The organism is Microbacterium sp. ABRD28 (assembly GCF_003850245.1).
Lineage (GTDB): Bacteria > Actinomycetota > Actinomycetes > Actinomycetales > Microbacteriaceae > Microbacterium.
Map to the genome: position 1 here is coordinate 2,271,183 of NZ_CP031015.1, position 111,469 is coordinate 2,382,651.

At 69.4% G+C, this 111,469-nt stretch carries 112 protein-coding genes, 4 tRNA genes, 1 other RNA gene and 1 pseudogene (2 of these 118 only partly in view); 42 read left to right on the forward strand and 76 right to left on the reverse strand.

Annotation, left to right across the window (positions count from 1 at the left end):
- On the forward strand, positions 1-850 hold the 3' portion of the coding sequence (locus tag DT073_RS10965) for a glutamate--cysteine ligase (protein ID WP_124293423.1). Its footprint begins 317 nt before the window's first position; 850 of the gene's 1,167 nt are visible here — the last part of the coding sequence; its start codon lies off the left edge, out of view; it ends in the stop codon at positions 848-850.
- A gap of 28 nt (positions 851-878) precedes the next feature.
- Here the strand turns inward: DT073_RS10965 and ffh are convergent, their stop codons facing one another.
- Positions 879-2,456, reverse strand: coding sequence for a signal recognition particle protein (ffh, locus tag DT073_RS10970; RefSeq protein ID WP_124293424.1), 1,578 nt, complete (start codon positions 2,454-2,456; stop codon positions 879-881).
- A gap of 61 nt (positions 2,457-2,517) precedes the next feature.
- Positions 2,518-3,489: a TetR family transcriptional regulator gene (locus DT073_RS10975; RefSeq protein ID WP_124293425.1), complete on the reverse strand. Its 972-nt coding sequence runs from the start codon at positions 3,487-3,489 to the stop codon at positions 2,518-2,520.
- A 77-nt stretch (positions 3,490-3,566) separates the two neighbouring features.
- Between DT073_RS10975 and lipB the strand changes: the two genes are divergently transcribed.
- Both lipB and lipA read left to right on the forward strand, forming a co-directional pair.
- The gene (gene lipB, locus DT073_RS10980; RefSeq protein ID WP_124293426.1) at positions 3,567-4,205 is read left to right on the forward strand and encodes a lipoyl(octanoyl) transferase LipB; all 639 of its coding nucleotides are present in this window, start codon (positions 3,567-3,569) and stop codon (positions 4,203-4,205) included.
- Entirely contained in the window at positions 4,202-5,203 is a 1,002-nt protein-coding gene (gene lipA, locus DT073_RS10985) for a lipoyl synthase (protein WP_124293427.1), read from the forward strand. Before lipB ends, lipA begins: the two co-directional genes overlap by 4 nt.
- 18 nt (positions 5,204-5,221) lie before the next feature.
- On the opposite strand, the gene DT073_RS10990 is transcribed toward lipA, so the two are convergent.
- The 3 genes from DT073_RS10990 to smc form a co-directional block, all read right to left on the reverse strand.
- The gene (locus DT073_RS10990; RefSeq protein WP_124293428.1) at positions 5,222-5,722 is read right to left on the reverse strand and encodes a DUF2004 domain-containing protein; all 501 of its coding nucleotides are present in this window, start codon (positions 5,720-5,722) and stop codon (positions 5,222-5,224) included.
- A gap of 76 nt (positions 5,723-5,798) precedes the next feature.
- Positions 5,799-6,671, reverse strand: coding sequence for a signal recognition particle-docking protein FtsY (gene ftsY / locus DT073_RS10995; protein WP_124293429.1), 873 nt, complete (start codon positions 6,669-6,671; stop codon positions 5,799-5,801).
- A gap of 37 nt (positions 6,672-6,708) precedes the next feature.
- Positions 6,709-10,233, reverse strand: coding sequence for a chromosome segregation protein SMC (smc, locus tag DT073_RS11000; RefSeq protein WP_124293430.1), 3,525 nt, complete (start codon positions 10,231-10,233; stop codon positions 6,709-6,711).
- A gap of 486 nt (positions 10,234-10,719) precedes the next feature.
- On the opposite strand from smc, the gene DT073_RS11005 reads away from it, so the two are divergent.
- From DT073_RS11005 to DT073_RS11015, 3 genes are read left to right on the forward strand one after another with little or no spacing between them, the layout of a single operon-like run.
- Complete coding sequence (locus DT073_RS11005) at positions 10,720-10,992, forward strand: hypothetical protein (protein WP_124293431.1); 273 nt, start codon at positions 10,720-10,722, stop codon at positions 10,990-10,992.
- A 56-nt stretch (positions 10,993-11,048) separates the two neighbouring features.
- Positions 11,049-12,134, forward strand: a complete 1,086-nt coding sequence (locus DT073_RS11010; protein ID WP_124293432.1) for a GNAT family N-acetyltransferase — start codon at positions 11,049-11,051, stop codon at positions 12,132-12,134.
- Positions 12,131-13,240 (forward strand): GNAT family N-acetyltransferase, encoded by a 1,110-nt coding sequence (locus DT073_RS11015; RefSeq protein WP_124293433.1) that lies wholly within the window; start codon positions 12,131-12,133, stop codon positions 13,238-13,240. Before DT073_RS11010 ends, DT073_RS11015 begins: the two co-directional genes overlap by 4 nt.
- On the opposite strand, the gene mutM is transcribed toward DT073_RS11015, so the two are convergent.
- The 7 genes from mutM to DT073_RS11050 all read right to left on the reverse strand — a co-directional run bounded on the left by mutM (position 13,198) and on the right by DT073_RS11050 (position 19,125).
- Positions 13,198-14,118: a bifunctional DNA-formamidopyrimidine glycosylase/DNA-(apurinic or apyrimidinic site) lyase gene (mutM, locus tag DT073_RS11020; RefSeq protein ID WP_124293434.1), complete on the reverse strand. Its 921-nt coding sequence runs from the start codon at positions 14,116-14,118 to the stop codon at positions 13,198-13,200. The two genes, DT073_RS11015 and mutM, sit on opposite strands and share 43 nt — an antisense overlap.
- Positions 14,111-14,842, reverse strand: coding sequence for a ribonuclease III (gene rnc / locus DT073_RS11025; RefSeq protein WP_205782928.1), 732 nt, complete (start codon positions 14,840-14,842; stop codon positions 14,111-14,113). Before rnc ends, mutM begins: the two co-directional genes overlap by 8 nt.
- Before the next feature lie 19 nt (positions 14,843-14,861).
- Complete coding sequence (gene rpmF, locus DT073_RS11030) at positions 14,862-15,071, reverse strand: 50S ribosomal protein L32 (protein ID WP_019179169.1); 210 nt, start codon at positions 15,069-15,071, stop codon at positions 14,862-14,864.
- 2 nt (positions 15,072-15,073) lie between these two features.
- Positions 15,074-15,652: a YceD family protein gene (locus DT073_RS11035; RefSeq protein ID WP_124294478.1), complete on the reverse strand. Its 579-nt coding sequence runs from the start codon at positions 15,650-15,652 to the stop codon at positions 15,074-15,076.
- 47 nt (positions 15,653-15,699) lie between these two features.
- Positions 15,700-16,197 (reverse strand): pantetheine-phosphate adenylyltransferase, encoded by a 498-nt coding sequence (gene coaD / locus DT073_RS11040; RefSeq protein ID WP_124293435.1) that lies wholly within the window; start codon positions 16,195-16,197, stop codon positions 15,700-15,702.
- Positions 16,198-16,273: 76 nt separating this feature from the next.
- Positions 16,274-18,478 (reverse strand): ATP-dependent DNA helicase RecG, encoded by a 2,205-nt coding sequence (locus DT073_RS11045; RefSeq protein ID WP_124293436.1) that lies wholly within the window; start codon positions 18,476-18,478, stop codon positions 16,274-16,276.
- Positions 18,479-18,531: 53 nt separating this feature from the next.
- On the reverse strand, positions 18,532-19,125 hold the full coding sequence (locus DT073_RS11050; protein ID WP_124293437.1) for a hypothetical protein: 594 nt from the start codon (positions 19,123-19,125) through the stop codon (positions 18,532-18,534).
- A 124-nt stretch (positions 19,126-19,249) separates the two neighbouring features.
- Between DT073_RS11050 and rsmD the strand changes: the two genes are divergently transcribed.
- Positions 19,250-19,852, forward strand: a complete 603-nt coding sequence (rsmD, locus tag DT073_RS11055) for a 16S rRNA (guanine(966)-N(2))-methyltransferase RsmD (protein ID WP_124293438.1) — start codon at positions 19,250-19,252, stop codon at positions 19,850-19,852.
- Here the strand turns inward: rsmD and thiL are convergent.
- Complete coding sequence (thiL, locus tag DT073_RS11060) at positions 19,822-20,802, reverse strand: thiamine-phosphate kinase (RefSeq protein WP_124293439.1); 981 nt, start codon at positions 20,800-20,802, stop codon at positions 19,822-19,824. The genes rsmD and thiL overlap by 31 nt on opposite strands.
- Positions 20,803-20,843: 41 nt before the next feature.
- Here thiL and DT073_RS11065 point away from each other — a divergent pair, with 41 nt between their 5' ends.
- The gene (locus DT073_RS11065; protein WP_124293440.1) at positions 20,844-21,320 is read left to right on the forward strand and encodes a DUF3515 family protein; all 477 of its coding nucleotides are present in this window, start codon (positions 20,844-20,846) and stop codon (positions 21,318-21,320) included.
- Positions 21,321-21,360: 40 nt separating this feature from the next.
- On the opposite strand, the gene DT073_RS11070 is transcribed toward DT073_RS11065, so the two are convergent.
- From DT073_RS11070 to DT073_RS11100, 7 genes are all read right to left on the reverse strand, one after another.
- The gene (locus DT073_RS11070; RefSeq protein ID WP_124293441.1) at positions 21,361-22,449 is read right to left on the reverse strand and encodes a D-alanine--D-alanine ligase family protein; all 1,089 of its coding nucleotides are present in this window, start codon (positions 22,447-22,449) and stop codon (positions 21,361-21,363) included.
- Positions 22,349-23,488: an NAD(P)H-dependent glycerol-3-phosphate dehydrogenase gene (locus tag DT073_RS11075; protein WP_124293442.1), complete on the reverse strand. Its 1,140-nt coding sequence runs from the start codon at positions 23,486-23,488 to the stop codon at positions 22,349-22,351. Before DT073_RS11075 ends, DT073_RS11070 begins: the two co-directional genes overlap by 101 nt.
- Positions 23,478-24,254 carry a lysophospholipid acyltransferase family protein gene (locus DT073_RS11080; protein WP_240638581.1) on the reverse strand — a complete coding sequence of 259 codons (777 nt, stop codon included), beginning with the start codon at positions 24,252-24,254 and terminating at the stop codon, positions 23,478-23,480. The genes DT073_RS11075 and DT073_RS11080 overlap by 11 nt, the downstream gene beginning before the upstream one ends.
- A 4-nt stretch (positions 24,255-24,258) precedes the next feature.
- A complete protein-coding gene (murA, locus tag DT073_RS11085) occupies positions 24,259-25,641 on the reverse strand; it encodes a UDP-N-acetylglucosamine 1-carboxyvinyltransferase (protein WP_124293443.1) in 1,383 nt (460 codons plus the stop codon).
- A gap of 72 nt (positions 25,642-25,713) precedes the next feature.
- A complete protein-coding gene (leuD, locus tag DT073_RS11090; RefSeq protein WP_124293444.1) occupies positions 25,714-26,334 on the reverse strand; it encodes a 3-isopropylmalate dehydratase small subunit in 621 nt (206 codons plus the stop codon).
- Position 26,335: 1 nt separating this feature from the next.
- Complete coding sequence (gene leuC, locus DT073_RS11095; RefSeq protein ID WP_124293445.1) at positions 26,336-27,850, reverse strand: 3-isopropylmalate dehydratase large subunit; 1,515 nt, start codon at positions 27,848-27,850, stop codon at positions 26,336-26,338.
- Between the two features lie 142 nt (positions 27,851-27,992).
- Complete coding sequence (locus DT073_RS11100; protein ID WP_124293446.1) at positions 27,993-29,129, reverse strand: TerC/Alx family metal homeostasis membrane protein; 1,137 nt, start codon at positions 29,127-29,129, stop codon at positions 27,993-27,995.
- A 141-nt stretch (positions 29,130-29,270) separates the two neighbouring features.
- Between DT073_RS11100 and DT073_RS11105 the strand changes: the two genes are divergently transcribed.
- A complete protein-coding gene (locus tag DT073_RS11105; RefSeq protein WP_124293447.1) occupies positions 29,271-29,822 on the forward strand; it encodes an RNA polymerase sigma factor in 552 nt (183 codons plus the stop codon).
- Entirely contained in the window at positions 29,819-30,949 is a 1,131-nt protein-coding gene (locus tag DT073_RS11110; RefSeq protein ID WP_124293448.1) for a DUF4349 domain-containing protein, read from the forward strand. The genes DT073_RS11105 and DT073_RS11110 overlap by 4 nt, the downstream gene beginning before the upstream one ends.
- A gap of 81 nt (positions 30,950-31,030) precedes the next feature.
- On the opposite strand, the gene DT073_RS11115 is transcribed toward DT073_RS11110, so the two are convergent.
- Genes DT073_RS11115 through DT073_RS11125 form a run of 3 tightly spaced genes read right to left on the reverse strand, consistent with a single transcriptional unit; the run spans position 31,031 to position 34,862 of the window.
- A complete protein-coding gene (locus tag DT073_RS11115) occupies positions 31,031-33,064 on the reverse strand; it encodes a PTS fructose transporter subunit IIABC (RefSeq protein WP_124293449.1) in 2,034 nt (677 codons plus the stop codon).
- 23 nt (positions 33,065-33,087) lie between these two features.
- Positions 33,088-34,080 (reverse strand): 1-phosphofructokinase family hexose kinase, encoded by a 993-nt coding sequence (locus tag DT073_RS11120; protein ID WP_124293450.1) that lies wholly within the window; start codon positions 34,078-34,080, stop codon positions 33,088-33,090.
- Positions 34,077-34,862, reverse strand: coding sequence for a DeoR/GlpR family DNA-binding transcription regulator (locus DT073_RS11125; protein WP_124293451.1), 786 nt, complete (start codon positions 34,860-34,862; stop codon positions 34,077-34,079). Before DT073_RS11125 ends, DT073_RS11120 begins: the two co-directional genes overlap by 4 nt.
- A gap of 168 nt (positions 34,863-35,030) precedes the next feature.
- Here DT073_RS11125 and DT073_RS11130 point away from each other — a divergent pair, with 168 nt between their 5' ends.
- On the forward strand, positions 35,031-36,326 hold the full coding sequence (locus DT073_RS11130; RefSeq protein ID WP_240638582.1) for a serine/threonine-protein kinase: 1,296 nt from the start codon (positions 35,031-35,033) through the stop codon (positions 36,324-36,326).
- A gap of 54 nt (positions 36,327-36,380) precedes the next feature.
- Here the strand turns inward: DT073_RS11130 and DT073_RS11135 are convergent.
- Positions 36,381-36,456 (reverse strand) — tRNA-Glu (locus tag DT073_RS11135).
- Between the two features lie 107 nt (positions 36,457-36,563).
- On the opposite strand from DT073_RS11135, the gene DT073_RS11140 reads away from it, so the two are divergent.
- Entirely contained in the window at positions 36,564-37,202 is a 639-nt protein-coding gene (locus DT073_RS11140) for an MBL fold metallo-hydrolase (RefSeq protein WP_124293452.1), read from the forward strand.
- 22 nt (positions 37,203-37,224) lie between these two features.
- On the forward strand, positions 37,225-38,139 hold the full coding sequence (locus DT073_RS11145; protein WP_164478180.1) for a phosphotransferase: 915 nt from the start codon (positions 37,225-37,227) through the stop codon (positions 38,137-38,139).
- Positions 38,140-38,179: 40 nt separating this feature from the next.
- Here DT073_RS11145 and DT073_RS11150 read toward each other — a convergent pair.
- The 7 genes from DT073_RS11150 to DT073_RS11180 form a co-directional block, all read right to left on the reverse strand.
- Positions 38,180-38,251 (reverse strand) — tRNA-Gln (locus DT073_RS11150).
- An 81-nt stretch (positions 38,252-38,332) separates the two neighbouring features.
- Complete coding sequence (gene gltX / locus DT073_RS11155; RefSeq protein ID WP_124293454.1) at positions 38,333-39,847, reverse strand: glutamate--tRNA ligase; 1,515 nt, start codon at positions 39,845-39,847, stop codon at positions 38,333-38,335.
- 10 nt (positions 39,848-39,857) lie between these two features.
- A complete protein-coding gene (locus DT073_RS11160) occupies positions 39,858-41,150 on the reverse strand; it encodes an MFS transporter (RefSeq protein WP_124293455.1) in 1,293 nt (430 codons plus the stop codon).
- A complete protein-coding gene (locus tag DT073_RS11165) occupies positions 41,150-41,926 on the reverse strand; it encodes a fumarylacetoacetate hydrolase family protein (protein ID WP_124293456.1) in 777 nt (258 codons plus the stop codon). The genes DT073_RS11160 and DT073_RS11165 overlap by 1 nt, the downstream gene beginning before the upstream one ends.
- Positions 41,927-41,962: 36 nt before the next feature.
- The gene (locus tag DT073_RS11170) at positions 41,963-43,069 is read right to left on the reverse strand and encodes a branched-chain amino acid aminotransferase (RefSeq protein WP_124293457.1); all 1,107 of its coding nucleotides are present in this window, start codon (positions 43,067-43,069) and stop codon (positions 41,963-41,965) included.
- Positions 43,070-43,107: 38 nt separating this feature from the next.
- On the reverse strand, positions 43,108-44,160 hold the full coding sequence (locus DT073_RS11175; protein WP_124293458.1) for a 3-isopropylmalate dehydrogenase: 1,053 nt from the start codon (positions 44,158-44,160) through the stop codon (positions 43,108-43,110).
- A 43-nt stretch (positions 44,161-44,203) separates the two neighbouring features.
- Positions 44,204-45,739 (reverse strand): MFS transporter, encoded by a 1,536-nt coding sequence (locus DT073_RS11180; protein WP_124294481.1) that lies wholly within the window; start codon positions 45,737-45,739, stop codon positions 44,204-44,206.
- Positions 45,740-45,805: 66 nt separating this feature from the next.
- Between DT073_RS11180 and DT073_RS11185 the strand changes: the two genes are divergently transcribed.
- Positions 45,806-46,351 (forward strand): TetR/AcrR family transcriptional regulator, encoded by a 546-nt coding sequence (locus DT073_RS11185; RefSeq protein ID WP_124293459.1) that lies wholly within the window; start codon positions 45,806-45,808, stop codon positions 46,349-46,351.
- A 10-nt stretch (positions 46,352-46,361) separates the two neighbouring features.
- Here DT073_RS11185 and serA read toward each other — a convergent pair whose 3' ends face one another.
- From serA to DT073_RS11230, 9 genes are all read right to left on the reverse strand, one after another.
- On the reverse strand, positions 46,362-47,966 hold the full coding sequence (gene serA / locus DT073_RS11190; protein WP_124293460.1) for a phosphoglycerate dehydrogenase: 1,605 nt from the start codon (positions 47,964-47,966) through the stop codon (positions 46,362-46,364).
- Between the two features lie 130 nt (positions 47,967-48,096).
- The gene (locus DT073_RS11195) at positions 48,097-48,444 is read right to left on the reverse strand and encodes a bacitracin resistance protein (RefSeq protein ID WP_124293461.1); all 348 of its coding nucleotides are present in this window, start codon (positions 48,442-48,444) and stop codon (positions 48,097-48,099) included.
- On the reverse strand, positions 48,441-49,025 hold the full coding sequence (locus tag DT073_RS11200) for a DNA polymerase III subunit gamma/tau (RefSeq protein WP_124293462.1): 585 nt from the start codon (positions 49,023-49,025) through the stop codon (positions 48,441-48,443). Before DT073_RS11200 ends, DT073_RS11195 begins: the two co-directional genes overlap by 4 nt.
- 110 nt (positions 49,026-49,135) lie before the next feature.
- Positions 49,136-50,164 (reverse strand): ketol-acid reductoisomerase, encoded by a 1,029-nt coding sequence (gene ilvC / locus DT073_RS11205; RefSeq protein WP_124293463.1) that lies wholly within the window; start codon positions 50,162-50,164, stop codon positions 49,136-49,138.
- A 91-nt stretch (positions 50,165-50,255) separates the two neighbouring features.
- Entirely contained in the window at positions 50,256-50,765 is a 510-nt protein-coding gene (ilvN, locus tag DT073_RS11210; RefSeq protein ID WP_124293464.1) for an acetolactate synthase small subunit, read from the reverse strand.
- A gap of 1 nt (position 50,766) precedes the next feature.
- Positions 50,767-52,575 carry an acetolactate synthase large subunit gene (locus DT073_RS11215; RefSeq protein ID WP_124293465.1) on the reverse strand — a complete coding sequence of 603 codons (1,809 nt, stop codon included), beginning with the start codon at positions 52,573-52,575 and terminating at the stop codon, positions 50,767-50,769.
- A 46-nt stretch (positions 52,576-52,621) separates the two neighbouring features.
- A complete protein-coding gene (gene ilvD / locus DT073_RS11220; protein WP_205782930.1) occupies positions 52,622-54,340 on the reverse strand; it encodes a dihydroxy-acid dehydratase in 1,719 nt (572 codons plus the stop codon).
- 9 nt (positions 54,341-54,349) lie between these two features.
- A complete protein-coding gene (otsB, locus tag DT073_RS11225; protein WP_124293466.1) occupies positions 54,350-55,150 on the reverse strand; it encodes a trehalose-phosphatase in 801 nt (266 codons plus the stop codon).
- The gene (locus DT073_RS11230; RefSeq protein ID WP_124293467.1) at positions 55,147-56,556 is read right to left on the reverse strand and encodes an alpha,alpha-trehalose-phosphate synthase (UDP-forming); all 1,410 of its coding nucleotides are present in this window, start codon (positions 56,554-56,556) and stop codon (positions 55,147-55,149) included. Before DT073_RS11230 ends, otsB begins: the two co-directional genes overlap by 4 nt.
- Before the next feature lie 125 nt (positions 56,557-56,681).
- On the opposite strand from DT073_RS11230, the gene DT073_RS11235 reads away from it, so the two are divergent.
- Complete coding sequence (locus DT073_RS11235; RefSeq protein WP_124293468.1) at positions 56,682-56,942, forward strand: hypothetical protein; 261 nt, start codon at positions 56,682-56,684, stop codon at positions 56,940-56,942.
- Positions 56,943-56,964: 22 nt separating this feature from the next.
- On the opposite strand, the gene DT073_RS11240 is transcribed toward DT073_RS11235, so the two are convergent.
- The 3 genes from DT073_RS11240 to DT073_RS11250 are packed head-to-tail and all read right to left on the reverse strand — an operon-like array spanning position 56,965 to position 59,586.
- Positions 56,965-58,149 carry an acetyl-CoA C-acetyltransferase gene (locus DT073_RS11240; protein ID WP_124293469.1) on the reverse strand — a complete coding sequence of 395 codons (1,185 nt, stop codon included), beginning with the start codon at positions 58,147-58,149 and terminating at the stop codon, positions 56,965-56,967.
- On the reverse strand, positions 58,146-58,799 hold the full coding sequence (locus DT073_RS11245; protein WP_205782931.1) for a CoA transferase subunit B: 654 nt from the start codon (positions 58,797-58,799) through the stop codon (positions 58,146-58,148). Before DT073_RS11245 ends, DT073_RS11240 begins: the two co-directional genes overlap by 4 nt.
- 1 nt (position 58,800) lies before the next feature.
- Positions 58,801-59,586, reverse strand: coding sequence for a CoA transferase subunit A (locus DT073_RS11250; RefSeq protein WP_124293470.1), 786 nt, complete (start codon positions 59,584-59,586; stop codon positions 58,801-58,803).
- A 109-nt stretch (positions 59,587-59,695) separates the two neighbouring features.
- Here DT073_RS11250 and DT073_RS11255 point away from each other — a divergent pair, with 109 nt between their 5' ends.
- A complete protein-coding gene (locus tag DT073_RS11255; RefSeq protein ID WP_124293471.1) occupies positions 59,696-60,487 on the forward strand; it encodes an IclR family transcriptional regulator in 792 nt (263 codons plus the stop codon).
- A 232-nt stretch (positions 60,488-60,719) separates the two neighbouring features.
- Here the strand turns inward: DT073_RS11255 and DT073_RS11260 are convergent, their stop codons facing one another.
- The 3 genes from DT073_RS11260 to DT073_RS11270 form a co-directional block, all read right to left on the reverse strand.
- On the reverse strand, positions 60,720-61,694 hold the full coding sequence (locus tag DT073_RS11260) for an alpha/beta hydrolase (protein ID WP_276310431.1): 975 nt from the start codon (positions 61,692-61,694) through the stop codon (positions 60,720-60,722).
- On the reverse strand, positions 61,619-62,371 hold the full coding sequence (locus DT073_RS11265) for a 3-hydroxybutyrate dehydrogenase (RefSeq protein WP_124293473.1): 753 nt from the start codon (positions 62,369-62,371) through the stop codon (positions 61,619-61,621). Before DT073_RS11265 ends, DT073_RS11260 begins: the two co-directional genes overlap by 76 nt.
- A gap of 111 nt (positions 62,372-62,482) precedes the next feature.
- A tRNA-Lys gene (locus DT073_RS11270) sits at positions 62,483-62,558 on the reverse strand.
- 104 nt (positions 62,559-62,662) lie between these two features.
- On the opposite strand from DT073_RS11270, the gene DT073_RS11275 reads away from it, so the two are divergent.
- The 3 genes from DT073_RS11275 to DT073_RS11285 are packed head-to-tail and all read left to right on the forward strand — an operon-like array spanning position 62,663 to position 64,829.
- Positions 62,663-63,508 carry an inositol monophosphatase family protein gene (locus DT073_RS11275; RefSeq protein WP_124293474.1) on the forward strand — a complete coding sequence of 282 codons (846 nt, stop codon included), beginning with the start codon at positions 62,663-62,665 and terminating at the stop codon, positions 63,506-63,508.
- Positions 63,505-64,080, forward strand: a complete 576-nt coding sequence (locus tag DT073_RS11280; RefSeq protein ID WP_124293475.1) for a hypothetical protein — start codon at positions 63,505-63,507, stop codon at positions 64,078-64,080. The genes DT073_RS11275 and DT073_RS11280 overlap by 4 nt, the downstream gene beginning before the upstream one ends.
- Complete coding sequence (locus DT073_RS11285; RefSeq protein ID WP_124293476.1) at positions 64,077-64,829, forward strand: acetolactate decarboxylase; 753 nt, start codon at positions 64,077-64,079, stop codon at positions 64,827-64,829. Before DT073_RS11280 ends, DT073_RS11285 begins: the two co-directional genes overlap by 4 nt.
- Here the strand turns inward: DT073_RS11285 and DT073_RS11290 are convergent.
- Both DT073_RS11290 and DT073_RS11295 read right to left on the reverse strand, forming a co-directional pair.
- Positions 64,820-65,101, reverse strand: coding sequence for a hypothetical protein (locus DT073_RS11290; RefSeq protein WP_164478181.1), 282 nt, complete (start codon positions 65,099-65,101; stop codon positions 64,820-64,822). The genes DT073_RS11285 and DT073_RS11290 overlap by 10 nt on opposite strands.
- A 48-nt stretch (positions 65,102-65,149) precedes the next feature.
- On the reverse strand, positions 65,150-65,911 hold the full coding sequence (locus DT073_RS11295) for a DUF429 domain-containing protein (RefSeq protein WP_124293478.1): 762 nt from the start codon (positions 65,909-65,911) through the stop codon (positions 65,150-65,152).
- A gap of 107 nt (positions 65,912-66,018) precedes the next feature.
- Here DT073_RS11295 and DT073_RS11300 point away from each other — a divergent pair, with 107 nt between their 5' ends.
- Both DT073_RS11300 and DT073_RS11305 read left to right on the forward strand, forming a co-directional pair.
- Positions 66,019-67,389 (forward strand): FAD-dependent oxidoreductase, encoded by a 1,371-nt coding sequence (locus tag DT073_RS11300; RefSeq protein WP_164478182.1) that lies wholly within the window; start codon positions 66,019-66,021, stop codon positions 67,387-67,389.
- A gap of 41 nt (positions 67,390-67,430) precedes the next feature.
- Complete coding sequence (locus tag DT073_RS11305; RefSeq protein ID WP_124293480.1) at positions 67,431-68,759, forward strand: flavin monoamine oxidase family protein; 1,329 nt, start codon at positions 67,431-67,433, stop codon at positions 68,757-68,759.
- Between the two features lie 18 nt (positions 68,760-68,777).
- Here DT073_RS11305 and DT073_RS11310 read toward each other — a convergent pair whose 3' ends face one another.
- Positions 68,778-69,938 (reverse strand): ROK family protein, encoded by a 1,161-nt coding sequence (locus DT073_RS11310; RefSeq protein ID WP_240638584.1) that lies wholly within the window; start codon positions 69,936-69,938, stop codon positions 68,778-68,780.
- A 165-nt stretch (positions 69,939-70,103) separates the two neighbouring features.
- Between DT073_RS11310 and DT073_RS11315 the strand changes: the two genes are divergently transcribed.
- From DT073_RS11315 to DT073_RS11330, 4 genes are read left to right on the forward strand one after another with little or no spacing between them, the layout of a single operon-like run.
- Positions 70,104-71,414 (forward strand): ABC transporter substrate-binding protein, encoded by a 1,311-nt coding sequence (locus DT073_RS11315; RefSeq protein WP_124293482.1) that lies wholly within the window; start codon positions 70,104-70,106, stop codon positions 71,412-71,414.
- The gene (locus DT073_RS11320; protein WP_124293483.1) at positions 71,411-72,322 is read left to right on the forward strand and encodes a carbohydrate ABC transporter permease; all 912 of its coding nucleotides are present in this window, start codon (positions 71,411-71,413) and stop codon (positions 72,320-72,322) included. Before DT073_RS11315 ends, DT073_RS11320 begins: the two co-directional genes overlap by 4 nt.
- Positions 72,319-73,263: a carbohydrate ABC transporter permease gene (locus DT073_RS11325; RefSeq protein WP_124293484.1), complete on the forward strand. Its 945-nt coding sequence runs from the start codon at positions 72,319-72,321 to the stop codon at positions 73,261-73,263. The genes DT073_RS11320 and DT073_RS11325 overlap by 4 nt, the downstream gene beginning before the upstream one ends.
- A 46-nt stretch (positions 73,264-73,309) precedes the next feature.
- Complete coding sequence (locus DT073_RS11330; protein ID WP_124293485.1) at positions 73,310-75,004, forward strand: glycoside hydrolase family 13 protein; 1,695 nt, start codon at positions 73,310-73,312, stop codon at positions 75,002-75,004.
- 22 nt (positions 75,005-75,026) lie between these two features.
- Here DT073_RS11330 and DT073_RS11335 read toward each other — a convergent pair whose 3' ends face one another.
- The gene (locus DT073_RS11335) at positions 75,027-77,531 is read right to left on the reverse strand and encodes a glycoside hydrolase family 65 protein (protein ID WP_164478183.1); all 2,505 of its coding nucleotides are present in this window, start codon (positions 77,529-77,531) and stop codon (positions 75,027-75,029) included.
- 109 nt (positions 77,532-77,640) lie between these two features.
- Here DT073_RS11335 and DT073_RS11340 point away from each other — a divergent pair, with 109 nt between their 5' ends.
- Positions 77,641-77,856, forward strand: a complete 216-nt coding sequence (locus tag DT073_RS11340) for a dodecin family protein (RefSeq protein ID WP_124293487.1) — start codon at positions 77,641-77,643, stop codon at positions 77,854-77,856.
- Positions 77,857-77,878: 22 nt separating this feature from the next.
- Here the strand turns inward: DT073_RS11340 and DT073_RS11345 are convergent.
- From DT073_RS11345 to DT073_RS11370, 6 genes and pseudogenes are all read right to left on the reverse strand, one after another.
- A pseudogene (locus DT073_RS11345) lies at positions 77,879-78,130 on the reverse strand (AI-2E family transporter); the annotation flags it as partial.
- A gap of 84 nt (positions 78,131-78,214) precedes the next feature.
- Positions 78,215-78,583, reverse strand: a transfer-messenger RNA (tmRNA) gene (gene ssrA, locus DT073_RS11350).
- A 156-nt stretch (positions 78,584-78,739) separates the two neighbouring features.
- The gene (locus tag DT073_RS11355) at positions 78,740-79,546 is read right to left on the reverse strand and encodes an anti-sigma factor (protein ID WP_124293488.1); all 807 of its coding nucleotides are present in this window, start codon (positions 79,544-79,546) and stop codon (positions 78,740-78,742) included.
- Complete coding sequence (locus tag DT073_RS11360) at positions 79,533-80,111, reverse strand: RNA polymerase sigma factor (RefSeq protein WP_124293489.1); 579 nt, start codon at positions 80,109-80,111, stop codon at positions 79,533-79,535. Before DT073_RS11360 ends, DT073_RS11355 begins: the two co-directional genes overlap by 14 nt.
- Before the next feature lie 8 nt (positions 80,112-80,119).
- Entirely contained in the window at positions 80,120-80,767 is a 648-nt protein-coding gene (locus DT073_RS11365) for a class F sortase (RefSeq protein ID WP_240638585.1), read from the reverse strand.
- 17 nt (positions 80,768-80,784) lie between these two features.
- Complete coding sequence (locus tag DT073_RS11370) at positions 80,785-81,609, reverse strand: DUF4397 domain-containing protein (RefSeq protein WP_124293490.1); 825 nt, start codon at positions 81,607-81,609, stop codon at positions 80,785-80,787.
- A 124-nt stretch (positions 81,610-81,733) separates the two neighbouring features.
- On the opposite strand from DT073_RS11370, the gene DT073_RS11375 reads away from it, so the two are divergent.
- Positions 81,734-82,402: an SIMPL domain-containing protein gene (locus tag DT073_RS11375; protein WP_124293491.1), complete on the forward strand. Its 669-nt coding sequence runs from the start codon at positions 81,734-81,736 to the stop codon at positions 82,400-82,402.
- Between the two features lie 25 nt (positions 82,403-82,427).
- Here the strand turns inward: DT073_RS11375 and smpB are convergent, their stop codons facing one another.
- The 4 genes from smpB to prfB form a co-directional block, all read right to left on the reverse strand.
- The gene (gene smpB / locus DT073_RS11380) at positions 82,428-82,904 is read right to left on the reverse strand and encodes an SsrA-binding protein SmpB (protein ID WP_124293492.1); all 477 of its coding nucleotides are present in this window, start codon (positions 82,902-82,904) and stop codon (positions 82,428-82,430) included.
- A gap of 80 nt (positions 82,905-82,984) precedes the next feature.
- Positions 82,985-83,899 (reverse strand): permease-like cell division protein FtsX, encoded by a 915-nt coding sequence (gene ftsX / locus DT073_RS11385; protein WP_124293493.1) that lies wholly within the window; start codon positions 83,897-83,899, stop codon positions 82,985-82,987.
- A complete protein-coding gene (ftsE, locus tag DT073_RS11390) occupies positions 83,896-84,957 on the reverse strand; it encodes a cell division ATP-binding protein FtsE (protein WP_124293494.1) in 1,062 nt (353 codons plus the stop codon). The genes ftsX and ftsE overlap by 4 nt, the downstream gene beginning before the upstream one ends.
- 65 nt (positions 84,958-85,022) lie before the next feature.
- Positions 85,023-86,135 (reverse strand): peptide chain release factor 2, encoded by a 1,113-nt coding sequence (gene prfB / locus DT073_RS11395; protein ID WP_124293495.1) that lies wholly within the window; start codon positions 86,133-86,135, stop codon positions 85,023-85,025.
- A 20-nt stretch (positions 86,136-86,155) separates the two neighbouring features.
- On the opposite strand from prfB, the gene DT073_RS11400 reads away from it, so the two are divergent.
- Both DT073_RS11400 and DT073_RS11405 read left to right on the forward strand, forming a co-directional pair.
- Positions 86,156-87,487 (forward strand): MFS transporter, encoded by a 1,332-nt coding sequence (locus tag DT073_RS11400; RefSeq protein ID WP_205782932.1) that lies wholly within the window; start codon positions 86,156-86,158, stop codon positions 87,485-87,487.
- Positions 87,488-87,517: 30 nt separating this feature from the next.
- Entirely contained in the window at positions 87,518-87,907 is a 390-nt protein-coding gene (locus tag DT073_RS11405; protein WP_124293496.1) for a DUF1304 domain-containing protein, read from the forward strand.
- Between the two features lie 19 nt (positions 87,908-87,926).
- Here the strand turns inward: DT073_RS11405 and DT073_RS11410 are convergent, their stop codons facing one another.
- The 7 genes from DT073_RS11410 to DT073_RS11440 all read right to left on the reverse strand — a co-directional run bounded on the left by DT073_RS11410 (position 87,927) and on the right by DT073_RS11440 (position 92,466).
- Positions 87,927-88,361: a pilus assembly protein TadG-related protein gene (locus tag DT073_RS11410; RefSeq protein WP_124293497.1), complete on the reverse strand. Its 435-nt coding sequence runs from the start codon at positions 88,359-88,361 to the stop codon at positions 87,927-87,929.
- Positions 88,358-88,846, reverse strand: coding sequence for a TadE family protein (locus tag DT073_RS11415; RefSeq protein ID WP_124293498.1), 489 nt, complete (start codon positions 88,844-88,846; stop codon positions 88,358-88,360). Before DT073_RS11415 ends, DT073_RS11410 begins: the two co-directional genes overlap by 4 nt.
- Complete coding sequence (locus DT073_RS11420) at positions 88,821-89,252, reverse strand: TadE/TadG family type IV pilus assembly protein (RefSeq protein WP_276310432.1); 432 nt, start codon at positions 89,250-89,252, stop codon at positions 88,821-88,823. Before DT073_RS11420 ends, DT073_RS11415 begins: the two co-directional genes overlap by 26 nt.
- Position 89,253: 1 nt before the next feature.
- The gene (locus DT073_RS11425; RefSeq protein ID WP_124293499.1) at positions 89,254-89,454 is read right to left on the reverse strand and encodes a hypothetical protein; all 201 of its coding nucleotides are present in this window, start codon (positions 89,452-89,454) and stop codon (positions 89,254-89,256) included.
- Positions 89,455-89,516: 62 nt separating this feature from the next.
- Positions 89,517-90,449, reverse strand: coding sequence for a type II secretion system F family protein (locus DT073_RS11430; RefSeq protein ID WP_124293500.1), 933 nt, complete (start codon positions 90,447-90,449; stop codon positions 89,517-89,519).
- Positions 90,446-91,312 carry a type II secretion system F family protein gene (locus tag DT073_RS11435; protein ID WP_124293501.1) on the reverse strand — a complete coding sequence of 289 codons (867 nt, stop codon included), beginning with the start codon at positions 91,310-91,312 and terminating at the stop codon, positions 90,446-90,448. The genes DT073_RS11430 and DT073_RS11435 overlap by 4 nt, the downstream gene beginning before the upstream one ends.
- Entirely contained in the window at positions 91,309-92,466 is a 1,158-nt protein-coding gene (locus tag DT073_RS11440) for a TadA family conjugal transfer-associated ATPase (RefSeq protein WP_240638586.1), read from the reverse strand. Before DT073_RS11440 ends, DT073_RS11435 begins: the two co-directional genes overlap by 4 nt.
- A 117-nt stretch (positions 92,467-92,583) precedes the next feature.
- On the opposite strand from DT073_RS11440, the gene DT073_RS11445 reads away from it, so the two are divergent.
- The 7 genes from DT073_RS11445 to DT073_RS16075 all read left to right on the forward strand — a co-directional run bounded on the left by DT073_RS11445 (position 92,584) and on the right by DT073_RS16075 (position 95,420).
- Positions 92,584-93,066, forward strand: coding sequence for a universal stress protein (locus tag DT073_RS11445; RefSeq protein ID WP_124293502.1), 483 nt, complete (start codon positions 92,584-92,586; stop codon positions 93,064-93,066).
- Positions 93,067-93,109: 43 nt separating this feature from the next.
- Positions 93,110-93,712 carry a pyridoxamine 5'-phosphate oxidase family protein gene (locus DT073_RS11450; protein ID WP_124293503.1) on the forward strand — a complete coding sequence of 201 codons (603 nt, stop codon included), beginning with the start codon at positions 93,110-93,112 and terminating at the stop codon, positions 93,710-93,712.
- A gap of 12 nt (positions 93,713-93,724) precedes the next feature.
- Positions 93,725-93,994 (forward strand): PLDc N-terminal domain-containing protein, encoded by a 270-nt coding sequence (locus DT073_RS11455; protein WP_240638587.1) that lies wholly within the window; start codon positions 93,725-93,727, stop codon positions 93,992-93,994.
- 70 nt (positions 93,995-94,064) lie between these two features.
- Positions 94,065-94,146 (forward strand) — tRNA-Leu (locus DT073_RS11460).
- A gap of 63 nt (positions 94,147-94,209) precedes the next feature.
- On the forward strand, positions 94,210-94,995 hold the full coding sequence (locus tag DT073_RS11465; RefSeq protein ID WP_124293504.1) for a DedA family protein: 786 nt from the start codon (positions 94,210-94,212) through the stop codon (positions 94,993-94,995).
- A 55-nt stretch (positions 94,996-95,050) separates the two neighbouring features.
- Positions 95,051-95,242, forward strand: a complete 192-nt coding sequence (locus DT073_RS16070; RefSeq protein WP_240638588.1) for a hypothetical protein — start codon at positions 95,051-95,053, stop codon at positions 95,240-95,242.
- Complete coding sequence (locus tag DT073_RS16075; RefSeq protein ID WP_240638589.1) at positions 95,220-95,420, forward strand: carboxymuconolactone decarboxylase family protein; 201 nt, start codon at positions 95,220-95,222, stop codon at positions 95,418-95,420. The genes DT073_RS16070 and DT073_RS16075 overlap by 23 nt, the downstream gene beginning before the upstream one ends.
- Before the next feature lie 12 nt (positions 95,421-95,432).
- On the opposite strand, the gene ku is transcribed toward DT073_RS16075, so the two are convergent.
- The gene (gene ku / locus DT073_RS11475) at positions 95,433-96,341 is read right to left on the reverse strand and encodes a non-homologous end joining protein Ku (RefSeq protein ID WP_124293505.1); all 909 of its coding nucleotides are present in this window, start codon (positions 96,339-96,341) and stop codon (positions 95,433-95,435) included.
- A 46-nt stretch (positions 96,342-96,387) separates the two neighbouring features.
- Between ku and DT073_RS11480 the strand changes: the two genes are divergently transcribed.
- Positions 96,388-98,916: an ATP-dependent DNA ligase gene (locus tag DT073_RS11480; RefSeq protein ID WP_124293506.1), complete on the forward strand. Its 2,529-nt coding sequence runs from the start codon at positions 96,388-96,390 to the stop codon at positions 98,914-98,916.
- Here the strand turns inward: DT073_RS11480 and DT073_RS11485 are convergent, their stop codons facing one another.
- The 4 genes from DT073_RS11485 to murI form a co-directional block, all read right to left on the reverse strand.
- Positions 98,917-99,834, reverse strand: coding sequence for a cation diffusion facilitator family transporter (locus tag DT073_RS11485; RefSeq protein WP_124293507.1), 918 nt, complete (start codon positions 99,832-99,834; stop codon positions 98,917-98,919).
- A gap of 97 nt (positions 99,835-99,931) precedes the next feature.
- Positions 99,932-100,531 (reverse strand): RdgB/HAM1 family non-canonical purine NTP pyrophosphatase, encoded by a 600-nt coding sequence (rdgB, locus tag DT073_RS11490; RefSeq protein WP_124293508.1) that lies wholly within the window; start codon positions 100,529-100,531, stop codon positions 99,932-99,934.
- A 2-nt stretch (positions 100,532-100,533) separates the two neighbouring features.
- Positions 100,534-101,277, reverse strand: a complete 744-nt coding sequence (rph, locus tag DT073_RS11495) for a ribonuclease PH (RefSeq protein WP_124293509.1) — start codon at positions 101,275-101,277, stop codon at positions 100,534-100,536.
- A 9-nt stretch (positions 101,278-101,286) separates the two neighbouring features.
- Positions 101,287-102,114 carry a glutamate racemase gene (gene murI, locus DT073_RS11500; protein ID WP_124293510.1) on the reverse strand — a complete coding sequence of 276 codons (828 nt, stop codon included), beginning with the start codon at positions 102,112-102,114 and terminating at the stop codon, positions 101,287-101,289.
- Between the two features lie 58 nt (positions 102,115-102,172).
- Here murI and DT073_RS11505 point away from each other — a divergent pair, with 58 nt between their 5' ends.
- Entirely contained in the window at positions 102,173-103,510 is a 1,338-nt protein-coding gene (locus DT073_RS11505; protein WP_124293511.1) for a nicotinate phosphoribosyltransferase, read from the forward strand.
- Positions 103,511-103,514: 4 nt separating this feature from the next.
- Here DT073_RS11505 and DT073_RS11510 read toward each other — a convergent pair whose 3' ends face one another.
- The 3 genes from DT073_RS11510 to DT073_RS11520 are packed head-to-tail and all read right to left on the reverse strand — an operon-like array spanning position 103,515 to position 106,879.
- Positions 103,515-103,778 (reverse strand): DUF3039 domain-containing protein, encoded by a 264-nt coding sequence (locus DT073_RS11510; RefSeq protein ID WP_124293512.1) that lies wholly within the window; start codon positions 103,776-103,778, stop codon positions 103,515-103,517.
- A gap of 48 nt (positions 103,779-103,826) precedes the next feature.
- Positions 103,827-105,395: a hypothetical protein gene (locus DT073_RS11515; protein WP_124293513.1), complete on the reverse strand. Its 1,569-nt coding sequence runs from the start codon at positions 105,393-105,395 to the stop codon at positions 103,827-103,829.
- A complete protein-coding gene (locus tag DT073_RS11520) occupies positions 105,371-106,879 on the reverse strand; it encodes an ABC transporter ATP-binding protein (RefSeq protein WP_353681938.1) in 1,509 nt (502 codons plus the stop codon). The genes DT073_RS11515 and DT073_RS11520 overlap by 25 nt, the downstream gene beginning before the upstream one ends.
- 193 nt (positions 106,880-107,072) lie before the next feature.
- Between DT073_RS11520 and DT073_RS11530 the strand changes: the two genes are divergently transcribed.
- From DT073_RS11530 to DT073_RS16160, 4 genes are all read left to right on the forward strand, one after another.
- Complete coding sequence (locus DT073_RS11530) at positions 107,073-107,765, forward strand: phosphocholine cytidylyltransferase family protein (RefSeq protein WP_124293515.1); 693 nt, start codon at positions 107,073-107,075, stop codon at positions 107,763-107,765.
- Positions 107,766-107,844: 79 nt separating this feature from the next.
- The gene (locus DT073_RS11535; RefSeq protein WP_124293516.1) at positions 107,845-108,777 is read left to right on the forward strand and encodes a hypothetical protein; all 933 of its coding nucleotides are present in this window, start codon (positions 107,845-107,847) and stop codon (positions 108,775-108,777) included.
- A 130-nt stretch (positions 108,778-108,907) separates the two neighbouring features.
- The gene (locus DT073_RS11540) at positions 108,908-110,092 is read left to right on the forward strand and encodes an HNH endonuclease signature motif containing protein (RefSeq protein ID WP_240638590.1); all 1,185 of its coding nucleotides are present in this window, start codon (positions 108,908-108,910) and stop codon (positions 110,090-110,092) included.
- An 84-nt stretch (positions 110,093-110,176) separates the two neighbouring features.
- Positions 110,177-110,299 carry a hypothetical protein gene (locus tag DT073_RS16160; RefSeq protein ID WP_276310433.1) on the forward strand — a complete coding sequence of 41 codons (123 nt, stop codon included), beginning with the start codon at positions 110,177-110,179 and terminating at the stop codon, positions 110,297-110,299.
- A gap of 34 nt (positions 110,300-110,333) precedes the next feature.
- On the opposite strand, the gene DT073_RS11545 is transcribed toward DT073_RS16160, so the two are convergent.
- On the reverse strand, positions 110,334-111,469 hold the 3' portion of the coding sequence (locus DT073_RS11545; RefSeq protein ID WP_124293517.1) for a CDP-glycerol glycerophosphotransferase family protein. The gene runs 157 nt beyond the window's last position; the window shows 1,136 of its 1,293 coding nt (coding positions 158-1,293); its start codon lies off the right edge, out of view; its stop codon occupies positions 110,334-110,336.

Genomic DNA, 111,469 nt, shown 5'->3' on the forward strand with positions numbered 1-111,469 from the left:
GTACGACCAGGAGGTCACCGACAAGACGCGCTATCACAGCCTCATCGAGCGGACCCAGTGGTGGGGCCGGAACATGATGATCTGGGGCATCCACGTGCATGTCGGCGTGGAGGACGTGACGAAGGTCTTCCCGATCATCAACGCGCTGACGGTCTATCTTCCCCACCTGCAGGCGCTGTCGGCGTCCTCACCCTTCTGGGCCGGAGAGCGCACCGGGTACGCCTCGAATCGGGCGCTGGTGTTCCAGCAGCTGCCGACAGCGGGGCTACCCTGGCCACTTCCCGACTGGGCTGCTTTCGAGCGTTACCTCGACGACATGATCGCCACGGGGGTGATGGAGGATGCCACGGAGGTGCGGTGGGACATCCGCCCCGCGCCGCGGTGGGGAACGATCGAGGTCCGCGCCTGCGACGGGATGTCGACGCTCCCCGAGCTCGCCGCGGTCGCGGCGTTCGTGCAGGTCATGGTCGAGCACTTCTCCCGTCTGCTCGACGACGGCGTCGAACTCAGCGGCATCCAGCCGTGGTTCGTCCGCGAGAACAAGTGGCGCGCCGCGCGTTACGGATTGGACGCACGGGTCATCGTCGATCGCGACGGCACCCAGGTGCCCGTCCGCGATCACCTGGCGGCCACGCTGGACGAGGTGGCCGGGATCGCCGTGGAGCTGAAGTGCGCGCGCGAGTTCGCGGGGCTCGAGCGCATCCTCGCCGGCGGCGCCAGCTACGCGCGCCAGTTGCTGGTCGCCGAAGCGGCCGACGGCGATCTGCGTGAGGTCGTGCGTCACCTCATCCGGGAGTTCCGCGCGGGTCCGACACTGCGCGATCACCTGGCCTCGCTGAGCGGCGCCTGACCGGACGGCGGACGGCGGCGCGCGACGCTCAGCCCCGCCCGAGGAGCTTCTGGAGTTCGGCGAGGTCCTCCGCGCTCGGCGCAGCGGGTGCGCCTCCGGCACCGGCGGCGCCGCCGAGACCGAAGCCGGTTCCCGCGGGTGCTGCGGCTGCCGACGCGGCGATCCCCGCGTTCTCGGCCGCACGCTTCGCAGGGTTCCCCGACCGTGACCCCTTCTGCTTCTGCTGCTTGCCGCGTTTGGCCGATGCGCCGGGGCGTCCCGCACCCGGCACCGGACCCATTCCCGGGATGTTCGGCACGCCGCCGCGGGCGACGGTCTTCATCATCTTCGCGGCCTGGTCGAACCGCTGGACCAGCTGATTGACGTCTGTCACCGTCATACCCGACCCCCGGGCGATGCGCAGGCGCCTGGATCCGTTGAGGATCTTCGGATTGCGACGCTCCCCCGGTGTCATGGAGCGGATGATGGCCTCGGTGCGATCGATCTCGCGCTCGTCGAAGTCGTCGAGCTGCTGCTTCATGCCGCCCATGCCCGGGAGCATCCCGAGCATCTTCTTCATCGAGCCCATCTTCTTCAGCTGCTGCATCTGCTGCAGGAAGTCCTCGAGGGTGAACTGCTCGGTCGCGATCTTCTCCGCGACCTTCCGTGCCTCCTCCTCATCGAAGGCCTGCTGGGCCTGCTCGATGAGGGTGAGGATGTCGCCGAGGTCGAGGATGCGCGAGGCCATCCGATCGGGGTGGAACGCTTCGACGTCGTCGAGCCCCTCGCCGGTGGAGGCGAAGATGATCGGTCGCCCGGTGACAGACGCCACCGAAAGGGCCGCGCCGCCGCGGGCGTCGCCGTCGAGTTTGGACAGGACGACGCCGGTGAAGTCGACCCCGTCCTGGAAGGCCTTGGCGGTGTTCACCGCGTCCTGTCCGATCATCGCGTCGATGACGAACAGGACCTCGTCGGGGTCGGTGGCGCGACGGATGTTCGCCGCCTGCTTCATGAGCTCGGCGTCCACGCCGAGGCGGCCGGCGGTGTCGATGATGACGACGTCGTGCTGCTGACGCCTCGCGACCTCGACCCCGTCCGTCGCGACCCGCACGGGATCACCGACGCCGTTGCCCGGCTCGGGGGCGTAGACCGCGGCGCCGGCCTGGCGGCCGACGACCTGCAGCTGGTTCACGGCGTTCGGTCGCTGCAGGTCGGCGGCGACGAGCAACGGCGTGTGCCCGTCCTTCTCGAGCATCTTCGCCAGCTTGCCGGCGAAAGTCGTCTTCCCCGACCCCTGCAGACCCGCGAGCATGATGACCGTCGGCGGGTTCTTCGCGAACTGCAGTCGACGCTGCTGGCCGCCGAGGATCCCGATGAGCTCCTCGTTGACGATCTGCACCACCTGCTGGGCGGGGTTCAGCGCGCGATTGACCTCGTCGCCGAGGGCGCGTTCGCGGATTCTTGCGGTGAAGTCCTTGACCACCGGTAGCGCGACGTCGGCGTCCAGGAGCGCCCGGCGGATCTCTCGCACCGTCCCGTCGACGTCAGCGGGGGTGAGCTTGCCCTTCGTGCGCAGATTGCGGAAGGTCTCAGTGAGCCGGTCGGAGAGCGTGCCGAAGGTAGCCATGGTCCGGCAATTCTACGCCGTGGGGTCGGCGGCACCCTCGCGGGCGAGCCCGCCGGCGGGGTCACTCGCGGTCGAGCTCCTGGAACACCGTGAGCTGCACGCCGTCGGGGCCCCGCAGTCGTGCGTTCCGCGAGCGCCACGGGGTGGGGGTGGGCGGGGCCTCCAGGGGGGCACCGGCATGCACCAGCGCCTCCGCCGTCGCCTCGACGTCGGCGACTTCGAGGGCCACCCGAATGCCGTCGCTCTCCCCGCCGTCTGTCTCGACCTCGTCGATGAAGCGCACCTGTGCGGCATCAGCCAGCTCCAACGTCGCCCGGCCCGCCTCGAGGATCGCCACGCGCGCGCCGTCCGGGCCCTCGAAAGCGTGGGCCTCGGTCATACCCAGGGTGTCGCGGTAGAACGACACCGCCCCGTCGAAGTCGGCCGAGCGGACGACCAACCGCAGTTGACGCACGCCTCCCTGCGGTACGAGCAGCGGCGCGACGACCTCGATCGCCTGATCGAGGGTCTGCGAGAGCGAGGTCCGCCCGGGGCCCGCTGCCGCCCACGCGCGCACCGCGGCAAGCACCGCTCCTCCCACAGCGCTTCCCACCACGTCTGCGACCAGGGGGTCGGCCCCGGTCCGCAGTGCGGCGGCGACCGATCGGCCGATACGCGTCGTTCGCACCGCCGATTCGCGATCGAGCTCATCCTCGAGACCCATCGCCACCGCGTTGGCCATCGCCAGCGCCAGGGTATCGGGAGCGAATCCCGCCGCGAACGCGCGCAGCGCCGTCCGCACATCCCGGGGGCCCGTCTCCCCTGCATCCAGATGGGTGAGAAGTGTCGCCACCCGGGCATCGAAACTCGACCAGAGGATGTCGGATTTCGAGGAGAAGTAGTTGAAGAAGCTCGACCGCGAGACCCCGGCACGCAGGGCGATGTCGGCGATGGATGTCGCGTCGTAGCCGCGCTCGAGGAACAGTTCGCACGCGGCCTCGGCGATGGTCTCGGGAGACGAGAGCTTCGGACGCCCGGCACGCTGCTCTGTCATGACTTCACCCTAGGACGCGCGAAGAGGCCGCACGGGGAGCGTATTGTTGGACGCGGTCCAAGAAGGAAGGCGCTTCTGTGCTCGAAACGATGACGGTGGGGCTCGACCCCGACTTCGTCCCCTACGCCGACGCGTGGGACCTGCAGCGACGTGTTCATTCGGAGGTGGTGCGCGGGGAGCGGGTCGATACTCTGCTGCTGCTCGAGCACGAACCGGTCTTCACCGCCGGAAAGCGCACCGAGCCGGAAGAGCGCCCCACCGACGGGACCCCGGTCATCGACGTCGACCGCGGCGGCAAGATCACGTGGCACGGCCCGGGTCAGCTCGTCGGTTACCCCATCGTCCGCCTCCGGGAACCCGTCGACGTCGTGGCGCATGTCCGACGCCTCGAGCGCCTGCTCATCGCGGCCCTCGCTCGCCACGGCGTGGAGGGACTCCAGGAGGAGGGGCGAAGCGGAGTGTGGGTCCGACGCCCCCTGTCGACCGACAAGGTCGCCGCCATCGGAGTCCGTGTCGAGCGGGGAGTGACCATGCACGGGTTCGCGGTCAACTGCGACAACTCCCTCGCGCCCTTCCGTCAGATCATCCCCTGCGGCATCGCCGACGCCGGGGTCACGACCATCAGCGAGGTCACGGGCAGAGAGATCTCGCCCCGCGACATCCTTCCGACCATCACCGAGGTCTTCCTCGCCGCCGAGCAGGCGGTCGCGGCATGAGTGCCGCGGCACCCGACGGCCGTCGCCTCCTGCGACTGGAGGTGCGCAACGCCCAGACCCCGATCGAGCGCAAGCCCGAGTGGATCCGCACGAAGGCGAAGATGGGTCCGGAATACACCGCCCTGCAGGGCCTGGTGAAAGACGAGGGCCTGCACACCGTGTGCCAGGAGGCGGGTTGCCCGAACATCTACGAGTGCTGGGAGGATCGCGAGGCGACCTTCCTCATCGGGGGTTCCCAATGCACGCGCCGGTGCGACTTCTGCCAGATCGACACGGGCAAGCCCGCCGACTACGACACCGACGAGCCCCGGCGCGTCGCGGAGAGCGTGCAGCGGATGCAGCTGCGCTATGCCACGGTCACCGGGGTCGCCCGAGACGACCTCCCCGACGGTGGCGCCTGGCTTCACGCCGAGACCGTGCGACGCATCCACGCCGACAACCCCGGAACGGGCGTCGAGATCCTCGCCACGGACTTCAACGGCGTGCCGAGCCTGCTGCACGAGGTGTTCGACTCCCGCCCGGAAGTCTTCGCGCACAACGTCGAGACCGTCCCCCGCATCTTCAAGCGGATCCGCCCGGCCTTCCGGTACGAGCGTTCCCTCGGCGTCCTGACGATGGCTCGTGAGGCAGGTCTGATCACGAAGTCGAACCTCATTCTGGGGATGGGCGAGAGCCCCGACGAAGTCATCGAGGCGTTGCAGGATCTTCACGACGCCGGCACCGACATCATCACGATCACGCAGTATCTGCGTCCTTCGCCGCGCCATCTGCCGGTGGACCGATGGGTCAAGCCCGCCGAGTTCGTCGCCTTCAAAGAGGCTGCGGAAGAGATCGGCTTCCTCGGCGTGCTTGCGGGGCCCCTCGTGCGTTCCTCCTACCGGGCTGGACGCCTGTGGGCGCAGTCGATGGTCTCGAAGGGCCGCGAGATTCCCGCCGATCTCGCCCACCTCGCGCGCGATCTCGCCTCCGAGGGCACGTCGTTCGCGCAGGCCGTGTGATCGGCCCCGACGTGGAGGTCAGTCTGCGCTGGTGACCGAGAGGACGTCTCCGGCGGAGTCGAGGTTCACCAGCAGCACGTCATCGGTGGCATCGGGGTCGAGCGCGTACTCGAGGACGGCGAACGGGTCGGAACCGCCGTGCTCGTCGGCGAGGATCGTCATGCTCATCAGCTGCAGTGAGCGGATCACGTCGATCCGGATGTCGCCGGAGATGTCGACCAGCAGATTCTCGATGCCCTCCCCCAGCGTCTCCTGCTGCTGGAGGATGTACTCCGTCACTTCGCTGGTGCGATCGTCGAGCTCGGAGACCATGCCGTTGCGCGCTGTCCGGTCGATTGCCTCGAGGGACGACACCAGGCTCGCCGCGATGTCGAGGGCTGCCTGGGAGACGTCGTCCTGATCCGGCGCCGTCAGATCCACGGTGACGGACTGGTCGCCGAGTTCGACGTTCTCCGACCAGAAGATCGAACCATCCGGACCCGACTCGAGGAGTCCGAAGAAGTCGTGCTCGATCGCCATACGCCCATGAAACCAGCCTCCCGGCCGGTGCGATAGACCTGGCCCGCGCGTCGGCCCGATCGGGTGGGCAACGAGCTCAGTCGACGAGGGCCGCGGCGAAGACGTGGGGGGTGAAGCCGGTGAGATCGCCGATTCCCTCGCCCTGGCCGAGAAGCTTGACCGGGATGCCGGTGCGCTCCTGCACCGCGAGCACGAAGCCGCCCCTGGCCGAGCCGTCGAGTTTCGTGAGTACGAGTCCCGTCACGCCGGCGTGCTGGAGGAACGCTTCCGCCTGCATGAGACCGTTCTGACCCGTCGTCGCATCCAGGACGAGCAGCACCTCGCTGATGGGCGCCTGCTTCTCGATGACCCGGCGGATCTTGCCGAGCTCGTCCATGAGGCCGCCCTTGGTGTGCAGCCGACCCGCGGTGTCGACGAGCACGATCTCCGTCCCGGTGCGCTTGGCGTAGTCGATCGTCTGGAAGGCCACCGAGGCGGGGTCCTGTCCCTCCTGCTGCGGTCGGACGATCGCCGCGCCTCCGCGCTCGGCCCACGTCGCAAGCTGGTCGACCGCAGCCGCGCGGAACGTGTCGGCGGCGCCGACGACGACGGAGCGCCCGTAGCGCTGCAGGAACTTCGCGAACTTGCCGATGGTCGTGGTCTTGCCGACGCCGTTGACCCCGACGACGAGGACGACCGCAGGGCGCTCGGTCAATCGCAGGGTCGTGTCGAACCGCGCGAAGTGCTCCTCGAGGGTCTCTTTGAGCATCCGCTGCAGATCGCGCGGGTCGGTCGTGCGGTACCGCTCGACCTTCTCCCGGAGCTCGTCCACGATGCGCTCGGTGATGTCGGGACCGAAGTCCGCCGTGAGCAGTGCCGTCTCGAGGTCGTCCCACGTCTGCTCATCGATCGTGGGCTTGACGAACATGCCGCGCAACGCGCGACCCAACGACCAGGAGCTCTCCGCCATGAGACCAGCCTACGGGCGCGGGCGTCTCGGCCTCCGCTCAGCTCGCCGCCCGCCGGCCGTCGTCGTCGGCCGTCCGGCCCAGTCGCTGCCCGACGACAGCCGACACGCCGTCCTGACGCATCGAGACGCCGTAGAGCGCGTCGGCGATCTCCATGGTCCTCTTCTGGTGCGTGATGACGATGAGCTGACTGCTCTCGCGGAGCTGCTCGAACACCCCGAGGAGCCGCCCGAGGTTGGCGTCGTCGAGGGCCGCCTCGACCTCGTCGAGGATGTAGAACGGACTCGGGCGCGCCTTGAAGATCGCCACCAGCAGCGCCACCGCCGCCAGCGACCGTTCACCGCCCGACAGCAGCGACAGCCGCTCGATCTTCTTGCCGACCGGTCGCACCGTGACCTCGATGCCGGTCGTGAGCGCGTCGTCGGGCTTGGTCAGCTCGATGCTCCCCGAGCCGCCGGGGAACAGGACGGGGAACACCTCGTCGAACGCGCGCTGGGTGTCGGCGAACGCGTCGAGGAAGATCGTCCGCATGCGGTCATCGAGCTCCTCGATGATCGTGAGGAGGTCTTTGCGGGTCCGGCTGAGGTCGTCGAGCTGCTCAGCGAGGAACGCGTGCCGCTGCTCGAGCGCCGAGAACTCCTCCAGCGCGAGCGGATTCACGCGCCCCAGTTGCGCCAGCTTGCGTTCCGCGTCGGCGAGCCTTCGCTGCTGGACGGCGCGATCGAACGCCGTCCCCGCCGCCTCGGGGTCGCTGGGATCGGGTATCGGCTGATCGGGACCATATTCCGCGATGAGAATATCCTCCTCGAGCCCCAGTTCCGACACCGCGCGGTCGCGAAGCGAACCGGCCTGCAGCCGACGTTCGTGGATGCGCAGCTCCAGGCCGTGCACGTCCTCGGTCACCGCAGACAGCCGTTCCCGCACTCGGGCGTCTTCCCGGCGCAGCTCCCCGAGCTCGGCGGTGACGGCTGTTCGCGCGGTCTCAGCGACGACGAGCTCGCTCCGGGCCTGGGACAGGGAGCGATCGACGGCGTCGAGGACGGGCGGGATCCTCCCTGCCACGTCGGCGGCGGCGTCGCGCTGACTCTTCCGGATCACGGCCCGCCGGGCCGCCTCGACGGCGGCCGCCTGCTCGCGCTCCCGCTGCTTCTCGAGCTGCACGACACGCGACTCCTGCGCGCGGATGCGCTCCTTCAGCGTCTCCACGTCCAGACGCGCGCGCATCTCGGTCTCGCGCGCGGTGTCGAGCGCGGCGAGCAGCCCATCGCGCGCTGACGCGTCGAGAATGGGACGCGGCGACTCCAGTGCCGCCGTCAACTGCTCCTCGGCGACGCGAGACGCAGCCGACGCGTCATCGACGCCGGCTCGGGCCTGGGCCAGCGCCGACGCCAGGCGTTCGCACTCCGCGACCGCTGCCTCGTAGCGCACGGTCGCGCGATTGACCCGCTCCGCTCGAGCCGACACGGCGGCGTCATGGGCGCGCATCGCCTCCAGCGTCGATCGCACCCGGCGCCGCTTGTCGTCGAGGTCGGCGACGGCATCGGACCGCGCCTCGCGCAGAGAGTCGACGATCACGGTGAGCTCATCCCGCCGCGCCGCGGCGTCATCCCGCTCGGCCACGAGTTCGAGACGGGAACGGGACGAGCCGGATCCCGCCCGCAGGCGGTTCACACGGCAGACCTCCCCGGCCCGCGTGACGATCGTCGCGTGCGCGAGCGCCGGGTCGGCGAGAAGCCGCTCCGCTTCGTCGAGATCGGCGGCGATGAGCACCCCCGACAGCAGCGCGCGCACGCCCTCGGGGGCCGTCACCACCGCTGCGGCGGTCAGTGCCGTTCCACCGTCCGTCACCGACTCCGCTCCCCAGGGCGGATCGGCCACCACGATGTCCACGGCTCCGGCGTCGTCGGCGCGAACCGTCGAGGCCAGCCCGAATCCGGCCGGCAGGTCGTCGACGAGCACCGCTTCAGCGAGCGGACCGAGGGCCGCGGCGATCGCCGCCTCGTACCCCGCCTCGACACGGACGGCGTCGCCCACCAGACCCCGGATTCCCACGCCGCCGCGTGCGACGATGTCGGCGGCAGTGGAGCGGATGTCGAGGGCGCGATCGATCGCGGCGGTCTGGGCTGTCAGCGCGTCGAGCTCGCGTTCGGCCGAATGCAGACGGTCGCGCAGTCCGGCCAGCTCCTCGTCTGCGACGTTCGCATCCCGCTGGGCCCGCTCGTACTCCGCGGCGTGATCGGCGACCGGCCCGTCGTCCTCCGGTTGCACCGCGGCCAGGGCCTCCTCGGCCTCGTCTCGCCGGCTGAGGGCCGCCTGCCATGCCCGCTCTTGTCGATCGACAGCCGTGCGGACTGCCGCCAGAGTCGACGCGGCCGCTTCCGCTGCCCCCCGGAGCGCCGTGAGGCGCATGTCATGCTGCGAGACCAGCGCGCTCTGCTCCGCGATGTCGACGTCGAGAGCGTCGAGCTCGGCACGGGCGCGGGTGACCTCCCGCGCCGCTGCGGCAGCATCGTCCTGCGCGCCGACCAGGCCCGCCGCGATCGCGTCGATCTCCGCGCGTGCGTGCGCGATCGTCTCGGGGGTGACCGTCACTCCACGCCGGTCGTCGTCGTGCTCAGCCGGGTCGGCCAGAAGCGACATGCGCTGCCCGGCGAGGGCGTAGAGGGACCGGAGCCTCTCCTGCACGCGCTCCAGCCCGTGCACCACGCGGCGGGCCTCATCGACCGCTTCAGAGCGCTGGTCGCTCTCGAGTCGTTCGATCCGGGCGCGGACACTCTGCGCCTGATCCTGGAGCACCATCCGCTCGGCCAGACGTTCCTGCTCGGTGCGCGCATGCCCCGCCAGCTCCTGACGAAGGCGGAGCAACTCGTCGGCGAGGAGGCGAGCTCGGGCGTCCCGCACCTCCGCAGCGATCGTCGCAGCCTCGCGCGCCACCTCGGCCTGACGACCGAGCGGCTTGAGCTGGCGACGCAACTCGCCGGCGAGGTCGCTCAGTCGCGTGAGGTTGGCCTCCATCGCCTCGAGCTTGCGGAGGGTCTTCTCCTTGCGACGGCGATGCTTCAGGATGCCCGCCGCCTCTTCGATGAAGCCCCGACGGTCCTCCGGCGTGGCCTGCAGAACGGTGTCGAGCCGCCCCTGACCGATGATCACGTGCATCTCACGACCGAGACCGGAATCGCTCAGGAGCTCCTGAACGTCCAGCAACCGACAGGTCTCGCCGTTGATGGCGTACTCGCTGGCTCCGTTTCGGAACAGCGTGCGGCTGATCGACACCTCGGTGTACTCGATGGGAAGGGCGCCATCGCTGTTGTCGATGGTCAGCCGCACTTCGGCACGCCCGAGGGGGCCGCGGGTCGTCGTGCCCGCGAAGATGACGTCTTCCATCTTCCCGCCGCGGAGGGTCTTCGCGCCCTGCTCCCCCATCACCCACGCCAGAGCGTCGACGACGTTGGATTTTCCCGAGCCGTTCGGACCGACGATGCACGTCACTCCGGGTTCGAAGGCGAAGGTCGTCGGCTGCGCGAAGGACTTGAACCCTTTGAGCGTCACGCTCTTCAGGTGCATCGTCTACCTCCGACCCTGCGCGCCCGCGGCTCGGAGCGGCGCCGCTCAGGCTACCGAACTCCCTCGCCGATACCGCTGAGGCGGGCGGATCGAGACCGATGTCACGCGCGACACGCCCGAATTCCGGGCATTTCTGACAATTCGCTTGACGCCTCCGACAGGATCGCGCTAGTGTCACTGCTCGCGTCCGATGTCGAAAGGAGGTCACTGATGATGCACATGATTGATCCGCGCCACACCGCGCGTCGATTCTCGCCGCTCACCCCGTCAGTGACCGGATTCGCCGGCGCCCTCACCCCCACCGCCGCCTGATCGGCGCAGGGGACAGGTCTGCCCATCGGGCACACGTCCGCCTCTGCTGACCGGATCGACGCTCCCTCGAGCGACTCGGCAGCGTGCGTCCCTCTGACGCCTCCCTTCGCGACGTCCACGTCCGCGACATCCCGCACTCTCGTGCCCAATGCCTGACGAAAGCGATCACCCACCATGTCCGTCCCTGTTGCCTCCGTCTTCGATCTCGATCATGACGAACGCCATCGGCTCCTCGCCGATGTCGGTCTCGCCCCGGCCTCCGCAGCCCCCTCGCGCTTCCAGCGCTGGGAGCTCCGACTGGGGTTCTGGCTGCTGCTGCGCGCTGCACGGCGTCAGTCGGCCGCTCGCGATCGGTCGCACCGGCGTACCTTCGCCGCCGACCTCGCCCGTACCCGCCGCGAACATGCCGCCTGGCGCGAGCTCGCGCTCGGCACCGTTCGCGTCTGATTCGCCCACGGTCCGGAGCCGTTCCGAACGGCTCCGGACCTCCCGAAAGGACCACCATGAACACGCACGCAGGGGCCGGATTCGACATTCGACCACTCACCATCCCGTCGCGAATCGACGCGGACGACGCCGAGGACTTCATCGAGATGACCCGGGTGAGGAACCAGGTCTACCGGGAGATCTCCGGCCATGACGATGAACGCATCAGCGCCGCGGAACTGCTCCCCCACTACCAGCCCGACGAGTACGAGACCCGATTGATCTGGACCGTCCGTGATGGCGGGCGCGTCGTGGGCCGTTGCGGCGTCGACCTGCCCCACGAGGAGGGGTCGACGCTGGCCTTCTGGCAGATCGAGCTGCTTCGCGAGGTGTGGGGTCGGGGCATCGGCTCCGCCGCCTACGACCTCGTCGAGGAGACCGCGCGAGCGCACGGCCGCACCGTGCTGCAGTCGTGGGCGGAGCATCCCGAGGCTCCGGGCCCGCGCCTGGCGGCGCCGACCGGCTTCGGCGACATCCCCGAAGACCACGCGGCCCGGTTCTACGTGCGGCATGGGTACACGCTTCAGCAGGTCGAACGCGCCAGCGCCCTCGACCTGCAGGCACCCTTCGACAGGATCGAGGACCTCCATCGCGACGCCCAGCGGGCGGCATCCGACTACCGCATCGTGCAGTGGTTCGCCCCGACACCGCCAGAGTGGGTCGACGGGTACGCCTGGATGAAGTCGCGGATGTCGACCGATGCTCCCGCGGCCGATCTCGAATTCGACGAGGAGACCTGGGATGCCGACCGGATCGCCCTCCACGATGCGCGCTACACCGACAGCGGGCGACTGCTCCAGGTGACGGCGGCGCAGCACGTCGCCACCGGAGAGCTGTGCGCCTTCAACGAGCTCGTCGTCGGCGCGGACCGCACCGAGGCCTCTCACCAGGAGGACACGCTCGTCCTCCGGGCGCACCGCGGACACCGACTGGGGATGCTGGTCAAGTGCGCCGGCCTGCTGTCCTGGCGCCGAATCGCGCCGGAGTCGCCGCGCGTGATCACCTACAACGCCGAGGAGAACCGTCCGATGCTCGACATCAACGAGGCGATCGGCTTCCGGCCCATCGCCTATTCCGGCGCCTGGAAGAAGGTCCTGACATGAACGTCCGACCCGTTGCGGAAGCCCACGTGGTCATCGAACCCCTGGTGGTTCCCCGGTCCCTCGATGACCCAGACGCCCTGCCGTTCCTGGCGATGGTCCGCCTCGACAACGAGGTGAGCCGTCACGACACCGGACACAGCGACCTGGATCAGGACCCGACCGAGGCGCTGGGGCTCTGGCAGGCCGATGCCGACTGGCTCCACGTCGGACTCGTCGCCCGCTCGAACGCCGCGATCATCGGAGCGGTGACCATGCTGTTCTCCCGTGAACCGGATGCCACCAGTGCGGAGTTCGACCTCATGGTCGACCCCGCGCGGTGGGGCGAAGGCGTCGAGGACGCCCTCCTGGGCGCCGCCTGCGTCGAAGCGAGGCGCCGTGGTCGCACGGTCGTCCAGACCTGGACGCTCCACCGGCCCGACGCCCCCGGAAGGAGCATCGAGCCGGCGACGGGCCACGGGCGGATTCCCGCCGACGACCGTCAGACCGTCTTGCTCGCCGACGCCGGGTTCTCGCTGGAGCAGGTCGAGCGCACGAGTTCGTTCGATCTCACCGGATCGTTCGACCGCGTCGAGAAGCTCCTCGCCGCCGCGCGCGAGCGCATGGGCGAGGGCTACCGCGTGGTGGCGTGGAGCACCCCGACGCCGGAGCGCTATCTCGACAGCTTCGCGCACGCGATCTCCCGGATGCCGACCGATGCTCCCGCAGGCGGCATGGTGGTCGAAGAGGAGACCTGGGATGCCGACCGGGTCCGCCGCCGCGACGAGCGACTCGCCGCGCAGCACCTCTTCGTCTCGCTCGTCGCCGTCGAGCACATCGCGAGCGGTGAGATCGTCGCGTTCAACGAGCTCGTCATCGGCGACGACCGCACCGCCGCCACGCAGCAGTACGGGACGCTGGTGCTGCGCGAGCACCGCGGCAGGCGCCTGGGCACCGTGGTCAAATGCGAGAACCTCCTGCGATGGCGGACCCTCGTTCCGCAGTCACCCCGGGTGGCCACGTTCAACGCCGAGGAGAATCGTCACATGCTCGACATCAACGAAGCCATCGGCTTCGTTCCGATCAGCTACGCAGGAGCGTGGAAGAAGGTGCTGGAGGCGGGCGCCTGACACCTCGGACAGAAATGACTCGAGCGGTTGGTGAACGACACGCGCAGGATCGGGCGGCCGCATCGGGGACAGGGCTCGCCGGTGCGGCCGTAGGCGTTGAGAGAGTGCGCGAAGTAGCCGGCCTGACCGTTGACGTTGACGTACTGCGCGTCGAAGCTCGTGCCCCCCTCGGCCAGCGCCTTCTCCAGCACGGCGCGCACCTCCGCGAGCAACCGGTTGACCCGTCGGGTGGACAGCGTGTCGGCGGGCGTCTCGGGATGCAGGCGCGCCGCCCACAGCGCCTCGTCGGCGTAGATGTTGCCGATGCCGCTGACGACCGTCTGGTCGAGCATCACGCGCTTGATCGCGGACTTCTTCCGACCCAGGATGTCGCGGAACCGCGCGTCGCGGAACGCGGGATCGAGGGGATCGCGCGCGATGTGCGCCACCTGCCGCGGAACGCAGGCGAGCTCGGATCCGACGCCCCCGGGAACGCCGTCGGGGGTGGGAAGAAGGGGGTCGACCGCCAGCGAGCCGAATGTGCGCTGATCAGCGAAGACGACGGCGAGTTCGCCGTGATCGGGATGACGGAGTTCGAACCGCACCCGTTCGTGACGCTCGATCGGCGACCCCGGCGAACGAAGAAGCATCTGCCCGCTCATGCCCAGGTGTCCGACGACCGCCCGGTCGCCGCCCTCGAGGGGGAACCAGAGGAACTTCCCGCGGCGCACGGCCGCCTCGACGCGTCGACCGGCGAGGTTCGCTTCGAAGTCGGTGGCGTCCCCGTCGTGACGGGTCAAGGCGCGCACATCGTGCACGATGACGCCTTCGATGAGCGATCCGCGCATGGCGGGGTCCAGCCCACGACGGACGACCTCGACCTCGGGGAGCTCAGGCATCGACGCCGCGGGCGTCGATCGACTCAGACAGCTCGCGCCACGCCAGAAGGGCGGCCGCCATCTCGGCATGCTTCTTGCTCGTGCCCGTGCCACGGGTCTCGGTCTGCCCGACCCGCACCCGCGCGGTGAAGACGCGATCGTGGTCGGGTCCGGTGGCGGAGATCTCGTAGACAGGGGGACCGAATCCGCGACGAGCGGCGAGCTCCTGCAGGCTCGTCTTCGGGTCGACGGCAGCGCCGTAACGCTCGGGGTCGGCCAGCAGCGGCTCGACGAGCCGCAGCACCAAGCCGGTGGCTGCATCGGGTCCGGCGGACAGGTAGGCGGCCCCGATGACGGCCTCGGTCGCGTCGGCGAGGATCGAGTCCTTCTTCCGTCCGCCGGTGAGTTCCTCACCGCGCCCGAGCAGGACATGCTCGCCCAGCCCGATGCGGCGCGCGACCTCGGCGAGGGCGACGGTCGAGACGACGCTCGCACGCCGCTTGGCCAGCTGCCCCTCTTCGAGATCGGGATGCCGCGTGAACAGACGCACGGTCACGGCTTGCCCGAGGATGGCATCGCCGAGGAACTCGAGTCGCTCGTTGTGGGCAACCCCGCCGTGCTCGTATGCCCAGGAACGATGGGTGAGAGCCAGCAGCAGAAGCTCGGGGTCGATCTCGACCCCGAGCTTCTGTGTGAGTTCGTCCAGCGGCGGGTGCGCCGGCGTGGCGTCGGTACGGTGTGTCACCGAGTGCGCAACAGGCCGATCAGACGTCGGCGACCTTGCGGCCCTTGTACTCCAGGAACAGCTCGGTGCCCTGCGAGTCGGTGACGACCTTCGCCTGGTGCGGACGGCTGTAGACGACCTTGCCGTTCTCGATGGTCTTGACCAGCGTGGGGGCCTCGGCCTTCCACTGCGCGCGGCGCGAACGGGTGTTCGAGCGGGAGACCTTCCGCTTCGGGGGGTTACCTGCCATGGCTAGCTCTTCTCTGTGTTCTCAGCGCGGGGCGCTGGGTTCTCGTCACGGTCCTGCGGCCCGGGGGCCGTGACCGCGTCGTGGTCGATGTAGTCCTGGAGCGCCGCCCATCGGGGATCGATTGGCTCAGCGCTCGGTTCGGCATCTGCTGTCCGCCGGACACCCGTGACCGGATCGAGGCCGGGGCAATCCGGCTGACACACCGGTTGGAAGGGAAGCGACAGGACGACCGCATCCCTGACCAGAGTTTCAAGATCCACGTGGTCGTCTTGAACCTCGAAGTCAGTTTCCTCCGATCCAGAATACGCGAAAAGCTCCTGGAACTCGACTTCGACGCCCTCGGCGATGTCGCGAAGGCATCGTCCGCACACCCCGGAGAAGATCGTACGCGCCTCGCCCGACACGAGGATGCCCTCGTGGACCGACTCGAGTCGCACATCCAGCTCCAGCGACTCCGACGCCGGTACCGAGACGAGACCCTCGCCCCACTTCTCCGGGACGGTCGGATCGAGGCGGAACTCCCGCATCTCGCCCGGTCGGCGGACGATGTCTCGCACGGGGATGACGAAGGGTCCGTTCAGCCGTCTGGTCACGGGCGACCATGTTACCCGCCCCGAGAGCGTGCGGCTCAGGCCGACAGGTCGTGCGCGACGAGGAACCGCGCGACGGCGGGCGGAACGAAGGGCGACACGTCACCGCCCAGGGCGGCCACCTGACGCACGAGCGAGCTGGAGACCATGGCGTGCGCGGGATCGGGAAGCAGGAAGACGGTTTCGACGTGGGCGAGGTGGCGGTTCACGATCGCCATCGGGGTCTCGTAGGCCACGTCGATCTGGGAGCGGATCCCCTTCACCAGCACACCGGCGTCGACATCGGCGGCGTAGTCCACGAGCAGCCCTACGCTCCACGAGGCGATGATCACCTCGCTGTCGATGTCGCTCTCGGCGACGGACTGCTCCAGGAGCGACAGGCGCTGCGCGATCGGCAGCATCGCCTCCTTGTCGGGGTTGTGCACCACGAGGACGTGCAGCTGGTCGTACAGGCGCGCCGCGCGGCGGATCACATCGAGGTGACCGAGCGTCGGCGGGTCGAACGATCCGGGGACGACGGCGATCCTGCTGTTCATTCGACCACCCTATCGATGGGCCGCAGCCCCTCCCCGACACGGCGTACTCCGTCTGCGAGGTCGGCCACGTCGGCGGTCAGGTCCGTGCGAGCGCGGCGCGCTCGACATTGCCGATCCGCCGTTCGATCGCGGCGGACACCGCCGGATGGCGAAGCAGCGCCGGATCATCCGAGATCACCGTCTCCGCCGCGCGCCGAGCGGCGGAGATGAGGTCGGCGTCGCGGGCCACCCGCAGCAGGCGGAGCGAGGAGCGCGCACCCGACTGGAGGTCGCCGAGCACGTCGCCTTCTCCGCGGAGGTCGAGATCGACTTCGGCGAGTTCGAAGCCGTCGAGGGTGGCGGCGACGGCCTCGACACGTTGACGCGCGAGCGAGCCATGCTCGGCTTCGGTGACCAGCAGACACAGCCCCGGGACCCCACCACGCCCCACGCGTCCCCGCAGCTGGTGCAGCTGAGACACCCCGAAGCGATCGGCCTCGAGGATCACCATGGTCGACGCGTTCGCGACATCGACCCCCACCTCGACGACCGTCGTGGCCACCAGGACGTCGATCTCGCCGCGCGCGAACGACTGCATGATGTCGTCCTTCTGCTCCGACGGGAGCTTGCCGTGCACCATCGCCACCCGGATGTCCGCGAAGGCGGGATGACGCGCCAGCAGGTCGACGACCTGGACGACACCCCAGCGGGTGCGACCCGAGCCGGTGCCTGCGGCGGGGGCCGCGCCCTTCTCCGCCGCAGGAGCGACGTCCTCCGCTGCATCGGGGGTCGGCGCCTCGTCGTCGATGACGTCGGCGTCCGCATCGATCGCCGCCGTGACGATGAACGCCTGCCTCCCCTGGGCGACCTCCTCGGCGACGCGCTCCCACACCCGCCCGAACCACGCGGGACGCTCGGCGAGCGGTGCGACGTGCGTGGTGATGCCCGCGCGTCCGGACGGCATCGAGCGGATCGTCGACACATCCAGATCGCCGAACACCGTCATCGCCACGGTGCGCGGAATCGGTGTGGCGGTCAGGACGAGCACGTGAGGCGCGCTGCCCTTGGCGCGCAGCGCCTCCCGCTGCTCGACCCCGAACCGATGCTGCTCGTCGATCACGACCAATCCGAGGTCGGCGAACGTGGTCGAGTCGCTGAGCAGGGCATGGGTGCCGACGACGATGCGGGCCTGCCCCGACGCGGCGCGCAGGGCTGCCTTGCGTCGATCCGCCGCGGGAAGCTGTCCGGTCAGCAGGGTGGGCATGAGCTCGGGGGCGAGCACCGGACCGAGCATGCGCGCGATCGATCGCACGTGTTGCGCCGCCAGGACTTCCGTGGGCGCGATCAGGGCCGACTGGCCACCCGACTGCGCCACCTGCAGCATCGCCCGCAGTGCGACGAGGGTCTTCCCCGAACCGACTTCACCCTGGACGAGGCGATTCATCGGCCATCCGCCGACGAGGTCGCGCGCGATCTGCTCCCCCGCCGCCTCCTGATCACTGGTCAGGGCGAACGGCAGTTCCGCGTCGAAACGCTCGAGCAGGTCGCCGGGCGGCCGCGCGGTCGCCGACATCGCGCGCACGAACTGCCGCTGCTGGAACAGCGCCGCCTGGAGCACGAACGCCTCCTGCATCCGGAGGGTCTCGCGCGCGGCGTCGACCTGTTCGAGGAAGTCGGGCCGGTGGATGCGCTCCAGCGCGGTCCGCGCGTCCAGAAGCCCGTGTGCGCGTCGCAACGGCTCGGGCACGGGGTCGTCGAAGGAGCCCAGGACGTCCAGAACGACACCGACCGTCTTGGCCACCAGGAAGCTCGGCACGGTCGCGGTGGCGGGGTAGATCGGGATCGGGAGGTGCGCCGTCGCCTCGGCGGTCATCCGCGCGGTCTCCTCGTCGTCGAAGAGCTCGTACACCGGATGCGCGAGCTGGAAGTGGCCCCGGTACTCACTGACCTTTCCGGCGAAGATGCCGCGGCGGCCGGGCGTGAGGTCGCCGAGGCGCCATTTCTGATTGAAGAAGGTCAGCGTCAGGGCGCCGTTGCCGTCGCTGATCTTGGCCTCGACCAGGGATCCGCGACGGTTGCGCATCGGACGATCGGTGACGCTCTGGACTTCGGCGACGATCGTCACCGGTTCGCCCAGGGGCAGGGACGCGATCGGCGTCAGCTCTCCCCGGAGCGCGTATCGACGCGGATAGTGCGAGAGGAGGTGCTCGACCGTGCGCATCCCGAACGCGCGCTCGAACAGCTTGGCGGTCTTGCCGCCCACGACCGCGTCCAGACGCGATTCGAGGGCGATGGGCGGCATACCTCGAGTGTAGGGAGCGCCGCCGACAACGACCCTTCCTACGGTGATCCGGTTCAGCCGAAGATCTGCGACGCGATGTCCGAGAGGAACGCGCGCCCGTTGCGGTTCACCGGTGCGTAGTAGATCCAGACGTCGTCCCGCGCGACGACGAACTCCTCCGTGTCCGGGCCCGAGCCGGGAAGCTCGCAGAACTGGGCGCCGAAGTCATCGGCGACCTGGCAGCTGTATCCCTGATCGGGCAGCGTCGCAACGGCGGCGGCGACCGCATCGGGGGTCGCGGTGCTGATCAGCAACAGCAGACCCGTGGCGTCACCGACGATCCAGTCGCAGCCGAGCACCAGCGTCGCTCCCTCCGGCGCCGGGCGCTCGAAACCCTGTCCATCGCTCTGGAGCGTCATGTCGCCGACCATCTCCAGACGCGACGCCTCGCTGCCCAGCTCGTTGCAGTCGGTGGGGATCGTCGCCGTCGCCGTCGGCGACTCGCTCGGCGACTCGCTCGGCGACTCGCTGGGCGACGCGCTCGGCTCGCTGGACGCTGTCGGGGTGGACGTCGGCGTCGGAGCGGGCTCCGGCGCACATCCGGCCAGGAGAGCGAGAGCGAGAACTGCTCCGGCGATCGCGGTGAGGGAACGGTGGCGCTGAGACATCGACGGCTCCTGCAGGCGGGGACGGGGTGCGGACGAATCCCGCCCGGCACGCGTCATCCTAGGGACAGCCGGGCCGCTCCCGCCGCAGGCGGAGTGTCGTGTCGCGATCGGTATCGTGGAGCACGTGACCCGCATCATCTCCGGACGGGCCGGCTCGCTCACCCTCGACGTCCCCGATGCCGGAACGCGGCCGACGAGCGATCGGGTCCGCGAATCGCTCTTCAACGCGCTGAGCGCGTCCGACCTCCTCCGCGGCACGCGGGTGCTCGATCTGTACGCGGGTTCGGGTGCGCTCGGGCTCGAGGCCGCCAGTCGAGGGGCGATGACGGTCGACCTCGTCGAGAAGGCCCCGCGCGCAGTGACGGTGATCCGCAGGAACGTCGCGCGCATCCATGCCGCGCTGCGCGGAGCGCCAGATGCCGCCCGGATCGCCGTTCACCGCACCGCGGTCGACGCGTACCTGCGCTCGGCGCCCACCGGCGTCTTCGATCTGGTGTTCCTCGACCCCCCGTACGACCTCTCCGACGCCGAGTTGAGCGCGACCCTGGAACTGCTCGTCCCCGCCCTGTCGCCGGACTCGACGGTGATCGTCGAGCGCGCCGCGAGGTCGGCACCGCCCGCGTGGCCCCCGGGGCTCGTGCGCGATCGCGACCGCCGCTACGGCGACACCGCGCTGTGGTGGGCCGTGCGCGGCGCTCAGCCCGAGACCGCGTCCCAGTCGCGGTAGGGATCCCAGCCGCCGTACCCGTCGTACGGCTTTCCGTCGACGAGGAGCGGATGGTCCCCCGCGGCGCCGACACGGCCGATGACCCGGAATCCGGGCGCAGGTCCGACCGCGGCGGGGAAGGTCGCCAGCAGGGCGTGGTCTTCCCCGCCGGCCAGCGCGATCCCTGGCTCGGGTCCGATCGCATCGGTCTGCAGCTCGAGGGTCACATCGGAAGCGCGGGCGAGGCGGCCGGCATCCAGGGCAAGTCCGTCCGAGACGTCCATCATCGCCGTCGCCCCGTGCGAGGCCGCCACCGCTCCTGCCGCGATCGGCGGCCGCGGTCGCAGCTGGGCGCCCACGAGCGCGGCGTCGGCCTCTGTCAGCGAGGCGACCGCGACCGGCCGTCCATCCACACGGAACCGGTCGAAGAGGATGGCCAGACCCCGCGCAGCCTTCCCCAGTTCCCCGCAGACCGCCACCACGTCGCCGGCGCGCGCACCGCGACGCGTGACCGGTGCGGTTCCATCGAGCACCCCGAGGGCGGTGACCGCGATCGTCAGGGTGTCCGAGACGGTGAGGTCTCCTCCCTCGACCGCGGCGCCGGGCGCCAGTTCGTCGCACCCGGCACGCAGACCGTCGGCGATCCCCTCCACGAAGGAGACGGGTGTGTGATCGGGCATCGCCAGGGCCACCAGCAGCGCCGTGGGTCGCGCGCCCATCGCCGCGATATCGGCGAGGTTCACCGCGGCGGCCTTCCACCCGAGATCCTTCGCCGACGACCACGCGAGGCGGAAGTCGGGGCCGTGGACGAGGGTGTCGACGCTGGCGACGATGCGGCCGCCCGGTGCGGCGAGCACGGCGGCGTCATCGCCCGGGCCGAGGAGCGCCCGCGAGGGAGCGAGACGGCCCAGGATGCGGGTGAGGACCTCGCCCTCGGTCAGGTCGCCGACGACAGGATCCGGAGCACTCACCGTCTCACCGTACCCACCGACGACCGGGTTAGCCTGGTCGGGTGCCCTTCCCCCGTCATCGTCTGCTGTTCGGCGCGCTCGCGATCGGCGCTGCCCTGACGCTGTCCTCGTGCGCGGGGACGGTATCCCTTCCCCCCGCCGCCAACGCCGACGACCCGCTCTGCGCAGAGGTCACCGTCCGCCTGCCCGCCGAGGTCGACGGACAGGAGCGCCGGTGGACCGACGCGCAGGCGACCGGCGCGTGGGGCACACCGACCTCGGTCATCCTCACCTGCGGCGTGGAGCCCCCGGGACCGACGGAGGCCCGATGCATCACGATCGGCGGAGTGGACTGGATCGTCGACGAGAGCGATCCGCCCCGCTATCTCATCCGCAGCTATGGACGCACACCCGCGGTCGAGGTCTACGCCGACAACAGCGTCGTCTCGCCCAACGAGGTGCTGTCCGCCCTCGGACCGATCGTGTCGCAGCTCCCCCGCGAATCCGAGTGCACCTCGACCGAGACGCTCCTGGACTGACGCCCCTCAAGGGTGAACGCCGGACAGGCTCGGATGCCGCTCAGCGGCGTTCCCGCGCAGTGTCGACGAGCTCGCCGATGAGTTCGGGGTACGTCATTCCCGAGGCGATCCAGCACTTGGGGAACATCGAGATCGGCGTGAACCCCGGCATGGTGTTCAGCTCATTGACGTAGAGACCGTCGGCCGCGAGGAAGAAGTCCACGCGCGCGAGCCCGCGTCCGCCGACGGCCTCGAAGGCCCGCACACCGAGATCCTGGACGGTACGGATCTGGTCGTCCTCCAGCGCGGCGGGGCACACGACCTCGGCTCCGTCACCGCCGAGGTACTTGCCCTCGAAGTCGTAGAACTCCCGCGTGGTCAGGACGATCTCACCAGGCAAAGACGCCCGCGGCGCCCCGCCGCGACGCCCCTCGAGGATCGCCACCTCGATCTCCCGCCCCACGATGGCCGCCTCGATGAGCACCTTGTCGTCCTCGGCGAAGGCCTTCTGCAGCGCAGACGCCAGCTCGGCGTCATCCGCGACCTTCGACACCCCGACGCTCGAACCCGCCCGTGCGGGCTTGACGAAGACGGGATAGCCCAGCGCCGCTGCCTCGGCGCGCACCGCCTGCTCCTCGCGTTCCCACCGTGCGGGGGTCACGGTCGCCCACGGCGCCACCGGTATTCCCGCAGCCTGGAGCACGATCTTCATGAAGTGCTTGTCCATGCACAGCGCCGAATCCAGCACCCCGCCCCCCGCATAGGGGAGGTCCAGCGTGTCGAGGAAGCCCTGCACCGTGCCGTCCTCGCCGTGGACGCCGTGGAGGATCGGCAGGACGACGTCGACGCCGCCGAGGTCGTCGACGGTGTCGTCGGAGCGACGGACCCGGAGACGTCGGTCCCCGCCGGCCTCGGGCCACAGGACGCGCGTGCCGTTGTCGACGACCTCGGGAAGACGCTCGGCGTCCAAGGCGAACCGATCGGGATCATCGGTCTCGAGCACGAACGCCCCGGACCGGGTGATCCCGACGGGAATCACCCGATAGCGGTCACGGTCGATCGCCCGCAGCACTCCCCCCGCCGTGGCGGAGCTGATCGAGTGCTCGCTGGATCGACCGCCAAACAGCACCACCACCACGGGCTTGTCCATTCCTGGTCCTCTCCCCTTGGGGTTCGTCATCGTCATCGGTCGTCAGGTGCGGGGCGATCTCGCGGGGATCCATCGTGCCGTCGAGCACCCGCTTGACCTGTTCCACGATCGGCATGTCGACATCCGCCTCGCGGGCGAGTTGGAGAATGGGTGCGACCGACGCCAGACCCTCCGCGGTCTGCTCCATCTGCTTCACCACGTCCTGGAAGCTGTATCCCTGACCCAGCAGCCGCCCGGCGGTGTTGTTCCGGCTGAGCGGCGACTGGCAGGTGGCGATGAGGTCGCCCAGGCCCGCCAGCCCCTGGAGCGTTTCGGGGTGCGCGCCCTGGGCCACCGCGAAGTCGGTCATCTCCACGAGGCCGCGTGTGATGATCGACGCCTTGGTGTTCTCGCCGTATCCGACGCCGTCAACGATCCCGATCGCGACCGCGATGAGGTTCTTCAGCACCCCGCCGAACTCGGTGCCGATCACGTCGGTGTTCACGAACGACCGGAAGTAGCCGTTGCGCGCCCGCCGCGCCACGGCGTCGGCGGTCTCCTGACTGAGTGAGGAGATCACGGCGGCCGTCGGTTGCTCGCGGGCGATCTCGAGAGCCAGGTTGGGTCCGGATGCCACGGCGATGCGGGCCGGGTCGCAGTGCAGCTCCTGCTGGATCACCTGACTCATCCGCAGCCCGGTGCGCCGCTCGACGCCCTTCATGAGCGAGACCACGGGCGCGTCACCGGACGAGACCAGCGGCCGCACCGCCTTGAGGTTCTCGCGCAGTGCCTGGCTCGGCACCGACAGGAAGATCTGCTCGGCTCCCTCCAGCGCCTCGGAGAGGTGCGGAGTCGCCATCATGGCGCGCGGAAGATTGATGCCCGGGAGGTACTGGCTGTTGCGCTTGGCCTCATTGATCTCGTGGGCGAGCTCCGGTCGCCGGGCCCACATCATGACGTTCGCACCGCCGTCGGCGAGGATCTTCCCGAACGTGGTGCCCCAGCTCCCGGCTCCCACGACCGCGACCCGCGGACGATCGGCGTCGTGCCTACGGCTCAAGACGCCCCGTCTCCTTCTGCCCGTGCGCGGACGGGTTCCATCTCTCCGCAGGTGCGGGCTCGCCCCGCAGGCCCGAGAGCAGGTCGGCGATCCGCGCCATCAGAACGTCGGTCGCCGCGACGAGGGTCGACGGCTGCATCTGAGTGGCGGAGTGGGCCGTGAGATCCACCGGCGGGCCGAAGACGACGCGCACACGGCGGCGGAGCGGCCAGATGCGGAGCTTGCCGTACCGCGGGAGGATCTCCTGCGCTCCCCAATGGGCCACCGGGATGAGCGGGATGCCGCCCGCAAGCGCCAGGCGCACGGCGCCGGTCTTGCCCCGCATCGGCCACATGTCGGGGTCGCGGGTGAGGGAGCCCTCGGGGTACACGATCACGCCCCTGCCGTGCTCGACGAGCATGCGGGAGCTCTCGATGGTCTGACGCGCCCCTCCGGCCGATGAGGAGCGGGCGACGGGGACCATTCCGGTCGCCCGGAGGACGGCACCGAACACCGGAACCCGGAACAGGCTCTCCTTCGCCATGAACCGAGGGGCCCGTCCCATGCGCCAGACGGCGACCGCGACGACCAGCGGATCGATCTCGCTGCAGTGATTGGGGGCGAGCACGTACGCGCCCTCGCGCGGAAGGTTCTCACCGCCCTCGACCTCGATGCGGGCGAGCAGCCCCATCGCGGGGACGATGAGGGCGGCGAGCGGCCAGAAGACGCTCGGACGTCGCTTCTCGTCGGCGCCGGAGCCCGGGGCCTTCGGTGTCGGAGTGCTCACCGGGTCACCCGATGACGCGGAAGTCGGCGCCGAGCGCGTCCAATTTGGCGAAGAACTTCTCGTAGCCGCGTCGGATGATCCCGACGTTGCGCACCGTCGATTCGCCTTCCGCCGCCAGGGCCGCGATCACGTAGCTGTATCCGCCGCGAAGGTCGGGCACCACGACGTCGGCGCCGTTCAGCGGCGTGGGACCGTTGATGACGGCGGCCTGCTCGAGGGCGCGACGCGGGACGCGTCGACCCGGCATGTCCAGCCCCTGCGGGTGCACCTGGATGTCGGCGCCCATCTTGTTCAGCGCCGCGGTGAACCCCAGCCGGTTCTCGTACACCGTCTCGTGGACGACGGACTGCCCCTCGGCCTGCGTGAGGGCGACGATGAGCGGCTGCTGCCAATCGGTCATGAAACCCGGGTGGACGTCCGTCTCGACCATGACCGGCCGGAGGGCCTCGCCACGGCGGAACCGGATACCGTCCTCGCGGACGTCGAAGGACCCTCCCGCCTTGCGGAAGACGTTGAGGAACGTGAGCATCTCCTGCTGACGGGCGCCGGAGACGAAGATGTCACCGTCCGTGGCCAGGGAGGCGCACGCCCACGACGCAGCCTCGTTGCGGTCGAAGATGCAGCGGTGGTCGTAGCCGCTGAGGTTCGGGACCCCCTCGATGAGGATGACGCGATTGGGCTCGTAGGAGATGATCGCGCCCATCTTCTGCAGCACCGCGATGAGATCCATGATCTCCGGCTCGATCGCGGCGTTGCGCAACTCTGTGACGCCGCGTGCGCGGACCGCCGTGAGCAGCACCTGCTCCGTCGCGCCGACACTCGGATACGGCAGCTCGATGTTCGCCCCGTGCAGACCGTCGGGCGCCGACAGGCGGATTCCGCTGGGCAGCTTCTCCACGATGGCGCCGAAGTTGCGGAGCGCGTCGAGGTGGAAGTTGATCGGTCGATCTCCGATGCGGCAGCCGCCGAGGTCGGGGATGAACGCCTGTCCGAGCAGGTGCAGAAGCGGACCGCAGAACAGGATCGGGATGCGGGACGCACCGGCGTGGGCGTCGATCTCCTCCATGTGGGCGGACACCGCTTCGCGGGGGTCGAAATGCAGCGTGCCGGGCTCCTCGCCGTCATCCACTCGCACGCCGTGCGCCTCGAGAAGCGACCGCACGACCTTCACGTCGCTGATGTCGGGCACGTCGCGAAGGACGCTCACGCTGTCACCGAGGAGGGCGGCGACCATCGCCTTGGTGGCGAGGTTCTTGGCCCCCTTGACATCGACCCGTCCGCGCAGCGGGCGTCCGCCGCGGATGCTGAGGATCTCTCCGGTCGCTTCGGTCACGGCGATCTCCTGCTCCCCCGTGGGGGATCCCGCATCGCTGAGAAGGGTCTTCATCCGGTGGTCCTCACTTAGGTGTCTTCGAGGGTGTGGCGAGGGCTGAACGGCGTCGTGAGCCGTCATCCCGGCTTACCGGACGGGAAGTGTCCGTGGGCGCCACGCCTCCCGGCGGGCCTCGAACTGCGCGATCTGATCTGCGCTGCGCAGCGTGAGCCCGATGTCATCGAGCCCCTCGAGAAGCCGCCACCTAGTGTAATCGTCGATCTCGAAAGGCACCTGGAGGGGCTCGGCGCCGTCGCCTGCAGGGCCGACGAGACTCGCGACACGCTCGACGAGGTCGACGGTCATCGACAGCCCCGGCCGCGCGTCGACGGCGTCCCAGATGCGGTGCAGGTCGTCCTCGGAGATCGCTGCCGTCAGCAGGCCCTGCTTTCCCGCGTTCCCGCGGAAGATGTCGGCGAACTTCGGGCTCAGGATCACCGAGAACCCGAAGTCGCGCAGTGCCCAGACGGCGTGCTCGCGGCTCGAACCGGTGCCGAAGTCGGGTCCGGCCACCAGAATCGAAGCCCCCCGGAAGGCCGGCTGATTCAGCACGAAGTCGGGGTCTTGACGCCAGCTGGCGAAGAGCGCGTCTTCGAAGCCGGTCTTGGTGACGCGCTTGAGGTACACCGCGGGGATGATCTGGTCGGTGTCGACCGCGGAGCGCTTCAGCGGCGCGACGATGCCGGTGTGGGTGGTGAACTTCTCCATGTCAGGCCTCCGCCCCGGTCAGGGTGTCGAGGCTCGGCGAACCGAGCCCGGCGTCCGCGTCGTCCAGGTCGCTCGGGCTGGAGAGGGTTCCGCGCACCGCGGTGGCGGCGGCCACCAGCGGTGAGACGAGATGGGTTCGTCCGCCCTTCCCCTGCCGGCCCTCGAAGTTGCGGTTCGACGTCGAGGCGCAGCGTTCGCCGGGAGCGAGCTGGTCGGGGTTCATCCCCAGGCACATCGAACATCCCGCGAAGCGCCATTCCGCGCCGAATTCGGTGAAGATCTCGTGAAGCCCCTCGGCTTCGGCCTCCAGCCGCACGCGGGCCGAGCCCGGCACCACCATCACCCGGACCCCGTCGGCCTTCTTCCGACCCTTCACGATCGACGCGAAGGCGCGAAGGTCCTCGATGCGACTGTTCGTGCACGATCCCATGAAGACCGCATCGACCGGCACGTCCTTGAGCGGCGTGCCGGGCTCCAGCGCCATGTACTCCAGCGCGCGCTCGGCCGCGGCGCGCTCATTCGGGTCGACGAAATCGTCGGGCGAGGGCACGACGTCCGACAGCGAGACCCCCTGTCCGGGATTGGTGCCCCAGGTCACGAACGGCTCGAGTGCGTCGGCGTCGAGGAACACCTCGGCGTCGTAGACCGCGCCCTCGTCGCTGGGGAGCGTCCTCCAGTAGGCGACCGCGTCCTCCCAATCTCGGCCCTGCGGCGCGTGGGGCTTGTCCTTGACGTAGGCGAAGGTCGTTTCGTCGGGCGCGACCATCCCCGCGCGAGCCCCGGCTTCGATGGACATGTTGCAGATCGTCATCCGCCCCTCCATCGACAGCGACCGGATCGCCGACCCCCGGTACTCCAGCACGTATCCCTGGCCGCCGTTGGTACCGATCTTGGCGATGACCGCCAGGATGATGTCCTTCGCGGTCACCCCGGGCTTCAGCTCCCCCTCCACCGTGATCGCCATGGTCTTGAAGGGCTTCAGCGGCAACGTCTGGGTCGCCAGGACGTGCTCGACCTCGCTCGTCCCGATCCCGAAGGCCATTGCACCGAAGGCGCCGTGGGTCGAGGTGTGCGAGTCCCCGCACACGACCGTGATCCCGGGCATGGTGAGGCCCAGCTGAGGCCCCACGACGTGAACGATCCCCTGCTCCTTATCGCCGAGGGAGTGCAGCCGAACCCCGAACTCCTCGGCATTGCGACGCAGGGTGTCGATCTGCGTGCGGCTGGTGAGGTCGGCGATCGGCTTGTCGATGTCGAGCGTCGGGGTGTTGTGGTCCTCGGTGGCGATCGTCAGGTCCAGCCGGCGGACCGGGCGGCCCTCCGCGCGCAGGCCGTCGAACGCCTGGGGACTGGTGACCTCGTGCACCAGGTGGAGATCGATGTAGATCAGATCCGGCTCGCCGTTCTGTCCCTTGACCACGACGTGGTCCTCCCACACCTTCTCGGCGAGGGTGCGGGGTCGATCGGGGATCGCGACGGTACCGGCGGTGTACGTATCGATATCGGACGTGCTCATTGCGTTCTCCTCGGGAAGGGGATCAAGCCCGCGACGAACTCCGCGACGAGAGAGGCCTGGTTACGAGGTCTCGCCGCGGCCGCTAAGGAGAAGGCGAGCGATCCGCACGGGCTCAGAGTACCACCGGGTGCCGCGCACGCGATTATCGTCCGTCATCGCCGGTGGCTGCGCCGTCCACTTCGGTGCGGGTTCCCCTTTCGTCGGCCACCGCCGCGGCGGCGGCTTCGGCCGGCGTCCGTCCCGAGCCGTCGGGGAGGTCGGCGGCCGGCCGGTCCGCGGCATCCGCCGTGGTGACCACCTCGCCTTCGCGACGGGCGGCGATGAGGCTCGCCAGGGTCGCCACCGTCATCGCCGCGATGATCACGCCCAGCGACACCCACGTCGAGATGTCCGGCGCCCATTCGACGTGCTCGCCACCGTTGATGAAAGGCAGCTCGTTCTCGTGCAGGGCGTGGAGGAAGAGTTTCACGCCGATGAAGGCGAGGATGAAGGCGATGCCGTAATGCAGGTACTTCAAGCGGTCCAGGAGACCGCCGAGCAGGAAGTAGAGCTGGCGCAGCCCCATCAGTGCGAACAGGTTCGCCGTGAACACGATGAACGGGCTCTGGGTGATGCCGAAGATCGCCGGGATCGAGTCGATCGCGAACACCAGGTCGGTGAAACCGATCGCGACGAAGACGAGGATCATCGGGGTGAAGATCTTCTTGCCGTTCACGACGGTGCGCAGCTTCGAGCCGTCGTACCCGTCGCTGATGTCGATGAAGCGACGCAGGAAGCGCACGATGCCCGTTTCGGCCTGCGCATCGTCGTCGTGTTTGCCCGGGAAGGCCTGCCGCCAGGCGGTGTAGACGAGGAAGAGGCCGAAGACGTAGAAGATCCAGCTCAGATTCTCGATCAGCACGGCGCCGAGCATGATGAAGATGGCGCGCAGGATCAGCGCGATGATGATGCCCACCATCAGCACCTCCTGCTGATATCGGCGCGGCACCGAGAACTGACTCATCAGCAGCACGAAGACGAAGAGGTTGTCGACCGAGAGGCTGTACTCCGTCAGCCACCCCGCGACGAACTCGCCCATCGCGTCCCCCGAGCCGGTCACCAGAAGCAGCACGACGGCGAACACCAGGGCGAGCGCGACATAGAACACCACCCACAGCGTCGCTTCCCTCATCGAGGGGATGTGAGGGCGCTTGAGGATGATGAGCAGATCCGCGAGGAGAATCAGCGACAGCACGATCAGGGCGGTGATCGCGAACCACGTCGGAATCTCATAGGTCATGGGCCTCCACGATACTCGCCGAGCAGGGGGTCTCCGAGCGGGAGGCAGGTCGCGAAATCGCCGGTGAGACGATCGGGGCGGGCACGACACTTATCGGGTGAGAGACAATGCGGATGCCGCGCAGCGGCGGAATGGGGAACGGTGACCGAGCAGACGGATGCGGCACTCGTCGCACGGGCCGCGGGCGGGAGTGAGCTCGCCTTCCGGTCGCTGTACCGCGCATACGTGCGGCCGGTGTACTGGGTCGCCCACGGGCTGCTCCACGACGTTTCGGACGCAGAGGACGTCACCCAGGAGACCTTCCTCGTCGCGTGGCGGAAGCTGCCGTCGCTGCACCTCGCGGGCGACTCCCTGCTTCCGTGGCTGGTGACCGTCTGCCGACTGCAGGCGGCAAACCGGATGCGACGGCAGCGCCGTGATCGGACCCGAGAGGTGCACGGCGACCTGGACGAGACGCTGCCTTCGACGGTCGACGTCGAACAGCAGATCATCGATGCCGATCTGGTGGAGCGCATCCTCGCCGAGGTCGACACCCTGGGCGAGCTCGACCGGCAGATCTTCCGGCTGTGCGCGGCGGAGGGATACGGCTATCAGGCGGCCGCCGACGAGCTCGGCGTCGGCCATGGCGTCGTCCGCAATCGTCTCTCCCGCATCCGCACCCGCGTGCGGACCGCCCTGAAGGAGAGCACATGAACACCGTCCAGCGCACCCCGCTCCCCGACCTCAGCGAGGAACGGATCGACCGCATCGAGCGGGGGCTGTTCACCGGGATCGACGCCGAGCGATCGATCCGCCACCGGCGCCGCCGCACCGGCTGGATCACCGCCGGCGCGGCGGCCGCGGTGATCGTCGTGGCTGCCGCGATCGCCCCGGCTGTCGGAGGGATCGTCTCCCCCGTGGCGTCGAACGAATCCGCCGTCGCACCCGCCGGCGGCGATGCGGCCACGGCACCGCTCGACCAGGGCGTGCCTCAGGAGGAGAGCGGCACGGCCGACGACCTCGGAGCCGCTGGAGGCGCGGCAGCGGCGCAGGCGCCGGCGGCACGCGACATCGTCACGACCGCGTCGGCGAGCATCGTCGTCGACGATGTCCCGGCGGCTGCCGAGGACGTCGGTGCTGCAGCCATCGCGCTCGGCGGGTACGTGCAGTCGCAGTCGATCGGTCAGACCGGCGTGCCGATCCCCATCGAACCGGGGATCGGCGGACCGGACGTGTCGTACCCGGCACCCTTTGACAGCCGGTCCGGCTGGGTGACCGTGCGCATTCCCGCCGATGATCTGCCGACCTTCGTCTCGGGGCTCGCCGAGATCGGCGAGGTGACCCAGTCCTCGATCGACCGGCAGGACGTCACGGAGCAGACCGTCGATCTCCGGGCCCGCGTCGAGGCGACGCAGGCATCGGTCGACCGACTGGAAGAGCTTCTCGCACAGGCGGGCGACCTCGGTGACCTCATCGCCGCGGAAAGCGCGCTCGCCGAACGCCAGGCGACCCTGGAGTCCTATCAGCAGCAGCTGGAGTCGCTCGAAGGGCAGGTGGAGCTCTCGACGGTCTCGGTGTCGCTGTCGCCGCGGGTGGAGCAGGTCGCAGCCGACCCGGCGGGTTTCACCGACGGTCTTCTCGCCGGATGGAACGGTCTCATCGCCACGCTGAACGGCATCGTCATCGCTTTCGGGTTCCTTCTGCCCTGGCTCGCCGTTCTCGGTGTGGTCGCCCTCGTCGTCTGGGCGATCCTGCGCGTCCGCCGCGTGCGCCGGGCGCGGCGCGGCGCCGCGCCCGTACCGGCACCGGCACCGCAAGCAGACGGTGACAGCACCCGGTAGCGTCTCGGCGCCGCGAAGAAGCCCTGGTGATGGGGGTCACCAGGGCTTCTTCGCGCCGGCCAGGGGCCGCGGCCGGAGCTGTCAGGCTGCGACGGGGACCGCCGTGCTCACGGGAGCGACGACCGTCGCCTCCCGCTTGTGCACCCACCGCTTCAGCGCGATGACGGCGAAAGCCGACACCAGGACGCCCGCGAGGATCGAGACGAGGAAGCCCCAGATGGGCTGGATCGCGAAGAAGACGAAGATGCCACCGTGCGGCGCGAGCGAAGACACCCCGATCGCCATGCTCAGGCCGCCGGTCACCGCACCGCCCAGCATCGACGCCGGGATGACGCGGAAGAGGTCCGCTGCGGCGAAGGGGATCGCCCCCTCGGAGATGAACGCGGCGCCCAGCAGCCAGGCCGCCTTGCCGTTCTCGCGTTCGACGGGGGTGAAGAGATTGCGCGCCAGCACCGTCGATGCGAGGGCCATCGCCAGCGGCGGCACCATGCCGGCCGCCATCACGGCCGCCATGATGAGGTAGGGCGAGGAGAACGGCTGCGACGCCGTCGCGGCTGCGAGTCCGGTGGTGGCGAAGGTGTAGGCGACCTTGTTGACGGGCCCTCCGAGGTCGAAGCACATCATCAGACCGAGGATGACCCCCAGGATGACCGCCGACGCGCCGTTCAGGCTGTTGAGCCAGTCGGTCAGCCAGGTCATCAGCTGCGCGATGGGCCGACCGAGGAAGAGGATCATGAGGCCGGAGGCGACGACCGACCCGACGAGCGGGATGATGACCACCGGCATGAGCCCGCGCAGCCAGCGAGGGGCCGGCAGACGCCCGAGCCACCAGGCGATGAATCCGGCCAGCAGTCCGCCGATGAGCCCGCCGATGAACCCCGCGCTCATCAGGACGGCGACCGCGCCCGCCACGAAGCCGGGAGCGATGCCCGGCCGATCGGCGATCGCGAAGGCGATGAACCCGGCCAGCACCGGAACGAGGAAGCCCATCGAGGTCGCGCCGATCATGAAGGCGACCGAGCCGAGGTACTGACCGAGACCGCCGGCGGGCAGATCCCACAGCGAGTTCTGCACGATGACGTTCGCCGCATCGTCGGTCACCTGGTACCCACCGAGGAGGAATCCCAGCGCGATCAGCAGACCGCCGCCCGCGACGAAGGGAATCATGTAGCTCACGCCGGTGAGGAGCCAGCGCTTGATGCGGGCGCCGACCGATTCCTGAACAGCCGTGGAGTTCGCCGCAGCCGCCGTTGCTGCACCGCCGACCCTCTCGGCGCGCGGATCGGATGCCGCGGCGACCGCGTCGGCGATGAGCTTCTCCGGCTGCTCGATGCCGCGCTTGACGCTGGTGCGCACGACGGGCTTGCCTGCGAAACGCTGGGGCTCGCGGACGTCGACGTCGACGGCGAAGATGACGGCGTCGGCATCGCGGATGATCTCGGCTGGAAGCGGCCGATAGCCACTGGAGCCCTGGGGTTCCACGACGAGGTCGACCCCGGCCTTGTCCCCCGCTGCCGTCAGGGCGTCCGCGGCCATGAAGGTGTGGGCGATTCCCGTCGCGCAGGCCGTGACGGCGACGATGCGCGGACGAGCGTCGTCGGCAGCGGCGGGCTGTGCAGGTCCCGTGGGTGCGGAGATCGAGGTCGCGCCCGTTTCGCCGATCGCCTCTCGGACGATCGCCACGACCTCGTCGTCGCTTTTCGCCGCGCGCAGACCCGCGGTGAAGTCGTCGTCCATGAGGCTTCGCGCGAGCTTGGACAGCACGGCGAGGTGGTCCTCGGCGGCGTCGGCGGGCGCGGCGATGAGGAACACCAGATCGGCGGGTCCGTCATCGGCACCGAAGTCGACCCCCGGCACCAGCCGGGCGAAGGCCAGCGACGGGCGGGTGACGGCGGCGCTCTTGGCGTGTGGGATCGCGATGCCGCCGGGCAGGCCCGTCTCGTCCTTCTGCTCGCGAGCCCACGCGTCCGAGAACAGCGCCTCCGCGTCGGTCGCGCGGCCCTCTGCGACCACACGGTCGGCGAGGGCGCGGATCACTGCGGACTTGTCGGACCCCAGTCCGACGTCCAGGCTCACAAGGCCGGGGGTGATGGTGTGCGACGTCGGTGAAGACATCTTCGAGACCTCCTCTGGTCTGCTCACGGGGCGATGCCCGCAGGGGTGGTGCGCTCGGCGACGAGCGCGACGGCTCGAACCTCCCCGGTGGGGAGGTCGGCGGGAGTGGGGATCTGGGTGCCGGGAAGCGATGCCGCGGCGGCGCCGTAGCGGACCGCGCGCTCGAGCCGTTCGGCGGGGCCCGCGCCGGCGACCGCCGCGAGCACGTATCCGGCGAGGGAGCTGTCCCCCGCACCGACGGTGCTCACCGCCCGGACCGACGGGGGTGCGGCGAACCACGCGCCACCCTCGGTCAGCAGCACGGCGCCCAGGGATCCCAGCGTCACCAGCGCCGAACCCACCGAACCGGGAACGAGGCCGGCCCCGACGCGGACGACCTCGGCGACGAGGTCGGCGACGTCGGGGTCCGAACCTCCGAGTGCGCCGCCGAGACCGGCCAGCTGCGCGAGTTCCGCGTCGTTGGGCTTGATGAGATCGGGGCGACTCCGCTCGACCACGACAGCGAGCGCCGCGCCTGAGGTGTCGACCGCGATGAGGGGCGCGTCGGGAGCCTCGCGGACGGCGTCGATGACATCCGCGTAGAAGTCGTCGCCGACACCCGGCGGCACGGAACCTGCCAAGACCAGCCAGCGGGCACCTCGGCTGGCCGCGACGGTGTCGGCGATGGCCGCGCGGCGGTCGGCGATCGTCAGACGAGCCCCCGGCAGATTGATCTTGGTCGTCGTCCCCGCGGGATCGGTCAGTGCGATGTTGGCTCGGACGCGACCGGCCACTGCGGTCGAACGGGTGGGCACTCCCGTCTCACGGAGCAGATCGGCGTAGGGGTCGTGCGGATTCAGAGGCACGAGCGCGAGGGTGGGCACTCCCGCGGCGACGATCGCGCGCGAGACGTTGACCCCCTTGCCCCCGGCATCCTCGCGGACGGACACAGCCTGCTGCACCTCACCGGGCCGCAGGACGGAATCCAGCGCAACGGTGCGATCCAACGACGGGTTCGCCGTGAGCGTGACGATCATGCGGTCCACACCTCCACGTCGGCGCTCTTGAGCGCATCGCCGAGTTCTGCGGGGGGCGTGGTCTCGGTGACGAGGACGTCGATGTCCTCGAGCCCCGCGAACCGCACCAGGTACTCCTCCCCCACCTTGCTGGTGTCGGCGAGGACGATGACTCGTCGCGCAGCGCTCACGACGGCCCGCTTGACCGCCGCCTCCTCGGGGTCGGGCGTGCTGAGTCCGAAGGCGGCCGAGATCCCGTTCGTGCCGATGACCGCGACGTCGGGGCGGAGCTGAGAGATGGCCTCCACCGCCGCCGAGCCGACGGCGGCCGCCGTCAGACCCCGCACCCTCCCGCCGATGAGGGTCAGGGTCAGATCGGCATGGGCTCCGAGGTCGAAGGCGATGGGAACGGCGTGGGTGACCAGCTCGAGCCGTGCGGCACCGTCGACGGGGGTGCGGGCGGCGAATTCCCGTGCGAAGGCCGCGGTCGTCGTTCCGGCGTCGATGAAGATGGATCCGCCGAGGCCGGCCAGTGCTTCGGCTGCCCGAACGGCGATGCGCGCCTTCTCGTCTCCGCGCACCGCGCCGCGATCGGCGACGGCGGTCTCACTGGTTCCGCCGCGTGACGCGGCGACCGCGCCGCCATGAACCCGACGCAGCGCACCCGCGCGCTCCAGCGCATCGAGGTCGCGTCGCACGGTTTCCGTGGTCACCCCGAAGTCACGGGCGAGGTCGACGACGGAAACACGACCAGCCGTCAGCAGTTCCCGCTCGATCGCGTCCTGTCGCTCCGTCGCGTACATGCATCCTCTTCCTCAAGGTTTCCCACAGAGTACAACAGGAACCAACACGAAACAACATAAATCTAGACAAAACCAACATTGCGCGTCCGAGCCCACCGGAGCCCGACGACGACGCCCGAGTAGGGTCGTGAAGACCACCGTCGGCAGACGCCCCACGAAGGAACCGCCGTGTCCCCCACCCCGTCCTCACCCGATCCGCTCCTCGATGGCCGCTATCGTCTGGGAGACCTCGTCGGCGAGGGTGGGATGGCGCGGGTGTACCGCGCAGAAGACGTGCTCCTCGGGCGCTCGGTGGCCGTCAAAGTCCTGCGCCCAGGCGTGGAGGGATCGGCTTCGCCCGAGCGGGCACGGGCCGAAGTCGCGGCTCTGGCCGCCCTGAGCCATCCGGCCCTGGTGATGCTTCTGGACGCGAGCCTGGAACCGGGAAAGCCCGAGTACCTCGTCATGGAGTTCGTGGAGGGGCAGACGCTCGCCCGAGCATTGTCCGCCAGCCCACTGCCTCCGACCGAAGTGGCGGCACTCGCCGCCGAACTCGCCGAGGCCCTGCACGTGGTCCACGCAGCCGGTGTCGTGCACCGCGACCTCAAACCGGCCAACATCCTGGTCACACCGTCTCCCCTGCCCCATCGCCTGTTCCGCGCCAAGCTCGCGGACTTCGGCATCGCCTACCTGCTCGACAGCGCGCGGATCACCACACCCGGCACCGTGATCGGCACCGCGTCCTACCTGGCCCCCGAGCAGGTGCGCGGTGCCGCCCCCGCCCCGCCAGCCGACATCTACGCGCTCGGATTGGTGCTGCTCGAAGCGCTGACCGGCACGCGGGCGTTCCCTGCCGCGTCCGCCGCCGAGGCGGCACTCGCCCGATTGGGTGCGCCGCCTCGCATCCCTGCTGATGTCGGGCCGGGATGGCGGGCGCTCCTGGAGCGCATGACGGACCTCGATCCCGCCCGCAGGCCGGCGGCGCTGGAGGTCGCCGTGGCGACGGCCGACCTCACCGGCAGCACACCGGTCGAGATGGCGACCGCCGTGCTCCCGGCGGCACCCGGGCGCGGTGAGGAGCCGACGGCCGTCCTCGCTCCTGCTCATCCGACCGGCGCAGCCGCCCCCACCCGACGTCGCCGTGCCCCGGTCGCCTGGGGGGCCGTCGCGGCCGGAGCGGCACTGGTCCTGGGACTGGGCACGTGGGCCGCCGTCAGCGCCGGCACCGCCATGCCCGGACCGGCGGCGAATGACCCGAGCGAGAGCCCCGTGCCGGCGACGACGACCTCCGACCCCGGGGTGGACCCGGCCTTCGAACAGCCCGCCGATCCCGCCCCGCCGGCCGACGAGCAGACGCAGCGCGACGCCGAGAAGGCCCAGCGAGAGGCAGAGAAGGAGGCAGAGAAGGCACGCAAGGAGGCCGAGAAGGAAGCAGAACGCGAACGCGAGGAGGCCGAGGACGGCCCCGGCGACGGCGACGGCTGACACATCGCCTGAAACGCACGAAAGCCCCCGGCGAACCGGAGGCTTTCGTGCTGTTGGTGACCCCAGCGGGATTCGAACCCGCGTTACCGCCGTGAGAGGGCGGCGTACTAGGCCGCTATACGATGGGGCCGTCAGGCAACCGTTCGATTATGCCATGGCCTCGGCGCCGCGAACAAATCGGGCCGGCGCCGGCGGACGCCGCTTGCCGACGCCGCCCCGCACGGGTTGACTCGGGTCATGCGAGTCACCAAGCACGAACACGCGGCGCTCACCCTCGAAGACTCCGGCTCGACGCTGGTGATCGATCCCGGCACCTTCACCGACCCCCTCTACGACCTCCGCGAGGTCGCGGGGATCGTGCTGACGCACGAGCACCCCGATCACTGGACGGCCGATCATCTCGACCGCATCCTGAAGATGTCGCCGGGTACCCCCGTCTACGGTCCGCCGGGCGTCGCCGCGGCCGCGGCGGGCTTCGATGTGATCGTCGTGAATCCCGGCGACACCCTGGAGCTCGGGCCGTTCCGCCTCCGGTTCTTCGGCGGCCAGCACGCGGTCATCCACTCCTCGCTCCCGGTCGTCGACAACGTCGGGGTCCTCGTGAACGACGTCTTCTACTACCCCGGCGACTCCTACACCGTTCCCGGGGGTGTGGACGTGCAGCTGCTGGCCGCGCCCCTGGGTGCCCCCTGGCTGAAGATCGGCGAGGCGATCGACTTCGTGCTCGCAGTGAAGCCCCGACAGGCTTTCGGAACCCATGACATGACGCTGTCGATCCTCGGGCGCGACATGCACCGTGGGCGGCTGCGCTGGGCGACCGAGCAGAACGGCGGCGAGTTCTTCGAACTCGAGCCCGGGGACTCGATCGACGTCTGACGTCGTTCGGAGAATGCCGCCGATGCCGGGGATGCCGCCTGCCGACGTCCAGATCACCTCGGCGCTCGTGGCGGGGCTGATCCGCCGCTCCGTTCCCGACGTCGGGTCCGAGACGCTCTCAGCCCAGCCGGCCGCGAGAGGCTGGGACTGCGAGACCTGGCGGCTGGGTGAGAAGCTCGCGGTGCGTCTGCCCCGTCGTGCCGCCGCCGCGGCCGGCGTCGCGCATGAGCAGGCGGTCATGCGGTCGCTGTCCGAGAATCTCGCGGCCGCCGACGTCGGCGCACCGGACGTGGTGTTCGCGGGGCGGCCGGACGAGACCTTCCCCTATCCGTGGTCGGTGGTCACCTGGCACGAGGGCAGTACCGGACTGGACGTCGCCCGGGAGGATCGCCGGGCGTGGGCGGCACCACTGGCTCACGCACTTCGCGCGATTCATCGCACCGCCCCGGGCGATCTCCCCGCCAATCCCGCCCGCGGGGGCGCGCTTTCCACGCGAGCCGAGAGCGTCGCACGTCATCTCTCCGCCCTCCGCGAGACGTCGACGGTGGGCGCCCGCGACATCGGCCTGCTGGCGAGACTGTGGGACGAGGGCCTCGCGGCCGACGGATGGCGCGGTGCGCCCGCACTCATCCACGGCGACCTCCACCCGGGGAACCTCATCGCGCGCGGACCTCGACTGGTCGCGGTGATCGACTTCATCGACGTCGCCCCCGGCGACCCCGCCTACGATCTCGCCGCCGCCTGGCTCTGCTTCGATGCTGACGGGCGCCGCGCCTTCATCCGGAACACCGAGGATGTCTTCGCCGCCGACGATTGGATCCGCGCCCGCGCCTGGGCGGCGGCGTTCACGGCGATCCTCCTCGGGCAGAGTGACGATCTGCCCGCCTACGCGGCGCTCGCCCGAGAGAGCCTCGCGGAGCTGCGCCGATGGCCCTGAACGACGAAAACCCCCGAATGATCGGGGGTTTCTCGTCTTGCTGGGGTACCTGGACTCGAACCAAGAACAACTGAACCAGAATCAGCCGTGTTGCCAATTACACCATACCCCAATGGCCCCAGCCGAAGCCGTGCCGAGGGTCGAGTCTAGTAGACCTCGGACTGGTCGCCAAACCGAGAGCGGATGCCGCGGTTCATCGCCCGAGGTGGGCGACCAGCCGGCCCAGCCGCCGCACCGATTCGGCCTTCCCGAGGAGCTCCATCGATTCGAACAGCGGCGGGGAGACTCGACGCCCGGTGATCGCGACGCGGGGCGGACCGTAGGCCACCCGGGGTTTCAGCCCAAGCTCGTCGACGAGGGCGCGCGCGAGGGCGTCCTGCACGGCCGCGGCGGTCCACTCCCCCGCGGGAACGAGCTCGAGGGCTCCGACACTCGCGACGAGCACCTCGGTGGCATTCGTGGGCAGACCGGCCAGCGCGTCGGCGTCGTAGTCCGGCTCGTCGACGAAGAGGAAGCCGAGCATACCCGGCACGTCGCCGAGCAGCTGCAGCCGCTCCTGCACCAGAGGAGCGGCCTCCCACAGCAGTGCCGCCTGTTCATCCGACGGCGGGTCGGCGATGACGCCCGCAGCGGCGAGGTAGGGGACGATGCGAGCGGCGAAGTCGCCGGGTTCGAGCATCCTGATGTGATCGCCGTTGATCGATTCGGCCTTCTTCTGATCGAAGCGGGCGGGGTTGGGATTGACGTCGGCGATGTCGAAGGCCGCGACCAGCTCGTCCAGGCTGAACACGTCACGGTCGGGGGCGATCGACCAGCCCAGGAGGGCGAGGTAGTTCAGAAGCCCCTCGGGGATGAAGCCCTTCTCGCGCTGGAGGAAGAGGTCGGCGCGGGGATCGCGCTTGGAGAGCTTCTTGGTCCCGTCGCCCAGCACGAGCGGCATGTGGCCGAACCGCGGGATGAAGGTGGTCACCCCCGCATCAATGAGCGCGCGGTACAGGGCGAGCTGGCGGGCGGTGGACGGCATGAGGTCTTCGCCGCGAAGCACATGGGTGATTCCCATGAGCGCATCGTCGACGGGGTTGACGAAGGTGTAGAGCGGAACGCCGCCGGCACGCACGATGACGAAGTCGGGGAACGACCCCGCGGGGAAGGTCACCTCACCCCGGATGAGATCGACGTAGGTGAGGTCCTCGTCCGGCGCTCGCAGGCGCCATGCTGGCTCGCGCCCCTCGGCGCGATAGGCGGCTTTCTGCTCCTCGGTGAGGTCGCGGTCGAAGTTGTCGTAGCCGAGCTGCTTGGCGCGGCCGGATGCTTCGTTGCGAGCGTCGATCTCTTCGGCGGTGGAGAAGCTCTCGTACACCGCGCCGGAGGCGATGAGCTTCTCCAGGACGCCGCGGTAGATCTCGTGCCGCTGCGACTGACGGTACGGTGCGTGGGGACCGCCCACCTCGACGCCTTCGTCCCAGTCGATCCGCAGCCACTGGAGCGCCTCGAGGAGCTGCAGGTAGCTCTCCTCGCTGTCGCGTGCCGCGTCGGTGTCCTCGATGCGGAACACCATGGTGCCGCCGTGGTGTCGTGCGTAGGCCCAGTTGAACAGGGCGGTGCGCACGAGTCCGACGTGCGGCAGACCTGTCGGCGAGGGGCAGAACCGGACGCGGACGTCGGAACCGGTGGCGGTCGTGGTGCGGGGATCGGGCGTAGCAGGCATCCTTGCCAGTTTAGGCGTCCGCCCGCGCCCCTCCGCGAAGCGCGAGGGGGGCGAGCGCCGAGGTCGCGATCACAGCGATCGACACCGCCACCGCCAGTCCGCCGTACCCGATCCACCCGAGCACCAGACCCGCGAGGATCGCTCCGGCCGCCCCCACGAGGCTCATCAGGAAGTCGCTCGTGCCCTGGCGCCTGGTGCGGTGCGCCTCCGACGACGCCTCGGTGAGAAGCGCCGACCCCGCGACCGTCGACGCGCTCCATCCGAGGCCGAGGAGGATGAGTCCGACCGTCACCCAGAGAGTCGAGTCCTGTCCGAAGGAGGCCGTGACGAGCGCCGCGGCGAGGACGGCCTGACCGACGAGGATGGTCGGGATGCGCCCGATACGGTCGGCGAGCAGACCGAACACGGGCGCGACGGCGTACATGCCGGCGATGTGGAGACTGATGGTGAAGCCGATCACCGTCAACGTCGCACCCTGGTGCAGCAGGTGGACGGGCGTCATCGCCATGACGGACACCATCACCCCGTGCGCCGCGGCGATGGCGAAGATGGCGTATCGCGCGGGCCAGGGTCGGTCGGCTCGCGGCGCGATGGCCGACCCGCCCGATGCCTCTCGGCTGATCACCAGCTGCTGCGCCGTGAGGAGCGGGTCGGGCCGGAGCGCCGTCAGGTACAGGACGATCGCGAGCGACTGTCCGAGAACGGTGAAGACATAGGGCCCGGTCAGGGCGGGAAGGCCGAGGAGGTCACCGACGGCCTCGCCGGGGCCGGTGAGATTCGGGCCGAGCACCGCGCCGATCGTCGTCGCCCAGACCACGATCGACAGATCGCGGCCGCGCGTGGCGTCGGTGGCGAGGTCGGCGGCGGCGAAGCGAGACTGCAGGTTCGCCGCCTGTCCCGCACCGACCAGCAGGAAGGCGACGAGCAGGAGGGGGAACGATGTCGCTGCCACGGCGGTGATCACGCCGGCCACGCCGACGAGCGCGATCGCCATTCCCGAGGCCAGTGACAGCCGGCGCCCGCGTCGTCTCGCGAGCGCGGCGAGAGGCACGGCGGTGAAGGCCGTGCCGAGTGTGACGGCCGCGGCGGCGAGGCCTGACAGCGACTCCTCGCCCGAGACCTCGCCGGCGAGGATCGCGCCGAGCGAGATCGTCGCGCCGAAGGCGATGCCGCCGAGGACCTGCCCGGCCGAGAGCACCCGCACCGTCCGGCGCTGGATGACCGCCGCCGCTGCGAGATCGTCGCCGAACCCGGTCACCGGTCGTGAGCGCGATGAGCCCGCGGCATCCGGACTCCCGGTCATCACCCCTCGCCGGCGGCGCGCGCGGTGTTTCGGAGGGTTCCGAGCCCCTCGATCTCGACGTCGACCGTGTCGCCGGCGGCGATCGGTCCCACCCCCGCCGGGGTTCCCGTCAGCACCACATCGCCGGGAAGCAGCGTGAACGCCGCCGAGGCGTAGGCGATGATGTCGGCGACGGAGAAGATCATGTCGGTCAACGGCGCGCTCTGCACCGTTTCGCCGTTGCGCCGCGTCGTCAGACGTGCCGGCGCCGTCGGGTCGAACTCGGTCTCGATCGCCGGCCCGAGCGGACAGAACGTGTCGAAGCCCTTGGCACGCGACCACTGTCCGTCGCTGCGCTGCAGGTCGCGCGCCGTGACGTCGTTGCCGATCGTGTAGCCGAACACGTGATCGAGGGCGCGCGCGGCGGGGACGTTCTTGGTCACCCGGCCGATCACCGCCGCGAGCTCGCCTTCGAAGTCCACCCGCGCCGACTGCGGCGGGAGCACGATCGCATCACCGGGGCCGATGACGGCGGTGTTGGGCTTGAAGAACAGCAGCGGTTCGGCCGGCACGTCGTTGCCGAGCTCGGCTGCGTGATCCTGATAATTTCGACCGACGCAGACGATCTTCGAGCGCGGAATGACCGGCGCGAGCAGCGTCACCGCGCCGAGCGGCACCCGCTCCCCGGTCGTGTCGAAGCCGGCGAACATCGGGTCGCCGGCGAGGACGACGAGTTCGCCGTCGTCGACGATTCCGTAGCTGATCGTGTCGTTGTGGCTGAAGCGGGCGACTCTCACCCGCTCAGCCTAGCGATCACCTCCGCCGCCGGACGGTCAGCCGTCGAGCCGCAGCAGCCACCCGTGGCGGTCTTCGCGCCGCCCGTACTGGATGTCGGTGAGTTCTTCGCGGAGCGACAGCGCGAGTTCGCCCACGGGTTGCTCGTCGAGGAAGCCCTTGCCCTTCAGCACCCCGATCGGTGTGACCACGGCCGCGGTGCCGCACGCGAAGACCTCGACGATGTCGCCGGAGGCGACACCCTCGCGCCATTCGTCGATCGAGACCGCGCGCCCCTCGACGTGGTGACCGCGGTCGATGGCGAGCTGCAGGATCGAGTCGCGCGTGATCCCTTCGAGGATCGACTCCGACTGCGGGGTGACGATCCGCCCGTCCTTGAAGACGAAGATGATGTTCATCCCGCCGAGTTCCTCGACGTTGCGGTGCTCGTCGAGGAACACCACCTGGTCGCACTCGTTCTCGTAGGCCTCGGATTGCGGCAGCAGACTCGCGGCATAGTTGCCCCCGGTCTTGGCAGCACCGGTGCCGCCCTTGCCCGCTCGCGAGTAGTCCTCGCTCAGCCAGATCGACACCGGCTGCACGCCGCCTTTGAAATAGGCGCCTGCGGGGCTGGCGATGACGTAGTAGTTGACCTTGTGGGCGGGCCGCACGCCCAGGAACGCCTCCTTGGCGAACATGAACGGCCGGAGGTACAGGCTCTGGTCGGCACCGCCGGGCACCCATGCGCCGTCCACGGCGATGATCTCGCGCAGCGACTGGATGAAGTAGCTCACCGGGAGCTCGGGGAGGGCGAGCCGCCGCGCCGAGCGCTGCAGGCGCCGGCCGTTCTGGTCGGGACGGAAGGTGTGGATCGAACCGTCGGCGTGCCGATAGGCCTTGATCCCCTCGAAGATCTCCTGGCCGTAGTGGAGGACGGCGGCGGCGGGGTCCATCGCGATCGGACCGTACGGCTGCACCCGGGGCCGGTGCCACCCGCCGCCCACCGACCAGCAGATGTCGACCATGTGATCGGTGAAGTGGGTGCCGAAGCCGGGGCTGGCCAGGATCGCGTCGCGCTCGGCCGGCGTCTTCGCCGCGAGATTCTTGGTGACGGCGAACTGCAGAGGAGCGAGGCCGGTATCGGGATCTGAGTCGATGAGCGTCATGCGAGCATCCTGAGGTGTGTGGCGCGGAAGTGTCCAGGTTACGCCTGGAGGCGTGCGACGATGTCGTCGCCGATCTGCGAGGTCGTTCGCGGGGCGCCGCTGCGAGCGGCGATGTCCTCCTCGACCGCGAGGGTGACGCGATCGGCCTGAGTGCCGAGACCCAGGTGGTCCAGCATCAGTGCGACCGAGAGGATCGCCGCCGTCGGATCGGCCTTCTGCTGCCCGGCGATGTCGGGAGCCGACCCATGGACGGGTTCGAACATCGACGGGAACGCCCCCGCGGGGTTGATGTTCCCGGAGGCGGCGAGGCCGATGCCACCGGTGACGGCGCCGGCCAGGTCGGTCAGGATGTCGCCGAAGAGGTTGTCGGTGACGATGACGTCGAAACGACCGGGGTTCGTGACCAGGAAGATGGTGGCCGCGTCGACGTGGAGGTAGTCTACGGCGACATCCGGATGCTCCGCCGCAACCTCGCGCACGATGCGCTGCCAGATCGCCCCGGCGTGGACGAGCACGTTGGTCTTGTGCACCCAGGTCAGCCGGCGCGAGCGGCGCTCGGCGAGGTCGAAGGCATACCGGACGACGCGCTCCACGCCGAAGGCGGTGTTGACGGATGTCTCATTGGCGACCTCCTGAGGCGTACCCCGACGAATCGCACCGCCGTTGCCGACGTAGGGGCCTTCGGTGCCCTCGCGCACCACGACGAAGTCGATGTCGCCGGGTTCTGCCAGCGGTGTCACCGAGCCGGGATACGTCTTGGACGGCCGGAGGTTCACATAGTGGTCGAGCTCGAAGCGGAGCTTCAGCAGCAGGCCCCGCTCGATGTTGGCGTCCTTCAGTCGCGGGTCGCCCGGCACTCCGCCGACGGCGCCGAGCAGGATGGCGTCGTGCCCCGCGATCGCGGCGAGATCGTCATCGGTGAGGGTGTCACCGGTGTCGAGGTAGCGCCCGGCACCGAGCGAGAACCGGGTCCTGTCGAAGGTGACGCCACCTCCCGCCGTCACGGCGTCGAGCACCTTCTCGGCCTCGGCCACGACCTCCGGGCCGATTCCGTCTCCGGGGATGACGGCCAGCTTCACCACACGCGACATCGCACTCCTGTTCATCGGACGCCTCGTCCGACGAACACGACGGTCACGAGGCGCGGGATCCCTTCAGAGTAGTGGCCGCAACGGCCGCGGCGAGGACGACCAGTCCTGCCCCGATGAGCGCGGTGACGCTCACCCCGGCGGAGAACGCCTGCGCCGCTGCCGCCTGCACGGCCTGCCCGGCGACCCCTCCGAGATCCGCCGCCGCCTCCACCGCCCCGGCGAGGGTCTCCTGAGCCTCCGCGGCCACGGCGGCCGGGACGTCCTCGGGAAGTACCAGGTTCGATCGATAGAGCGCGGTCAGAAGACCCCCGAGCACCGTGGTCCCCAACACGGCACCGAGCTCGTACGCCGTCTCGGACACCGCGCTGGCCGCGCCGGCCTTGGCGGGCGGCGCGCTGGCGAGGATCAGCTCGTTGGAGACGGTCTCGGCCGCGCCGATGCCCATCCCGAGCGCGACGAACGCGCCGATGAGGAGCCCGGGACCGGTGTCGTCCCCCGCCGCGGCGATGAGGAGGTATCCGAGCACCGAGAACGCCAGGGCCACCGGTACGACGATGCGGGGGGCGATCCGCTTGGCGATCGGCACCACCGTCAATCCCGCCGCGATCATCGCGGCAAGCCCCGGAACGAGCGCCAGGCCCGATTCCAGTGGTGTGAGCCCGAGGACGAGCTGAAGGTGCTGCGCGACGAAGAAGAGGAAGCCGACGAGCCCCACCACACTGAGGAGATTCACCACGAGCGCGCCGCTGAAGGTTCCCACGCGGAACAGACGCATATCCAGCATCGGGTTGCGCACCCGCAACTGGCGGCGCACGAACAGGACGCCGAATCCCAGCCCCGCCAGGATCAGCAACGGGGCGGGCCCTGCCACCCCGTACACCGCGAGTTCCTTGATGCCGTAGACGACGGGGACCATCGTCGCCAACGAGAGCGCGATGCTGATGGGATCGATGCGTCCCGGGTTCGGATCCCGACTCTCGGGGACCAGGAGCGGAGCGAGGATCAGGAGCGGGATGAGGACGGGCACGGCCATGAGGAACACCGATCCCCAGGAGAAGTGCTCGAGGAGGATGCCGCCGACGATCGGTCCCAGCGCAGAACCCGCCGAGAACATCGAGGCCCATACCGCGATCGCGAAGCGACGCTGATCGCGATCGGTGAAGATGCTGCGCAGCAGCGAGAGGGTCGACGGCATCAGCATCGCGCCGAAGACGCCCATCCCGGCACGGGCGGCGATCAGCCATTCGGCGCTCGGCGCGAAGGCGGCGAGGGCCGACACCGTCGCGAAGCCGGTCGCGCCGAGCAGCAGCATCCGTCTCCGACCGAATCGGTCGCCGAGGGTCCCCATCGTGACCAACAGGCCCGCGAGGACCAGGGGGTACGCGTCGATGATCCACAGCTGCTGCGTGCTCGAGGGGGCGAGGTCGGCGGAGATCGCGGGCAACGCGAAGCTCAGCACCGTGTTGTCGACCGAGACCAACAGCACCGGGAGCATGAGGACGACCAGGGCCGCCCAGCCACGCCATCCCACCCGACGGCCTGCGGCGTCGGCGAGTTCGATCTCCTGTGTGAGTGTCATCATTTCTATACCGTCCGGTCGGTATAGTATCAGAACCCACTCCGTCACGTCGATACGATCGAGGCCATGAGCAGACCGCCCCTCGCCCGCGAGAAGGTCCTCGATGCGTTCGAGGCGCTGCTCATCGATGAGGGCGAACGGGGGTCGACCCTCGACGCGACCGCCCGGGCCGCAGGGGTCTCCAAGGGTGGACTGCTCTATCACTACGCCTCGAAGGAGAGCCTCGAGCAGGCGCTGCTCGAGCGGCTCCACGCACTCGTCGATGCCGACGTGGCGGCGACCGCCGCAGCGCCGGAGGGGCCGATCGCCTACTTCCTGCGCACGTCTGTGATGAACGACGACGCGCTGGATCGCGCTCTGCTCGCGGTGGCGCGCCTCGCTCAGGGCGGGAACGCCGCGGCCAGCGAGGCGCTGCGCGACGTTCGCGCGAAGTGGGCCGACGTGCTGCGCCCGCACACCCGTGACGCCGCGGCGCTGGACCTGGTCATGCTCGTCAGCGACGGTCTCTACTTCAACAACGCCCTGGGCGGCGGGAACGTCCCCGGGCCGACGCCGCGCGGTAGCGCAATGGATGCCCTCGTGGGGCTCGTGGAGCGCGCCGCGGGCACCTGACCCGCTCCGGTCAGGACTCGGTGATGTCGATCTGCCGGAAGAGGTCGGCTCCGGTCGCGCGTCTCATCTCGTCGAGGATCTCGTCGGGCACCGGCGAGTCGACGGTGAGCACGCTCAGCGCGCGCCCCGTGCCGTCGGGCTGCGCGACCTGCAGGGCCTCGATGTTGATGTCGGCGTCGCCGAGGTACTTGCCGTAGATCGCCACGATGCCGGGGCGGTCGGCGTAGCGCATGACGACGTGGTGCCGTGCGATGGCGACCTCGATGTCGTACCCGTTGATGCCCACGACCTTCGGAACCATCCGCGTGCCCGCCAGCGTCCCGGCCACCGTGAGCACCGTGCCGTCGGAGAGGGTGCCACGCAGGACCGTGATGTTCCGGTAAAGAGGGCTCTCGGCCTCGACGATGAGGCGGGCCTCGATGCCGCGCTGTTCGGCGAAGAGCGGCGCGTTGACGTACGAGACGTTCTCGCTGACGATGTTCGTGAAGATGCCCTTCAAGGCAGCAAGGCGATACACGCTGACGTCGTAGGCGGCGAGCTCGCCGCGCACCTCGATGTCGAGGCTGGTCAGAGCGCCGTGCGCGAGGGCGGTGAAGAACTGGCCGAGCTGCTCGACGAGCGCGATGCCGGGCCGAACGAACGGGTCGATGACTCCCCCGGCCACGTTGACCGCGTCGGGAACGAGGTCGCCCTCGAGAGCGAGCTTGACCGAGCGCGCCACCGAGACGCCCGCCTTCTCCTGCGCCTCCTCGGTGCTCGCCCCGAGATGCGGGGTGCCGACGACGCCGGGCAAGGACACCAGGCGCGCGGCGACCGAGTCGGCCGCGGGCGGCTCGGTGGTGAAGACATCCAGGCCTGCGCCGGCGATCACGCCGTTCGTGAGGGCGGTGTACAGGGCGTCTTCGTCGATGAGGCCGCCGCGGGCGACGTTCACCACGTAGGCAGAGGGCTTCATCAGCGCCAGCTGGTCGGCACCGATCATCCCCGTGGTCTCCGGGGTCTTGGGCATGTGGACGGTGATCGCGTCGCTCTGGCGCAGCACGTCGTCGAACGGCAGCAGTTCGACCCCGAGCTGCTGCGCACGCGCGGGCGTGACGTAGGGGTCGTAACCGACGACGCGCACACCGAAAGCGCGGAGGCGTTCGGCGACGAGCGCACCGATGCGGCCCAGACCGAAGATGCCGACGGTCTTCTCGAACAGCTCCACGCCGGTGAAGGCGCTGCGCTTCCACTGTCCGTCGGCGAGCGACGCGTGTGCGGCGGGGATGTGACGGGCCAGACTCAGGATGTGACCCACGGTCAACTCGGCGGCGGAGATCACATTGGAGGTCGGCGCGTTCACGACCATGACTCCCCGCGCGGTCGCGGCCTTGATGTCGACGTTGTCGAGTCCGACACCCGCGCGGGCGACCACCTTGAGGTCGGGAGCGGCGGCCAGCGCCTCGGCGTCGATGCGCGTGGCGGATCGGACGAGCACGGCGCGCGCGTCGGCGAGTGCGGCCAGGAGCGCGGGACGATCGGTGCCGTCGACGTGGCGGACGTCGAAATCGGGCCCGAGGGCGTCGATCGTGGCGGGCGAGAGCTGTTCGGCGATCAGGACGACGGGCTTCGACACAGGGGCAGACCTTCGGTGCGGGCGCGAGCGGCGACGAGCGGCTGAGGGATGTCCCGCCGCACAGGGGGCGGGCAGCTGTCAGCCTATCGCGCGGGCTCGGGGGCCTCCGACCGTATGACGTCGGAGGACGTCACCCCAGAAGCTGGGCCCCGTACGTGTAGGCGTAGGCCAGGACGTTGACCCACAGCACGGCGACGACGGCCAGGCCGACCAGCAGAACGAGGGCGAACTCGCCGAGCGGTCGTCGGTAGCCCACCGCGAATGCCACCCCGAAGGCCACGATCGGGAAGACGATGGTGAACCCGAGCACGGCCCAGCCGAGCGCGTTCAGACCGAGCGGACCCGATGCCTGCGCGACGAGGAGGGTCACGGCGTTCCAGACCACGTAGGCGTAGAACAGCCCGAAGGCACCGCTGACGGCGACGGTGACCCAGACGGGCCGCCGTCGGGCGGGGGTGGCGGTGGAGGCGGTGGTCATGATCCGAAGGCTCCCACGACGATGAACGGCCAGGGGATGAGCAGGATGACACCGGCTGCCAGGAGCACCCAGCGCAGCCACGACGCGGAGCGGCGCGTGAGCGTGTAGACCGCGGTGAACCACAGCGCGGGAGCGGCGACCGCGAGCCCGACCGCGGCGGCGTTGCCCGTGGTCCACACCGGCGGCGCGACACCGTCGCCCGAGACGAGGAAGGAGGCGATCCCGTGGACGCGGAGTCCGCCGATCAGCCACCCGAGGGAGAACAGCAGGTAGATGCCGCCGAGGATCCCCAGCGCGATCAGCGAGGCGTTGCCCATCCCCGCCGACGCGTCGCGCTCGGTGGCGATGTCAGCCGACGTCGTCTCGACATCTCTGTCGCTGTCGGTGTCGGGTTCCCGCGTCGGCGCGGCCGTCGCACGCGCCTCCTCCGCCGTTCCCGGGAGCTCTGCACTGCCCTTCCCCACCGCGCGGTAGCCCGGCGGCAGCGTGGGGAGGGAGCCCCTCCCCACGGGGGGCGGGTCGACCGGGGCAGGGTCGTCGTCGCCTTCCCAGCGGAAGGCGTCCTCGTCGCGCGACGTCACGGTTTCAGGCTACCGGGCCGGAGGTCTCCGCCATGCGACCGCGCCGCGCGAGACGCCACACCGGCGGATTGCGACGTGCGCAATCCGCCGGTGTCGTGGTCGGTCCGGCGTCAGCGCGCCGCGCTGCCCTCGGTGTAGTCGGCGTCGGTCTGCTTCCACGCGAACAGCGAGCGCAGCCCCCGGCCGACCTCCTCGATCGGATGCTGAGCCGCCTTCTCGCGGAGAGCGAGGAATTCCTGGCCGCCGTTGTCCTGGTCGTCGATGAAGCGCTTCGCGAAGGCTCCGGACTGGATGTCGGCGAGGACGCCCTGCATGTTCTCCTTCACGTGCGGGTCGATCACGCGGGGGCCGGAGACGTAGTCGCCGTACTCGGCGGTGTCCGACACCGACCAGCGCTGCTTGGCGATGCCGCCCTCCCACATCAGGTCGACGATCAGCTTCAGCTCGTGAAGCACCTCGAAGTACGCGATCTCGGGCTGGTATCCGGCCTCGCTGAGGGTCTCGAACCCGTACTGGATCAGCTGCGACACCCCACCGCAGAGCACCGCCTGCTCGCCGAAGAGGTCGGTCTCGGTCTCTTCGGTGAAGGTGGTCTTGATCACGCCGGCACGGGTGCCGCCGATCGCCTTGGCGTACGACTTCGCCACGTCCCACGCCTGACCGGACGCATCGTTCTCCACGGCGATGATGTCGGGGATGCCACGACCGGCGACGAACTCACGGCGCACCGTGTGTCCGGGCGCCTTGGGCGCCACGAGGATCACGTCGACGCCCTCGGGCGCCTGGATGTAGCCGAAGCGGATGTTGAACCCGTGGGCGAAGGCAAGGGTCTTGCCGGGGGTCAGCTTGTCCTTGATGTGGTCGGTGAAGATCCCGCGCTGGTGCTGGTCGGGCGCGAGGATCATGATGAGGTCGGCCCACTCCGCCGCATCCGCGACGTTCTTGACCTCGAAGCCCTCCTCCTGTGCCTTCTCGGTCGACTTCGACCCGTCCTTCAGCGCGATGACGACCTCGACGCCCGAGTCGCGGAGGTTCAGCGCGTGGGCGTGCCCCTGCGAGCCGTAGCCGACGATCGCGACCTTCTTGCCCTGGATGAGCGAGAGGTCGGCGTCGTCGTCGTAGAAGATCTCAGCTGTCATGACGGTCTTTCTCCTTGATGTGATTCCGGTCGTTGCGTTTCGTCTCGCTTCGCTCGCTCAACGACCGGGAGCGGCTTGCGAAAAAAGGGGTTCAGCCGCGGAGGACGCGCTCGGTGATGCTCTTCCCGCCGCGCCCGATGGCGAGCAGTCCCGACTGCGCGAGCTCTTTGATGCCGAACGGCTCGACCGCGCGCAGGAACGCCTCGATCTTGCCCTTGTCGCCGGTGATCTCGACCACCACCGCATCGGGGGCGTAGTCGACCACCGAGGCGCGGAAGAGGTTCACCACCTCGAGCACGTTGGACCGGTTGGCGTTGTCGGCACGAACCTTGACGAGCATGTGCTCCCGCTGGACGGATGCCGTGGCATCCAACTCGACGATCTTGATGACGTTCACCAGCTTGTTCAGCTGCTTCGTCACCTGCTCGAGCGGAAGTTCGTCGACGTCGACCACGACGGTGATGCGAGAGAGGCCGGGGACCTCGGTCACACCCACGGCGAGGGATTCGATGTTGAACCCGCGACGGGCGAACAGCCCCGCGACGCGGGTGAGGAGACCGGGCTTGTCCTCCACCAGGAGGCTCAACACGTGGCTCGACATGTCACATCTCCCGCTCGAAGGCCGGCGAGTGGTCGCGGGCGTACTGGATGTAGCTGTTGCTGACGCCCTGCGGCACCATCGGCCACACCATCGCGTCCGCGCTCACGACGAAGTCGATGACGACCGGACGGTCGTTGGTCTCCAGCGCCGTCTGGATGGCGGCGTCGACGTCCTCAGCCCGCTCCACGCGGATCGCGAGGCACCCGTAGGCCTCGGCGAGCTTGACGAAATCGGGGATGCGGATGGTGTCGTGCCCGGTGTTCAGGTCGGTGTGCGAGTAGCGGCCGTCGTAGAACAGCGTCTGCCACTGGCGGACCATGCCGAGAGAGGAGTTGTTGATGATCGCGACCTTGATCGGGATCTTGTTGATGGCGCAGGTGGCGAGCTCCTGATTGGTCATCTGGAAGCATCCGTCACCGTCGATCGCCCAGACCACGCGGTCGGGCTCGGCGACCTTCGCGCCCATCGCCGCCGGCACCGAGTAGCCCATCGTGCCCGCCCCGCCGGAGTTCAGCCAGGCGTTCGGACGCTCGTACTTGATGAACTGCGCGGCCCACATCTGGTGCTGACCCACGCCCGCGGCGTAGATGCCCTCCGGTCCGGTCAGTTCCCCGATGCGCTGGATGACGTACTGCGGGGCCAGGAGCCCGTCGGTCGTCGGGGCGTACCCCAGCGGGAACTCGTCGCGCAGTCCGTCGAGGAACGACCACCACTGGGCGATGTCGGGGGCCGCATCGGCGCTCGCCGCGCGGAAGGCCGCCTCGAGATCGGGCAGCACCTCCTTCAGGTCGCCCACGATCGGCACGTCGGCGGCCCGGATCTTGCCGATCTCGGCGGGGTCGATGTCGACGTGCACCACCTGGGCATCGGGCGCGAAGAGCGCGGCCTTGCCCGTGACGCGGTCATCGAAGCGCGAGCCGAGAGCGATGAGGAGGTCGGAGTCCTGCAGGGCCAGAACCGCCGGGACCGTCCCGTGCATGCCGGGCATACCGAGGTGCTGGGGGTGGGAGTCGGGGAAGGCGCCGCGGGCCATGAGCGTCGTCACGACCGGCGCGCCGGTGGCCTCGGCCAGCGACCGCAACTCGTCTGCGGCGCGGGCGCGGATCACGCCACCACCGACGTAGAGCACGGGCTTCTTGGCCTGCGCGATCAGCTGCGCCGCGGCCTGGATCTGCTTTCCGTGCGCCCTGGTGACCGGTCGGTAGCCCGGGAGGTCGATCTTCGGCGGCCACTGGAAAGGAGCTTCGGCCTGCTGGGCGTCCTTGGTGATGTCGACCAGCACCGGGCCCGGTCGACCCGTCGCGGCGATCTCGAACGCCGCCGCGATGGCACCCGGGATGTCCTCGGCGCGCTTGACCAGGAAGGAATGTTTGGTGATCGGCATCGTGATGCCGACGATGTCGGCCTCCTGGAACGCGTCGGTCCCCATCAGATTGGAGAAGACCTGCCCGGTGATGGCGACCACGGGCACCGAGTCCATGTAGGCGTCGGCGATGGCGGTGACGAGGTTCGTCGCGCCGGGACCCGACGTCGCGATGGCGACGCCGACCCGTCCGGACGCCGAGGCGTAGCCTTCGGCCGCATGGCCGGCCCCCTGTTCGTGACGCACGAGGATGTGACGGATCTCGGAGGTGTCCATCAGCGGGTCGTAGACGGGGAGGATCGCGCCCCCGGGCAGACCGAAGACGTCGGTGACGCCGAGCAGTTCGAGGGAGCGGACGACCGCCTGCGCGCCCGTGAGCACGGGCGCGGACGGGGCCGCGGTGCGAGCGGGAGGCCGGGGAATGGCCGTGGCGGATTCGGCGGGCATGGTGAGGGTCCTCACAGATGGGTGGAACGGATGCGGGAAAGCGGGCCTAACCGGTGACCGCGCCCTCCGCTGCGGAGCGCACGAGTCGCGAGTACTTGGCCAGAACGCCACGGGTATAGCGCGGGGGAAGGGGCTCCCAGCCCTCGCGGCGGGAGCTCAGCTCTGCGTCATCGACGAGTAGGTCGAGAGTGCGAGCCGCGATATCGACCCGTATCAGATCACCATCGCGCACGAAGGCGATGGGACCTGCGTCCACCGCTTCGGGTGCTATGTGGCCGATGCACAGGCCGGTTGTGCCGCCGGAGAATCGACCGTCCGTCAAGAGTAGTACATCTTTTCCGAGGCCTGCGCCCTTGATGGCCGCGGTGATGGCGAGCATCTCCCGCATTCCGGGGCCACCCTTCGGCCCCTCGTAGCGGATGACGACAACGTCGCCGGCGGAGATCTGCCCCGCCTCCAGGGCGTCCATCGCGGCGCGCTCGCGTTCGAAGACCCGCGCAGGCCCCTCGAACACGGCGGCGTCGAAACCGGCGGTCTTGACCACGGCACCCTGCGGGGCGAACGAACCATGGAGGATCGTGATGCCGCCGGTGGCGTGGATCGGGTCATCGAAGCGGTGGATGACATCGCCGTCGACGGGGTCGGGATCGAGGTCGCGGAGGTTCTCGGCGAGGGTCTTCCCGGTGACGGTCAGGGCGTCGCCGTGAAGGAGGCCCTCATCGAGCATCGCCTTCATGACGACCGGGATGCCGCCATGGCGGTCGACGTCGTTCATCACGTACTTCCCGAAAGGCTTCATGTCCGCCACGTGAGGGACCTTGTCGCCGATGCGATTGAAGTCGTGCAGGTTCAACTCGATCTCGGCCTCGTTGGCGATGGCGAGGAGGTGCAGCACGACGTTCGTGGATCCGCCGAGCGCCATGGCCAGGGCGATGGCGTTCTCGAAGGCCTCCTTGGTGAGGATGTCGCGCGTGGTGATTCCCTGCTTCAGGAGGTTCACCACGGCCTCGCCCGAGCGACGGGCGAAGTAGTCGCGGCGACGATCCGCCGAGGGCGGCGCGGCCGACCCCGGCAGGCTGAGCCCCAGCGCCTCGGCCACCGAGGCCATGGTGTTGGCGGTGTACATCCCGCCACACGCTCCCTCGCCCGGGGCGAAGGCGCACTCGATGCGCTTGAGGTCGGCCTCCGACATCCGCCCCGCCAGGCACGCGCCCACGCCCTCGAAGGAGTCGATGATGGTGATCTCCTTCTCGGTGCCGTCCGAGAGTTTGACCCATCCGGGTGCGATCGAACCGGCGTAGAGGAAGACGCTGGACAGGTCGAGGCGGGCGGAGGCCATCAGCATGCCGGGGATGGACTTGTCGCACCCGGCGAGCAGCACCGAGCCGTCGAGCCGCTCGGCCATCATGACGGTCTCCACCGAGTCGGCGATCACCTCACGCGAGACCAGCGAGAAGTGCATGCCCTCGTGACCCATCGAGATTCCATCGGAGACGGAGATGGTCCCGAACTGCAAGGGGTATCCACCGCCGGCGTGAACGCCTTCCTTCGCCCCCTGCGCGAGGCGGTCGAGGCTGAGGTTGCAGGGAGTGATCTCGTTCCAGCTCGAGGCGATGCCGATCTGGGGCTTGTCCCAGTCCTCATCGCCCATCCCGACACCGCGGAGCATGCCGCGCGACGTGGTGGCCTCGATCCCATCGGTGACGACGCGACTGCGGGGCTTGATGTCGATGGCGGACGGGTCGGGGATGTCGGAGCGCACCATGATCGCAGTCTATTCCCGTCGTGAGACCCGCCGTTCCGCGAGACCGCGCAGGGCCTGGGCCAGTGCGGCGATGTCGGGCACGCTGATCGTCGCAGCCGTCTCGCCGGTACCGACGTGGACGCCCAGATCGTCGTCTCCGAGGCTCCGCAGCGCGTCTTCGTCGGTGACGTCGTCACCCGCGAAGAGCACGGCGGTCGCTCCGATCCGCTCGCGGAGAGCGGCGACGGCGGTGTCCTTCCCCTCATGCCGGAAGGCGTACTCGACGATGTTGTGCCCGGTGCGGCGACGCCAGTGCGGAGCCTCGTGCACGACCATGTCGTCGATGGCCTCGCGCGCGCGGTCGGCGTCGTCGGGGGCCGCGAGTCTGCTGTGGACGGCGAAGCCGAACGTCTTGGGCTCGACCCACACGCCGTCGAAGACGGCGGTGATCGCCTCGGCCTCGGCACGGAGCCGGTCGCGGAGCGCCTTGTCGTCGGCGTCGTCGGGGGTCGGCGCGGCGCCGCCGTCCGGGCTCCAGAACTCGGCGCCGTGGGACCCCGCGAGCAGGATCGGCGAGTCGTCCTCGTGCTCGCCGATTACCCGAAGATCGTGCAGGCTCCGGCCGGATACGAAGGCGACGACCGTCTCAGGGGCGGCGACGAGCGCGTCAACGGCCGCGCGCGCGTCATCCGTCATCCGCGCGTCCATCGGCTCGTCCAGCAGGGGCGCCAGCGTGCCGTCGAAGTCGAGTGCGACGAGGAGCCGCGGCGTGGCTGCGAGGCGGTCGAGCTCGTCGCCGATCCGGGAGTGGTGGGCGTGCGGTGCCGTCATCGGTCGGCCCGCCGGTGCGCGACGTCCGCGAGGGCGTCGAGGAACTCGCGAGACCAATCCTCGACGTCGTGCTCCAGCACGCGCTTGCGCAGTGCCCGCATCCGCCGGCCCTGGTCGGCGCCGGGCATCTCGATCGCGCGGACGATGGCGTCCTTGAGACCGTCGATGTCGTGAGGATTGATCCGGATGGCGCTGCCGAGCTCGTCGGCCGCGCCGGCGAACTCGCTGAGCACGAGCACGCCGCGGTTGTCGACGCGACTGGCGACGTACTCCTTGGCCACGAGGTTCATCCCGTCACGAAGGGCGGTCACGAGCATCACGTCGGATGCGAGATAGAGCGCGACCATCTCTTCCCGGGGATAGGACTGGTGCAGGTACCGGATCGCGGTGTGGTCCATGGTGTCGTGATCCCCGTTGATCCGCCCCACGGTGAGCTCGATCTCGTCGCGCAGCTGAACGTAGGCTTCCACCCTCTCGCGGCTGGGGCTGGCGACCTGGACGAGGGTCACGTCCTCGACGCTCACCCGTCCGTCCTGGAGCAGTTCGCCGAACGCCTTCAGCCGGTGACGGATGCCCTTGGTGTAGTCGAGCCGGTCGACGCCGAGGAGGATCTTCTTGGGGTTTCCCAGGCTCTCGCGGATCTCGGCCGCTCTCGCCTGGATGTCAGGGCGACGGGCCATCTCGATGTAGGAGTCCGCGTCGATCGAGATGGGGAACGCGCGGGCCAGCGCGATGCGCTCTCCCCCATCAGGCAGCGGGACGGTGATGCCGCTCGCCTTGGTGTCCAAACGCAGCTGGCGGCGCACCGCGCGGGCGAAGTTGCCGGCGTCCTGCACCCGCTGGAACCCGATGACATCGGCGCCGAGCAGTCCCTCGAGCACCTGGCGACGCCACGGAAGCTGCGCGAACAGACCGTAGGCGGGGAAGGGGATGTGGTGGAAGTAGCCGATCGTGAGGTCGGGGCGCTTCTCACGGAGAAGCTGCGGAACGAGCTGGAGCTGGTAGTCCTGCACCCACACGGTCGCGTTCTGGGCAGCCACCTCCGCCGCGGCGTCGGCGAACCGCTCGTTGACCGAGACGTACGCGTCCCACCAGACCCGCCGATAGCGCGGAGCACTGATGACGTCGTGGTAGAGCGGCCAGATCGTGTCGTTCGAGAACCCCTCGTAGTAGTTCTCGACCTCGTCGGCGTCCAGGCGGACCGGGTGGAGGTGCGTGCCGTCGAAGTCGAACGGCTCGACGTCGAGTCCGGGTTTGCCGGCCCATCCGACCCAGGCGCCGTGCGTGCGGCGCATGACCGGCTCGAGCGCGGTGACGAGGCCGCCCGGCGACCGGCGCCACCCCCCGTCGGGGTCTCGATCGACCGGAAGTCTGTTCGCGACGACGACGAGCGGGGCTTCAGACACACGGACTCCTCACGAGGCGGACGGCTTGTCCCCAGGCTATCGGTCGGCGTCTTCGGGCGCCGTGGGAGCGGTGGGGGTTGTGTCAAGGCCGGGACTGTGGCTAGCGGTCGCGATAGCGTGGCGCCATGCGCTCCTACCTCTTCGGTTCCGGCATCATCAGCGCCATCACCGGCGGCCTGGCACTCCTCCGCGGGCTCCGCAACGGTGAATCCTTCACGTGGCGCATGGCCCTCGCATGGCTCAGCTGGGGTATCAGTCTCGCGCTGGCGATCGGAACGATCGTCGACACGCGGCGCGCGGCGCGCGGGAAGAACATCGATCTGGACTCCCCGGTGAGCGGGCGCGAGGACAAGCTCATGAAGAAGCGCGCGCGTCGCGGACGCTGATCACCGGAAAGTCGCCGGGATCTCAGCGCGTGAGGATCAGGGCATCCCCCTGGCCACCGCCACCGCACAGCCCGACAGCGGCGGTGCCGCTCCCCCGGCGGACCAGCTCGTGCACCGCGTGGACGACGAGCCGGTTGCCCGAGGCGCCGATCGGGTGACCGATGGCGATGCCGCCGCCATGGGGGTTGATCACCTCATCGTCCAAGCCAAGCTCCTGCTGCGACCGCACCACGACGGCAGCGAACGCCTCGTTGATCTCGACCAGGTCGAGCTCGGCGGGCTCGATCCCCTGCCGGCGGCACGCCTGCGCGATCGCACGCGACGGCTGCGAGTGCAGCGAGTTGTCGGGGCCGGCGACCTGTCCTGCCGCGCCGACCACCGCCAGCACGGGCCATCCGTTCTCGTCGGCGTGCGATCGCGAGGTGAGGACGACCGCGGAGGCGCCGTCGGAGATCTGCGAGGAATTGCCCGCGGTGATCGTGCCGTCCTTCGCGAAAGCGGGACGCAGGCCGGCGAGGGTCTCGACGGTGGTGTCGGACCTGATCCCTTCGTCCGCCGCCACCACGATGGGCGCGCCCCGGCGCTGCGGCACCTCGACGGGCACGATCTCCGCGTCGAAGATCCCCTCACGCTGGGCCGCCGACGCGCGCTGATGAGACCGGGCCGCGACGGCGTCCTGTGCCTCGCGGGTGATCCCCAGCGCACCGTTGTGTCGCTCGGTGGAGGCGCCCATGCTCTCCGCGTCATACGCATCGGTCAGCCCGTCGTACGCCATGTGGTCGAGCACCTCGATCGACCCGTAGCTGTAGCCGTCGCGGGAGTTCATCAGCAGATGCGGGGCGCGTGTCATCGACTCCATTCCCGCGGCGACCACGACGCGCGCGTCACCCAGGCGGATCATGCGCGCGGCATCGATCACGGCCGTGAGGCCCGACAGGCACACCTTGTTGACGCTGCTCGCGTGAACCTGCCAGGCGATCCCCGCCCCGATGGCCGCCTGTCGCGCGGGATTCTGGCCCGCTCCTGCGGCGAGCACCTGGCCCACCAGCACCGCGTCGACGGCATCGGCGGCGATCCCTCCCCGCGCGAGCGCACCGGCGATCGCCGCGCTGCCGAGCTGCACCGCGGTGAGCGGTGCGAGTTGGCCCTTCAGCCGGCCCTGCGCGGTGCGGGCTGCGGCGACGATGACGACGTCTTCGTGGTTCATGCGTGCTCCTCGAGGTTCTTCGTAACGATGAGCGGCGGCTCGGTCTTGGACCGCACCTCGTCCACGCTGACACCCGGGGCGAGCTCGGCGAGCACAAGCCCCTGGGACGTGACGTCGATCACCGCGAGATCGGTGATGATGCGATCCACAACTCCGCGCCCGGTCAACGGCAGCGTGCATTCGAGCACGATCTTGGGTGATCCGTCCTTGGCCACGTGCTCCATGAGGACGATCACCTTGGCTGCGCCATGGACGAGGTCCATGGCGCCTCCCGGGCCCTTCACCATCTTGCCGGGGATCATCCAGTTCGCCAGATCCCCGTGCCGAGAGACCTGCATCGCCCCCAGGATCGCGGCGTCGATCTTGCCGCCGCGGATCATCCCGAAACTGGTCGCGGAATCGAAGAACGCCGATCCGGGAAGAACGGTGACCGTCTCTTTGCCGGCGTTGATCAGGTCGGGATCGACGTCCGCATCGGCCGGATAGGGTCCCACGCCCAGAATCCCGTTCTCGGACTGCAGGACGACCTTCACCCCCGCCGGCAGGTGGTTGGGAACAAGGGTCGGCAGACCTATTCCGAGATTGACGTACGCGCCGTCGCGCAGCTCCCGAGCCGCGCGCGTCGCCATCTGGACCCTCGTCAGTGCCATGTCAGCGCCCCTCCTTCGCATCCGATGCCGCGACCGTGCGCTTCTCGATGCGTTTCTCGACCCCGGTGCCGACCTCGATGATGCGATGAACGAAGATCCCTGGGAGATGGATCTGATCGGGGTCGAGCTCCCCCGGCTCGACGAGCTCTTCGACCTGCGCGATGCAGACCCTGCCGGCCATCGCGGCGAGAGGATTGAAGTTGCGCGCGGACTTGTTGAACACCAGGTTGCCCGCGCGGTCTCCCCGACGCGCGTGCACCAGGGCGAAGTCGGTGACGATGGCCTCTTCCAGCACGAACTCGCGAGGAGAGCCGTGCACGTCGAAGACCCGGACATCCTTCGGCGCCGAGGCCACGGCGATCGATCCGTCCGGGTGATAGCGGCGGGGCAGACCGCCCTCGGCCACCTGCGTCCCCACCCCGGTCTGGGTGAAGAAGGCCGCGATTCCCGAGCCGCCCGCTCGCAGCTTCTCTGCGAGCGTTCCCTGCGGGGTGAGCTCGAGCTCGAGCTCGCCGGAGAGGAATTGACGCTCGAACTCCTTGTTCTCCCCCACGTACGACGAGGTCATCTTGCGGATGCGGCGGGCCTGGAGGAGCACCCCGAGCCCCCAGTCGTCGACACCGCAGTTGTTGCTCACGACGCTGAGATCCGTCGTTCCCTGCGCGAGGATCGCTTCGATCAGGGCGATGGGGTTGCCCGAGAGGCCGAATCCGCCCACGGCGAGGCTCGCGCCATCGGGGATGTCGGCCACCGCAGCAGCTGCGGAAGCGAAGGTCTTGTCGATCACGCGCACTCCCCGGGGTTCGTCGGTCGGGTCCCTCCATCCTCGCCGCGAGAAGATCGCAGGACCACCCGGTGCTTGCGATGTGGATGATCCGGCGCGTACCGTCCACATCATGGACAGCGCCGATCGTCAAAGCGTTCCCGGCACCCAGGCGATCGGGCGCGCAGCCCGCCTGCTGCGGATCGTCACCGCCGCTGGGGGCGAAGGGGCCTCGATGAGGGACCTCGCCGCGCGCGCCGGCCTGACCCGGCCGACCGCGCATCGCATCCTCCAGGCGCTGCGGCACGAGGGACTGGTGGACTTCGACGAACGCCTCGGCAGATGGCTTCCCGGTCCGGAGCTCTACCTCATGGGAACGGTTGCCGCTGCTCGTTACGACATCACCGATCTCGCACGGGACATCGTGCGTTCCCTGGCTGTCCGCACCGAGGAGAGTGCCTTCCTGTCCGTGCGACGCGGGGACGAGACGGTGTGTCTGCTCCGCGAGGAGGGGAGCTTCCCCATTCGTTCCTTCGTGCTGTCCGAGGGGGTGCGCTTCCCGTTGGGAGTCGCATCGGCGGGCCTGGCCATCCTGTCGTTCCTTCCCAACCACGATGTGGACGCCTATCTCGAGCGCCATCCGGATCTCGCCGATCACTGGGGGGCGTCCCACGCACCGGCGCGGCTTCGCGCGCGCATCCGCGAGACGCAGGCGCGCGGGTACGCGGTCAACCCGGGACTCATCGTGGAAGGGAGCTGGGGACTCGGCGCCGCCGTCTTCGCCCGCGACGGCCATCCGCAGTGGGCGCTGAGCCTGACCGGCGTGCAGTTCCGATTCTCGGCCGACCGGCTCGCCGACCTCGGCAAGACTCTCCTCGCCCACGCCCACCAACTCACCGCGCGCATCGCCGCAACAGGGCGATGAGCGCTGCGCCGGCTGCGCATCGCAGACACCCGAGGCCTCGACCAGCAGGACGGCGTCGCCTGTCACAGACGGGGTCATCGACGGCGAACTGCGAGAGGTCCTCTCCCTCATCGCGGAGCGACTCGGCACCGCACCGGCGGTGGCCGCCGCGAAGGACGTCAGCGGCCGGCTCGTCACGGACCTCGCCGCGATCCTCGATCGGATCGCGCCCGCGCTGGTCGGCGCCTGCCCGTCACGCGGCTTGCAGCGCGCCGACGACCTCGTCGGCCACGACGGCACCACCCTCGGGGGTCAGCAGGATCGAGTAGTGGTTGAAGCCCGCGACGCGCCGGTGGGAGATGGCAGGTCGTTCTCGGACGACCGCCGAAAGATGGTCGGGCGCGTAGAGCCCCGGCTCCTCGTCTCGCAGGCCTCGCGGAACAGTGAGCAGCCTGGTCGGGTGCCCGAGCGCGTCCACGGCGGCGCGCAGAGCCGATCCCGTCGTGAGATCGAGGGTGTCCTCGATCGTGACGGCCTCGCTCGTCGCGGGTCGCAGCGCGCCGTCACCGGCGTCGAGGAGGTCGTAGCGGAAGTAGTCCTCGAGCTCCGGCGTCCACGGCGGCGGAAAGGCCGGGTGCACGCGCCAGAAGCGCAGGTAGTCGGCCTCGTCGTCGAACCTCATGCGGAGTCGCGCGGCCGTGGGTCCGAGGATCGCGGCGACGGTCTCCTCTGGCGAGAGCCCCACGGGCGCCTGCAGGGGCAGGCCGCCGTCGACGAGCAGCAGCCGATCGAGGAGATCCGGATGCCGGTGGGCCAGCACCACCGAGACAAAGCCGCCCATCGAGTGACCGACGACGACGGGCACCCGTCCCGAGGTCTCGGCGAGGACGAGGGCGAGATCGTCGGCGTGGCGGGCCATGCCGGCGGGGCGGGCTGCGGTGCTGCGGCCGCGGCCGCGCAGGTCGGGCGCGATGATCCGGACCCCGGGCAGCCTCTCGACGGTGTGCGCCCACACGCGGTGGGACGACGTCACACCGTGGACCGCCAGAATCTCTCCGCGCACAGGTCCGGTCGGTTCCCACACCCCGACACGGAGGGCACCCCCGGGAACGGGGACATCGCGAGTGCGATAGCGGTGGAAACGATGCGCGTTCATCGCGCGGTCCAGCCGCCGTCCATCGTGTAGGAGGCCCCCGTGACCATGCCTGCGCTGTCGCCGACCAGCCATCCCACGAGGGAGGCGACCTCCTCGGGCTCGATGAGGCGCTTGACCGCCGTCTCGGTGAGCATGATCTTCTCGATCACCTCGTCTTCGCCGATGCCGTGGAGCCGAGCCTGGTCGGCGATCTGTCGCTCGACCAGGGGCGTTCGAACGTAGGCGGGACTGACGCAGTTGCTCGTCACGCCGGAGCGGGCGCCCTCGAGCGCCGTGACCTTCGACAGGCCCTCGAGTCCGTGCTTGGCCGTGACGTAGGCCGACTTGAATGCGCTCGCACGCAGGCCGTGGACGCTGGAGATGTTGATGATGCGCCCCCATCCCCGCCGGGACATCCCGGGCAGTGCCGCCCGGATGAGCAGGAAGGGACACTCGACCATGAGCCGCTGGATGTGCCGGAAGTCCTCCGGCAGGAAATCGACGATCGGGTTGACCCGCTGCATCCCGACGTTGTTGACCAGGATGTCGACATCCAGCCGGACGTCCTCCAGGGCAGCGGTGTCGGCCAGGTCGACCACCCATGGCTCGGCTCCCAGCTCCTCAGCCACCGCCTCGGTCTGGTAGACGTGGTGATCGGCGACGATGACATGTGCGCCGCGGCGGCGGAACTCTTTCACGCAGGCCAGCCCGATGCCGCTTGCGCCGCCTGTGACGACGGCGCGCTTTCCGTGCAGGTCGCTGTCTGTCATCCCGGCTCCTTCGCTCGCCGGCGCCGGCTCGAGCGGCACCCGACCTCAGCGTAGGACGTCGACGGGGAGGGACACACGAAACGCCCCGGCGAACCAGGGCGTTTGGTGAGGTGGTGCGCCCCCAGGGACTTGAACCCTGAACCCACTGATTAAGAGTCAGTTGCTCTGCCGATTGAGCTAGAGGCGCGAATCCGGTCGCAGCGATACAGGCCCGCGAACCGAGGGTCAACATTACCATCACGATGTCGCCACGGTGAAATCCGACCGCGCGCGCCACCTATCCTTGAGAGTGTGACCCTGCCGCCTGCGGATAGCGTTTTCGACACCCCTCACGACGGGGACCTCACCGAGGATCTCGCCCTCGCCCTGCGCCTGGCCGACGTCGCCGATGCGGTGTCGATGTCTCGCTTCGACGCCGCCGATCTCGACGTGCGCACGAAAGCCGACGCCAGTCACGTCACCGAAGCCGACCTCGCCACCGAACAGGCCATCCGCGGGGTCCTCGCGGAGGAACGGCCGGACGACGACGTGTTCGGCGAAGAATTCGGCTCCTCGGGCACCGGTGTCCGACGCTGGGTCATCGACCCGATCGACGGCACCGCGAACTACCTCCGGGGCGTGCCGATGTGGTCGACGCTCATCGCGCTGACGGTCGACGGCGTGCCGCGCGTCGGCGTCGTCAGTCAGCCCGCGATCGCCCGGCGCTGGTGGGCGGCCAGCGGTCTCGGCGCCTGGACGAACGCCGCCGACGGCAGTCCGCGGCGCCTCGCCGCGTCATCCGTCGACTCCCTGACCGAAGCGAGCGTGAGCTTCCAGAGCATCGGCCAGTGGCGGGAGGCCGGTCAGCTGGCGGCCCTCGAGAGACTGACCGCGGCAGTGTGGCGCGATCGCGGCTACGGCGATGCCTGGCCGTACATGCTGCTGGCGGAGGGCCGCTTGGAATTCGTCGCCGAGTTCGGCGTGCAGGAGTACGACATCGCCGCGCTCGTGCCCATCGTCCACGAAGCCGGCGGGCGGTTCACTGATTTCACCGGCGCGGAAACGCTGACCGCCGGGTCGTCGCTGGCCACGAACGGCTCGCTTCACCAGACCTTCCTCGACCTGCTGCACTCCCCCACCCCGGAGATCGATCGATGACCTCTGCCCTTCGCCGCCTCTTCGCCGGCGGCGCGCTCACCGTCGCGCTGTTCGCTCTCACTGCGTGTGCGGCGGAGACCGGGGACGCCCAGCCCTCGCCGCCGCCGTCGCCGGTGGCTTCCTCGCCCACGGCTGAACCCTCGACGCCGCCCACCGAAGAACCCGCGCCGGTCACCGACCCGACGTGCGAGACGATCATCCCCGAGACCACGGTCGCCGATTACGACAGCGTGGGCTGGAGCGCCCAGGCCTCGCCGTTCACCATCACCGGTGAGGAGATCCCGGGCGGCATCGAATGCGTCTGGGCGAATTTCGACGGTCCGGCCAGCGACCAGCTCCACATCTACGGCTGGGCTCCGATCGATGAGGCGACGGCCGACGAGGCGCGGGCGCGCCTTCAGGCGGAGGGATGGACGGTCGAAGACGATCCGGAGGGGGTGTACGTCACCGAGCCGGCCGAAACGGCGGTGGCCACCGATGAGAACGGATACGGCATCACCTACTACTTCCAGGCGGGAACGGTGAAGATCGCCGACACCAAGCAGAGCATCCTCCTGATCGAATGGGGATGAAGACGCCCGGGCGGATCTCTGCCGGCGCCGTGACGCAGTTCGCGGTGCTCGACGCGCTTCTGGCCGGCGCGTACGCGTCCGGGATGCCGGTCGCGGATGCGCTCCGACACGGCGACTTCGGGATCGGATGCTGCGATCGCCTGGGGGGCGAGGTGGTCATCGTCGACGGGATGGCGTACGCATGCACGGTCGACGGACCACCCCATCGCATGACCGGCGAGGATGTCCTTCCCTTCGCCGACGTGTGTGCCGAGCCCTCCGTGACCCCCGTGCCCACCGGTCCTGCGGACCTCGCGATCCTCACCTCGCTCGTGGAGGCCTCGACGGTGAGCCGCAATCTCTTCCACTCCGTCCGCGTCGACGGCGAGTTCGGGACGATCCGGGTTCGGGCGACACGGCGCGAGCACTTCCCGCTCCGCCCTCTCGCGGAGGTCGCTGACGAGCAGGTCGAAACCGTGCTGACGGACGTCGAGGGGACGCTGGTCGGCTTCTGGGCCCCGTCGATCTATCAGGGGATCGCCGTCGCAGGGCTGCACGTTCACTTCCTCGCAGCCGATCGCCACGCCGGAGGCCACGTTCTGGACCTCACGCTCAGCGAGGGCGCCCTCACGGTCGGCGCCTTCGCGCGATTCAACCTCGTTCTGCCCACGGATCCGGGCTTCCTCGCATCGGAGCTCACTCACGACGAGGACCATCGGATCGTCGCGGTCGAGGGAGGCGCCGCTCGCTCTTCGAGTCGTCAGCGGTAGGGATTGGCGGAGCCGGACACGGCCTTCCCGTCCGCTGTGTCGGCCCGGCCAGCGGCGAAGCCGCGATCCCAGGCGTCACCTCGCTCCTCGAGATCGCGCGAAAGGGCGTCCAGCCTGAGCACACGCTGCGCGAAACGCACCCACTCCCCCCACGTCGCCTCGCACAGCGCACCCTCGGCGGGCGTCATCGTCAGCCGCCAGCGCTCCGGCGCTTCCGCCGGAGCGAACTGCAGCGGGCCGACACGAGTGGGTTCTCGGCGGGGATCGGGCACGGCATCCTCCTCGGGTGGGAACCCTTCGAGCATGCCGCACCGCCCGGGTCAATCGCCGTGTGCCCGGGGCGCGTCGACCAGCTCCGCCAGCGCTCTTTCAGGAAGGGCGATCCACCCTTCGACGCGCGCGAGGTGCGCCGCGTCGGGGGGAGCGGGAATCGTGGCGCCGATCGCGTGCGCACGGGCGTTGAGTGCTGCCACGACGGCGTCGAAGGCGTCGGCCGACCGCAGCATGTCGGCTTCGATCGCGGTCGGGATGCGCAGCCACGGCGCGGCGGCGGTCAGCGTCGAGACCGCCTCACGCCGCGCGGCGGGGTCGACCTTGTACGCCGGGACGGCGATCCCCCACAGGCGCAGCGCGGCGGCGGGATAGACCTCGACCAGGACGCCCGCTCCCGACCGATCGACGGACACGCCCGCCGCGCTGAACAGCGCGGTGAGCTCCGCGCAGCGCATCGCGGTCAGCCCGAGCCGATCGGTGGCGACGCTGAGCGGCCACCGCCCCGTTCGCTCGCGCACGACGCGGTCGGTATGCCGATAGGCGAGACGGCGTCGCCATTCCAGACCCGAGTCTGTGCCGGACGGCGGCTCCCCCCGCGCGTGCTGCGAGACGAACTCGACGAAGTCGACCGGCCATCCCAGGGCGCAATCGATACCGACCGACGCCGCGCCGCGCGCACCGGAGACGATGTCGCGGTCGCCGATCCCGACGACGAGCGCGGTCACGTCGGCGGTCGGGCCACGCCAGTCGATCACGGCCATCGCGGTGCCCTGGGGGGAGGCTGCGAGGTCGACTCCGACGGTCTGCACACGCCCACGCTACCGACCGAGTTCGTCCCCTTCGCGCCGAGGGGGTGCGAAGCCGCGCTACGGTTTCCTCACACGCCCGGCTCGGCGATTCGGGAGGCATGAAACGGATGGGTTTCGACCACGCCATCGTCATCGGCGCAGGCATCGGCGGTCTTCTCTCCGCTGCGGCGCTGTCGCGCCGGTTCGGCAGCGTCACCGTCATCGAGCGCGACAGGCTGCCCGACGTGCCCCTCCATCGCCGGGGCGTTCCCCAGGATGAGCAGATGCATGCCATCCTCGCGATCGGGCAGGAGTCGTTCGAAGACCTCGTTCCCGGTGTGGCTGGCGAATTCCTCCGAGCCGGAGCGGCCTGGTACGACTCTCCTCGGGGAATCGCGAGCCTGAGCTCGCAGGGGTGGGCCGCCCGCGGTCCCAGTGAAGCGTGGATCTACGGCATCCGCCGCGTGGTCCTCGAAGACGCCCTCCGCCGCAAGGTCACCGAGATCCCGCAGGTGCGCATCGTGGAGGGCCAGGTCGTGGGACTGCACCCAGGAGGCGAGGACGCCGTGAGAGGCATCGTCCTCAAGGGAATCGGCAGACCACATCTCCACGCCGACCTCGTCGTGGACGCGTCGGGCCGTACCTCGCACGCGTCGGACTGGCTGGCGGAGCTCGGATTCGTCCCGCCGCCCGAGCAGGAGATCGTGAACACGGTGAGCTACGCCACCGCCGTCGTCCGACTCGCCCCGGGGACCCTCCGCGACGACATCCAGGGCTACCTCATCCCGCCATTGCCCGAGAGCCCTCACGGGGCGGTCCTGCTGCCATGCGACAACGGTCTCCACCAGATCGTCGCGCTGTCGCAGTCCGACAGTCCGCCGCCGGCGACGCGCGAGCGCCTCATCGCCCACCTCGAGGCGGTGAGATCACCCGTAGTCGCCGAGGCTGCGCGCCGAGCGGACTTTCTGGGCGATCCCAAACCGTTCCGCATCCGTGGGTCGCGTCGGCGCCGGTTCGAAGACATGCCCGTGCACCCCGATGGATTCGTGGCCATCGGCGATGCGGTGCTCGCCCTGAACCCCATCTACGGTCAGGGGATGTCGGTTGCTGCGGTCGAGGCGCGGACGATGCGCGACATCCTGCTCGAGACGGCGGATGCCACGGGGGCCGCGGGACGCATCCAGGAGGCTTTCCGCCCGACTCTCGACTTCGTCTTCGATTCCGTCGTCCGAAGCGACGGTGTCTTTCCGGGCGCGATGCTGCACGGGCTGGAGCGGCCCGCCGCACCGAAGTCCCGCGTGCTCGGCGCCCTGGCGACCGAGGACTGGAAGACGGCGGTGGCGCTGCGATACGCCGGTCACTACTTCAGTGCCGAGCCGCTGCAGGCCCCCGAGATCCGCAGCCGCGCTCGCGCCTGGGCCGCCAGCGGCCGAAAGCCCCGCAGACACGATCCGCGAGACATCCCGCGGGCCTTCGACGGGGCACCGCTGCCGCGATAGCGTCGAAGGCACGCGGCGTCGATCGCGGACAGGAGGCGGCGATGGAGCACGTGGACACGATCGTGGTGGGGGCTGGGGTCGCCGGGCTGACCGCCGCGAGACTGCTGCGGGCAGCCGGCCAGCGGGTCATCGTGCTCGAGGCCCGTGAGCGCGTCGGCGGCAGGGTTCACACTGCCCGCGCCGGTGGGCGGGTGACCGATCTCGGAGCATCCTGGATCCATGGGATCACCGACTCCCCGGTTGCCGACGCCGCCCGCGCGTTCGGCATGCGGATGACGGAGTTCACCGTCGGCAGCTTCCAACCCGATGGCCGCCCGATCGCGTATCACTCTCCGGATGGCACACGGATGCCGGAAGAAGCGGCGGCCGCCTTCGCCGCCGACGTCCGCACCGTGGACCAGCGTCTTCTGGAGGTCATCGCCCGATCGGGGCCCGGGGACTCGTACCGCGACGTGACCGAACGCGCCATCGCCGATCAGGGGTGGGATTCCGAGCGCGCCCTCCGAGTGAGGGAATTCGTCGAGCATCGCACGGAGGAGCAGTACGGAGCGTGGATCGAAGACCTCGCCGCCCACGGCCTGGACGACGATCAGGTCGAGGGCGATGAGGTGGTGTTCCCCGACGGATACGACCGCCTCCCCGCTCACCTCGCCGAAGGTCTCGACGTGCGCCTCGGTCACGTCGTGACCCGAGTCGCCTGGCACGCGTCGGGCGTCGACGTGACGAGCGACCGGGGCACGGTGACGGCCGCGGCGGCGGTGGTCACCGTCCCCGTGGGGGTGCTGCAGTCCGCGTCGTTCACCTTCGACCCGCCCCTTCCGCCCGCCGTCGCGGAGCCACTGGCGCGGCTGCGGATGAACGCCTTCGAGAAGGTGTTCCTGCGTTTTCCGACACGGTTCTGGGGCGACGGTGTCTACGCCGTGAGACAGCAGGGACCCGAGGGACGGCGCTGGCACTCGTGGTACGACCTCACGCCGCTGCACGATGAACCGACGCTCCTGACGTTCGCCGCCGGGCCCGCGGCGAGGGAGATCCGCGCCTGGAGTCACGATGAGATCGTCGCATCGGTCATGGAGCAGCTTCGGAGACTCTTCCCCGGAGCGCCCGACCCGGTGGACGTGGAGATCACCGACTGGCAGGGCGACCCCTTCAGCCACGGGTCCTACGCGTACATGACGGTGGGGTCTGTCACGAGCGACCACGACGACCTCGCCGCGCCCGTCGGCGGCGTGCTCCACCTCGCAGGCGAGGCGACGTGGACGGATGATCCCGCCACTGTCACCGCGGCGATGTGCTCCGGCCATCGTGCGGCCGAGCGTGTCCTCGGAAGGCACGTCGCGATGGAGAGCGTCTGGAACACCGCGTTCTGACGACGGCCGGCGGCGTGATCACGCCGGCTGGGCGAACCGGGGAAGATCGAGAATTCCGCGTCGCGCCTCCTGCACCGCCGCGCACACGGCCCCGAGCGAGACGATGTCGGCTCCGAGCTCAGAGGCGACGATCCGCGGGGCGGGGAGGTGGAGTGTGTCGGCCACTGACCTTCGGGCCGCCTCGATGAGCGGCGCCGCCCCGTCGGCGACGGCGCCCGAGACGATCAGCAGCCGGGTGTCGAACAGACTCCCGAAGACACCGGCGATCACGGCGAGCGATCCGCCGATCTCGTCGGTGATCCGGCGGGCGCCGGCGTCGCCCTGGGCCGCCGCGGCGAAGACGTCCTTGCCCTCGATGTCGGCAGGCGCCATCCGGCGCAGGATGCTCGAGGTCGGGAGCGCGCCCGTGGCCATCGCCGTGCGGGCGAGCTCGACTGCCCGGTGACCGAACCCCCACGCGCTGTCGACGCCCCGGACATGATCGAAGGCGACCATCTCGCCGGCGCCGCCGTGCGCGCCCGTGAGCAGACGCCCGTCCACCCAGACACCGGCACCCAGACGCTCTCCGGCGAGGAGGACCACGAAATCGTCGCACCCGCGCGCAGCGCCCAGCGTGCGCTCGGCGACCGAGGCCAGAGACGCGTCGTTCGCGACCTTCACGATGGGCACCCATTCTCCGAACATCCGCGCGAACCCGGGGTTCATCCGCGTCCAGAATTCCGCCCGGTCGGTCGGAGATTCGCCGCGCGCGTCGACGGGCGCCGGGAGACCCACGCCCATCGCCGCGACCTCCGATCGGCCGACTCCGGCGATCTCGAGCGCGCGGTCCACAGCGCGCACTGCTGCGCGTCGCCTGATCTCGGGCGCATCGTCATCGGCGTCCACGACGAGGTGTTCGACCGCTCGGGTGTTCCCCCGGAGATCCGACACCGTCGCGGTGAGATGGCCCCGGCCCGCGTCGAGGCCCACGACGAAGGCGGCATCCTGACGGAATGCGAACCGACGTGCGGGACGACCCTTGCGGTAATCGCCGACGGCGCGGGCGTTGGGGAGTTCGACGATCAGTCCGCGGGCGACGAGCTCGTCGACGACATCGATCGCCGTCGACCGCGTCACCGCGACGCTCTCCATCACGTCTGTCGCGGTGAAGACCTCCGCGTCCCAGGCATACCCGATCACGCCCAGAAGGCTCGCTCGCCGCGGCGAGAGGGGGACGACACCCGCGTATGACAAGGGGTTGACCTTTCTCGTGTTCCTTTGCATTATGGATGCCAGGAACTTGATTCGCGGCATAAATTTAATGCGGCGAGCAAGTGAGTGACAACTCTGACGAAGGACGATGACGTGCCTCCTGGAACCCCTGCCCGTCGCGCTGCCGCGACGATCTCCCTCCTCGCCCTCGCCGGCGCCCTCCTCGCGGGGTGCTCCGCCGACGGCCGCGAGACCATCCGCTTCACCTTCAGTAAGAGGGAAGCCCTGGACTTCATGAACCAGCTCGTGTCGGACTACAACTCCTCCCAGGACCGTGTCCGGGTGGAGATGGACACGTCGGGCGTCGACGTGGTGTCCGCCAGCTTCGTCCGCGGCAATCCCCCCGACATCATGCTGGCCAATTACAACTACGAGGTGGCCCGCTTCGTCGACCGGTGCGCTCTCTCGGACCTCTCCGACACGCAGGCGGCATCGACGGTGCGTGACGACCTCGACGTGCTCATGGCGCAGTACGGCTCGTGCGAAGGCCGGACCAGCGCCCTTCCCTACTCGGTGATGGCGTCGTCGGTCATCTACAACCGCGCGATCTTCGAAGAGAACGGCCTCGAAGTCCCTCAGACATGGGACGAGCTCATCGCCGTCTGCGACGCGCTCGAAGCGGCGGGCGTGACACCGTTCTACGCCACCTTCAAGGACGACTGGACGGTCGCCCAGGGTTGGTACGACTACGCCATCGGCGGTTCCATCGATGTGGTCGACTTCTTCGACCAGCTCGCGGCGGAGGGTGCCGATGTCGGCGAGGAGTCGGCGGTGTCCTTCCAAGACCAGTTCGCCGAGCCTCTGGACAGAATGGCCGAACTCACGGCCTACACCAATGCCGACGCCGACTCGCGTGCCTACAACGACGGAAACCTCGCGTTCGCGCGCGGTGAGGCGGCGATGTATCTGCAGGGGCCCTGGGCGCTCGCCGAGATCGCCAAGACCGATCCCGACCTGGAGCTGGGAACCTTCCCGCTGCCGATGACCGATGACCCCGCTGATCTGAAGGTGCGCGTGAACACCGACCTCGCCGCGATGATCCCCGAGGAGTCGCGCCACCAGGATGCCGCTCGCGACTTCCTGGAGTTCCTCTATCAGCCCGAGAACATCGAGGCCTACAACGAATCCCAGCTCGGATTCGCTCCGACCGAGGGGGCACCCCCGCCGAGCGATCCGCGTGTCGAAGGGATGACGGCCTACTACGACGAAGGAAAGTTTTACCAGGGCCCCTCCGTCCTCGTGCCCAAGACCATCCCGGTCTTCAGCTACGCGCAGGCCTTGGCCCTGGGCGCCGACACCGAGTCGACCCTGCGGACGATGGACACCGATTGGGCTCGACTGGCATTCCGCTCGCCGCTTCCCTCGAGCGAGACCGACGCGCAGGGCGAGGAGGCCACGCGATGACCGCCACCGAGACGATCGTCGCAGGATCGGCGGCGACACGCCGCTCCCGGCGACGAGTGGAACCCATCTACTACCTGTTCCTCCTCCCGAGCCTGGTGCTGTTCACCCTCGCGATCACGGTGCCGGGGATCGTCGGGATCTTCTTCAGCTTCACCGACTCCATCGGCATCGGCTCATGGAACTTCATCGGCCTGACCAACTACATCGCCCTCTTCAGCGACCCCGCCATTCTGCAGAGCTACCTCTTCACCTTCGGGTTCGCCACGGCGACGGTCATCGTCGTCAACATCGTGGCGTTCCTCTTGGCCGTGGGGCTCACATCCCGCATCCGGTTCCGCACCGGGCTCCGGACGATCTTCGTCATCCCGATGGTGATCTCGGGGATCATCATCGCGTACGTCTTCAACTTCCTGTTCTCCAACTCCGTGCCCTCTCTCGGTCAGGCCACCGGGATCGGATGGCTGCAGGAGAGCCTGCTCGCCAATCCCGACCTCGCCTGGGTGGCGATCGTGATCGTGACCGCCTGGCAGGCGATCCCCGGCACGCTCCTCATCTACATCGCCGGGCTCCTGTCGGTTCCCGGAGACGTCTACGAGGCCGCGGACATCGACGGGGCCAACAAGCGCCAGCAGCTGTGGCGCATCACCATCCCCCTCGTCGCGGGATACGTCGTCATCAACGTGATCCTCGGATTCAAGAACTTCCTCAACGCCTACGACGTCATCGTCGGCCTCACCAACGGCGGGCCGGGAACGGCGACCAGAAGCATCGCGATGAGCATCATCTTCGGTTTCAACAGCGGCGACTACGCCTACCAGATGGCCAACGCGACCATCTTCTTCATCGTCGCCGTGCTCATCTCCATCCTCCAACTCTCCCTCACGCGCGGAAGGAAGGTCTTCCGATGACCACGCAACCCGCTCTGTCCGCCGAAACCGCCGAGGGCGAGCTCATCGCCGACCGCGAGAACCGGAAGTCCCGTTCCGCCGACGAACGGCCGAGGCCGAAAGCACGGGGCCGCGTCGGCCAGGAACGCGTCAACTGGTCGACGACGGTGATCCTGATCCTCTGCGCCGTGACCGTCCTGCTGCCGCTGTACGTCACCATCTCGATGTCGCTGAAGACGTCCGCGCAGGCCGTCGACGGCAACGCGTTCTCGCTGCCGGCGCCCTTCAGCTTCGACGGCTTCGTCGAGGCGTGGACCCTCACCCGCTTTCCCGTCGGCGCGGCGGTGTCGCTCTTCGTCACCGCCGGCACAGTGATCCTGACGATCATCCTGGCCGCCTTCGCCTCGTACGCGATCGTCCGAAACTGGGATCGACGGCTGTTCCGCTACTCGTTCTTCTATCTGCTCGCGGCGATGTTCATCCCGTTCCCGGTGGTGGCACTTCCCCAGATCCAGCTGACCGGACGCGTCGGCCTGGACAACCCGGTCGGGGTGATCCTGCTTGCCACGATGTTCCAGCTGAGCTTCAGCGTGCTGCTGTTCACCGCCTTCCTGCGCTCGATTCCCTACGAGCTCGAGGAGAGCGCCCGCATCGACGGTGCGAGCACCTGGCAGACGTTCTGGAAGCTCATCTTCCCGCTTCTGGCGCCGATGAGCGCCACGGTCGGCATCTTCGCGTTCCTCTACGCGTGGAACGACTTCATGATGCCGTCGCTGATCATCTCCGACCCGAACCTGCAGACCCTGCCGGTGCGCCAGAACCTCTTCCAGAGCCAGTTCAGCAACAACTACAACGTCGCCTTCGCGTCGTACCTCATGGCCATGGCGCCGGCGATCATCGCCTACCTGTTCACGCAGCGCTGGGTGATGGCGGGCGTCACGCAGGGCGCCGTCAAGGGCTGACCCGCACACCCTCCCGAACCGATCACCTGAAAGGAAACCCGTCCCCGTGACATCCGCCGGCACCTCCGCCCTCCAGACCGCCGACCCGCACGAGATCGAGCTGCCCGAGTGGTGGCGCCAGGCCGTGGTGTACCAGGTCTATCCCCGCAGCTTCGCCGACGCCGACGGCGACGGCATCGGTGACCTGCGCGGCATCCTCTCGCGTGTCGACCACCTGCGCGAGCTCGGCGTCGACGCGATCTGGCTGAGTCCGTTCTACCCCTCCGAGCTCGCCGACGGCGGATACGACGTCGCCGACTACCGGGATGTCGATCCGCGACTGGGAACCCTCGACGATTTCGATCGGCTCGTAGAGGCGCTTCACGCGGCGGGCATCCGCATCGTGGTCGACATCGTGCCGAACCACACCTCCGACCAGCATGCCTGGTTCCAAGAGGCCCTCGCCGCCGGGCGCGGTTCGGCGGCACGGGATCGCTACATCTTCCGCGACGGCACCGGGCCTGACGGGTCCGAGCCGCCGACCGACTGGGTCTCGGTCTTCGGCGGCCCGGCCTGGGAACGTGTCGCCGACGGCCAGTGGTACTTCCACAACTTCGCCGTGGAACAGCCCGACCTCAACTGGGACAATCCCGACGTCCGTGCCGACTTCGTACGCACGCTGCGCTTCTGGGCCGACCGGGGCGTCGACGGGTTCCGCATCGACGTCGCGCACATGCTCACGAAGGACCTCACCGAGCCGCTGCCCTCCCGGACGGAACTGGAGGCACTCCCCCGGGACGGCCAGCACCCCCTGATCGACCGCGATGACGTGCACGATGTGTACGCCGAGTGGCGCGCGGTGTTCGACTCGTACGATCCGCCCCGCACGGCCGTCGCCGAGGCCTGGGTCGACCCGGCACGCATCCCGCTCTACGCCCGCGCCGAGAGCCTCGGTCAGGCGTTCAACTTCGATCTGCTCGAGGCCGATTTCAACGCGGGGCAATTCCGTCGGATCGTCGGCTCCAACCTGCTGCTGGCGGCGGAGTCGGGCTCGTCGACCACCTGGGTGCTCTCCAATCACGATGTCGTCCGACACGCGACGCGCTATGGCCTCCCCGACGCCGAACGCGGACAGGACGGTCGACCGGTGCGGAAGCACGGCAACGAGTGGCTGCTCTCCGGCGGCCGCACGCCCGAGCTCGACCGGGACCGGGGACTGCGCCGGGCACGGGCGGCGATCCTCTTCGTCCTCGGGCTCCCCGGCTCGGCCTACATCTATCAGGGCGAGGAACTGGGACTGCACGAGGTGGCCGACATCCCCGTTGCCCAGAGACAGGACCCCACCTTCTTCCGCAGCCCCGGCGAGGACATCGGCCGGGACGGATGCCGCGTCCCCCTGCCCTGGTCTGCGGCCGAACCGGCGTTCGGGTTCGGCGGCAGCTCTCCGCATCTCCCGCAGCCCGCCTGGTTCGCGCGATCGGCCGCGTCGGAGCAGACGGACGACCCGGCATCGACGCTCAGCCTCTACCGCGACGCCCTCGCCGCGCGGCGACGCCTGCAGACGACCGAGAGTCTGGAGTGGATCGAAACGGGGCGTGATGATGTGCTTCACTACCGACGACCCAACGGGTGGACCGTGATCACGAACTTCGGCACCGAACCCTTTCCTCTGCCCACGGCCATCGGTCCCGTCCTCTCTTCCGAGCCGGTCGCGCACGGTCTGCTCCCCGGAGAGACCACGGTCTGGTTCGACGCGGTCTGACGACGAGAGCCGACGTGTAGAGCTAGGCGGGAGGCTCGGCGGGGCCCGCGCCCGGCCGCGCGCGCCGCACCGTGATGCTCTCCCCGGGGACGAGGGTGCGACGTGCGTCGTCGATGAGGATCGTCACCGGCTCCGGCGAGCCGCCGTGCGCTCGCAGTTCCAGCGCTGCGTGGGTCGCGGCCAGCTCGAGCCGGTGGCCTCGGTAGCGCAGGCGAGTGGACAGCCGTGAGATCGCATCGGGCAGCTGCGGATGAAGGATGAGGACGTCGTCACGCACCTGGACGCCGAAATAGCATCGCTGCAGGATGTCCACCGTCGCCGCCATCGCTCCCAGATGGATGCCCTCGCGGGTGGTGCCGGGGTGGATGTCACGGATGTCGGCCCCCAGCGCGTCGCGCAGGAGATGCCAGGATGCGTGTCGATCTCCTCGCACCTGCACCCACGCGTGCACGACACGGCTGAGCGAAGACCCGTGGGTGGTGCGGGCGAGGTAGTGCGCGATCGTGGCGGGGATCGAGCGGGGGTCGAAGGCGTAGCCGAGGCGATCCAGGATCTCGGTCAACTCCTCGGCGCTCAGGACGTAGAAGAGCATGAGGACATCAGCCTGCTTGGACACGCGGTAGCGATTGGCCGAGTCCCCCTCGGCCTCCAGAAGGAGATCCAGCCGGCTGATATCGCCGTACCTGCGCCGGTAGGCGTCGAGATCGAGGTCGGGAAGCGCACCGTAGCCGTCGAATTGCGCGAGCATCCCATCGTCGAGGAACGGCACGAACAGGCGGCGACTGACCGTGTCCCAACGCTGGAGTTCCTGTTCGGTGACGCCCAGATGCTCCCACTGGTCGTCATCGCGCGCGCCGAGCACGGCGTGCGCGCGCAGGACGGCGCGCAGCAGCCACGAGGTCATGACCGCCACGTAGGCGTTGTCGTCGATCCCCTCCCCGGGACGGTCGGGATACCCGTCGTGGAATTCGTCGGGTCCCATCATCCGACGAAGATGAAACCGTCCCGACCGGGGATCCTCCTCGACCCGTGATACCCAGAACCGGGCGATGTCCACCAGCATCTCCGCCCCGTAGGAGGCGAGGAAGTTCCGGTCCCCCGACACCTGGTAGAACTGCCACACGTTGTAGCCGACGGCGAGGTTGACGTGGTGCTGCCGCCAGGAGTGATCGGGCACCCACCGGCCCGAGTGCGGGTTGAAGTTGGCCGGCGCCGTCTCCTCCCGTCCGTCGCTCCCGCTCTGCCAGGGGAAGAGCGCTCCCTCGAAACCCAGTTCTCGGGCCCGGCGACGCGCCTCGGGAAGTCGTCGGTATCGGTACATGAGCAGAGCGCGCGTGAGCTCCGGCATGCGCAGGTTCAACACCGGGAAGACGAACAGTTCGTCCCAGAAGACATGTCCCCGGTAGGCCTCGCCATGCAGCCCTCGAGCGGGCACCCCCACGTCGGCGTCGGCCGTGTGCCTCGACAGACTCTGGGCGACGTGGAACAGGTGCAGACGGATCTCTCGACGTGCGGCCTCCTGCTCCCCCGCGTGCGGGGCGTTCAGGGTCACACGCAGGCGCAGCTGACGCCAGACGTGGCGCCATTCGCCTCGATGCTCACGGGCGTCCCGCTGCGCGGATGACATCTCGTCCAACTCCCGACGAGCGGCGGTCAGCGGCTCGGAGATCGCGTGATCGCGTGATGTGAACACCGCGACGGACTTGTCGATCCGGATCGCCTGACCGTCGTCTCCGACCACGTCGATCGCCAGGGCTGCCCGGTTGCGGTCGCTCCTGCCCCACCTCACGGCGTCGAGATCGACGGAGGTCCTCGTGGCCAGTGCGACGTCGATGCGGGACTGTCTCGTCCGGACCATGACCCAGGCATCGCCCCCCTCGGTTCCGGTGAGAGGCACATCGAGGTGCCGGTTCTCCAGACCGGTGAAGGACGCGACTCCGTCGTTGGTCACCGCGGCATGGATCCCCGAATCGATCCGCAGCACACCACTCCATCCGTGCGGTGTGACACGGGTGAGAAGCCGCGCGCGGTGGGGGTGGCGCAGCGAAACCCAACGTTCCTGACGGATCGACGCAGCGAAACCGTCGGGTCCGCGCACTCTGGCCTCCCGGATGAGCACCCCACGGCGCATGTCGAGAAGGCGATGGTCGTGCTCCACCGTCGGCGCACCCGTCGCGGCATCCGGAGAAACGGTCAGCGACAGCCAATCCGGAAGCCGGACGATGCTCTCATCGACGCGGATGCGCCCGGCGGTGACCGTGGTGGCCCGGTCGAACACGCCGGCGACGTAGGTGCCCGGATACCACCACGGCTCGAACCGGCGGTCGGCAGCCGCGCCGCGGGTGGCGAGGTAGCCGTTCGCGAGCGTCGACAGCACCTCGCGCGTCCCCTCGAGCGCCGGATCCACCTCGCGCAGGTCGAGCTCCCACGCGCTCGCGCGCCGGCGACACAGCGGACACGGAGCGAGAAGGCCTCCGTCGCTCCCCCCCGCCCCGGCGGCGTCGTCCTCCGGGGAAGCAGGGCACATGTCCACACCCTCCGTCGCCGTGCCATCTGCCGATGGGACGAACGTCCCCCCGGCGACGACGCAGGCGCTGAGGTTGGGCTCGCAACCGATCAGAACCCAGGAGGCGGACATGTCCCAGGTCGCGAAGATCACCACGCTGAGCTCCCGGTCGGAGCTGAGCTTCGAAGATGCTGTGCGGGGAGGTGTCGAGCGGGCTGCTGCGACGTTGCGTCACGTCAGCGGCGCATGGGTCAAGGAGCAGACCGTCGAGGTACGCGAAGGAGGCATCGTGGCTTTCCAGGTGGTCCTGGAGGTGACGTTCGTCCTCGAGGATTCGGACCACTGATCCCGGGGTCTGCTGGTCCACCTCACACCTTGGTGTTCTGGCGAGGCACCACGATCTCGCGGATGATGAGCGGGATCGACGCCATGATCGGAAGGGCGACGAGCACGCCGATCACGCCCATGAGCGTCCCCCCGACGAGCGCACCGATCAGAACGAGCGCCGCAGGAACGGAAATGGCCCGATTCATCACCCGCGGGCTGATGACGTACGACTCGAGCTGGATGTAGATGAGATAGGCGATGGCGAAGATGAGCGCCTGGGTCGGGTTGCTGAAGAGGGCGACCGCCGACCCGAGCCTCCGAAAGGCCCGAGCCCCGCAGGGATCGCGGGACTCGGGCCTTCAGTGTGACAGCGGCACTGGTGGAGATGGGGGGAATCGAACCCCCGTCCATCGCTGGGATACTGCGTCTTCTCCGGGCGCAGTCTGTGCAGACGTTCTGCTCGGCCCCGACCTTTGTCACAGACACCTAAGTCGACAGGCCCAGCCTGGGAAGAGTCCCGTGTGACGTCCAGGCGCCATCACACAGCAAGTCCCCTAGATGACGCCAGAATCCGTAGCGGGAACACCTACGGTCTGACGGAGTTCAGGCTCGCTTAGGCAGCGAGGGTGAACTCAGTGCGCTTAGGTTCGGCACTTATTGGTTCGCAGAGATCGTTAACGAGATAACTCTGCATCCTCGGCCCGCTTCCCGCAGATTCACAGGCGATGTCGAAACCGATCATCCCCATGACCCCTCGAGAGGGAGCCGCCGTCACACTGTGGAATTGCCATCTCGGACGATGTTCGACCGAGCACATCAGGATACAACGGATGACGACGCCGCGCCATTCCGCAAGGGATGGCGACGCACCGGGTGCCTCTTCCCGGGGCGCCGCCACCACGTCAGGCGAAGTCCAGCGCTCCGCGAACGATCGAGTCGCCGGAATGCGTCGGATCCCCGTCGACCGGCTCGTCGGAGACATCCACGAGCACGAACTCGCGAAGGTCGATGGTGTCCGGCACCACGAACTCGCCGGTCTGCCCTTCGAGCATGCCGAGACTGACGATCTCGGTGGCATCCTCGGTGATCAGCCACACTTCGCGGTTGCTGTCGGGATCGACATCGGCATCCAGGGTCACTTCGATGACCGTCTCGTCTCCGCGTTCGACGACCACCGCGGACCCCTCGGCACCCGGGTGGTCGGGGAAGGCGGCCAGCTCGGCAGAGGCCAACTCGACCACCGTCGCCTGCCGTGTCAGAGCCCATCCCCCCACAGCGACGCCGAGGACGGCCACGCTGGCGGCCAGCACGAAAAGCCCGCGGATGAGCCCGCTGCGCCGCCGACGCGGCGTCGATGCCCCGCGGGCACCGCCCGATGCGCGCTCCGCTTCCGACTCCGTGGGGTCCATGAGATCGGTCTCGACCCGAGGGTCTATCTCCGAGGTGGCCGCCGCGTCGGAGATCGCCGCCGGAGCAGAGAATCCGAGTTCCTCCGAGATCCGTGACCAGACGCGCTCAGGCGGGGCTTCGAGGTCTTCGAGCAGGACGGTGGACCGACCCGCCACCACGGTGCGGGTCAGAGCGGACAGCTCCACCGCGCAGCGAGGGCAGGTGCTGAGGTGATCCTGTTCTGCGGGGGTCGCCACCGGTTCCCCGATCGCAAGAAGCGTCAGGACTTCGGGATCGAGATGCGACTCAAGATGCTGCATGGCTCACCTCCAATCGGGATCGCAGACGGGTAAGACTTCGACGGATATGGCTCTTGACGGTGCCCAGCGGCATGTCGAGGCGGGAGGCGATCTGCTGGTGCGTCAGATCGTCGTAGAAGGCCAACTTGACCACCTCTTGGGCGTCCGGTTCCAAGCGGCTGATCTCATCGGCGAGAAGGATGGTATCGCCGATGTCGACCTCGGGGGCGTCACGACCCGTGGGCTCGGCGTACCTCTCCAGCTCGCGTTGCAGAGCGCCGATTCGTGCGCGCGCCTCATGGGTGTCGGCGATCCGGCGGCGGGCGATGGCGATCAACCAGGTCGACACACGCGCTTTCGCGGGGTCGAAGCTCGCGCGGGACCCCCACGCGGAGACGAACGTCTTCTGCGTGACGTCTTCGGCGTCGCTGCGGTCTCCGAGCGAGCGCAGCGCCAGGGTGAACACGACCGGCGACCAGCGCCGGTAGATCTCCTCCAGTGCCCGTTCGTCTCCGTCTCGGAACCGCTCACCGACCCCTTCGTCAGCTGCTCCCGGCGGTGATACCGCCGAATTGTCGATGCTCATGGTGGCGCTCACTCCTGTACGGGGGTGGCGAGGGCCACCACGTTGTCCTCGTAGCGGCCGATCGACGCATCGAACGCGCCACCGCAGGTGATGAGCACCAGCATGGGGGAACCGGACCGGGCGAACAAGTCATCGACAGGAAGGTCCGCCTTCTTGTAATAGGTGACCGAGTCCAGTCGGTAACGGGTGAGGTTCCCTGTGTCATCGGTCACCTCGATGAGCGTTCCCTGCGCCAGATCCCGGATGCGGCTGAAGGGGCCGATCCCGTATCCCGGCATGTCCACGTGGGCGGAGATGACAGCGCGACCCTCCGGGGACTGAGGACCAGGGCCGAAGCGATACCACCCGGCCACTGCGGGGTCTTCCGGCAGTTCCATCGCCTGGTTGGCATCGACGCCGACCGGGATCACCGGGACGTCGATCCCCGCGTCGGCCACCGACACTCGAACCGGTGCCGGTACGACGGCGGCCGGCGCCGGTGTGGCCGGTGCCACGGGGATCTCCACCGAGGGAGTCGGCGCCTGAGCGGAGATCTCCGGCGCGGGAAGCGAGGTGGCCGGCTGCTGCACTCCGGCCGATTGGGCCGGAGTGCCGCAGCCGGTGAGGGCGAGGACGAGCAGTGCCGCCAGGGGTGCTGCCCGCCTCGCCCTCATCATCCTTCTATCCTCGCCGATCAGCGGCCGCTGCGGGCGCGGACGGCGACGACGGTGCCGCCGGCGACACCGAAGGCGACCAGAAGGCCGGCGGCAAGCCACGCACCCTGCACGAGCGTGTCCTGCGCAGCCAGCTGACCACCGGCACCCGACGGGACACCACCCGAGGGGCCACCGTGCAGACCGTCGATGGTCTGCACCGCGAGAGCGAGGTTGCCGGCCTCAGCCGAGCCCCACGCGTAGACAATGGTCAGCGTGCCCTCGGCGACGTTGACGTCTGCCGGGCCGATGACCGGGTCGGTGGTGCCCGCGAGAGCCACCGCGGCCGAGACGGTGCCGGCCGGGAGGTTGAGGGTGGCCTCGTTCGGGTTCGTCAGGTCCTCGACGACCGGCGAGCCACCGGCGAGGATGTCGACGGCGGGTGCCGCGGCGACGTGACGGACCGTCAGGCGACCCTCTCCCGCAGCGGTCTGCGCGGTGTCGTTGACGAACGCGTTGAGGGCGGGCTCGCCGGCCTCGTTGAGGTTGGCGGTCGCGGTGTAGTTCACGCCGGCGTCCAGCGTCACGGACGTCGACAGGATCGGCTCGCTCGCGTCTGCGGCGTCGGTCGCCGTGAGCGCGATGTCGTAGCTGTCCGCCGGAAGTGCCAGCGGACCGGCGAGGTCACCGGGCTGGAAGTCGTCGAGGGTCAATTCGCCGTTGACGTAGACGTCGACGGGGGTGTCGGGGATGCCGTGCAGCACCGAAAGCTGAGCCTCGCCGCTCGTGCTCGCGTTCGCGGGAAGGGCGAGGCCCAGTGCCGCGACGACGCCGACCGTAAGGCCGGCAACCATGGTCTTGCGCATGAAGATCCTCCTGGGGTGAGTGGCAGTGAGGGTCACCGCCTTTCATGAAGTACTTCTCGAGACCCGAGGCGTTTGGATGCACCGGCATGAGATTTTCCCGACACCGCGTCGTAGAGTCGGCCTCATGAGTGAGGTCGTGGTGACGGTGCACGGGGAGCACGAGGCTCGGGTGGCCCCTGAGGAGGCCGTGGCCACACTGGTGGTGCGCGCCGAGGGCGCAACCCGGGAACGTGTGGTCGCTGAGGTCTCCGCCTGGACCGCGCCGCTGCGCGACGAGCTCGAGTCCGCGCACGCCGAAGGACGTGTCGCGCAGTGGTCGAGCGACAGTGTGTCGGCGTGGTCGGAGCGGCCATGGAACGCCGAGGGGAAGCGGCTGGCACCCGTCTTCCACGCCACGGTGAACCTGTCGGCGACCTTCACCGATTTCGACGCCCTGTCCGCGTGGGCGAGCGAGGTCGTCGAACGCGACGGCGTGCAGTTCACGGGGGTCGACTGGCGGCTGTCCCCTCTGACGCGGGCGGCTCTGGAGCGCTCGGTCGCCGCTGAGGCGGTGACCGTCGCCGTGGAGCGCGCGACGGCCTATGCCCGCGCGCTCGGACTGTCGGATGTCACCGCCGTCGAGATCGCGGATGCCGGGATGCTGACCAATGATCGTGGCGCGCGCGGCGAGTCGATGCGTCCCCTGATGGCGCGCGCGGCGTTCGCCGGTGATGCGGGCGCTGCCGAGATCCGGCTTCAGCCCGCCGATGTCGTCGTCAGCGCCACCGTCGACGCCCGCTTCGTCGCCCGTTGACTGCGGGCGTCAGCCTGGTGGCTTCTCAGTCGCCGAGACGATTGCGGGTGCGCATCGCCCGCTCCGCCTCGCGACGGTCCTGACGCTCGCGCAGGGTCTGTCGCTTGTCGAATTCCCGTTTGCCCTTCGCCACAGCGATCTCGACCTTGGCGCGACCGTCGGAGAAGTACAGGCGCAGAGGGACGAGCGTGTACCCGCCTGCCGAGACGGCGTGCGAGAGCTTGACGATCTCGTCCTTGTGCAGGAGGAGCTTCCGCGTGCGCTTGGCGGCGTGATTGGTCCAATGTCCCTGCGAGTACTCGGGGATGTGGACGGCGTCGAGGAAGGCCTGACCGCCGTCGATGTAGGCATAGCCGTCGGTGAGGTTCGCTCGTCCCTGACGCAGCGACTTCACCTCGGTGCCGGTGAGGACCAGTCCCGCCTCGTAGGTCTTGTCGATGAGGTAGTCGTGGCGCGCGCGACGGTTCGTCGCGATGACCTTCTCACCGCGTTCGCGTGCCATGGCTGCATCCTCCTTCAGGGCCGCACAGCCGCATCCGGTTCTTCGGATCGCGCACGGCAGCCCGCCAGTCTAGCAAGCGGTCAGGTCCGCAGCCACCGGCGGATGGCGAAGCTCGCCGAGAGCGCGGCGAGGACCACGCCGATGGCGACGATCACGGGGATCACGACGGCGACGTCGCCGCCGTCGACCCACGTGGTGACGAACTGCACGCGTCCGCGGAGCTCCTCGACGCCGAAATGCAATCCCAGCACGACCGTGACGCTCGCCAGGATCGAGCCGATGAGGGCGGCGAAGACACCCTCGAGGACGAACGGGGTCTGGATGAAGCGGTTGGATGCTCCGACCATGCGCATGATGCCGAGCTCGCGACGCCGGGCGAAGGCCGACAGTCGGATCGTGGTGGCGATGAGGAGCACCGCGGCGATGAGCATCAGCCCGGCGATCCCCACCGCGATGTAGGTCGCGACGGTCAGCGCCGAGAAGAGCGGATCGAGGTACTGCAGCTGATCCTCGACGACTTCGACTCCCTCCATGCCCTGGAACGCCTCGATGATGACGTCTGAGCGGCGGTGGTCGACGAGGTTGATCCGGAAGGTCTCGTTCAGCTGATCGGGGGTGATGACGCTCGCGTAGTCCTCGCCGAGCAGGTCGATGACGTTCGCGTAGGCCTCGTCGCGGTTCTCGAAGCGCACCTCATCGATGAGCGGGGCGATCGCCGGGCTGTCCAGCTGCGTCTGCACCGCAGCGATCTGCTCGGCCGTCGCGACGCCGCCCGCACAGGTGTCCTCCTGCGTCGACACCGACGTGCACATGCTGATCGCGACCTGAGCCCGGTCGGCCCAGAAGTTCTCCATCTTGCCGATCTGCATCTGCATGAGGATCGCCGCGCCGACGAAGGTGAGTGAGACGAACGTGACGAGCACCACCGAGATGACCATCGACGCGTTCCGGCGAAGACCCGTGAACGCCTCGGCCAACACCAGACCGACCCTCATGAGGTCGGTCCGACTTCGTCGTCCCGGTCGCGACGACCGAGCCCGAGACGATCGGCGACGCCGAGCTCGGCGACTTCGACTTCGGGGATGTCCTGCACGGGCACCGGCTGCGTCTGCGGTCGCGTGATGCCGTGCGTCGCAGACCCCGGCGCGGGGGCCCGTTCCGGCTGCTGAGCCTGCGCGCCGGCCGGAATCGTCGCGGGCTCAGGAGCCGACTCGCGGGTCTCGCCTGCCCACGGTGGTGCCCCCGACTCGGTCGGGAGACTCGTCCCGGCCATCGCTGCGGCCTCGCGCTGGAGTTCGAGCACGGCCGTGAGGGCGGCGACGGCGGCGGCCCCCCGCTCGGGCTCGGGAGCGAGGCTCGGAATCGCCGAGGTGTCGCCGTACCCGCCGTGGCGTTCGTCGCGCACCATCTCGCCGTTCTTCAACTCGATCACGCGTCGCTTCATCTGGTCGACGAACCCCGCCTCGTGGGTGGCCATGACCACGGTGGTGCCGTTGGCGTTGATCCGGGCGAGCAATTGCATGATGTCCACGGAGGTGGCGGGGTCGAGATTTCCGGTGGGCTCGTCAGCGAGGAGCACCTGCGGCCGATTCGCCAGCGCCCGTGCGATCGCCACGCGCTGCTGCTCACCGCCGGAGAGTTCGTGCGGGAACCGCTTCTCCTTGCCGGCGAGGCCCACGAGCGCCAGCACCTCGGGAACCGCCTGCTGGATGAACGCACGCGACGACCCGATCACCTGGAGGGTGAACGCCACGTTCTGGAACACCGTCTTGGACGGCAGCAGCCGGAAGTCCTGGAACACCGCTCCGATGTGGCGACGGAAATAGGGGACCTTGCGGTTGGAGAGCGTGCGCACGTCGCGGCCCAGCACGACCACCCGCCCGTCGCTCGGCACGTCTTCGCGCAGGATCAGCCGGAGGCACGAGGACTTGCCCGAGCCCGACGCGCCGACGAGGAAGACGAACTCGCCGCGGAGCACCTCGAAGTCGACCTTGTTCAGGGCGGGGCGGGAGGTGCCGCGATAGTGCTTCGTGACGTTCTCGAACCTGATCATGGCGTGACGAGCCTAAGCGGCGGTGCGCCGGAGGCGCCGAGCGACACCCGGCGCGGCGTCATCCGTCAGTCGTCGTCATCTTTGCGCTTGCGCCAGCGGATGCCGGCGGCGATGAAGCCGTCGATGTCACCGTCGAACACCGGCGCGGGGTTGCCGACCTCGTGGCCGGTGCGCAGGTCTTTCACCAGCTGCTGGCCGTACAGGAAGTACGAGCGCATCTGGTCGCCCCAGCTGGCGGTGATGGTTCCCGCGAGCTCCTTCTTCTTCGCCGCCTCCTCCTCGCGCTTGAGCAGCAGCAGGCGCGTCTGGAGCACACGCATCGCGGCCGCGCGGTTCTGGATCTGCGACTTCTCGTTCTGCATCGACACGACGATGCCGGTCGGAAGGTGGGTGATGCGCACCGCCGAGTCGGTGGTGTTCACCGACTGACCGCCCGGTCCGGAAGAGCGGAAGACGTCGACCCGGATGTCACCCTCGGGGATGTCGACCTCGACGGCCTCCTCCATCACCGGGATCACCTCGACGGCGGCGAAGGAGGTCTGTCGCTTGTCGGCGGCGCCGAACGGACTGATCCTCGCGAGGCGGTGGGTGCCCGCCTCGACCGACAACGTGCCGTAGGCGTAGGGCGCATCGATCTCGAAGGTGGCCGATTTGATCCCGGCGCCCTCCGCGTAGGAGGTGTCCATGACCTTGACGGGGTACTTGTGGCGCTCGGCCCACCGCAGGTACATGCGCATCAGCATTTCGGCGAAGTCGGTGGCGTCGTCGCCGCCCGCGCCGGATCGGATCGTCACCACCGCGGAACGGTCGTCGTACTCGCCGTCGAGGAGCGTCTGCACCTCGAGCTGACCGATGACGTCCTCGAGCTCGGCGATCTCGTGACGGGCCTCCTCAGCGGAGTCTTCGTCCTCCATCTCGTTGGCGAGTTCGACGAGCACCTCAAGATCGTCGAGGCGCTGCTCGATGTCGGAGATGCGCTTGAGCTCGCTCTGGCGGTGGCTGAGGGCGCTGGTGACCTTCTGCGCCTTGTCCACGTCGTCCCAGAGGTCGGGGGCGCCGGCTTCCTCACTGAGGCGCGCGATCTCGGACTCGAGGGCGTCGACGTCGACGACGGCCTTGATGTCGGAGAACGTGGACCGGAGGGCCTTGATGTCGTCGGACGGATCGAATTCGAGCATGACACTCCAGACTAACGTGGATGACCGTGTCAGATCTCCCGCCCCGCTCCCCCGGCGCGGCGGCAGTGCTCGGCCGCTTCGCGCCGATGATCTACGGCCCGACTCTCCTCTTCGCCGTCGGGGAGGGGGCGATCCTGCCGCTCATCCCCGTGATCGCTGCGCGGCTGGGCGCCGACATCGCCTCGGCAGCACTGGTTGCCTCGGCCCTCGTCGTCGGCCAGCTGTGCGGCAACATCCCCGCGGGATACGCCGTCGCGCGCATCGGCGAACGGTTCACCATGGCGATCGCCGGTGTGCTCTCTCTACTCGGCGTGGTGGGCATGGTGTTCGCACCGGGGCTCGGGGTGTTCGCCGCATCGGTCTTCCTCATCGGCTTCTGCGCCGCAGCGTTCGGACTCGCCCGCCACTCCTTCATGACCACACGCGTGCCGCTGTCCTTCCGTGCGCGGGCGCTGTCGCTCCTGGGGGGCACCTTCCGGCTCGGGATGTTCCTGGGCCCTTTCCTGTCGGCGGGTCTTCTCGCCCTCTTCGGGGACGAGACGGCGAGCATCTGGTTCTTCGGCGCCTGCCTCGCCGCGGTCATCACGCTCGTCCTCTTCGGCCCCGATCCCGAGCAGGTCCTGATCGCCGAGCCGGATCGAAGCGAAGCCGCGCGTACGGCGTCCGGTGAGCGGGGAACCGGGAATGGTGAAAGCGACACGGGCGAGCCGGTCGCCACGGGATCGGTTCCCGTCCTCGGTCGACATCGGCCACGCGAGGGCGTCTTCCGCACGATGTGGCGCTACCGCGCGGTGCTCTCGCGGCTGGGCGTGGCCGCCGCATCCCTCTCCGCCGTCCGATCGGCCCGGCAGGTCGTGCTGCCGCTCTGGGGCGTCTCCATCGGGCTGGATGCGCAGACGATCGCCCTCGTGGTGGGAGTGTGGGGCGCCATCGATTTCGCGCTCTTCTACGCCAGCGGCCAGGTGATGGACCGGTTCGGCCGGCTGTGGGCGGCGCTGCCGGCGATGATCCTCATGGGGGCGGGCTTCCTGGCGTTGGCGCTCACCCACGACCTCGCCTCGGCCGATATGTGGTTCGCGATGTTCGGCGCCGTGCTGGGGGTCGGCAACGGACTCTCCAGCGGCATCCTCCTGACCCTCGGCGCCGACGCCGCGCCCCCCGACGATCCCGCGCCTTTCCTCGGCTCCTGGCGCACGCTGACCGATGCCGGGGGTGCACTCGCGCCCCTCGCCGTGTCGGCGATCGCGGCGGCGGCATCGCTGTCGGTCGCGGCGGCCGTGATCGGTGTCGTCGGATTCGTCGGCGCGGGAGCCTTCGCCCGGTGGGTGCCGCGGTTCGTGCCGCGCCCCTGACGGAGAAAGGGCCGGGCGTACGCTCGGAGCATGATCGTCGTCGGGCTCGTCTTCGCAGCGATCGCTGCGCTCATCCACGTCTACATCTTCGTGTCGGAGTCGCTGACCTGGACGAGCAGCCGCACCCGCAAGACCTTCGGCGTCCGCAGCCTCGAGGAGGCGCAGACGACGAGGGCGATGGCCTTCAACCAGGGGTTCTACAACCTCTTCCTCGCCGTTTCGGCTCTCCTCGGCATCGTGCTCGTCGCAGCCGGCGTCACCGCGGTCGGCGCGACGCTGGTGTTCGTGGCGACCGGGTCGATGGTTGCCGCGGGCCTCGTGCTGGTCCTGTCGAACCGGCGGATGCTTCGACCCGCCGCCATCCAGGCTGTGCCGCCGCTGATCGCGGTCGTCGCGCTCGCGATCGGGCTCGCCGTCTGACCGCGTCGGTCTGCGGCGATCATCGCAGCGCGGTCCGGCTGGTCGCCGTGGCCTCCAGCGCCACGCCGTCGGGGACGAAGAGCGTTGCGATCGGCGGGCGCCACGTGCCCGCGACCGTCACCCGGGCGGATGTTCCGTCGGGCGTGCCCGCGGCGGTGACCCGCAGATCGTCGCCCCACTGTTCGACGAGGGCGACGGCGAGTTCCCCGACGTCGTCGTCGGTCAGGAGGGCACGCGGTTGACCGGCATCGACCACCAATTCGAAACCGTCCGCGCCTGCGAGTGCCGCGGCATCAGCCGCCGCATCGACCCGCTTCTGAGCGAGGTAGAGACTCGTGGCGTCGACACACACAAGGACGACCACGAGCGCGAGGACCGCATACCCGAGGGTGAGGAGCAGCACGCTGCCGGTGTCGTCCGACGCGGCGGTGCCTCCGCGGCGTCGACGCGTCATCCGGCCTCCCAGAATCGGGAGACGCGCTGCGCGGCTGTCGCCTCCACCGGAATGACGGCGATGCGGTCCAGACCGAACACCGGCGGCACCAGCGGGAGGGCGACGGTGGTGCGCACGCCCACGAGCAGGGTCGCACCCGCCCGCGGGCAGGCACCGCCCGCCGGAGCGCACTCGAGCGAGAGGTCCAGGCGATCGGGGTCGATGCCGTACTCCCCCGCGACCGAGGCGAGGACGCGCTCGGCGCGCCGGTCGGCATCGGCGGCGTCGCTCGCACCCGCCACAGCGCGCGCCACGTGGCGGGCGCCGGCTTCCACCCCGAGCGCCTTCCCTTGGATGAGCCCGAGGGACACGACGACGTAGATGAGCGGAACGAGGAGGAGCAGTCCGACGACGATGAACTCCAGGGCGGCCGAGCCGCGGTCGTCGGGGTCGTCGGCGAGGCCGGCGGGGTCCCTCGCCTCAGTCGAACGACTCGACGGGCGCATGGGCTCTCACCTCCATCATGCCGGGAAGACCGACCAGACCGATCACGGGAAGAGGTGCCCGCACGGTGACCTCCACGGCCGGGTAGCCGAAGGAGGCCGTCTCGGTGACGACGACACCGTCGGCGTACGCGGAGCCGACGGTGCGCCGGACGATCTGCGACGTACGGTCTGCACCGTCGAGGAGCGACGTGTCGGCGAGAGCGGCGTGATAGGCGCCCTCGACAGCCGCGTCATGGATGACGTTGCGGACGTAGATGCCGAGTCCGAGTTGCAGGACGCCCAGCGTGAGCGCGGTCAGCATCACGCCGACCAGGACGAACTCCACCGGTGCGGAGCCGCGCTCGTCACCGGCATCCGCTTCCGGCGACCGGATCAGACGACCCAGGGCGCGCGCCGCCGCGAGCACCTCAGAAGCCCGAGACGCGTTCGATGGCCTGCTCGAACAGTCCCGCCAGGGCCGGACCGGCGAGGGCCCAGATCACCACGACCAATCCGGCGGTCATCAGGGTGATGAGCACCCAGCCGGGCACGTCGCCGCGGTCATCGGCGACCACGTCGCCGAACGCGGTCCGCGCGCGGGTCCAGTTTCGGCTCACGAACTGGCGCATGCCGTTCTCCTTTCGTCGGGGCCTCCGGGCCCTGTCGTGCCGGGTGCGGAGGCGGGTACGGGTCATCCGATCCCCAGCCGCAGCAGGAAGATGCCGGGGAACACGGCGAAGAGCACGCTCAGCGGCAGGATCAGGAAGACCAGCGGCACGAGCATGGCGATCTCGTTGCGCCCCGCGCGTTCGATGAGGGCACGTTTGGCGTCCTCGCGGGCATCCAGTGCCTGGGCGTGGAGCACCTGGGCCAGCGGCGCACCGCGGTCGATCGCGGCCGCGAGGTGATCGACCGCGCGTGACACCGCCGGGGAATCCACCCGCGCCGCCAGATCGGTGAGGGCGTCCGAGAGCGATGACCCGGTTCCCACCGCGACGACCGCACCGCGCAGCTCGACGGTCATATCACCGCCCGACAGGTCGCCCACGCGACGCAGCGCGTCGAGGATGCCTTCACCGGCAGACAGACACAGCGCGAGGAACTCGAGCACCGTGGGGAGTTCCTCCTCGATGCGGGCGCGTCGCTGCCGAGCGGCGCGTGAGAGCTGCAGGTCGCAGGCGAGCGCCCCGGCCGTCGCGAAGAGCGGAGGAAGAAGGACCGCCGCGGGCGATCCGCGGCCGGTGAGCATGAGCACGACGACGAGCACGGCGCCGACGGTGAGGCCGGCGAGGGCGAATCCGAGCTGGCGTCCGCGAAAGGCGGCGATGTCGATCGTCCACGCCGCCTGGCGGAGGCGCCGCTCGACCGAGGCCGAACCGGCCAGACGCGCGGCGATCGTGTTCTGCGTCCGTTGCCAGATCGCCGCCAGATCGTCACCGAAGCCCGTGGTGAGGGGCGTGGCGCCGATCGGATCGGTGATGTCGCGGATGTACGGGGCGATCCGCTGGCTGAGGGGGGCCGATCGCCAGCGCGGACCGCGAGAGAGAAGGAGCAGGATGCCGGCTCCCAGGGCGACGCCGAGCACCACCGCCAGGGACGCGTCGGTCAGGGTGAGAGTGGTCATCGCGCCCACCTCCGGGCCTCGGGGAGGCGACCGATGCGCAGCATGATGCGGAACGCGACCACCGACACCACCGCACCGCCGACGATCAGCACCATGCCCTCCGCGGTCGCATAGGCGGCAGCCCCCTCAGGACGCAGCGCCAGGAGGGCCAGGATCACCCAGGGAGCGGCGGCACCGAGGACCGCAGCCCCGCGGATCCAGGACTGGCGCGCGTCCACCTCCGCGCGAATCGCCGCGTCGGAGCGCACCGACGCCGAAAGCGCGCGAAGGACCGTGCTCAGCTCGGTGCCACCGACCTGACGGGCCATCCGCAGGGTTTCGACGACCCGATCCGCCACGGGGTCGGCGAGGTTGTTCTTGAGGGCGAGGATCGCCGAGTCGAAGTGCCCGGATGCCGCCAGATCGCGGGCGAATCCGCGGAAGTTCGGACGGAGGGCGAGCGGAGCAGACTCGGCCAGACTCGCCACCGCGTCGGGAAGCGACATGCCCGCCCGCACCGACGCGACGAGGAGGTCGCAGACATCCGGCCAGAGCGATCGCCGGTTCTTCCTCATCCGGTCGCGCCGGGCCCGCACCCACCAGTAGGGGGCGACCGCGGCCCCGGCCAAGGCCACCAGCGCGAGGGGCAGCACGGCGGTGAGGAGGAAGACCGACGCGGCGACGACGACGGCGAGCAGGACCGCGACGACGACGAGGGCGAGTGGAGTGACGCGCGCCAGCCCGGCCTCCCGCAGGAGCTGCGTCATCCGGCCGCCCACTGCCGTGGAGACGGCCGGTCGCTTCTCACCGGTGGCGGGCCAGAGCCAGGGCGACAGTGCGAGCAGGATGCCGGCGGCCAGCACGCCGCCCCAGAGGAGCGTCATCGCTCCCCCGCGCGGTAGAGGACGCGTGACTCGATGACACCGTCGCGGACACCGGTGGGTTCCACGATCTCTCCGACGCGGCGGCGCCCGTCCACCGCACGCTCGCAGTGGACGACGAGGTCCACGCCCTGGGCGACCGCGGGGACCACGAACGCCGCATCGATGTTGCGGCCGGCGAGAAGCGGCAGCGTCGAGAGCTTCACCAACGCCTCGGGCGCGGAGTTCGCGTGAATGGTCGCCGCGCCCGGCACGCCGGTGTTGAGTGCGAGGAGCAGGTCCAGCGCCTCGGCGTCGCGCACCTCACCGACGACGATGCGGTCGGGGCGCATCCGCAGAGCCTCCTTGACGAGTCTGCGCAGCGTCACCTCGCCCGTTCCCTCCAGGCTCGGCTGTCGACCCTGCATGGCCACGAGATCGGGAGCCGACACCGCCAGCTCGAATGTCTCCTCCACCGTCACGATGCGGTGCGCCCGGGGGCTCGCGGCGACCAGCGCGCCGAGCAGCGTCGTCTTGCCGGCGTGGGTGGCGCCCGACACCAGGACGCTCCGCCCCTCATCCATCGCTCGCCGGAGCAGATCCGCCGCGTGAGGCGCGAGGGAACCGACCTCGACCAGCGCGTTCAGATCGCGGTAGGCCGGGAGGAACTTCCGGATGTTGACGGCCCAGTGCCGCCGCGTGATGTCGGGGATGACCACGTGCAGGCGACTGCCGTCGGGGAGCGACGCGTCGACGAATGGCTGGCTGAGGTCGACCCTGCGGCCGGTCGCGTGCAGCATCCGCTCCACCAGGTCTCGCACCGCCGTGTCCGTGAGGTGGAGCGGAACCCGCTCGGGCACCCCTCCTCGTGCGACATACACGCGGTCAGGAGCGTTGATCCACAGCTCCTCGACCCCGGGGTCGTCGAGGTAGGCCTGCAGGGGGCCGTAGCCGGTGACCTGCGCGACGACCTCGCGGACGGCGCCGGATTCGTCATCGATGGTGGCCAGACCCCGGGCGAGGGCGTAGTCGTTGTGACGCCGAACCTCGTCGGCGGCGATCCGCGCCGCCGCATCCGGGTCCTTCGTCGGATCCGCGCTCTGCGCGCGCAGCCGATCACGAACGCGAGCCACGACGACCGTGGTCGATGCGTCGTCGAGACGGGCGGGGGAAGTCACCGGAGCATCCTTGCAAAAGCGCAGCGATCGTCGGCGGATGTTATCCACAGCCCGCTTCGACCAGCCGGTGTGACGTTGGTCCCGCCCGCTTCCGTCCTCGCCCATCAGGCTGGCGAGATGGCGACAGACCGCGAACACGACCTGATCATTGCGGCGGTCGACGGCTCACCGTCGTCGATCGAAGCCTTGCGCTACGCGTCTCGCCTGGCAGAGGCCCTCCACGCCCCCCTCGACGCCGTCATCACCTGGAGTTACCCGCCCTACAGCGACCCGGCGTTCGTCTCCGCGTGGTCGCCGAAGGACGACGCCACGACGATCCTCGACGACGCCATCCGGCGGGCCTTCGGTGAGAACCCTCCGACGCAGCTCGGGAGGCGGGTCCTCGCCGGCGCAGCCGCCCCCACACTCATCGACCTCAGCCGATCGGCCGCGATGCTCGTCCTGGGCAGTCGAGGCCTCGGCGGGTTCGCCGGTCTCCTCCTCGGCTCGGTCAGCGCCGCCTGCGCCGAGCACGCGCACTGCCCGGTCCTCGTCGTCCACCCCCGCGTCACGCCCGCCTCCGTCGACGCGGCGAACGTGCAGCAGAGTGCGCAGCGATGACCGTGTCGCGGCGAGCCTGAGGCGACGGGTGAAGGGCGGGAGCATGACCGCGGCGGAAGGGGCGCCCAATCCCTACCTGCGTCGCGCGGCGCCTGCCCCGCCGACGCCGGCTTCGCTCGGCGTGCGGGAACTGTCCGCGGACGAATGCTGGCTGCTCATCCGTCGTCAGTCACTCGGGCGGTTCGCTTTTCCTCAGCGGGAGCGGGCTCCGCTGGTGTTCCCGATGAACTACCTCGTCTTCGAAGACACCCTCATCGTCCGCTCGACACCGGGGACGAAACTGGAGAACCTGCTGCACACCTCCCTCGTCACCTTCGAGCTGGACGGTTCGGACCGGGCGCACTGGTGGAGCGTCGTCATGGAGGGGCGCGTGCGACGGATGGACGCCGACGATGAGATCGAACAGACCGGGGCTGTCGACCTGGTGTCGTGGAATCCGGTGCCGAAGTTCGATTTCCTCCGCATCACTCCCACGCTCATCACGGGGAGGAGATTCCCGAACCCGACTCCTAATCCTGCGTCGGACGGACATCGAGTGCTGTGGAAGTCACCCATCGACAACGGCCGGCTCAAGCCCTCCCCCATCCCGCATCTTCCTCCCGCTCGGCAGCGCGGGACGGGTATGGACCCTGCCACGCCGAGATGAGAGAGTGCTCCTGTGATCACACCGAGTGAACCTTCCGACCGTTCGACCGTGCTGAAGGGTGCAGCCCAAGGCGCTGCGGCGGCCACCACCGTGGCCCCCACCGTCCGCGTGACCCTCGGGCTCCTCGGCATCGTGCAGGCCGCATTCGCGTTCCTGGCATTCTGGGACCTCGCCCATCGAGACAGCCGGCAGGTCACCGGACCCAAGCCCGTATGGATACCCGTCATCCTCGTCAACTGGATCGGGCCGGCGGCCTACTTCCTCTTCGGCATCAAACGCTGATCCGACGGTCGGAGCTCTCGGGTTATCCCCATGCTCCCGTGGGAACCGCTCGCCTAGACTGATCCCACCCGCGGGAGTGGTGAAACTGGCAGACACGCAGGATTTAGGTTCCTGTGCCTCCGGGCGTGTGGGTTCAAGTCCCACCTTCCGCACGCGCATCCCGTTCGTTCTCCGGCGAGGTGCGTCCCCTGCCGCCGCGACCCGACGGGACTCACGTGTACACCGTTCCCACCGCTCTCATCCCCTGGCTCGATCCCGCCGCGATCATCGCCGCGGCCGGCCCCTGGGCCCTCGCCGTGGTCTGCTTCATCGTGTTCGCCGAGACCGGCCTCCTGGTGGGGTTCCTTCTCCCGGGTGACACGCTGCTGATCATGGCGGGCCTGCTCTCGCATCCCTCCGAGGTGGCCCCCAACGGCGTCTTCGGCATCAGCGCCTGGTGGGTGGCGCTCCTGATCGGACTCGCCGCGTTCGTCGGCGGTGAAGTCGGTTATCTCATCGGGCACAAGGGCGGTCCCGCGGTGTTCGAACGAAAGGAATCCGGCGTCTTCAGCCGACGCAACGTCGAGCGCACCAACGCGTTCTTCGAGCGGTGGGGCGGACTCACGATCATCCTGGCCCGCTTCGTGCCGATCGTCCGCACCTTCGCACCCGTGGCGGCCGGCGTCGGCCACATGCCGTGGCACCGCTACACCCTGTACAACTTCATCGGAGCGGTCATCTGGGGCTTCGGTCTGACGATGATCGGCTACGGCATCGGATTCATCCCCGGTGTCGGACAGTTCGTGACCGACTACATCGACGTCATCCTGCTCGTGGCGGTCGGCGGCACGGTGATCTTCATCGTCTGGCACTACCTCGCCGAGCGCCGCAAGGCGAAGAAGGCCGCGGCGGCGGGCGAGGACACCGACACCGACGCCGTCGAGGCACGCCAGCTCGTGCTCGACCCCGACGTCTTCCAGCGCGGGCCCGAGCACCGCCCAGGCACGACTCCCGAGGTCTGAGAGCCGCCCGGCGACCGCTCTTCCGGGAGCGGGGCGCCGGGCGTACCCTCGGCGCATGTCCGTCATCCGCACGTCCGCCGAGGCCGTGGTCGAAGGCGCCGCCGCCACGCTGTACGCGGACGATCGCGAGAGTCTCGGCTCCGTGACGCCCCATACCAGGGTCACCGCCCTCAACCCCGAGGCCGTCGCACTTCGCCGAGAGGCTGAGCGGGGATTCTGCGTCCATGACGCCGGAGGATGCCGCTGAGCTGCAGCGGCTCGGGTTCAGCGATCGCGAGATCGTCGACATCGCCTTCGCCGCCGCGGCGCGAAACTTCTACAGCCGGTCGCTGCACGCCCTCGGCGTCGAGCCCGACATCCCGCCCACCCTTCCCGCGTCGCTGCGAGATGCGCTGCTGGAGGGGATGCGCACGCGCGAAGCGTGACGGCGCGCGGCGCTACGACGCTTTGGCGGTCTTCTTCCGAGGGGCCTTCTTCTTCGCGGGCCCCTTCGACGCGCCCGATGCGGCCGAGCCGCTCGCCGTGCCGGACTCGGCGTCATCCTTCTTCCCCGACCGTGCCGCACGCGAGCGCTCCACGCTCGCGCGCAGCGCCTCCATCAGGTCGATGACCTCACCGCCGCCCTCACCCTCATCCTCGGTGCCGAACGTCTCGGCCGTGTCGATCGCGTCGCCCTGTTCGATTTTGGCCTTGATGAGGGTGCGCAGCTCCTCCTGATAGTCGTCGGTGAACTCGGTCGGGTCGAAGTCGCTTGCGAAGCTGTCCACAAGGGCGGCCGACAGCTCGAGCTCTTTGCCCGAGATCTTCACGTCCTCCTCCAGCGACGGGAACGTCGCCTCGCGCACCTCGTCCGACCACAGCAGCGTCTGCAGCACGAGCACGTCTCCGCGCACGCGCAGCGCGGCGAGCCGGGTCTTCTGCCGCAGCGAGAACCGCACGATCGCGGTGCGATCGGTCTGCTCCAGCGTTCGACGCAGCAGCACGTACGCCTTCGGCGAGGCGGAGTCGGGCTCGAGGTAGTACGCCTTGTCGAACAGCAGCGGGTCGACCTGGTCGCTCGGCACGAACTCGACGACGTCGATCTCTCGGCTCTTCTCGGCGGGCAGCGCGTCGAAGTCGTCCTTGGTGAGGATGACGGTCTGCTGTCCGTCGTCGTAGGCCCGGTCGATGTCGCTGTAGGGCACGACCTCGCCGTCGATCTCGCACACGCGCTGGTAGCGGATGCGTCCGCCGTCTTTGTTGTGCACCTGATGGAGGGACACGTCGTGATCCTCCGTGGCCGAATACACCTTGACCGGCACGTTGACCAGCCCGAACGTCAGCGCGCCCTTCCAGATCGACCTCATCACACCAGTGAACACCTGTCACACCGCTCACGGCTACCCTTGCCCCATGCCCGGCGATGAGCAACTGGTCCGCATCGGCGGCCGCCGGCTGCGCCTGACGAACCTCGACAAGGTGCTCTATCCCGAGACGGGCACCACCAAGGGCGAGGTCATCGCGTACTACACCCGCATCGCACCCGTCCTGCTCCCCCACGTGGCCGGGAGGCCGGTGACCCGGAAGCGCTGGCCGGAGGGCGTGGGAACCGACGCGCACCCCGAGATGTCGTTCTTCGCGAAAGACCTCGAGCCCGGGGCCCCCGAGTGGGTGCCCCGAATGCCCATTCCCCACTCCAGCGGCACCAAGGAGTACCCGCTCGTCGAGGACCTCCCCACCCTGGTCTACCTCGCGCAGGTCGCCAGCCTCGAGCTGCACGTGCCGCAGTGGCGCTTCACGGTCGACGGCGAGCGCGGCGACGCAGACCGTCTGGTTCTCGACCTCGACCCCGGTCCCGGTGCCGGCCTCGCCGAGTGCGCGGAGGTGGCGCGATGGGCCCGCGACATCCTCTCCCCGATGGGGCTCGAACCCTATCCGGTGACAAGCGGCAGCAAGGGACTGCAGCTCTACTGCGCCCTCCCCCCCGGCCAGACGAGCGACGGCGCGTCGCGCCTCGCCCGCGAACTCGCCCGATCGATCGAAGCCGATCACCCCGACCTCGTGGTCAGCAGCATGAAGAAGGCCGTCCGCGACGGGCGGGTGCTGATCGACTGGAGTCAGAACAACGGTTCGAAGACGACCATCGCGCCCTATTCCCTGCGTGGTCGACCCCGGCCGACGGTGGCGACGCCGCGCACGTGGGCCGAGCTGGACGATCCGCAGCTGCGTCATCTCCGATTCGACGAGGTCCTCGACCGGGTCGAAGAGATCGGCGACCCCCTCGCCGCGCTCGATCGCGACGCCGCGCCGGGCACCCGCGACGGCGGGGTCGCGCCGCTCACCGCCTATATCGCCAAGCGCACCGCCGGCGCCACTCCTGAGCCCGTGCCCTCGGCGCCGGCCGCGCATCGGACGACTCCCGACGGGCTCCCGACATTCGTGGTCCAGGAGCATCACGCCTCGCGCCTGCACTGGGATCTGCGCCTCGAACGCGACGGCGTGCTGGTGAGCTGGGCGGTGCCCCGCGGCATCCCGCACTCGACCGCCCGCAACACCCTCGCGGTCATGACCGAGGATCACCCCATGGAGTACGCGACCTTCGAGGGCACCATCCCCGCCGGCCAGTACGGGGCCGGCACCATGACGATCTGGGACACCGGCCACTACGAACTCGAGAAGTGGCGCGATGACGAGATCATCTTCACCGCCGAGGGCCGCCCCGGCGGTCCGCTCGGTCGGGTGCGGCTCGCCCTGATCCGCACGGAGGGTCAGGGCGAGAAGTCCTCCTGGCTCCTCCATCGCATGAAGACGGATGCCGCGGGGAGGCCCCAAGCCGATGCGAAGCCGGTCACGGCATCGCCCCCCACGGCCTCCTCGCCCCCCGCCGAGCCGGAGCATGAGCCCGATGCGAGCGAGCCCGACCTCGACGCCCTCCTCGCCGCTGCGCCCGACGCAGCGTGGCCGCCCCGCGCACGCGACCTCGCCCCCATGCTCTCGACGTCGGCCACCCCGGTCCGCGCACGCTCCGACGCCCTGCGCTGGGGCTCTCCGGCGTGGGCGGAGGCAAAGTGGGACGGCATCCGCGCGATCGGCGTCTGGGACGGTCGCCGCCTACGACTCTGGGCCCGCAGCGGCAACGAGCTGACAGCGCGCTACCCCGAGATCAGCGGGGTGGACGCCGCCCTCGGCGAGAGTCCGGCGATCGTCGACGGCGAGCTCGTCGCTCTCGATCACGGCCGTCCGAGCTTCCCCCTCCTCCAGACCCGGATGAACCTTTTGCGCGAGGGGGACATCGCGCGCGAGGCGGCCCGCACCCCCGTGCACTACTACCTGTTCGACGTGCTCGTCGTCGAGGGGAAGGATGTCTCCGCGCTGCCTCTGCGGCAGCGGCGAGCGATGCTGGAGCGACTGGCCGCGTCATCCATTCCGGCCATCGTGACGCCGCCGGTGTTCGAGGATGTCGACATCGCCCTCCAGACCAGCCGACAGCTCCGGCTCGAGGGCGTCGTGGTCAAGGACCCGGCGTCGCCCTACCGGCGCGGGGCGCGGTCGGAGTCATGGCTGAAGGTCAAGCTGACCCGCACCCAGGAGGTCGTCATCGCGGGGATCCGGCCAGGTCAGGGCGGCCGGGCCCACACCTTCGGTTCACTCCTCCTCGGCATCCCGGGCGACGAAGGTCTGCGCTACGCGGGGCGTGTGGGAACGGGCTTCACCGATCGGGAGCTCCGAGCTCTCCAGGAACGGCTGACCCCCCTCGCCGCGGATCGGAACCCTCTCGTGGGCGTCCCCGCCGCCGACACCCGAGGGGTGCAGTGGGTTCGTCCCGAGCTGGTGGGCGAGGTCGAGTTCGGCGAGTTCACCCCGACGGGCATCCTGCGTCACTCGCGCTGGCGAGGACTTCGTCCCGACAAGCATGCCGACGAGGTCGTCCGCGAGGACTGATCAGGCGTGGGCGTCGTGCTCGATATGCCCGGCGCCTTCGACCTGGAAAGTCGAGTGGGCGACGTCGAAGTGCTCGGAGAGGCAGCCCTGCAGATCGCGGAGCACGGCGTCGGACCGGCCCGCCGTGATGACGTCCGACGACACGACCACGTGCGCGCTGAAGACCGGCGCACCGCGGGTGAGCTGCCACACATGGACGTCGTGCACGTCGACGACGCCTGGTGTGCCGAGGATGTGGGCGCGGATGTCGCGGACCTCCATACCCCGCGGGGCGGCTTCACTGAGAACCGAGGCGACCTCGCGGAGGAGCGTGACCGCCCGCGGCACGATCATCGCCGCGATCGCGAGGGACGCGAGGGCATCGGCCGGTGCCCAGCCGGTCACGAGGATCACGACCGCGGCGATGATCACCGCGATCGAGCCCAGGAGGTCGCCGAGCACCTCGAGGTAGGCACCGCGGATGTTGAGGTTCGTCTTCTGCGCGACGCTCAGCAGCCACATGGCGGCGCCGTTGGCGACGAGACCGATCACCGCGACGACGAGCATCACGCCACCTGCGACCTCGACCTCGGCGGGCGCGATCAGGCGTGAGACGGCCTCGATGCCGACCCACGCCGCAAGGACGATGAGGATCACGCCGTTGGCGAGGGCCCCGAACACCTCGGCACGCTGATAGCCGTAGGTGCGTCGGTCGGTGGCAGGGCGGGCCGCGACGACGGCGGCGAAAAGAGCGATGACCAGGCCCGCCGCGTCGGTGAACATGTGCGCCGCGTCGGCGATGAGGGCGAGCGATCCGGAGAGGATCGCCCCGACCACCTGCACCACCATGACGGTGGCGGTGATCCCGAGCGAGATCGCCAGGAGCCGGCGGCTGGAGGCGCTTCGCCAGCCGCCGGCGGGCTCGGGATGGTTGTGCACCCCTCCAGGCTAGATCTGAGGGAGGTTCCGAGTGAGCCGGGCGCGCCTGTCGGGAATGAGAGTCCTTTTCAGCCGCTGCCGACCCCGGAGCACAGACTCAGAGGGCTGACAGCAGCGGCGCGAGCCGCTCGAAAGCGCGGGCCCGATGGGATTGGGCGTTCTTCTCCTGGGCTTCCCACTCGCCGACCGTCCGCTCCGACGCGCTCGGCTGGGCGTCGGGGATGAAGATCGGGTCGTAGCCGAAGCCGCCCGTCCCCCGCTCAGCGGTGGCCAGTCGGCCCGGCCAGACGCCCTCCACGGTGTGCTCCTCACCGCCGGGCAGGACCAGGGCGATCACCGAGACGAACTGCGCCGCCCGATGGGGGTCACGGACATCCGACAGCTGATCCAGCAGCAGGCTCCTGTTGGCGGCATCGTCTTTGCGATGCCCTGCCCAGTAGGCCGAGAACACCCCCGGCGCTCCACCGAGAACGTCGACCCGGATGCCGGAGTCGTCAGCGAGAGCGGGAAGGCCGGTGTGGTGGGCGGCAGCCCGCGCTTTGATCAGCGCATTCGCGGCGAAGGTCACTCCGTCTTCGACCGGCTCCGGGCCGTCGTACCCCGAGACCACGAGGTCGGGACGCACCCGCGCGACGATCGCCTGGAACTCGGCGACCTTGTGGGCGTTGTGGGTGGCGAGGACGATCCGCTGCGGCATCCTCACTCCTCGCCTGCGCCCAGTGACGCCGCCTGGATCTCGCGGAGATCCGCACAGCCGGCCAGGGCGAGTTCGAGCAGGGCGTCGAGCTCGCGCTTGTCGAAGGGCGCACCCTCGGCCGTGCCCTGCACCTCGACGAAGAGCCCGCGGCCGGTGACCACGATGTTCATGTCGGTCTCGGCGCGCACGTCTTCGACGTAGGCGAGGTCGAGCAACGGCTCGCCGTCGACGATGCCGACCGAGACCGCCGAGACGGAGTCGAGAAGCACCTGTGCGCGCTGACCGATGAACTTGCGCTCCCGGCCCCAGGCGATGGCGTCGGCGAGAGCGACGTAGGCGCCGGTGATCGCGGCCGTGCGCGTGCCGCCGTCGGCCTGGAGCACGTCGCAGTCGATCACGATGGTGTTCTCACCGAGTGCCTTGGTGTCCACGACCGCACGCAGCGCGCGACCGATGAGGCGGGAGATCTCGTGGGTGCGGCCTCCGATCCGGCCCTTCACGCTCTCACGGTCGTTGCGATCGTTGGTGGCGCGCGGGAGCATCGCGTACTCGGCGGTGACCCAGCCCTTTCCCTTGCCGGTGAGCCAGCGGGGTACGCCGTTGGTGAAGGAGGCGGTGCACAGCACCCGGGTTCCGCCGAACGAGATCAGCGCCGAACCCTCAGCCTGGGTGCTCCACCCCCGCTCGATCGTGATGGGTCGAAGATCGTCGGGGCTGCGACCGTCTGCACGGGTGATCTCGGACATGTGTCTCCTTCAGGCCCGGGGCGCGGGCAGGTCGATGGCGCCGGTCTGGACGAGACGCACGTCGCGCACCTCGCGTCCCATCAGGCGGTGGGCGAGGCGCACGAAATCGTCGGCCGAGGCGCCGGTGGCCTCGTACACGTGGCGCGCGACGGCGTCGGGTCCGGCGAGCAGGTCGCGGCTGACGAGCTGGCGGTAGACATCCTTGGCGGTCTCGGTGTCGCTGGAGACGAGGCTCACACCCTGTCCCATGACGTAGCTGATCGCTCCCTCGAGGAAGGGGTAGTGCGTACATCCGAGGACGAGGGTGTCGACGCCGGCATGGCGGAGTGGGGCGAGATACTCCTCGGCGGTCGCGAGGACCCGCGGAGTGTCGGTCTCCCCCGCTTCGACGAAGTCGACGAAGGCGGGGCAGGCCTGGGCGAACACCTCCAGCCGCGCGTTGACCTCGAGCATGTCCTGGTAAGCGCCCGAACCGATTGTCCCGTCCGTGCCGATGACACCGATCCGACCGTTGCGTGTCGTCGACATCGCGGTGCGGACGGCGGGTCCGATGACTTCGACGACCGGAACGTCGTAGCGCTCGCGGGCGTCGCGCAGCATCGCAGCCGACGCCGTGTTGCACGCGATGACCAGCATCTTCACGCCCTCCGCGACGAGGGTGTCGAGGATCTCCAGAGCGTAGCGACGCACGTCGGCGATGGGCTTGGGCCCGTAGGGCGAGCGCGCGGTGTCGCCGATGTAGAGGATCGACTCGCGCGGCAGCTGCGCCGAGACGGCGCGGGCGACGGTCAGACCGCCGACCCCCGAGTCGAAGATTCCGATCGGCGCATCGTTCACGGTCATCCAGCCTACGCCGCGGCGCCCCCGCCTCTCGCCCGTCGATAGAGTGACCGCCATGAACCCATCCGCCGCGCCGTCCAGCGCGCTCCTCACCGATCGCTACGAGCTGACCATGCTCGACGCGGCCCTGCGGGACGGGACGGCCGAGCGACGCTGCGTCTTCGAGCTTTTCGGCCGACGCCTTCCCGGCGCGCGCCGCTTCGGCGTCGTCGCCGGCACCGGCCGGTTCCTGCAGCTGTTGGCCGACTACCGTTTCGGTGAGGACGAGTTGCGGTTCCTCCGTGACCACCGGGTGGTGGATGCCGCGACCCTTCGCTTTCTCGAGCACTACCGCTTCACCGGCACGATCCACGGCTACCGCGAGGGTGAGGCCTATTTCCCCGGCTCGCCGATCCTCGTTGTCGAGGGCACCTTCGCTGAGGCCGTCGTCCTGGAGACCCTGGCGCTGAGCGTCATGAACCACGACTCGGCGGTGGCGACCGCGGCCGCCCGGATGAGCGTCGCCGCCGGTGACCGGCCGCTCGCCGAGATGGGGTCGCGGCGAGCGCAGGAGCGCTCGGCCGTCGCTGCGGCGCGCGCGGCGTACATCGCCGGTTTCTCCGCGACGAGCAACCTGGAGGCCGGCAGGACGTGGGGCGTTCCGACGATGGGGACGGCCGCGCACGCCTGGACGCTCCTGCACGACACCGAGGAGGACGCCTTCCGCTCGCAGATCGACGCCCTCGGGGTGGAGACCACATTGCTGGTCGACACCTACGACATCGGCGCGGGGGTGGAGACCGCGGTGCGGGTCGCCGGGCCCGAGCTCGGCGGGGTGCGGATCGACTCGGGCGACCTCCCCACCGTCGCGGCGGCGGTGCGCGCGCAGCTCGACCGTCTCGGTGCCACGCGAACGAAGATCACCGTGACCAGCGACCTCGACGAGTTCGCGATCGCCGCCCTCGCCGCCTCACCGGTGGACTCCTACGGGGTCGGAACCTCGGTGGTGACCGGGTCGGGATCCCCGACCGCCGGCATGGTCTACAAGCTGGTCGCACGACAGGATGCCGCGGGCGGATGGGTGCCCGTCGCGAAAGCCTCGACCGACAAGGCCTCCCGTGGCGGCCGGAAGACCGCCTTCCGCACTCTGGAGGCGGGCACCGCGACATCCGAACTCATCGCAGTCTCCGACGGATTCGAACGGATGGCGACCGCCGTCGACCATCCCGATGCACGGCCGCTGCAGGTGGCGCTGGTGGAAGCCGGTGACACCGACGCGGCCGCACTGGGATCGGGCGGGGTCGCCCGAGCCCGCGAGCATCACGCGCGTGTCCGCGAGGAACTCCCCGTCAAGGCGCTCGCGCTCAGTCGCTCGGATCCGGCGCTGCCGACGGTCTTCGTCGACGTCGCGTGAGCGCTCAGACCATCGATTCGTAGATCTCTTTGCAGGTCGGGCAGACCGGGAACTTCTCGGGGTCGCGGCCCGGCGTCCACTTCTTGCCGCACAGCGCCCGCACAGGCTTGCCCGTCATCGCCGACTCGAGGATCTTGTCCTTCTTGACGTAATGCGAGAACCGCTCGTGATCTCCCGGCTCGAGGCTCTCTTCCCGGATGAGCTCTTCGAGTTCGCGGTCGAGGGTGGCGAGGCCGCCCTGGTCAGGGCTGTCGAGGGGCGTGCTCATGAGGGAAAAGTGTACCCGCGCTGTCGGACGCCCGGCAGGACCGATGGCTCAGGATGACTCGGCGAACTCCATGATGCGGCTCCCCCGCCGCTCGAAGACGGCGGAACCGACCGCGATGCCGGCGATCGCCGTGAACCCCCCGATCGCAAGGCCGCCCCAGAGCGCGAGGGTCGTCGCCTCCTCGTCCCCGCCGAGAGACAGCCATCCCCACCACGCCACGGGGGCGCTCAGCACCATCGCACCGAGCATGACGAACGCCTGGGCCAGCGCTCCGCCCGAACCGGTGCGCTGCGGCTGCTGGAAGGGACTGTCCCCGGGACGGGTCACCGGGTAGGGCCAGGTCGCCGACGTGATGCTCGAGAGCCCGAGCCCGCACAGGAACAGCGCGGCGCAGAGCCCGGTCATCGCCGGCAGTGCCGACCACCGGCCGTGGAGCGAGATGCTGATGGGAACCGCCACCGCGAGCAGAACGACGCCGATGAGGATGATCGGAACGAGTCGCCCGATACGATCCGAGGCGCCACGAACACCGCTGCCGATGTGCATCCAGACCGCTGTGGAGTCGTACGCGAGGTCGTTGTGGGGCAACCATCCGAAGAAGAGCGCGGCGACCGGAACGGGTACGAGCACCGCGATCTCCAGCGGCACACCCGCCACCAGGAGCGGCACGACGGTGAGCGCGGCGGCGACCGGGATCGCCAGCACATTGACCAGATACCGCCTGTCGGTCAGCCAGTAGAGCAGGCTTCGCGCGGCGATCGCGCCGCCCGGAGTGCCCGGGGCGACGGCGAACCAGCCGAGGCCACCGCGCTCACGACCGGTGAGCGGACGCTCGGATGTGGTGAGGAGCACCCGGACCAGCCAGAACCACAATCCGGTGAGCGCCGCGACGGTGAGGAACGCCACGAGGAAGGAGAGCGGGGCGGCCTCGGCCCCGGTCACCACCAGTCCGGGGAAGGCCCACGCCGCACCGAGGGGTGTGAGGGCGAGGATCTCGACCGCCTCGGACAGCTGAGACGGAACGGTTCCGCGCCACTCCAACGAGGCGAGGAACACGCCGACGGGCACGACGACGACGAGGACGGCGAGGATGAACAGTCCTGTGAGTTCGCGAGAGCGGCGCTCGCGCAGGAACAGGGACGTCACCGCCATCCCGACGCGCGCGAGCAGGCCGCAGGTGACGACGGCGAGGATGATCCCGACCGCGATCGCCCACCACGGCGTGCCGAGCTCGCCCCAGGTGACGCCGGCCGCGACGGCGACCGCCGTGACGGCAGCGATCGGGACGCTCACCAGACCGACGGCCGCGATCGTCGCGGCGAGCGGGGCCGGGGCGAGCCCCAGAACGGCGAACCGGCGGGGGTCGAGAGGGTCCGAGACCGAGGCCACGATCGGCGCGAGCGCGAACCCGAGGGTGACCCCAGAACCGCCCAGTACCGTCACGGCGAGCACGACGCCTGCGCGCGTGTCGGCCAGTGTCAGCACTGCCCAACAGCCGGCCGCGACGGCAGCGATGAGCACAATCGAACCCAGGATCATCCGGGTGAGGTGACGTCGATCGCCGCGCAGGGCACCGAAGACAAGGGCGATCCTCAGTCGGAGAACGTGTGCAACCACTCCAGGCCTTCCACATCGCTCAGGCCTCCGGCCAGCTCGATGAAGCGCTGCTCGAGCGTCAATTCGCCGCGCACCTCGTCGATGGTGCCCTCTGCCAGGACTTGCCCCGCCACGATGACCGCGACCCGGGAGCAGACGCGCTCCACGAACTCCATCCCGTGACTGGACAGGATGACCGTGCCGCCGTGCGAGACGTAGGCCGACAGGATGTCGAGGATCACCGCGCTCGAGACCGGGTCGACCGACTCGAACGGTTCGTCCAGCACCAGGAGCCGCGGCGAGTGGATCAGCGCGCCGGCGAGCATGATCTTCTTCACCATCCCGGCGGAGTAGTCCGACACCACGCGATGGAGGGCATCGGTGAGGTCGAACGCGCGGGCGAGGTCGGCGCTCCGCGCCTCGACCACCGATGAGGGGAGCCCTCGGAGCACGCCGTAGTAGTAGAGGAGCTGACGTCCGGTGAGACGGTCGAAGGTGCGCAGCCGATCAGGCAGCACCCCCATGAGCTTCTTGGCCTGCAGGGGCTTGGCGCCGGCATCGATGTCGCCGACCCGGATCGTGCCCCGATCGGGTCGCAGCAGCCCGGCGATCATCGACAGGGTGGTCGTCTTGCCCGCACCGTTCGGACCCACCAGACCGTAGAAGGTGCCGGCGGGGATCGTGAGGTCGATCCCGTCGACGGCCCGCGTTCCACCGAAGGATTTCGACACCCCACGCACGGTGAGGGCCGCGTGGTCGATGTCGGGCTCGGGAAGGTCGAGGCTGTCGGCGAGTGAAAGCGGGGGGCTCTCGTGGAGACGGGACTCCTCGGTTTCGCCGGATGTCTCAGCGGAACCGGAAGGAGACTCATCGAGGGTCGTCTCCGGCCTCGAGGACTCCTCGATCGGCGACTCGGTGGCCGGTGTCTCCTCGACCCGGGGCTCCTCGACCGGGGGCTCCTCCACCGGAGGCGCCTCGACGGCAGCCTCCTGGACCGGGGGCTCCTCGCTCGGAGACTCCGGCACCGGGGTCGCCGCGGACAGAACGGGCAGGGGCGGGCGAGGAGGGATGACGATCGCGTCCTCACGCACCAGGGGCAGTGGCGGCACCGGCGGCACGATGACGGCGTCGATGTCGGGGAAACCCGCTTTCGGGGCCGTCACCGGCTCGCCGACATCGCTCGGGCTCGAGACGCTCGCGGCGCGGGGCGCGGCGGTGGCCTTCTGCGCCGGGGGCTTCCGTGCGGGGGTCTTCCGTGCGGGAGTCTTCCGCGCCGCGCTCTTCCGCGGCGCGCGGGGCGACGTCGCTGCGCTCTGGGTCTTCGCCTCCGCCGATGCCGCAGGTGCGGTCACCTCGGGGGCGGCCGGCTTCGCATCATCCTCGGAGTCGGATGCCGTCAGGGGAGGAACGAGCTTGATCTCGACCTCACGCGCCACAACGCCGTGGTCGTCGCTGTCGGCGCGAGCCGTGTCAGCGTCGTCGGGCATCGGGAGTGAGGGAGTCACTTCATCACGCTATCAAGCGCATCCGATTCGGCGAACGGGTTGTGAGGGAACCGTCATCGTTCGATATATCACAAACCTGCAACGACGGGAAGGTATTATGCCTCCTCACAGGGGACATGGCTACCATCAGATGGGCACAACGGAGTGTCCGGTCGGTTAACCGACAGTGAATCACACACTCCAGGAGCAGATCTTGACCGTTCAGACCGTAATTCTCGCCGCGGGCATGGGCTCGCGACTCGGCCGCAGCCTGCCCAAGCCGCTCACGGAGCTGAACGACGGCCGTAGCATCATGCAGCAGCAGCACGACAACATCCGTGCCGCATTCGGCGACGATGCCCGCATCACGACGGTCGTCGGCTACCGCGCCGAGGCCATCGTCGACGCTTTCCCCCAGGTCGACTACGTCTACAACGACCGGTACGACCAGACGAACACGTCGAAGTCGTTGCTGCGCGCCCTGGGCGCGACCGGCAAGGGCGGCGTGCTCTGGATGAACGGCGACGTCGTGTTCGACCCGCGCGTGCTCGGCCGGGCGATCGACCTCATCGAGAACGACCGCTCCTTCGTCACGGTCAACACCGCCAAGGTCTCGGACGAGGAGGTCAAGTACACCCTCGACGAGGACGGTTTCGTCAAGGAGCTCTCCAAGACCGTCGTGGGCGGAATCGGCGAGGCTGTCGGCATCAACTACATCTCCAGCCGCGACAAGCGCGCCTTCATCCGCCAGCTGAACCGCGTTGCCGACCAGGACTACTTCGAGCGCGCGCTCGAGCTGGCGATCCTCGAGGACGGCCTGCAGCTGCGCGTGATGGACATCTCCGACCTGTATGCGGTCGAAGTGGACTTCGCCGAAGACCTCGAGCGGGCGAACCTCTTCGTCTGAGTCCCCCGGCGCCTCACCCGCCGGATGACCGAAGTCAACACCCAGGGTGCGGGCGCCGCCTGCTCGTAGGATCGCGGGCATGGCAGAGAAGGTGCACCGCATCCACTCGATGACCGACGACGCGCCATGGCACGGCGGCCTCCCGCCGGCCGGGTCCGACGAGCACCCTCACGTCGTCCGTCTGTTGGATCGGGTACTGGCCATCCAGCGACCCGTGGTGCTCGCGCATCTGCGGAGCATCCGGCTTCGACACCCGGACGCGACACCGGCTCAGATCATCCGTATCCTCGAACGCCGCTACCTCACCGCCGTCACCGCAGGCGGGGCGGCGGTCGGCGCGACTGCCGTCGTGCCTGGCGTCGGCACCGGGGTCACCCTTGCCCTCAGCGGCGTGGAGACCGTCGGATTCCTCGAAGCGACGACGCTCTTCGCTCAATCGATCGCCGAAGTGCACGGGATCGCGGTCGCCGACCCTGATCGGGCGCGCGCGCTGGTCCTCACCCTGATGCTCGGCACCGAAGGCGTGGATCTGCTGCGTCAGCTCGCTCAGCAAGCAAGCGGCAAAGGTCCGGGGCGAGACTCGTACTGGGGGGAGATCATCACCACATCCCTCCCCCGCGCCGCGGTCGGGCCTCTGGTCGATCGCTTGAAGTCGACCTTCATCCGACAGTTCGCCGCCCGCGGAGGCGCGAGCTGGCTGGGCAAGGCGCTCCCCTTCGGCATCGGGGCGGCCGTCGGAGGCGCGGGCAACCACATCCTCGGTCGACGCGTGCTCGTCGGTTCGCGGCGCGCCTTCGGGCTTCCGCCGGAGATCCTTCCGGCCGATGTGGAGCCTCGGCCTGGAGCACAGCGAATGGAGTCGGCGGCCGCGGGAGGGCTGCGACGCGCCGGGGCGATGGTCGCTGGCGCGACCGGCACGGTGGTGCGCGCGATCGGTCCTGGACGACGGAGGAGCACAGCCCAACGCATCGTCGGCGCGACCGCTTCGGATGGTGGCGAGACGACGGGGTGACGCGGGATCCGGTGACCGACGAGGACACCGGCGGCGCTCAGCGCCCCGGCGGAAGGATGCAGATATCCGGTTCAACCTGGGGTTGAGGGTTTCGGGTCTCGATGTCGGAGGGTGGTGCCATCATTCATACATGCGTTCGAACCCGCGGCTCACCCTCCTCAGCGACGAGGACCGGTCCGAGCTGACCGGGGTGCTGACCCGGGTGGAGGCCGCGCAGGCGGCGTTGGCGGCGGCGGAGGCGGAGCAGACGCGTGCATTGGCCGAGGCGGGGGCGTTCGCGGCACGGTTGGCGGAGGGGTCATCCGCGGTGGTGCGGGACCGGGACATGGCGCTGCGGGGTGTGGCGGCGGAGATCGCGGCCGCGGTGCGACTGTCCGACCGGTCAGTGCAACGGCAGATCGACAGCGCCTATGCCGTGGTGAACGACTACCCGGCGACGGTGCACTGCTGGGAGAAAGGGCTGATCACCCGCGCGCACGTGGCGGTGGTCGAGGATGTCGGGCGACGGTTGCCGCCGGAGGTGAAGGGTGAGTTCGACCAGGTCGCCGCGGAGATCTGCCTCGACGAGACCCCGGGCCGTGCGCGGGCAGACTTGGAGATCCTCGCCGAGCGGATGCACCCGCGGACACTGACCGAGCGGCATGCGGGGGCGTTCCGGGAGCGGAAGATCGTCCGGTACACGATCGGTGACGGGATGTCGGAGCTGCGGGCGGTGCAGTCCACGGTGCTGATCGAGGGGATCTTCCAACGCATCACCGACGAAGCCACCGCGGTCATCACCGCCCGAGAACCCGGGGCGGATCCTGACGTGGCGCCGGACACCCGGTCCCTGGACGAGGTCCGCGCCGACGTGTTCGCCGACATGCTCCTCACCTCCGCCCCGAGCCTCAACCCGACCGGCTCTGGTGACCTACCGGGAGGGTTCGGGGCGATCACCGCGAAGGTGCAGGTGGTCATCCCCGTCATGGCCCTCATGGGGCAAAGCGATGTCCCGTGCGACCTTGCCGGGGTCGGCCCCATCGACGCGAAGACCGCCCGGCTGCTCGCGGGGAACAGCGACGGGGTGTGGGAGCGGCTGCTGACCCATCCGGTCACCGGGTTGACGATGGCGGTGGATCAGTACCGCCCGACCGGGGCGATGGTCCGGTTCCTCAAAGGTCGGGACAAGCACTGCCGGTGGCCGGGCTGCCGGATGCCCGCCCGAAAATGCGAGATCGACCACAACCACGACGCCGCCCTGGGCGGGAGAACCGAGATCTGCAACCTGTCCTGCCTGTGCCAACGACACCACAGCATGAAACAGTTCACCGCCTGAAACGTCCGACAACTCGACGGTGGGGTCATCGAGTGGACCTCCCCCGCAGGGCGGGTCTACACCGACAATCCACCCGGCCATGGGGTGCACTTCTCCCCAGAGGAGGACGTCCCCGACGACCTGTGGGTGAAATGGACCACCTTCACCGGAGAGTTCCGGATCACCGACGAACCCGCCGACGACCCCCGAGAACCGGCGCCGTTCTGACATCCCGCTGCGGGGAGGCGTGCCGGCGCGGCAGCTAATCGAGCTCCTCGTCGCCCTCGCGGTCCGGGGAGTCCTGCACGTCGTCGTCATCGTCGGCGCCGTCGCCGGAGCGCAGGTGCCACTCCTCCCACGAGGCCATCAGCTCGGCGACGGCGGTATGGAACCGCGCGGTGGCAGACCCCGGCGACGTGTCGCCGAAGTAGTGGCGCACCCACTGCTGCAGCCGCGAGACGGCACCCGGGTCCCGCAGCACGCGATCCGCCTCGGCGACGATCTCGGGGGCACGGTCGGCGTCGAGCCATTCGCAGGCGGACAGATATCCGTGCGCGTCCACAGCGGCGGCGGGGTCAGCAGGTCGCGTGATGAGGAGGGGTTTCCCGGCCGCCAGTCGGTCGTAGACCATGGCCGAGATGTCGGCGATAGCGATGTCGGCGGAAGCGAGCTGCCAGCCCAGTTCGGGTTTGTCGTCGAAGACGTGGTGCGCAGACGCATCTGCGGCGTTGGCGTCGGCGATCGCGGCGATGATGCGCCGGTTGGCAGCGCCGTACTCGTGATCGACGACCCCCGACCGGGGATGAGGACGGTAGATGACGCGGTGCCGCCCGGTCGCCAGCAGGGCCGAGACCAGGGCCTCACCGTGGGTGCGGATCGAGCCGTAGTGCGCTGAGGGACGATCACCCTCCCAGGTGGGTGCGTAGAGAACAACCGTCCGGTCGTCGGCGGGATACGGGACCGACCCGGCGTAGTGATCCGCCTGAGGTCGACCGATCTGCCGCGTCCGCCGGTCGAGATCGTAATCCCACAGGACTCTCGACAACCGTTCGCGGGCGGCCTCGCCCGCGATGAAGGCCACGTCGTAGGCCTTGTACTGATTGGTGGTCATGTACATCTTGTCGGACTCGCCGTGGTTGATGAACACATGCCAACGCCGCCCGTAGCGGAACATCTGGAAGTTCCGCGTGTTCTGGTTGACGTAGAAGACGATGCGGATGTCCTCGGCGATGAGGAACTGCTCGAGGTCGCGCACCGTCGGCACGAACGCCACGGGCAGAGCGCCGTCTTCCATCAGCGCGCGGGCACCCGTGACGGCGCGGCTGAGCACGACGACCGGCCAGGTGCGCGCCAGCTCCTGCAGGGGGCGGTACCACTGCCGCATCTGGTACATGTTGA

Excerpts from the sequence above, each read along its gene's own strand:
- DT073_RS11125 (WP_124293451.1), bottom strand. The coding sequence starts at position 34,862 with ATGTACGCGACGGAGCGACAGGACGCGATCGAGCGGGAACTGCTGACG.
- DT073_RS11170 (WP_124293457.1), bottom strand. The coding sequence starts at position 43,069 with ATGACGCTCATCGACTCAGATCCCGATACCGGCCTCGCTCCTCTGCAG.
- DT073_RS11375 (WP_124293491.1), top strand. The coding sequence starts at position 81,734 with ATGAGTGAGGTCGTGGTGACGGTGCACGGGGAGCACGAGGCTCGGGTG.
- DT073_RS11255 (WP_124293471.1), top strand. The coding sequence starts at position 59,696 with ATGGACAGCGCCGATCGTCAAAGCGTTCCCGGCACCCAGGCGATCGGG.
- DT073_RS11535 (WP_124293516.1), top strand. The coding sequence starts at position 107,845 with ATGGCAGAGAAGGTGCACCGCATCCACTCGATGACCGACGACGCGCCA.
- DT073_RS11480 (WP_124293506.1), top strand. The coding sequence starts at position 96,388 with ATGCCCGGCGATGAGCAACTGGTCCGCATCGGCGGCCGCCGGCTGCGC.
- DT073_RS11235 (WP_124293468.1), top strand. The coding sequence starts at position 56,682 with ATGCGCTCCTACCTCTTCGGTTCCGGCATCATCAGCGCCATCACCGGC.
- DT073_RS11195 (WP_124293461.1), bottom strand. The coding sequence starts at position 48,444 with ATGACCACCGCCTCCACCGCCACCCCCGCCCGACGGCGGCCCGTCTGG.
- smpB (WP_124293492.1), bottom strand. The coding sequence starts at position 82,904 with ATGGCACGCGAACGCGGTGAGAAGGTCATCGCGACGAACCGTCGCGCG.
- DT073_RS11505 (WP_124293511.1), top strand. The coding sequence starts at position 102,173 with ATGAACCCATCCGCCGCGCCGTCCAGCGCGCTCCTCACCGATCGCTAC.
- DT073_RS11280 (WP_124293475.1), top strand. The coding sequence starts at position 63,505 with ATGACCTCTGCCCTTCGCCGCCTCTTCGCCGGCGGCGCGCTCACCGTC.
- DT073_RS11140 (WP_124293452.1), top strand. The coding sequence starts at position 36,564 with ATGCGAGTCACCAAGCACGAACACGCGGCGCTCACCCTCGAAGACTCC.
- prfB (WP_124293495.1), bottom strand. The coding sequence starts at position 86,135 with ATGCTCGAATTCGATCCGTCCGACGACATCAAGGCCCTCCGGTCCACG.
- DT073_RS11285 (WP_124293476.1), top strand. The coding sequence starts at position 64,077 with ATGAAGACGCCCGGGCGGATCTCTGCCGGCGCCGTGACGCAGTTCGCG.
- DT073_RS11100 (WP_124293446.1), bottom strand. The coding sequence starts at position 29,129 with ATGACCTATGAGATTCCGACGTGGTTCGCGATCACCGCCCTGATCGTG.
- DT073_RS11070 (WP_124293441.1), bottom strand. The coding sequence starts at position 22,449 with ATGGACAAGCCCGTGGTGGTGGTGCTGTTTGGCGGTCGATCCAGCGAG.
- DT073_RS11300 (WP_164478182.1), top strand. The coding sequence starts at position 66,019 with ATGGGTTTCGACCACGCCATCGTCATCGGCGCAGGCATCGGCGGTCTT.
- DT073_RS11450 (WP_124293503.1), top strand. The coding sequence starts at position 93,110 with ATGACCGCGGCGGAAGGGGCGCCCAATCCCTACCTGCGTCGCGCGGCG.
- DT073_RS11335 (WP_164478183.1), bottom strand. The coding sequence starts at position 77,531 with ATGTGCCCTGCTTCCCCGGAGGACGACGCCGCCGGGGCGGGGGGGAGC.
- ilvD (WP_205782930.1), bottom strand. The coding sequence starts at position 54,340 with ATGGTGCGCTCCGACATCCCCGACCCGTCCGCCATCGACATCAAGCCC.
- DT073_RS11305 (WP_124293480.1), top strand. The coding sequence starts at position 67,431 with ATGGAGCACGTGGACACGATCGTGGTGGGGGCTGGGGTCGCCGGGCTG.
- DT073_RS11540 (WP_240638590.1), top strand. The coding sequence starts at position 108,908 with ATGCGTTCGAACCCGCGGCTCACCCTCCTCAGCGACGAGGACCGGTCC.
- ku (WP_124293505.1), bottom strand. The coding sequence starts at position 96,341 with ATGAGGTCGATCTGGAAGGGCGCGCTGACGTTCGGGCTGGTCAACGTG.
- DT073_RS11370 (WP_124293490.1), bottom strand. The coding sequence starts at position 81,609 with ATGCGCAAGACCATGGTTGCCGGCCTTACGGTCGGCGTCGTCGCGGCA.
- DT073_RS11340 (WP_124293487.1), top strand. The coding sequence starts at position 77,641 with ATGTCCCAGGTCGCGAAGATCACCACGCTGAGCTCCCGGTCGGAGCTG.
- DT073_RS11185 (WP_124293459.1), top strand. The coding sequence starts at position 45,806 with ATGAGCAGACCGCCCCTCGCCCGCGAGAAGGTCCTCGATGCGTTCGAG.
- DT073_RS11010 (WP_124293432.1), top strand. The coding sequence starts at position 11,049 with ATGAACACGCACGCAGGGGCCGGATTCGACATTCGACCACTCACCATC.
- ilvN (WP_124293464.1), bottom strand. The coding sequence starts at position 50,765 with ATGTCGAGCCACGTGTTGAGCCTCCTGGTGGAGGACAAGCCCGGTCTC.
- DT073_RS11435 (WP_124293501.1), bottom strand. The coding sequence starts at position 91,312 with ATGACGCTCCTCTGGGGCGGCGTGCTGGCCGCCGGCATCCTGCTCGCA.
- ftsY (WP_124293429.1), bottom strand. The coding sequence starts at position 6,671 with ATGGCGGAGAGCTCCTGGTCGTTGGGTCGCGCGTTGCGCGGCATGTTC.
- DT073_RS11015 (WP_124293433.1), top strand. The coding sequence starts at position 12,131 with ATGAACGTCCGACCCGTTGCGGAAGCCCACGTGGTCATCGAACCCCTG.
- DT073_RS11215 (WP_124293465.1), bottom strand. The coding sequence starts at position 52,575 with ATGCCCGCCGAATCCGCCACGGCCATTCCCCGGCCTCCCGCTCGCACC.
- rpmF (WP_019179169.1), bottom strand. The coding sequence starts at position 15,071 with ATGGCAGGTAACCCCCCGAAGCGGAAGGTCTCCCGCTCGAACACCCGT.
- DT073_RS11430 (WP_124293500.1), bottom strand. The coding sequence starts at position 90,449 with ATGACCACTCTCACCCTGACCGACGCGTCCCTGGCGGTGGTGCTCGGC.
- DT073_RS11175 (WP_124293458.1), bottom strand. The coding sequence starts at position 44,160 with ATGTCGCGTGTGGTGAAGCTGGCCGTCATCCCCGGAGACGGAATCGGC.
- DT073_RS11050 (WP_124293437.1), bottom strand. The coding sequence starts at position 19,125 with ATGTCTCAGCGCCACCGTTCCCTCACCGCGATCGCCGGAGCAGTTCTC.
- DT073_RS11180 (WP_124294481.1), bottom strand. The coding sequence starts at position 45,739 with ATGACACTCACACAGGAGATCGAACTCGCCGACGCCGCAGGCCGTCGG.
- DT073_RS11115 (WP_124293449.1), bottom strand. The coding sequence starts at position 33,064 with ATGTCTTCACCGACGTCGCACACCATCACCCCCGGCCTTGTGAGCCTG.
- mutM (WP_124293434.1), bottom strand. The coding sequence starts at position 14,118 with ATGCCTGAGCTCCCCGAGGTCGAGGTCGTCCGTCGTGGGCTGGACCCC.
- DT073_RS11160 (WP_124293455.1), bottom strand. The coding sequence starts at position 41,150 with ATGACCGGGAGTCCGGATGCCGCGGGCTCATCGCGCTCACGACCGGTG.
- leuC (WP_124293445.1), bottom strand. The coding sequence starts at position 27,850 with ATGAGCACGTCCGATATCGATACGTACACCGCCGGTACCGTCGCGATC.
- DT073_RS11510 (WP_124293512.1), bottom strand. The coding sequence starts at position 103,778 with ATGAGCACGCCCCTCGACAGCCCTGACCAGGGCGGCCTCGCCACCCTC.
- DT073_RS11445 (WP_124293502.1), top strand. The coding sequence starts at position 92,584 with ATGGCGACAGACCGCGAACACGACCTGATCATTGCGGCGGTCGACGGC.
- DT073_RS11265 (WP_124293473.1), bottom strand. The coding sequence starts at position 62,371 with ATGACAGACAGCGACCTGCACGGAAAGCGCGCCGTCGTCACAGGCGGC.
- rdgB (WP_124293508.1), bottom strand. The coding sequence starts at position 100,531 with ATGCCGCAGCGGATCGTCCTCGCCACCCACAACGCCCACAAGGTCGCC.
- DT073_RS11240 (WP_124293469.1), bottom strand. The coding sequence starts at position 58,149 with ATGAACCACGAAGACGTCGTCATCGTCGCCGCAGCCCGCACCGCGCAG.
- leuD (WP_124293444.1), bottom strand. The coding sequence starts at position 26,334 with ATGGAGAAGTTCACCACCCACACCGGCATCGTCGCGCCGCTGAAGCGC.
- ftsE (WP_124293494.1), bottom strand. The coding sequence starts at position 84,957 with ATGATCAGGTTCGAGAACGTCACGAAGCACTATCGCGGCACCTCCCGC.
- DT073_RS11110 (WP_124293448.1), top strand. The coding sequence starts at position 29,819 with ATGAACACCGTCCAGCGCACCCCGCTCCCCGACCTCAGCGAGGAACGG.
- DT073_RS11365 (WP_240638585.1), bottom strand. The coding sequence starts at position 80,767 with ATGATGAGGGCGAGGCGGGCAGCACCCCTGGCGGCACTGCTCGTCCTC.
- DT073_RS11400 (WP_205782932.1), top strand. The coding sequence starts at position 86,156 with ATGACCGTGTCAGATCTCCCGCCCCGCTCCCCCGGCGCGGCGGCAGTG.
- ftsX (WP_124293493.1), bottom strand. The coding sequence starts at position 83,899 with ATGAGGGTCGGTCTGGTGTTGGCCGAGGCGTTCACGGGTCTTCGCCGG.
- DT073_RS11325 (WP_124293484.1), top strand. The coding sequence starts at position 72,319 with ATGACCACGCAACCCGCTCTGTCCGCCGAAACCGCCGAGGGCGAGCTC.
- DT073_RS11405 (WP_124293496.1), top strand. The coding sequence starts at position 87,518 with ATGATCGTCGTCGGGCTCGTCTTCGCAGCGATCGCTGCGCTCATCCAC.
- DT073_RS16075 (WP_240638589.1), top strand. The coding sequence starts at position 95,220 with ATGACGCCGGAGGATGCCGCTGAGCTGCAGCGGCTCGGGTTCAGCGAT.
- DT073_RS11120 (WP_124293450.1), bottom strand. The coding sequence starts at position 34,080 with ATGATCGTCACGCTCACGGCGAACCCGTCGTTGGATCGCACCGTTGCG.
- DT073_RS11355 (WP_124293488.1), bottom strand. The coding sequence starts at position 79,546 with ATGCAGCATCTTGAGTCGCATCTCGATCCCGAAGTCCTGACGCTTCTT.
- DT073_RS11145 (WP_164478180.1), top strand. The coding sequence starts at position 37,225 with ATGCCGGGGATGCCGCCTGCCGACGTCCAGATCACCTCGGCGCTCGTG.
- DT073_RS11410 (WP_124293497.1), bottom strand. The coding sequence starts at position 88,361 with ATGACGCGTCGACGCCGCGGAGGCACCGCCGCGTCGGACGACACCGGC.
- murA (WP_124293443.1), bottom strand. The coding sequence starts at position 25,641 with ATGAAGACCCTTCTCAGCGATGCGGGATCCCCCACGGGGGAGCAGGAG.
- DT073_RS11415 (WP_124293498.1), bottom strand. The coding sequence starts at position 88,846 with ATGCGCCCGTCGAGTCGTTCGACTGAGGCGAGGGACCCCGCCGGCCTC.
- otsB (WP_124293466.1), bottom strand. The coding sequence starts at position 55,150 with ATGACGGCACCGCACGCCCACCACTCCCGGATCGGCGACGAGCTCGAC.
- lipA (WP_124293427.1), top strand. The coding sequence starts at position 4,202 with ATGAGTGCCGCGGCACCCGACGGCCGTCGCCTCCTGCGACTGGAGGTG.
- DT073_RS16070 (WP_240638588.1), top strand. The coding sequence starts at position 95,051 with ATGTCCGTCATCCGCACGTCCGCCGAGGCCGTGGTCGAAGGCGCCGCC.
- rph (WP_124293509.1), bottom strand. The coding sequence starts at position 101,277 with ATGTCCGAGATCACCCGTGCAGACGGTCGCAGCCCCGACGATCTTCGA.
- DT073_RS11005 (WP_124293431.1), top strand. The coding sequence starts at position 10,720 with ATGTCCGTCCCTGTTGCCTCCGTCTTCGATCTCGATCATGACGAACGC.
- DT073_RS11320 (WP_124293483.1), top strand. The coding sequence starts at position 71,411 with ATGACCGCCACCGAGACGATCGTCGCAGGATCGGCGGCGACACGCCGC.
- ilvC (WP_124293463.1), bottom strand. The coding sequence starts at position 50,164 with ATGACAGCTGAGATCTTCTACGACGACGACGCCGACCTCTCGCTCATC.
- DT073_RS10975 (WP_124293425.1), bottom strand. The coding sequence starts at position 3,489 with ATGACAGAGCAGCGTGCCGGGCGTCCGAAGCTCTCGTCTCCCGAGACC.
- DT073_RS11045 (WP_124293436.1), bottom strand. The coding sequence starts at position 18,478 with ATGCCGCCCATCGCCCTCGAATCGCGTCTGGACGCGGTCGTGGGCGGC.
- DT073_RS11245 (WP_205782931.1), bottom strand. The coding sequence starts at position 58,799 with ATGGCACTGACGAGGGTCCAGATGGCGACGCGCGCGGCTCGGGAGCTG.
- DT073_RS11360 (WP_124293489.1), bottom strand. The coding sequence starts at position 80,111 with ATGAGCATCGACAATTCGGCGGTATCACCGCCGGGAGCAGCTGACGAA.
- DT073_RS10990 (WP_124293428.1), bottom strand. The coding sequence starts at position 5,722 with ATGGCGATCGAGCACGACTTCTTCGGACTCCTCGAGTCGGGTCCGGAT.
- coaD (WP_124293435.1), bottom strand. The coding sequence starts at position 16,197 with ATGAACAGCAGGATCGCCGTCGTCCCCGGATCGTTCGACCCGCCGACG.
- ffh (WP_124293424.1), bottom strand. The coding sequence starts at position 2,456 with ATGGCTACCTTCGGCACGCTCTCCGACCGGCTCACTGAGACCTTCCGC.
- DT073_RS11260 (WP_276310431.1), bottom strand. The coding sequence starts at position 61,694 with ATGGCTGGTCGGCGACAGCGCAGGCATGGTCACGGGGGCCTCCTACAC.
- DT073_RS11425 (WP_124293499.1), bottom strand. The coding sequence starts at position 89,454 with ATGCGCCAGTTCGTGAGCCGAAACTGGACCCGCGCGCGGACCGCGTTC.
- smc (WP_124293430.1), bottom strand. The coding sequence starts at position 10,233 with ATGCACCTGAAGAGCGTGACGCTCAAAGGGTTCAAGTCCTTCGCGCAG.
- gltX (WP_124293454.1), bottom strand. The coding sequence starts at position 39,847 with ATGCCTGCTACGCCCGATCCCCGCACCACGACCGCCACCGGTTCCGAC.